Annotated in this window: 100 protein-coding genes and 1 pseudogene (2 of these 101 running past the window's edge); 51 read left to right on the top strand and 50 right to left on the bottom strand. The window is 33.9% G+C overall.

The genetic code is table 11. The annotated features are described in order from the left end of the window. Positions 1-747 carry the 3' end of a protein adenylyltransferase SelO gene (locus ACNQGX_RS05195; RefSeq protein WP_417974648.1) on the top strand. The gene continues 819 nt to the left of window position 1, outside the view, so only the last 747 of its 1,566 coding nucleotides appear in the window; its start codon lies beyond the left edge, outside the window; its stop codon occupies positions 745-747. A gap of 30 nt (positions 748-777) precedes the next feature. Here ACNQGX_RS05195 and ACNQGX_RS05190 read toward each other — a convergent pair whose 3' ends face one another. From ACNQGX_RS05190 to ACNQGX_RS05170, 5 genes are all read right to left on the bottom strand, one after another. Next, positions 778-1,299 carry a hypothetical protein gene (locus tag ACNQGX_RS05190; RefSeq protein ID WP_417974646.1) on the bottom strand — a complete coding sequence of 174 codons (522 nt, stop codon included), beginning with the start codon at positions 1,297-1,299 and terminating at the stop codon, positions 778-780. A 108-nt stretch (positions 1,300-1,407) separates the two neighbouring features. After that, positions 1,408-1,872 carry a DUF1456 family protein gene (locus ACNQGX_RS05185; RefSeq protein ID WP_417974677.1) on the bottom strand — a complete coding sequence of 155 codons (465 nt, stop codon included), beginning with the start codon at positions 1,870-1,872 and terminating at the stop codon, positions 1,408-1,410. A gap of 58 nt (positions 1,873-1,930) precedes the next feature. Then, the gene (locus tag ACNQGX_RS05180; protein WP_417974644.1) at positions 1,931-2,962 is read right to left on the bottom strand and encodes an aminotransferase class I/II-fold pyridoxal phosphate-dependent enzyme; all 1,032 of its coding nucleotides are present in this window, start codon (positions 2,960-2,962) and stop codon (positions 1,931-1,933) included. Between the two features lie 6 nt (positions 2,963-2,968). Next, positions 2,969-3,979, bottom strand: a complete 1,011-nt coding sequence (locus tag ACNQGX_RS05175) for a dipeptide epimerase (protein ID WP_417974642.1) — start codon at positions 3,977-3,979, stop codon at positions 2,969-2,971. 51 nt (positions 3,980-4,030) lie between these two features. Continuing rightward, positions 4,031-4,852, bottom strand: coding sequence for an alpha/beta hydrolase (locus ACNQGX_RS05170; RefSeq protein WP_417974640.1), 822 nt, complete (start codon positions 4,850-4,852; stop codon positions 4,031-4,033). A gap of 56 nt (positions 4,853-4,908) precedes the next feature. Here ACNQGX_RS05170 and ACNQGX_RS05165 point away from each other — a divergent pair, with 56 nt between their 5' ends. Further along, the gene (locus ACNQGX_RS05165; protein WP_417974638.1) at positions 4,909-5,310 is read left to right on the top strand and encodes an excinuclease ABC subunit B; all 402 of its coding nucleotides are present in this window, start codon (positions 4,909-4,911) and stop codon (positions 5,308-5,310) included. On the opposite strand, the pseudogene ACNQGX_RS05160 reads toward ACNQGX_RS05165, so the two are convergent. From ACNQGX_RS05160 to rlmF, 8 genes and pseudogenes are all read right to left on the bottom strand, one after another. Next, positions 5,307-5,522, bottom strand: a pseudogene (locus ACNQGX_RS05160) (UvrB/UvrC motif-containing protein); the annotation flags it as partial. The gene ACNQGX_RS05165 and the pseudogene ACNQGX_RS05160 overlap by 4 nt on opposite strands. A 20-nt stretch (positions 5,523-5,542) precedes the next feature. Continuing rightward, positions 5,543-6,991: an amidase gene (locus ACNQGX_RS05155; RefSeq protein ID WP_417974636.1), complete on the bottom strand. Its 1,449-nt coding sequence runs from the start codon at positions 6,989-6,991 to the stop codon at positions 5,543-5,545. A gap of 72 nt (positions 6,992-7,063) precedes the next feature. Further along, on the bottom strand, positions 7,064-7,552 hold the full coding sequence (locus ACNQGX_RS05150; protein ID WP_417974634.1) for a Crp/Fnr family transcriptional regulator: 489 nt from the start codon (positions 7,550-7,552) through the stop codon (positions 7,064-7,066). Between the two features lie 110 nt (positions 7,553-7,662). After that, the gene (gene uvrB, locus ACNQGX_RS05145) at positions 7,663-9,654 is read right to left on the bottom strand and encodes an excinuclease ABC subunit UvrB (RefSeq protein WP_417974632.1); all 1,992 of its coding nucleotides are present in this window, start codon (positions 9,652-9,654) and stop codon (positions 7,663-7,665) included. 127 nt (positions 9,655-9,781) lie between these two features. Further along, positions 9,782-13,243, bottom strand: a complete 3,462-nt coding sequence (locus tag ACNQGX_RS05140; protein ID WP_417974630.1) for a TonB-dependent receptor domain-containing protein — start codon at positions 13,241-13,243, stop codon at positions 9,782-9,784. Between the two features lie 204 nt (positions 13,244-13,447). Further along, positions 13,448-14,563, bottom strand: coding sequence for a FecR family protein (locus ACNQGX_RS05135; protein WP_417974628.1), 1,116 nt, complete (start codon positions 14,561-14,563; stop codon positions 13,448-13,450). A gap of 90 nt (positions 14,564-14,653) precedes the next feature. Next, positions 14,654-15,262: an RNA polymerase sigma factor gene (locus ACNQGX_RS05130; protein ID WP_417974626.1), complete on the bottom strand. Its 609-nt coding sequence runs from the start codon at positions 15,260-15,262 to the stop codon at positions 14,654-14,656. Positions 15,263-15,732: 470 nt separating this feature from the next. Further along, positions 15,733-16,707: a 23S rRNA (adenine(1618)-N(6))-methyltransferase RlmF gene (rlmF, locus tag ACNQGX_RS05125; protein WP_417974624.1), complete on the bottom strand. Its 975-nt coding sequence runs from the start codon at positions 16,705-16,707 to the stop codon at positions 15,733-15,735. A gap of 167 nt (positions 16,708-16,874) precedes the next feature. Here rlmF and ACNQGX_RS05120 point away from each other — a divergent pair, with 167 nt between their 5' ends. After that, a complete protein-coding gene (locus ACNQGX_RS05120; protein WP_417974622.1) occupies positions 16,875-17,732 on the top strand; it encodes an alpha/beta fold hydrolase in 858 nt (285 codons plus the stop codon). 3 nt (positions 17,733-17,735) lie between these two features. On the opposite strand, the gene ACNQGX_RS05115 is transcribed toward ACNQGX_RS05120, so the two are convergent. The 4 genes from ACNQGX_RS05115 to trmD all read right to left on the bottom strand — a co-directional run bounded on the left by ACNQGX_RS05115 (position 17,736) and on the right by trmD (position 21,419). Then, positions 17,736-18,398 carry a thiamine diphosphokinase gene (locus ACNQGX_RS05115; RefSeq protein ID WP_417974620.1) on the bottom strand — a complete coding sequence of 221 codons (663 nt, stop codon included), beginning with the start codon at positions 18,396-18,398 and terminating at the stop codon, positions 17,736-17,738. 304 nt (positions 18,399-18,702) lie between these two features. Then, positions 18,703-19,926 carry an isocitrate dehydrogenase (NADP(+)) gene (locus tag ACNQGX_RS05110; RefSeq protein WP_131916211.1) on the bottom strand — a complete coding sequence of 408 codons (1,224 nt, stop codon included), beginning with the start codon at positions 19,924-19,926 and terminating at the stop codon, positions 18,703-18,705. A gap of 300 nt (positions 19,927-20,226) precedes the next feature. After that, positions 20,227-20,577 (bottom strand): 50S ribosomal protein L19, encoded by a 351-nt coding sequence (gene rplS, locus ACNQGX_RS05105; RefSeq protein WP_131916212.1) that lies wholly within the window; start codon positions 20,575-20,577, stop codon positions 20,227-20,229. Between the two features lie 161 nt (positions 20,578-20,738). Next, entirely contained in the window at positions 20,739-21,419 is a 681-nt protein-coding gene (trmD, locus tag ACNQGX_RS05100) for a tRNA (guanosine(37)-N1)-methyltransferase TrmD (protein WP_417974675.1), read from the bottom strand. A 218-nt stretch (positions 21,420-21,637) separates the two neighbouring features. On the opposite strand from trmD, the gene ACNQGX_RS05095 reads away from it, so the two are divergent. The 4 genes from ACNQGX_RS05095 (at position 21,638) to ACNQGX_RS05080 (ending at position 27,012) form a co-directional block, all read left to right on the top strand. Further along, positions 21,638-23,764 (top strand): M3 family metallopeptidase, encoded by a 2,127-nt coding sequence (locus tag ACNQGX_RS05095; protein ID WP_417974617.1) that lies wholly within the window; start codon positions 21,638-21,640, stop codon positions 23,762-23,764. A gap of 435 nt (positions 23,765-24,199) precedes the next feature. After that, positions 24,200-24,607 carry a DUF4345 domain-containing protein gene (locus ACNQGX_RS05090; RefSeq protein WP_417974615.1) on the top strand — a complete coding sequence of 136 codons (408 nt, stop codon included), beginning with the start codon at positions 24,200-24,202 and terminating at the stop codon, positions 24,605-24,607. Positions 24,608-24,633: 26 nt separating this feature from the next. Next, a complete protein-coding gene (locus ACNQGX_RS05085) occupies positions 24,634-25,791 on the top strand; it encodes an acyltransferase family protein (protein ID WP_417974613.1) in 1,158 nt (385 codons plus the stop codon). A gap of 288 nt (positions 25,792-26,079) precedes the next feature. Next, entirely contained in the window at positions 26,080-27,012 is a 933-nt protein-coding gene (locus ACNQGX_RS05080; protein WP_417974611.1) for a peptidylprolyl isomerase, read from the top strand. Between the two features lie 88 nt (positions 27,013-27,100). Here the strand turns inward: ACNQGX_RS05080 and ACNQGX_RS05075 are convergent, their stop codons facing one another. From ACNQGX_RS05075 to ACNQGX_RS05065, 3 genes are all read right to left on the bottom strand, one after another. Then, on the bottom strand, positions 27,101-27,979 hold the full coding sequence (locus ACNQGX_RS05075) for an alpha/beta fold hydrolase (protein WP_417974609.1): 879 nt from the start codon (positions 27,977-27,979) through the stop codon (positions 27,101-27,103). Positions 27,980-28,167: 188 nt separating this feature from the next. After that, positions 28,168-28,557 carry a GreA/GreB family elongation factor gene (locus ACNQGX_RS05070; protein ID WP_417974607.1) on the bottom strand — a complete coding sequence of 130 codons (390 nt, stop codon included), beginning with the start codon at positions 28,555-28,557 and terminating at the stop codon, positions 28,168-28,170. Between the two features lie 6 nt (positions 28,558-28,563). Next, a complete protein-coding gene (locus ACNQGX_RS05065) occupies positions 28,564-30,117 on the bottom strand; it encodes an FMN-binding glutamate synthase family protein (RefSeq protein ID WP_417974605.1) in 1,554 nt (517 codons plus the stop codon). Positions 30,118-30,514: 397 nt separating this feature from the next. On the opposite strand from ACNQGX_RS05065, the gene ACNQGX_RS05060 reads away from it, so the two are divergent. Next, positions 30,515-30,850, top strand: a complete 336-nt coding sequence (locus ACNQGX_RS05060; RefSeq protein WP_417974603.1) for a tRNA-binding protein — start codon at positions 30,515-30,517, stop codon at positions 30,848-30,850. Between the two features lie 111 nt (positions 30,851-30,961). On the opposite strand, the gene ACNQGX_RS05055 is transcribed toward ACNQGX_RS05060, so the two are convergent. After that, the gene (locus ACNQGX_RS05055) at positions 30,962-31,342 is read right to left on the bottom strand and encodes a PUR family DNA/RNA-binding protein (protein ID WP_099715976.1); all 381 of its coding nucleotides are present in this window, start codon (positions 31,340-31,342) and stop codon (positions 30,962-30,964) included. Between the two features lie 71 nt (positions 31,343-31,413). Continuing rightward, positions 31,414-33,174: an ABC transporter ATP-binding protein gene (locus ACNQGX_RS05050; RefSeq protein WP_417974601.1), complete on the bottom strand. Its 1,761-nt coding sequence runs from the start codon at positions 33,172-33,174 to the stop codon at positions 31,414-31,416. Positions 33,175-33,376: 202 nt separating this feature from the next. Here ACNQGX_RS05050 and ACNQGX_RS05045 point away from each other — a divergent pair, with 202 nt between their 5' ends. The 3 genes from ACNQGX_RS05045 (at position 33,377) to yajC (ending at position 35,881) form a co-directional block, all read left to right on the top strand. After that, on the top strand, positions 33,377-34,483 hold the full coding sequence (locus tag ACNQGX_RS05045; RefSeq protein ID WP_417974599.1) for a Glu/Leu/Phe/Val family dehydrogenase: 1,107 nt from the start codon (positions 33,377-33,379) through the stop codon (positions 34,481-34,483). Positions 34,484-34,667: 184 nt separating this feature from the next. Continuing rightward, a complete protein-coding gene (nusB, locus tag ACNQGX_RS05040) occupies positions 34,668-35,579 on the top strand; it encodes a transcription antitermination factor NusB (protein ID WP_417974673.1) in 912 nt (303 codons plus the stop codon). Between the two features lie 29 nt (positions 35,580-35,608). Then, positions 35,609-35,881, top strand: a complete 273-nt coding sequence (gene yajC / locus ACNQGX_RS05035; protein ID WP_099715973.1) for a preprotein translocase subunit YajC — start codon at positions 35,609-35,611, stop codon at positions 35,879-35,881. 76 nt (positions 35,882-35,957) lie between these two features. Here the strand turns inward: yajC and ACNQGX_RS05030 are convergent, their stop codons facing one another. The 4 genes from ACNQGX_RS05030 to ACNQGX_RS05015 form a co-directional block, all read right to left on the bottom strand. Then, positions 35,958-36,401, bottom strand: a complete 444-nt coding sequence (locus tag ACNQGX_RS05030) for a hypothetical protein (RefSeq protein ID WP_417974597.1) — start codon at positions 36,399-36,401, stop codon at positions 35,958-35,960. A gap of 289 nt (positions 36,402-36,690) precedes the next feature. Further along, positions 36,691-37,275, bottom strand: a complete 585-nt coding sequence (locus ACNQGX_RS05025) for a YdeI/OmpD-associated family protein (protein WP_417974595.1) — start codon at positions 37,273-37,275, stop codon at positions 36,691-36,693. A gap of 4 nt (positions 37,276-37,279) precedes the next feature. After that, positions 37,280-38,533 (bottom strand): peptidase T, encoded by a 1,254-nt coding sequence (gene pepT / locus ACNQGX_RS05020; protein ID WP_417974593.1) that lies wholly within the window; start codon positions 38,531-38,533, stop codon positions 37,280-37,282. Between the two features lie 177 nt (positions 38,534-38,710). Then, positions 38,711-39,286 carry a hypothetical protein gene (locus ACNQGX_RS05015; protein ID WP_417974591.1) on the bottom strand — a complete coding sequence of 192 codons (576 nt, stop codon included), beginning with the start codon at positions 39,284-39,286 and terminating at the stop codon, positions 38,711-38,713. Positions 39,287-39,567: 281 nt separating this feature from the next. On the opposite strand from ACNQGX_RS05015, the gene ACNQGX_RS05010 reads away from it, so the two are divergent. Next, positions 39,568-40,605 (top strand): quinone-dependent dihydroorotate dehydrogenase, encoded by a 1,038-nt coding sequence (locus tag ACNQGX_RS05010; protein ID WP_417974589.1) that lies wholly within the window; start codon positions 39,568-39,570, stop codon positions 40,603-40,605. Here ACNQGX_RS05010 and ACNQGX_RS05005 read toward each other — a convergent pair. Then, positions 40,573-41,283, bottom strand: a complete 711-nt coding sequence (locus ACNQGX_RS05005) for a DUF3307 domain-containing protein (RefSeq protein WP_417974587.1) — start codon at positions 41,281-41,283, stop codon at positions 40,573-40,575. The genes ACNQGX_RS05010 and ACNQGX_RS05005 overlap by 33 nt on opposite strands. After that, positions 41,280-41,891 (bottom strand): hypothetical protein, encoded by a 612-nt coding sequence (locus ACNQGX_RS05000; protein WP_417974585.1) that lies wholly within the window; start codon positions 41,889-41,891, stop codon positions 41,280-41,282. Before ACNQGX_RS05000 ends, ACNQGX_RS05005 begins: the two co-directional genes overlap by 4 nt. 197 nt (positions 41,892-42,088) lie before the next feature. Between ACNQGX_RS05000 and ACNQGX_RS04995 the strand changes: the two genes are divergently transcribed. The 4 genes from ACNQGX_RS04995 to guaB all read left to right on the top strand — a co-directional run bounded on the left by ACNQGX_RS04995 (position 42,089) and on the right by guaB (position 47,044). After that, positions 42,089-42,952 carry a hydroxymethylglutaryl-CoA lyase gene (locus ACNQGX_RS04995; RefSeq protein WP_417974583.1) on the top strand — a complete coding sequence of 288 codons (864 nt, stop codon included), beginning with the start codon at positions 42,089-42,091 and terminating at the stop codon, positions 42,950-42,952. A gap of 105 nt (positions 42,953-43,057) precedes the next feature. Beyond that, positions 43,058-43,612, top strand: coding sequence for a hypothetical protein (locus ACNQGX_RS04990; protein ID WP_417974581.1), 555 nt, complete (start codon positions 43,058-43,060; stop codon positions 43,610-43,612). After that, positions 43,609-45,003, top strand: coding sequence for a DUF5723 family protein (locus ACNQGX_RS04985; RefSeq protein WP_417974579.1), 1,395 nt, complete (start codon positions 43,609-43,611; stop codon positions 45,001-45,003). The genes ACNQGX_RS04990 and ACNQGX_RS04985 overlap by 4 nt, the downstream gene beginning before the upstream one ends. A 568-nt stretch (positions 45,004-45,571) precedes the next feature. Beyond that, the gene (guaB, locus tag ACNQGX_RS04980; RefSeq protein ID WP_131996144.1) at positions 45,572-47,044 is read left to right on the top strand and encodes an IMP dehydrogenase; all 1,473 of its coding nucleotides are present in this window, start codon (positions 45,572-45,574) and stop codon (positions 47,042-47,044) included. An 85-nt stretch (positions 47,045-47,129) separates the two neighbouring features. On the opposite strand, the gene ACNQGX_RS04975 is transcribed toward guaB, so the two are convergent. The 5 genes from ACNQGX_RS04975 to ACNQGX_RS04955 form a co-directional block, all read right to left on the bottom strand. Next, positions 47,130-49,031, bottom strand: a complete 1,902-nt coding sequence (locus tag ACNQGX_RS04975; protein WP_417974576.1) for a monovalent cation:proton antiporter-2 (CPA2) family protein — start codon at positions 49,029-49,031, stop codon at positions 47,130-47,132. Between the two features lies 1 nt (position 49,032). After that, positions 49,033-49,638 (bottom strand): NAD(P)H-dependent oxidoreductase, encoded by a 606-nt coding sequence (locus ACNQGX_RS04970; RefSeq protein ID WP_417974574.1) that lies wholly within the window; start codon positions 49,636-49,638, stop codon positions 49,033-49,035. A gap of 254 nt (positions 49,639-49,892) precedes the next feature. Continuing rightward, positions 49,893-52,133, bottom strand: a complete 2,241-nt coding sequence (locus ACNQGX_RS04965) for a cation:proton antiporter domain-containing protein (protein ID WP_417974572.1) — start codon at positions 52,131-52,133, stop codon at positions 49,893-49,895. Between the two features lie 187 nt (positions 52,134-52,320). Further along, positions 52,321-53,667, bottom strand: a complete 1,347-nt coding sequence (gene purB, locus ACNQGX_RS04960; RefSeq protein WP_417974570.1) for an adenylosuccinate lyase — start codon at positions 53,665-53,667, stop codon at positions 52,321-52,323. 128 nt (positions 53,668-53,795) lie between these two features. After that, positions 53,796-54,485 carry an SIR2 family NAD-dependent protein deacylase gene (locus ACNQGX_RS04955; protein WP_417974568.1) on the bottom strand — a complete coding sequence of 230 codons (690 nt, stop codon included), beginning with the start codon at positions 54,483-54,485 and terminating at the stop codon, positions 53,796-53,798. 273 nt (positions 54,486-54,758) lie between these two features. Here ACNQGX_RS04955 and ACNQGX_RS04950 point away from each other — a divergent pair, with 273 nt between their 5' ends. Then, a complete protein-coding gene (locus tag ACNQGX_RS04950) occupies positions 54,759-55,421 on the top strand; it encodes a TrmH family RNA methyltransferase (protein WP_417974566.1) in 663 nt (220 codons plus the stop codon). Positions 55,422-55,637: 216 nt separating this feature from the next. On the opposite strand, the gene ACNQGX_RS04945 is transcribed toward ACNQGX_RS04950, so the two are convergent. From ACNQGX_RS04945 to ACNQGX_RS04910, 8 genes are all read right to left on the bottom strand, one after another. Then, entirely contained in the window at positions 55,638-56,366 is a 729-nt protein-coding gene (locus ACNQGX_RS04945; RefSeq protein WP_417974564.1) for an LVIVD repeat-containing protein, read from the bottom strand. A 3-nt stretch (positions 56,367-56,369) separates the two neighbouring features. Next, complete coding sequence (locus ACNQGX_RS04940) at positions 56,370-56,864, bottom strand: hypothetical protein (RefSeq protein ID WP_417974562.1); 495 nt, start codon at positions 56,862-56,864, stop codon at positions 56,370-56,372. Between the two features lie 462 nt (positions 56,865-57,326). Continuing rightward, on the bottom strand, positions 57,327-57,725 hold the full coding sequence (locus tag ACNQGX_RS04935) for a hypothetical protein (protein ID WP_417974560.1): 399 nt from the start codon (positions 57,723-57,725) through the stop codon (positions 57,327-57,329). Further along, positions 57,726-58,907: a hypothetical protein gene (locus tag ACNQGX_RS04930; RefSeq protein WP_417974558.1), complete on the bottom strand. Its 1,182-nt coding sequence runs from the start codon at positions 58,905-58,907 to the stop codon at positions 57,726-57,728. 388 nt (positions 58,908-59,295) lie between these two features. Next, entirely contained in the window at positions 59,296-62,637 is a 3,342-nt protein-coding gene (gene secA, locus ACNQGX_RS04925) for a preprotein translocase subunit SecA (RefSeq protein ID WP_417974556.1), read from the bottom strand. Positions 62,638-62,721: 84 nt separating this feature from the next. Continuing rightward, entirely contained in the window at positions 62,722-62,943 is a 222-nt protein-coding gene (locus ACNQGX_RS04920) for a DUF2795 domain-containing protein (protein ID WP_007138072.1), read from the bottom strand. 162 nt (positions 62,944-63,105) lie between these two features. Next, entirely contained in the window at positions 63,106-63,675 is a 570-nt protein-coding gene (locus ACNQGX_RS04915) for a cob(I)yrinic acid a,c-diamide adenosyltransferase (RefSeq protein ID WP_039110943.1), read from the bottom strand. A 122-nt stretch (positions 63,676-63,797) separates the two neighbouring features. Then, positions 63,798-64,484, bottom strand: a complete 687-nt coding sequence (locus ACNQGX_RS04910; RefSeq protein ID WP_417974554.1) for an ABC transporter ATP-binding protein — start codon at positions 64,482-64,484, stop codon at positions 63,798-63,800. A gap of 380 nt (positions 64,485-64,864) precedes the next feature. Between ACNQGX_RS04910 and ACNQGX_RS04905 the strand changes: the two genes are divergently transcribed. Further along, positions 64,865-65,542 carry a hypothetical protein gene (locus ACNQGX_RS04905; protein WP_417974552.1) on the top strand — a complete coding sequence of 226 codons (678 nt, stop codon included), beginning with the start codon at positions 64,865-64,867 and terminating at the stop codon, positions 65,540-65,542. A 58-nt stretch (positions 65,543-65,600) separates the two neighbouring features. Here ACNQGX_RS04905 and ACNQGX_RS04900 read toward each other — a convergent pair whose 3' ends face one another. Further along, a complete protein-coding gene (locus tag ACNQGX_RS04900) occupies positions 65,601-66,413 on the bottom strand; it encodes an O-methyltransferase (protein ID WP_417974550.1) in 813 nt (270 codons plus the stop codon). A gap of 177 nt (positions 66,414-66,590) precedes the next feature. On the opposite strand from ACNQGX_RS04900, the gene ACNQGX_RS04895 reads away from it, so the two are divergent. Further along, positions 66,591-68,141 carry an SDR family NAD(P)-dependent oxidoreductase gene (locus ACNQGX_RS04895; RefSeq protein ID WP_417974671.1) on the top strand — a complete coding sequence of 517 codons (1,551 nt, stop codon included), beginning with the start codon at positions 66,591-66,593 and terminating at the stop codon, positions 68,139-68,141. A 210-nt stretch (positions 68,142-68,351) separates the two neighbouring features. On the opposite strand, the gene ACNQGX_RS04890 is transcribed toward ACNQGX_RS04895, so the two are convergent. Next, positions 68,352-68,636 carry a hypothetical protein gene (locus ACNQGX_RS04890; protein WP_417974548.1) on the bottom strand — a complete coding sequence of 95 codons (285 nt, stop codon included), beginning with the start codon at positions 68,634-68,636 and terminating at the stop codon, positions 68,352-68,354. Positions 68,637-69,267: 631 nt separating this feature from the next. Here ACNQGX_RS04890 and ACNQGX_RS04885 point away from each other — a divergent pair. Next, entirely contained in the window at positions 69,268-71,202 is a 1,935-nt protein-coding gene (locus ACNQGX_RS04885) for an AAA family ATPase (RefSeq protein WP_417974546.1), read from the top strand. A 178-nt stretch (positions 71,203-71,380) separates the two neighbouring features. Here ACNQGX_RS04885 and ACNQGX_RS04880 read toward each other — a convergent pair whose 3' ends face one another. Continuing rightward, entirely contained in the window at positions 71,381-73,243 is a 1,863-nt protein-coding gene (locus ACNQGX_RS04880; protein WP_417974544.1) for an ABC-F family ATP-binding cassette domain-containing protein, read from the bottom strand. A 395-nt stretch (positions 73,244-73,638) separates the two neighbouring features. Here ACNQGX_RS04880 and ACNQGX_RS04875 point away from each other — a divergent pair, with 395 nt between their 5' ends. From ACNQGX_RS04875 to ACNQGX_RS04790, 18 genes are all read left to right on the top strand, one after another. Then, a complete protein-coding gene (locus tag ACNQGX_RS04875) occupies positions 73,639-74,973 on the top strand; it encodes a nucleotide sugar dehydrogenase (RefSeq protein ID WP_417974542.1) in 1,335 nt (444 codons plus the stop codon). Between the two features lie 127 nt (positions 74,974-75,100). Further along, complete coding sequence (locus tag ACNQGX_RS04870; protein WP_417974540.1) at positions 75,101-76,726, top strand: FAD/NAD(P)-binding protein; 1,626 nt, start codon at positions 75,101-75,103, stop codon at positions 76,724-76,726. Positions 76,727-76,770: 44 nt separating this feature from the next. Then, complete coding sequence (locus ACNQGX_RS04865) at positions 76,771-77,403, top strand: acetyltransferase (protein ID WP_417974538.1); 633 nt, start codon at positions 76,771-76,773, stop codon at positions 77,401-77,403. A 487-nt stretch (positions 77,404-77,890) separates the two neighbouring features. Then, complete coding sequence (locus tag ACNQGX_RS04860; protein ID WP_417974536.1) at positions 77,891-78,604, top strand: hypothetical protein; 714 nt, start codon at positions 77,891-77,893, stop codon at positions 78,602-78,604. Between the two features lie 18 nt (positions 78,605-78,622). Further along, positions 78,623-79,897, top strand: a complete 1,275-nt coding sequence (locus ACNQGX_RS04855) for an oligosaccharide flippase family protein (protein WP_417974534.1) — start codon at positions 78,623-78,625, stop codon at positions 79,895-79,897. A 245-nt stretch (positions 79,898-80,142) separates the two neighbouring features. After that, positions 80,143-81,213, top strand: coding sequence for a glycosyltransferase (locus tag ACNQGX_RS04850; protein ID WP_417974532.1), 1,071 nt, complete (start codon positions 80,143-80,145; stop codon positions 81,211-81,213). 6 nt (positions 81,214-81,219) lie between these two features. Beyond that, a complete protein-coding gene (locus ACNQGX_RS04845) occupies positions 81,220-81,987 on the top strand; it encodes a DUF2334 domain-containing protein (RefSeq protein ID WP_417974530.1) in 768 nt (255 codons plus the stop codon). 174 nt (positions 81,988-82,161) lie between these two features. Continuing rightward, positions 82,162-83,262 carry a hypothetical protein gene (locus tag ACNQGX_RS04840; RefSeq protein ID WP_417974528.1) on the top strand — a complete coding sequence of 367 codons (1,101 nt, stop codon included), beginning with the start codon at positions 82,162-82,164 and terminating at the stop codon, positions 83,260-83,262. A 22-nt stretch (positions 83,263-83,284) separates the two neighbouring features. Beyond that, positions 83,285-83,992 carry a DUF2334 domain-containing protein gene (locus ACNQGX_RS04835; RefSeq protein ID WP_417974526.1) on the top strand — a complete coding sequence of 236 codons (708 nt, stop codon included), beginning with the start codon at positions 83,285-83,287 and terminating at the stop codon, positions 83,990-83,992. A 30-nt stretch (positions 83,993-84,022) separates the two neighbouring features. Then, the gene (locus ACNQGX_RS04830) at positions 84,023-85,165 is read left to right on the top strand and encodes a glycosyltransferase (protein ID WP_417974524.1); all 1,143 of its coding nucleotides are present in this window, start codon (positions 84,023-84,025) and stop codon (positions 85,163-85,165) included. Between the two features lie 81 nt (positions 85,166-85,246). Next, positions 85,247-87,133, top strand: a complete 1,887-nt coding sequence (gene asnB / locus ACNQGX_RS04825) for an asparagine synthase (glutamine-hydrolyzing) (protein ID WP_417974522.1) — start codon at positions 85,247-85,249, stop codon at positions 87,131-87,133. After that, entirely contained in the window at positions 87,123-88,286 is a 1,164-nt protein-coding gene (locus ACNQGX_RS04820) for a glycosyltransferase family 4 protein (protein WP_417974520.1), read from the top strand. The genes asnB and ACNQGX_RS04820 overlap by 11 nt, the downstream gene beginning before the upstream one ends. Then, on the top strand, positions 88,279-88,884 hold the full coding sequence (locus ACNQGX_RS04815) for a sugar transferase (protein ID WP_417974518.1): 606 nt from the start codon (positions 88,279-88,281) through the stop codon (positions 88,882-88,884). Before ACNQGX_RS04820 ends, ACNQGX_RS04815 begins: the two co-directional genes overlap by 8 nt. Before the next feature lie 6 nt (positions 88,885-88,890). After that, the gene (locus tag ACNQGX_RS04810; RefSeq protein WP_417974516.1) at positions 88,891-89,976 is read left to right on the top strand and encodes a GNAT family N-acetyltransferase; all 1,086 of its coding nucleotides are present in this window, start codon (positions 88,891-88,893) and stop codon (positions 89,974-89,976) included. A 1,203-nt stretch (positions 89,977-91,179) separates the two neighbouring features. After that, the gene (locus ACNQGX_RS04805; RefSeq protein ID WP_417974514.1) at positions 91,180-92,319 is read left to right on the top strand and encodes a DegT/DnrJ/EryC1/StrS family aminotransferase; all 1,140 of its coding nucleotides are present in this window, start codon (positions 91,180-91,182) and stop codon (positions 92,317-92,319) included. 118 nt (positions 92,320-92,437) lie between these two features. Then, positions 92,438-94,396, top strand: coding sequence for a polysaccharide biosynthesis protein (locus tag ACNQGX_RS04800; RefSeq protein ID WP_417974512.1), 1,959 nt, complete (start codon positions 92,438-92,440; stop codon positions 94,394-94,396). A gap of 179 nt (positions 94,397-94,575) precedes the next feature. After that, positions 94,576-95,373 carry a polysaccharide biosynthesis/export family protein gene (locus ACNQGX_RS04795; RefSeq protein ID WP_417974510.1) on the top strand — a complete coding sequence of 266 codons (798 nt, stop codon included), beginning with the start codon at positions 94,576-94,578 and terminating at the stop codon, positions 95,371-95,373. A gap of 8 nt (positions 95,374-95,381) precedes the next feature. Next, complete coding sequence (locus ACNQGX_RS04790) at positions 95,382-97,766, top strand: GumC family protein (protein WP_417974508.1); 2,385 nt, start codon at positions 95,382-95,384, stop codon at positions 97,764-97,766. A 252-nt stretch (positions 97,767-98,018) separates the two neighbouring features. Here ACNQGX_RS04790 and ACNQGX_RS04785 read toward each other — a convergent pair whose 3' ends face one another. Continuing rightward, the gene (locus tag ACNQGX_RS04785; protein ID WP_417974506.1) at positions 98,019-98,987 is read right to left on the bottom strand and encodes a T9SS C-terminal target domain-containing protein; all 969 of its coding nucleotides are present in this window, start codon (positions 98,985-98,987) and stop codon (positions 98,019-98,021) included. 279 nt (positions 98,988-99,266) lie between these two features. Here ACNQGX_RS04785 and ACNQGX_RS04780 point away from each other — a divergent pair, with 279 nt between their 5' ends. The 11 genes from ACNQGX_RS04780 (at position 99,267) to ftsY (ending at position 107,493) form a co-directional block, all read left to right on the top strand. Continuing rightward, positions 99,267-99,509: a hypothetical protein gene (locus ACNQGX_RS04780; protein WP_417974504.1), complete on the top strand. Its 243-nt coding sequence runs from the start codon at positions 99,267-99,269 to the stop codon at positions 99,507-99,509. 45 nt (positions 99,510-99,554) lie between these two features. Beyond that, positions 99,555-100,760 carry a glycosyltransferase family 2 protein gene (locus ACNQGX_RS04775; RefSeq protein ID WP_417974502.1) on the top strand — a complete coding sequence of 402 codons (1,206 nt, stop codon included), beginning with the start codon at positions 99,555-99,557 and terminating at the stop codon, positions 100,758-100,760. A gap of 84 nt (positions 100,761-100,844) precedes the next feature. Further along, the gene (locus ACNQGX_RS04770) at positions 100,845-102,161 is read left to right on the top strand and encodes a dihydrolipoamide acetyltransferase family protein (protein WP_417974500.1); all 1,317 of its coding nucleotides are present in this window, start codon (positions 100,845-100,847) and stop codon (positions 102,159-102,161) included. Between the two features lie 172 nt (positions 102,162-102,333). Then, entirely contained in the window at positions 102,334-103,104 is a 771-nt protein-coding gene (locus ACNQGX_RS04765; protein WP_417974498.1) for an exonuclease domain-containing protein, read from the top strand. Between the two features lie 67 nt (positions 103,105-103,171). Then, positions 103,172-103,783, top strand: a complete 612-nt coding sequence (locus ACNQGX_RS04760; protein ID WP_417974496.1) for a fumarylacetoacetate hydrolase family protein — start codon at positions 103,172-103,174, stop codon at positions 103,781-103,783. Then, positions 103,783-104,127, top strand: a complete 345-nt coding sequence (locus ACNQGX_RS04755) for an Hpt domain-containing protein (protein WP_282727962.1) — start codon at positions 103,783-103,785, stop codon at positions 104,125-104,127. Before ACNQGX_RS04760 ends, ACNQGX_RS04755 begins: the two co-directional genes overlap by 1 nt. Positions 104,128-104,354: 227 nt before the next feature. Next, a complete protein-coding gene (locus tag ACNQGX_RS04750) occupies positions 104,355-105,605 on the top strand; it encodes a competence/damage-inducible protein A (protein ID WP_417974493.1) in 1,251 nt (416 codons plus the stop codon). 75 nt (positions 105,606-105,680) lie between these two features. Next, positions 105,681-105,917 (top strand): 50S ribosomal protein L28, encoded by a 237-nt coding sequence (rpmB, locus tag ACNQGX_RS04745; RefSeq protein WP_024980263.1) that lies wholly within the window; start codon positions 105,681-105,683, stop codon positions 105,915-105,917. Positions 105,918-105,944: 27 nt separating this feature from the next. Beyond that, complete coding sequence (gene rpmG / locus ACNQGX_RS04740; protein ID WP_017495179.1) at positions 105,945-106,127, top strand: 50S ribosomal protein L33; 183 nt, start codon at positions 105,945-105,947, stop codon at positions 106,125-106,127. A 75-nt stretch (positions 106,128-106,202) separates the two neighbouring features. Then, positions 106,203-106,355, top strand: coding sequence for a DUF4295 domain-containing protein (locus ACNQGX_RS04735; protein ID WP_073370281.1), 153 nt, complete (start codon positions 106,203-106,205; stop codon positions 106,353-106,355). 169 nt (positions 106,356-106,524) lie between these two features. Continuing rightward, positions 106,525-107,493: a signal recognition particle-docking protein FtsY gene (gene ftsY / locus ACNQGX_RS04730; RefSeq protein WP_417974491.1), complete on the top strand. Its 969-nt coding sequence runs from the start codon at positions 106,525-106,527 to the stop codon at positions 107,491-107,493. Between the two features lie 187 nt (positions 107,494-107,680). Here the strand turns inward: ftsY and ACNQGX_RS04725 are convergent, their stop codons facing one another. Next, positions 107,681-108,757 (bottom strand): serine hydrolase domain-containing protein, encoded by a 1,077-nt coding sequence (locus ACNQGX_RS04725; protein ID WP_417974489.1) that lies wholly within the window; start codon positions 108,755-108,757, stop codon positions 107,681-107,683. A gap of 247 nt (positions 108,758-109,004) precedes the next feature. Here ACNQGX_RS04725 and ACNQGX_RS04720 point away from each other — a divergent pair, with 247 nt between their 5' ends. Both ACNQGX_RS04720 and ACNQGX_RS04715 read left to right on the top strand, forming a co-directional pair. Beyond that, the gene (locus ACNQGX_RS04720; RefSeq protein ID WP_417974487.1) at positions 109,005-109,445 is read left to right on the top strand and encodes a lipocalin family protein; all 441 of its coding nucleotides are present in this window, start codon (positions 109,005-109,007) and stop codon (positions 109,443-109,445) included. Next, a complete protein-coding gene (locus tag ACNQGX_RS04715; protein WP_417974485.1) occupies positions 109,426-109,722 on the top strand; it encodes a DciA family protein in 297 nt (98 codons plus the stop codon). Before ACNQGX_RS04720 ends, ACNQGX_RS04715 begins: the two co-directional genes overlap by 20 nt. 136 nt (positions 109,723-109,858) lie before the next feature. Here ACNQGX_RS04715 and ACNQGX_RS04710 read toward each other — a convergent pair whose 3' ends face one another. From ACNQGX_RS04710 to ACNQGX_RS04695, 4 genes are all read right to left on the bottom strand, one after another. Then, entirely contained in the window at positions 109,859-110,278 is a 420-nt protein-coding gene (locus ACNQGX_RS04710; RefSeq protein ID WP_039109514.1) for a nucleoside-diphosphate kinase, read from the bottom strand. Between the two features lie 113 nt (positions 110,279-110,391). Beyond that, complete coding sequence (locus tag ACNQGX_RS04705; protein ID WP_417974483.1) at positions 110,392-111,663, bottom strand: acyltransferase family protein; 1,272 nt, start codon at positions 111,661-111,663, stop codon at positions 110,392-110,394. Between the two features lie 44 nt (positions 111,664-111,707). Beyond that, positions 111,708-113,315 carry a bacillithiol biosynthesis cysteine-adding enzyme BshC gene (bshC, locus tag ACNQGX_RS04700; protein ID WP_417974481.1) on the bottom strand — a complete coding sequence of 536 codons (1,608 nt, stop codon included), beginning with the start codon at positions 113,313-113,315 and terminating at the stop codon, positions 111,708-111,710. Positions 113,316-113,401: 86 nt separating this feature from the next. Next, a protein-coding gene (locus ACNQGX_RS04695) for a T9SS type B sorting domain-containing protein (protein ID WP_417974479.1) crosses the window boundary here: on the bottom strand, positions 113,402-115,343 show its 3' portion. It continues 1,706 nt past the right edge of the window; only the last 1,942 of its 3,648 coding nucleotides appear in the window; its start codon lies off the right edge, out of view; it ends in the stop codon at positions 113,402-113,404.

Genomic DNA, 115,343 nt, shown 5'->3' with positions numbered 1-115,343 from the left:
CACGGCATCACTATTGATTACGGACCTTACGGTTGGTTGGAAGATTATAATTCCAGTTGGACTCCAAATACAACGGATAGCCAGCATAAAAGATACCGTTTTGGCAATCAACCAGAAATTGCGCTTTGGAATCTGTATCAATTGGCAAACGCTTTGTTTCCTTTGATAAAGGAAGCGAAACCGCTGGAAACTATTTTAGATGCTTTTAGTGCGGATTACGAAAAGGAGTATTTGAATATGATGCAAAATAAGCTTGGTTTCCAAATCAAAAAAGAACAAGATGTAGTTTTGATTCAGAGTTTGACTCAATTGTTGGAACGAGTAGAAACTGATATGACTATTTTCTTTAGAAACCTAAGTATTGTTACCAAAGGTGATACCGCAATAACAGCTTTCAATACCATAAAAGACGCCTTTTATAATGAAAAGGATTTAGATGAAACGATCTTGAAAGATTGGCACGATTGGTTTGAGAAGTACACTATTCGAATCAATGAAGAAACACTGTCGGATTATGAAAGAAAAGATCAGATGAATAAAGTGAATCCAAAATATGTATTGCGAAATTATATGGCACAATTGTGTATTGATGACGCGGACAAGGAAGATTATACTTTGCTAAACGAATTATTTGAAATGCTTAAAAATCCGTATGACGAACAACCGAATTTGCAAAAATGGTTTGCCAAAAGACCCGATTGGGCCAGAGATAAAGTAGGATGTTCTATGTTAAGCTGTAGTTCTTAAATTGGATTTAAACATTATTAAAAATAGAATCTATTTAACACCAATTGCTTCATGACCTCTTATTAAAATCTTATTTTTATTTTCTAAATTCTCTTTGGTTTTTCCCAAGATGTTAATGATGTCAAATTTAATATCGCTTTTTCTTAAATTATAAAATGTTTCTGAATTGGTGACTTCAACTTCTAAAATATAGTTTCGGTCCACTTTGAAAGTCTCAATATTGTTTTTTATTAATGCACCATTTACCATATAAATGACATCGTTGCTTTTTATTTTGGTAAATTCAGATTTAATTTGTTCCAAACTTATAAAATCATATTTCTTAGGATTTTTGGAAGTAATGTAAATTTGACCATGATATACAGCACCATTTATTGTGGTGTCCTTTTTGATAACATTCACAGATTCTATTTCATTTGGGTCGATGTATTCCATTGAATTTGTCGAAACTAATTTTGAATCAATAAACATGGCTGGTTCTTCAGCTTTATTGTTTTGTCCAAAAAATAGGGTAGTAACAAATAATATAGCGAAGGTTAGAATACATTTCATTTTTGAAAGGATAAATTAGTAATGATGAATAAATGTACAGAAAATCCTGAGTGAAAGCTCAGGATTTTTTGTTTAATTTTGTAGAGACGTACAGATTTGCACATCTTGCTATTTTTTATTCTTACCGAAATTAAATTTCACTTTTTCCACTATTTGAACTTTTGGAGTTCCTTTTGTAAATTGCTTTTTGAACGGTTTCTTAGCAGCAGGCTTAGATTTTGATGGACTTTCATCACCTCTTGATTTTTCTTCGTCTCTTGGTTTTGCTTTAAATTCTGCTCTTTCAGAAGTTCCTTCTTTTACAGGAATTTGAGCTTTGTGTTTGGCTAAAACATCATTTGGATTTTTTGGATTTTCTTTAGTTCCACGCAAGTGAATTACCAATGCATTTAGGAAATTACGCAACACTTGGTCGCCACATTCCATATAATTTTCATGTTTTTCATCACGGAAAAAAGCACCCAATTCTGATTTAGTGATTCTAAAATCCACCAATTCTAATATTTCAACTATTTGATCGTCACGTAACATTAATGCTACACGAAGTTTTTTAAAGATATCGTTGTTTGTCATCATATTCTAATTTTTTACAAAGGTACGGTTAAAAAGCAATTGCACCACAATTTTCGATTTAGAATTGATTTAGGTTCAGAATGTGAATTATTTTATCCAAATCTTCTTTTTTGTGATTGGCAGTAATTACAATTCGATTTAAACCCTTGGTGTCTGTTGGATATTTAAAATTAGTCACTATGATTTTATTCGCAGTGAAAATTTCATTTAGTCCTTCGATTTCTGGATAAATTAGCGGATAATTGGGGTCAAAATGTACTGCTTTATTTTTAATCAAATGAGTATTAATGTAGTTTAAATTGTCTTTTAATTTTTGATGCTGTTGCAAATAAATGGCTGCTGCATCTGCCATAGTTTGGACAAATGCCGCATTCATCCCGGCACTGGAAACAAATGTATCGTGAGTTGTAATCTGATTAATAAATTCGGAATCACTGGCAATTACGCCTCCTGTCAATCCAAAAGCTTTACCCAAAGACGCTATCATGATTTTTCTTTTAATATTGGGCAGATTGATTGTTGAATAAATCCCGCAACCATTCGTTCCCAAAATTCCGAGTGAATGCGATTCGTCAATAACCAAAGTAATTTCTTTATTGGAAGGAATCGAATTTAGAATAGAAAGATCGATAGGTTTTACATGAAATGACGGAACAGAATCAGTTAGAATCGTGATTTTTTCAGTTACGTTATCCAGCAAACGAGGATTTAATTCATTTCCAATAAAAACAGGCAGACTATTTGGCACTTTGATAGCAGTATGCGTATCAGGAAGATGAAAAAAGCAATCGGTTTCAGGTGTTAACGCTTCGAGAACTAATTTCCCCGCCAACATGCCGGAAGAAAGGGTAAGTGTATCATCAGCTTTGATGTAATTAGCTAAAAATCGTTCACCGTTTTCGTAGGCGGTTAGTTGAATGTTTGCACTTCTCGAACTCCCATATGCTGTTCCCCACTGCAAAATATTTTTGAGGAGCAGTTTTTGGAATTCGGGATGCGTTGGTAAACCCAAATAAGCTGTTCCTCCAAAATAGAGGTATTCTTCATTTTCGATTTCAATTATTCGGTCTGGAAACTGGTTGACTTTCATTTAAAACTACATTAAAGTTACACCGGTTCCATTGATTTCAGAATAGCTTATTTTACCAAAATCTATTGTTATTCCAGTGGCAATATCTTCAGCCAAAAGCAATGCGCCGTCCATATCTACATAATCCAGTTGCGGTAATAAATGAGCAATCGCAGATATTCCAACCGTTGATTCGGTCATACAACCCACCATAGTTTTTAAACCTAATTTCTTGGCTTCCTGAATCATTCGTCTTCCGGGAGTTAGTCCGCCACATTTTACTAATTTGACATTCACTCCATGAAAATGATGGAGACATGTGGCGACATCTGTCTCAATAATACAACTTTCGTCTGCTATTATTGGCAAAACCGAATGTTTGAAAACTTCTTTGTGTCCTTCCCAATTGTCTGCTTTCATGGGTTGTTCCAAGAATTCCACACCCAGTTTTTTCAGTTCAACAGCATTGTTTATGGTTTCTTCAACTCCCCAACTACAATTAGCATCAATTCTAAAAATGGCATTTGTATGTTTTCGAAGTTCTGTAACAATGGCGATGTCTTCTTTAGTCCCTAATTTTATTTTATAAATCGGCCAAGGCAGTTCCTTCATTTTTGCCACCATTTTTTCTATGGATGCAATTCCAATCGTGTAATCAGTTAATGGATTTTTCTCAGTAGTATAATTCCACAATTCGTATAATTTCTTTCCTTTTTTATGAGCATACAAATCTGTATATGCCATATCCAAAGCGCACAATGCAAACATGTCGTCTTTTAAATAAGGGTGAATCTTTGACCAAAAAGCTTCCGGAGTTTCATCTGTAGTGGTTTCGATTATGGTGCGAATTTTTTCCAAATCCTGCATCATCACCGGAACTGTTGTCTTGTAATAAGGATTAGAAGTTGCTTCGCCAAAACCTGAAAAACCATCACTATTTAACTCCACAATCAAAGAAGGCTGAAAGTCGATCGATTCTCTGGAAATCGTGAAGGTATGTTTTAATTTGAGATTGTATTCTCTTAAGATTAGTTCCATTTGAATCTGATTTTTACACTTTAAATTAATGAGTTTCTTTAAATAGGAGGTTTAGTAACCAAGCCATAACACTGCTTTCACAAAACCATCGCGCCAGAGTTTTTCGTTGTGTTGCCCGCCTTTTACAATTTTCTTTTCATTCAAATTAAGGCAGTAACATCTATTTGAATTTAATAAATATTCCATTTTGTTCATATCCGAAACCATATCGTCACTTTCAGTATCGCCACATAGGAAATAGATTTTAGACTTTATCTTTTTGGATTTTTCAGTCAGATTATAAATGTCTTTACTGTACCAAAATGAAGGAGAAAATACACCTGCTTTTCCAAATATTTCAGGGTATTTTAAAATGGCATAATAGGAAGTAAGTCCGCCAAGGGAACTTCCCATAATGATGGTGTTTTTCTTGTCAGTTTTGGTTCTGTAGGTTTCATCTATTTTTGGTTTTAATGTTTTCACGATAAATTCTAAATAACTGTCCGCTTTTCCACCACCATATTTTTCGTTTTTAAAAGGCGTTAATTCATCGATTCGTTTGTCATTTCCATGTTCGATTCCTATAACAATAATTGGTGCTTTTAGGCTGTCCAGTTTTTCATCGACATTCCATTCACCCGAATAGGAAGTTGTAGCATCAAATAAATTTTGAGCATCATGCATGTAAATGACTGAGAATTTCTTTTTTGACGTTACATAATTTTCTGGCAAATACACCCAAATTTTCTTTGCCGTTTGAAGTTGTGGCGCTTCAATAGTAAAAGTAGAAACTTGTTTTGAAGCAGTGCTTTGTTTCGACTGTTCAGAGTCCTGAGCAGCAATTTTTACTATTGTAAAAAAGAAGAGAAGCAGTAGGAACTGTGGTCGAATCATTATTAGTTTTTGTGTTTTGATTTAAAAACAATATTTTAGCTAAAAATAATAATTTGATGAATACATTCGAAGAAAAGAGGAGTTTACTTTTGGAGATGATTGCTTTTTCCACTGTTGATGGATATTTGCATAAGAGAGAATATGATTTTTTAGCAATTATAGCTAATGAGTTGAGTTTCGAAATAGATGTTTTTAAAGATTTATTTCATCAGGAGTTACCACAATTACCGATTAAATCGGAGTTTTTACGCATTCAACAATTTTACAGATTGGCCTTGTTGATGTATTGTGATGGGATTTTGCATGAAAAAGAAACGACTGCTATTCTGCAAATAGCGATTGATATGGGACTTAATCCTATAGCTACAAAACGAATTCTTAAGTTGATGAATGAAGCGCCAAATGCAATTATTGATGGCGAGATTTTATTGAATGTTTTTCAGGAACAACATAATTAAGTCAATTGTCCTTGCAACGCTTTTATTTCATCACGTAATTTTGCCGCCTGCATAAAGTCCAATTCTTTAGCGGCTTTTTCCATGTTTTTTCGTTTTTCACGAATGCGTTTCTCAATATCATGTTTTGATAAATATTCTGTACCAGGTTCGGCTGCATTTGAAAGAGTATAGCCTAATTCATAATCGGCTAGAGGATTTTTGGTAAAGCGACTTCAATTAGCAACAGTATTTTTTATAATATTGGTTCTTCAAATCCATTTGTAAATCTTTCAAAATATTTTGCAATTTCGAGTAGTTTTTTATCATTCCATTTTTTGGAGTGAATTTGAATTCCGACGGGTAATCCGTTTCTCTTTTTTCCAATTGGAATTACAAGAATTGGATGCCCTGAAAATGCGGTTGTAAAATTGAATGAAGCCATCGCTTCTGTATAACCAACTTTTTTATTGTTTACCATAAATGACTTCCGTGTATTTTGGTGTGGGTAAGCTTCAAAAGAACAAACTGGCGTAATCCAAATGTCATATTTTGACAAAAAACCTTGATAAATAGCACTGAATTGATCTTTATAATCGATTGCTTTGGCGTAATTAATATTGCTAAGCCTTTGTCCTAAAGCCATACCTTTTGCCCATAAAAAATCTCTGTATTTTAGATAAATAAAGCCAAACATAAAACTTGCTAATAGCGGAACTTTGGGATTGTTAATTCCTATTTCAAAACCTATAATTTTCTGACATTCTAAATAAGCTCTTTTTTCATCGTAAATAGGGCTTTCTTCTTGAATATGATGTTCGGTGTTTTTAAGTTTATTGATGAAACCATTGAAAATAGTTAAGTATTCATTATCCACTTCGGTACTATTAATGGTTTCAGCATAAGCGATATTTAGTTTGTCTCCATTCCAAAAAGTTGAATTAAAATCTACATTGGGAATTTCAGGAAGTGGATGGTTTTTGAAATTGGTTAAAACTTGCATCATCAATAAAATATCCTCAACATTTTTTGCTAAAGGGCCTGGTGTAATAATATGTCTTCTTCCTTGAGGTTTTTTTGGATGTTTCAGATGCCCTCTATTTGAAAGTAAACCTTCAGTAGGTCTTAAACCGCAAATCCCATTAAAATGAGCTGGTACTCTTATTGAACCGCCGGCATCTGCTCCCAAATCTAGAGCTCCAAACCCAGAAGCAACAGCAACTGCAGTACCACCAGAACTTCCACCTGCAGCCCTATTTAAATCATACGGATTATTAGTTCTTCCGTTCCAGAAATTATTGCTTTGCCAATCGATACAATATAAAGCAACATTTGTTTTCCCAAGAATTATCGCGCCTGCTTCTTTCAGCCTTTTTACAAGTTCAGCATCTTCAGTTGCAACATAATTTCTCAACATTGGGTCTCCATTAGAAGTTTTTAAACCTTTAACTAAAAAACTGTCTTTTATATTTATCGGAATTCCGTGAAGTAAACCTAGTTTTTCTCCATTTGCAATTTGTAAATCCTTTTCTTTGGCTTCCTTGATAATTTCTTCTCGATCCCTTAACTGATAAATTGCATTAACTTTAGGATTATGTTTGTCGATCTGATTTAGAAAAGCTTCAGCTATTTCTACAACACTTATTTCTTTGGATTTAATTTTTTGACCAATATTTATAGCACTTTCAAATATAATGTTTTTCATTTCAAAAATTATTTTGACAAAGTTACGTCCATCTGAAATGATATCTTTTTGACATATATCAAAATCCTATATTTATTTTTCTGCTCTTATTCTACTCAATGTTTCTTGAGTGATCCCAATATAAGATGCTATATGTCCTAAGTTTACTCGTTGTAAAAGATTTGGAAACTTGACTGTAATTTTATCGTATCGTTCTTTTGCAGTGTGGAAAAGTAAATCTTCAATGCGTTCTGCAATATCAATATATATGTTTTCGAGAAAAATTCTAGCGTATTTTTCATAATGTGATTTCTCCGCAAGTAAATTTTGCCATTCGTTATAACTTATAAATGACAGAGAAGTATCTTCTAATAATTCAATGTTATATCTGCTTTTTTTCCTTTGAATAAAACTATCTATGGCTGTAATAGAAGTGTTTTCAACGGCAAAATGGGCAGTAATATCTTTACCGTCTTTATAATAATAGGCTCTGGCTAATCCTTTATGGATGATATAAATTTTGTCGCAAACTTCGCCTTCGGTGTGTAAAATATGTTTATTTGAAAATTCCTGAAAATTCATTAGCTTACTAATGTCTTGAAAAAATTCTGCAGAATGTTTGTCGGATAGGTTAAGTTTTTCAAATATCAATTTCGTTTCTTTTGGGTTAATATACAACTTTTAAAAAATAATTATACCAATTGTCCTTGCAACGCTTTTATTTCATCACGTAATTTTGCCGCCTGCATAAAGTCTAATTCTTTAGCGGCTTTCTCCATTGATTTACGTTTTTCTCGAATGCGTTTTTCAATATCTGGTTTTGATAAATATTCTGTGACAGGTTCGGCAGCAATTGAATTAGTATAGCCTAATTCATAATCTGCTAAAGGATTTTTGGTAAAGGCACTCTCGATTTTTTTATTTAAGGCTTGAGGCACCAAATTATTGGCAGTATTGTAATTAATTTGTTTGGTTCTGCGATAATTGGTTTCATCAATGGTTTTTTGCATGCTTGCCGTAATTTTATCCGCATACATAATTGCTTTTCCGTTCAGGTTTCTTGCAGCACGACCAATTGTTTGCGTAAGCGAACGATGACTTCGTAAAAAGCCTTCTTTATCTGCATCCAGAATGGCTACCAAAGAAACTTCGGGTAAATCCAAGCCCTCACGAAGTAAATTCACACCAATTAACACATCAAAAATTCCTTTTCGTAAATCTTGCATGATTTCGATTCGCTCTAATGTATCTACTTCAGAGTGAATATAGCGACAACGAATATTGACTTTGGTTAAATATTTGGCTAATTCTTCCGCCATTCTTTTGGTTAATGTCGTTACCAAAACACGTTCGTCAATTTCGGCTCGAACCTGAATTTCTTCAATTAAATCATCGATTTGGTTTAAACTTGGTCGGATTTCAATAATGGGATCCAATAATCCTGTCGGACGAATTACCTGTTCCACAACGACACCTTCGGTTTTTTGTAATTCATAATCAGCTGGTGTTGCCGAAACATAAATAACCTGATTTTGCATAGCTTCAAATTCTTCAAACTTCAAAGGACGATTGTCCATAGCTGCCGGAAGTCGGAAACCATATTCCACTAAATTTTCTTTTCGGCTTCTGTCTCCGCCATACATAGCACTAACTTGTGAAAGTGTTACGTGGCTTTCGTCTACCACCATTAAGTAATCTTTCGGGAAATAATCCAGCAAGCAAAAAGGTCTGGTTCCTGGTAAACGACCATCAAGGTAACGGGAATAATTTTCGATTCCGGAGCAATAACCAAGTTCGCGAATCATTTCCAAATCAAAATTGGTGCGTTCTTCCAATCGTTTTGCTTCTAAATGTTTTCCGATCTCCTTGAAATAATCGACCTGTTTTACCAAATCCTGTTGAATTTCCCAAATCGCACCTTGCAACACATCTGGCGAAGTCACAAACATATTAGCCGGATAAATCGTCAGTCTGTCAAATTTTTCGATTACTTGAGAATTCTTTGTGTCGAAACTTTCAATTTCCTCGATTTCATCACCAAAGAAATGGATTCGATACGCTTCATCCGCATAACTTGGATAAACATCTACTGTATCGCCTTTTATTCTGAAACTTCCGGGATTAAAATCGGCTTCAGTTCTGGAATATAAACTTTGCACCAGTTGATGCAATAATTTGGTTCGGGAAATGATTTGTCCTTTCTCAATTGGAATTAAATTTTTCTGAAATTCTATAGGATTTCCAATACCGTACAAACAAGAAACCGATGCCACAACTAAAATATCTCTTCGTCCTGAAAGCAACGAAGCAGTTGTTGACATTCGCATTTTTTCCAGTTCTTCATTGATGGATAAATCCTTTTCAATGAAAACACCGGTTACGGGCATAAAAGCTTCCGGTTGGTAGTAATCGTAGTAGGAAACGAAATATTCTACGGCATTATTAGGAAAAAATTGCTTGAACTCCGAGTACAATTGTGCCGCTAAAGTTTTGTTGTGTGCCAAAACCAATGTGGGTCTTTGGACTTCCTGAATCACATTGGCCACGGTAAATGTTTTTCCGGATCCGGTAACTCCTAATAAAGTTTGGAATTTATCACCATCAATAATCCCCTGAGTCAATTTTTCAATCGCTTGGGGTTGGTCGCCTTTCGGCTGGTAATCGGATACTACTTGGAAATTCATTTAATTAAGGGGCAAAGTTTTAGAGTCGCAAAGGTACAAAGTTTGGATTCTTTTTTAACCAAATTTTAAGCCAAAAAAAACCATCCCGCTGTGGCAGGATGGTTTTCTATACTATAAAAATTTTTTTCTAGAAACTGAAGCTTAATCTGGCAAAAACAAATCTTCCGTTTTGACCAAATTGAGATGTGTTTCTTGAGTATACAAATTGGTTTGCATTAGATAAATCAACCGTTGATGCAGATGTATTATATGCAATATTTCCGCTTGTATCCAAACCAGAAGCAGGGGTTAATGATCCGTTAACTATGTTTGTAGGTCTTTTTGCTGAAATTGGACCTAGATTTAAATCTGGATAGATATCAAAAATATTATTGGCACCAATAACAATTTTTGCAGCCTTAGTAATTTTGAAACCTACGGATAAATCAGTAATGATTTTAGCTCCCCAAATTGGATGCTCATTTTCGATTGCTTGCCCATTTATAATCGTTGCTCCAATAAATCCGTCGCCATTTACGTCTGCAGTATTTGGATCAGTAACTTTACCAAAATAAACATTTCGCAAGAAGAAATCGAATTTTTTGTAGGAAAGAGAATTGGTTAAATTTGCTTTAACTCTAGGAATTGCTTCTTGTAAGTATACTCTACTTGCTTCAGAATAGTATCTGTTTACCTGACCAGCAGCTTCTAATACTGGTGAAGCGTGAATTTCTCCCACTCTGTAGGTTTTAGAAAAAGTTCCTGATAAATCTGTTTTTAGAGAAACGTTATTTCCAAAACTTGTTTTATGACTTATTACAACATCAATTCCTTTTGATTCCGTGTCAATTGCATTAGCAAAAAAAGTTGCTGCTGTGGCACCGGCAGTATCAAATAATGCATTCAAAATTGCATTTGGCGATCCAGCTGCAGGAGTTCCGCCCGGTCTTGAAAATTGATCCGTAAGAACAACTCTGTCGTCTATTTTTACAATATAAGCATCCGCTGTAAAGGTTAAATTGGCTTCAGGTATTTTTGCTGTAAATCCAATACTGGCACTTTTAGATTGTTCTTCTTTCAATTTAGGAATTCCTAATAATTGCGCCGCTTGCGAATCATTACTGAAAGTTCCAACTTCAAATGGTACGCCACCTACAAATTGTGTAGCGGTTGAATTGAAATAAATTTGGTGTAATGATGGTGCTCTAAACCCTGTTGAAACGGCACCGCGTAAGTTGATGTTGTCAGTTATTTTGTAACGGGAAGCTAATTTAAAATTAGTGGTGTTACCAAAATCAGAATAATTTTCAAAACGAACCGCTCCGTTAACTAACCATTTATCTGTAACGTCTAGTTCTAAATCAGTATAAACTGCTACACTGTTGCGATCTTTGTCAATTGCATTTGCAGGTCTGAAACCTGGAAATACTTGTGCGCCATTTGGTCTTGCACCGTTATAGGCAGAACTAGCAGTTCCATATATTGCGCCAGTATATCCACCAAAAACACCATTGTAAAAATCAGTAACTCTAATGTTTGCGGCAGTTGTTCCTGTAACTACACCTCCGTTGATATCATATAAATTATATGATTCTGGCTGACCTGCAGTGATAGCGAAGTTTTCATGACGATATTCCGCACCAAAGGCAACGTTTAATCCTTCCAAAACATCAAACTTTCTGTTCATGTCAAAATTTGTTGTGTTTTGGGAGAAAGCCAAACCACCAGCATCAAATTCAGTTGGAGAATTTTCTCTTAAAGAAGCATTTACCGTATTCTCGATATTGTAATCAAAAGCATTTTTTCCAAAAGTATTGCTGAAGTCAAAATTCCAATTTTCGAATAGCATACCTCTAAGACCAGCAGCAACTGAGACATCGTTGATTGTAGAATGTATCTCTGGTAAAAATCCATTTGGATACAATCCCGTGTATGATCTGGCTTGATTAGGTCTTCTGTAAAAACCGGCTGCTTCTCCCGTTCTATAACTGGTTCCACCAAAAGCATAGGCTTCCAATTTATCGTTTATTGGATAAGCAGCATTCAAAAAGAACTGAGCACTTTGCAATGAAGATTGACCCACTCTCATATTGAAATTGTTTCTTTCAAGACCTCTGTATGCTAATTCACCTGCTGTAGCATCAAAGTTCAATGCGGTTTGCATTTGTGAAATATTTGTTGCGCCAAGTATTGCTGTTTGTTGTGCGCCTGTAAAATAACCCACTTCTGGAGCATACTGTTTTATTGTGGTAAGTATTTGTGTTGTATTTGGAGTATTCGTTATGTTTCCAAATAAAGCGTTGATATTTGTTCCGTCTTCAGCAGCTCTTTGTTCTACAGCGTTGTATGCATTGAATAAGTTACCAGTAACCTCTTTTGCTCTGCTTGTAGCATCACGCAATTGAAAACTACCAGTCACATTTATGAAACTTTTCTCTTTGCCAAGACCTGTACCGTAGTTTAAATCTAGTTGGTAGTTGTTACCGTCATTTCCTCCTGTGTGGTCGTTTGCATTTTTAGAAAAGTTACTTCCGGCAAAAAGAGCAACATCTAATTTATTGGTGTTTTTCTTTACGTTAATATTGATTACACCCGCAATAGCGTCAGATCCATATTGTGCAGAAGCTCCATCTCTCAATACTTCAATTTTTTCGATAGCAAAAGCAGGAATTGCATTTAAATCCGTTCCTACCGATCCTCTACCCGGTGAACCATTAATATTTACTAAAGAAGAAGTATGTCTTCTTTTCCCGTTAACCAATACCAATACTTGGTCTGGTCCTAAACCTCTTAATTGAGCAGGGTCAATATGATCCGTTCCATCAGCTACAGTTGTAGTATTTGATGTAAACGATGGCGCAACCATGTTCAAAATTTGATTTAAGTTAACTTGAGGACCTTGTGAAGCAATGTCTTTCATAGAAATCACATCAATAGGTACTGCAGATTCTGTTACAGTTCTTGCAGGATTACGGGAACCTATCACGACAACATCTTGTAGTGTTTCGCCACTTCCTGTTAAAGTAACGTTTAATGTAGTTCCTGTTACAGTTACCAATTTAGTTTCTAAACCCACATAAGAAAATTGCAAAACATCTCCAATTTCAGCACTAATAGTATAGTTTCCATCGATATCAGTTGTTGTGCCTTTTGTAGTTCCTTTTACAAGAATCGTTACGCCAGGTAAAGATTCTCCTTTTTCATCAACTACACGACCTTTAATGATTTCGGCAATTGTATTTTGATTTAAAGTCGAGAAAACTTCTCCATTAATCCCAGCTTTGGCGATTCCTTCCTTTTGTAAAATAATTTGATTGCTTACTTCGGTGTAATTGATTTTTAGTGGTTTTAAAATGCGCGTCAGTACACTTGACAATGCTTCATTATTAGCATAAACACTCACTTTTTGATTCAATTGTGACATTCTCGAATTGTACGAAAATTTCACATGTGCCAATTTCTCAAGTTTAGTCAGCGCAGTATCTAAGTTCAAATCGGTCACGGTAATAGTTACCTTTGTGTCCAGTTTTTTTTGACCTCTGATATTATTCGCTATTGTTACACTTGAAAAGACAAGGGCTAAAACAAATTGAAATAAGGTTATTTTCATAATTCGAATTAGTAGTCGTTGTTTAAGGACGGTTTTTTTCATAGTTTTGGTTTGTTTTTATTAATATTCGTTAGTTAGGGTATTGGTAGAGCACAGCAATTACTCTTTACAGAGAGCGAATTGATTTAATTCAAGGCGTCGGGAATGTTACAGCATTTTCGGCGCTTTTTTTATTGTATACTTTAATTCATAGGCAAGATAATGTTAGTTACATCCATCTGATATAATTATAATTTGGTTTCCATTCATTTCATAACTCGTATTGTTTCCAAGGCTTTTACAAATAATTTTAAGCTTTTCAGGCAAAGGCTGATCCGTTAAAGATGTTGTGAGGTAGCAGTCTTTTAATTTTGTTTGAGGAAAATCAATTTTTACTAAATACCCCTGCTCAATGGTTTTGAAAATTTGTGCCACAGGAATATCTGTGAATTCAAATCCCAATTGCTCGATATTGCTTGTAGAATTAATTAATGATTCATCTTGTGTGATATCGGTAATTTTATTAAAACTTAAGTTTTTTCGAACGAATCGTAAGGCTTGATTCGGTAATAAAACAATCAGTTCGTCTTTTGGATTTGAGATTAATTCATTAGATCTTACTTTTACTTTTCCAGTTCGAACCACAACTTCCACATTTGGCTGATTAGCGTATGCTTTTATTTTAAAACTGGTTCCTACTACTTTTGTAACAATTTCATTCGCAAATACAAAAAATGGTTTTTTAGGGTCTTTACTGATTTCAAAAAAGCCTTCACCGGAGAGGTACACTTTTCTTTCATTGCCCACAAATATTTTAGGATAACTTAATTTACTGTTGGGTTGTAATAAAACAGAACTGCCATCGGATAGCGTTATAATTTGTGGTTTGTCTGAATTATTAGTTTGTTCAACCAGACCTTCTTCATTTTCATTGATCAATTCACTATAACTAAGTGCTGAGTTTTCAGCGGTGTTGCTTTGATTGTACAACCAACCGGATAAAAGACTTAAAATCAAAACAGCAGCAACTCCGTTAAACCATCTTTTTCTCAAAAGTTTAAGAACTGGTTTTTCGGTATCATTTTTATTTTCTTCTGTTCTTTCAATTTTTTCCCAAGTGGCTTCCAGAGCATGTTGAACGTCATCCGAAGATAAATTATCATTAGGAACTTTCATTGCTAACAACCATAATCTGGCTTCTTCTACCAATTTAGCACGACTGGAATTTTCTAAAGTCCATTCTTCCCAGTCTTGTTGGTCGTCTTTGAAACACACCCATAATCGGAATGATTCATCAGCTAAAAAGTGTTCTATCTCGGTATAATTGTTACGTTGTTGCATCAAAAAATGGGGTTACAATTATATAGAGGACCATTTTTTTAATTGATACTCACTAAATGGTATATTTTTTTGACTTTATTTTTTAGAAAACTAAAAAGCGAATGAAAACAGCACTAAAATAAGGGCGATATTTCCTTTCCACTCTTTGCGTAAGCTCAACAAAGCGCGGTGTAAAAGATTGTTTGCCGATTGATAATTAATATCAAGTGTATCTGCAATTTGGTCTACGGTAAGTTCTTGGTTGTAACGAAGATATAAAGCCTCTTTTTGTCGAGAAGGCAAATCATTAATCAGGTGATTGAGGTGTGACACTTTAGAAGCTGTCGTTTCATCTGCGATAAGGTCATGTTCAATGGAAAAATCAAATAAAAATTCAACGGTATCTATGGAACTGCTAAGGCGAAAAATGTGATCCCGTTCTTGTGATCTTGTAATTCGCTTACGAACACATGCCAATAAATAAGCTTTTACAACCACTTTATCATTCAGTTTGTCTCTGTAAATCCAGATATCTGTAAAAACATCTTGAACACAGTCTTGCACTTTTTCAGGAAAAGGAATAAAGGAATTTCCATAACGCACTAAATGAGGATAATGCCTTTTAAAAAGTATTGAAAAAGCATTTTCATTCCCTTCTTTCAGACTGTTCCAAAGTGTGGAATCATCAAGTATTTCGGTATGTGGTATTTGCCTTTTCACAATTTAGTTCGAATTAGTTCATTGGTTTTATGCGAAATTTTGATAAACGTATTTCGGTGTTAAATGCCAAAAAAAATAAAATAAAAAAGAATAATAAATAGGGGTGTTATTATCTTGTTTTAATAGCTTTTTTGGTTTAAGAATTACGATTTTCAGTTAATGGTTTAATGAATCGTAAAGGAATATCTTTATGATTATTTAAAGATTTATTTATCAAACTTACGTAAATTTAAGTTAAATTTTATTTTTTGTTCTTAAAAATATAGAGAAATACAACTATTTATGAATAGCTGTATGTTTTTTTCGGTAAAATAAATTTTTAGAAGTTTAATTATTGATTTAATAATAGAAGTTTTTTTAATGGCTTCATTCTAAATAAATAATATGAAAAAGTATTTGAATATACTGATTCTCCCGACTGTCAAGAATAACTTGTGGGATTGAATACTAAAACGAAATAGGGATTATTTTTAAAACTTCCAGGCTTTTTGTTGTGCTTCACTTAGAAAAGTCCAAGCTACTATTCGGCTTGTTTTTTGGCCTTGAGCCATATCAATCGTTTTAATTTCGACAGCGCTTACCTTGTTTAATGTTTTGTAAAGACTGGAAAGATTCTCTTTTTTAGACACTAAAGACGTAAACCATAAACATTGCATCGGATATTTTGCACTTTCATAAATCATCTGGGTAACGAAACCTAATTCACCGCCTTCACACCATAATTCAGCATTATGACCACCAAAATTTAAAACAGGTTTAGCTTCGCTCCGTTCGGCTCCGCCTCGGGTTGTGGTTTTGGTATTTTCTAAATTGTTGATTTTTCTAACCGTGCTTTTCGTGGCTTCATCTTGTGAGGCATGAAAAGGAGGATTACAAATGGTGAACGTAAATTTGTCTTCGGGAGTGATGATGTTTTTAAAAATAAAACGTGATTCCGTTTGTTGTTGTAAACTGATGGCGTCAATCAGTTTTGGATTATCTTCAATAATGGCGCTGCAATTTTCAATTGCTTTTAAATCGATATCAGTTCCTACAAAACTCCATCCGTAAGCTGAATTACCAATTATAGGATAAATGCAATTGGCTCCCACACCAATGTCTAGACCTTGAACAGTTTCTCCTTCAGGAATAATTCCGTTGTTGCTTGAAGCTAATAAATCAGCGATATAATGAATGTAATCCGCTCTTCCGGGAATGGGCGGGCAAAGATAATTTTTAGGAATATCCCAGTTTTGAATGTCATAATGTGATAATAACAATGCTTTGTTAAGTGACTTTACGGCATCAGGATTACTAAAATCAATCGTTTCGATTTTATGCTCATTGATAGAAACAAAATGCTGCAATTCAGGAGATTTTTCTATTAATTGCTCAAAATTATATCCAAATCTATCAAGATTTCTGGGATGTAAATTAGTCTTTTCGGTAATCGTTTTCGGTTTCATTTTCTATATTTCGATGCAAAGATAGGCATAACTATTTTGTAAAAGCATAAAGACGACTTTGACCCATTAAACAGATGGAAAATAAATCATAAAATCAGAACGTTGCGTATTTTTTGAAACATAAAAACGGTTACTTTTATATAAAAAATACAAATAGAATGATTTTTATGCCTGCTACATTTAAATTCAAAAAGAGATACATAGCCTACAGTTTTATGGTTTTTTATATTGTAATGTGTCAGTCTTGCATGATGATGCGATTTTCGAATAAGGAAACAATCACTTTTTTTACTCCATCAAAAATAGAATTTCAGGATAAAACAATTGCTTTTGAAGGGTATAAAATACATTACGTAGAAACGGGTAATACTCAAAACCCGACTTTGTTTTTTGTACACGGTTCGCCTGGAAGTTGGAATGCCTTCAAAGAATATCTTAAAGATACTTTATTGCTGAAAAAATACCGAATGATTGCTATTGACAGACCGGGTTTTGGATACAGCGATTTTGGCGATGCTCAAGATTTAAAAGAGCAGTCCCGAAGAATATCTGAGTTTATAAAAAAAATAGAGAATAAAAAGCCGCTAATTTTGGTGGGACATTCAATCGGAGGACCAGTTGTGGCTAAGTTAGCCGTGGATAATCCATCTTGGTACAAACGATTGGTGATACTGGCAGGATCATTGGATCCTAAAGCTGAAAACCCGGAGAAATGGAGAACGGTTATCAAAGTTTCGCCTTTGCGGTATCTGATTCCGGGAGCATTACGCCCTTCTAATGATGAGTTGTGGTGGCTGAAACAGGATTTGGTAGACTTAGAGCCAGAACTGAAAAAAATTACTTGCGATGTTACTATTATTCATGGAACAAAAGATGCTTTGGTACCGTATAGTAATGTAGCATTCATGAAGAAAAAGTTTGTCAATGCTACATCAATGGATACGATAACGATCGGAAAAGCGAATCATTTTATCCCTTGGAGTCACTATGAAATTGTGAGAAATGCTTTGTTGGATATACAATAAATGTTAATCCATGCATTCCATCATCAATAAATCGCCTTCGTCATGTTCTATTGTTACGATGCCGTCTTTGATTACGTGATTGCTGCTTCCGGTTCTGTAACCAATGGTCAGACTGTCATCTTTTAACGGGTAAAATAAATTATCAGAGTGAATTCCAGTAACGTGACCGATGGGAATTAATGAAATAGGAGTGTTAGCAGTGTACCATTTTTCGAATTTTTTAGGCAATAAAAACACTTTCGAATGATCGTCCAGAATAACAATTTTCAATAGATTTCTGTATCGTGAGATGTTGGTAAGATTGGTAATCGTATGATCGGCTCTTCGTCCGGTTGCCCAAACAACGTTTACAGCAGGAATCTTTCTTTCGATTAAATAATCAAAAGCTTTTTCTAAATCGGTTTTATTTTGGTCGGGCGTATGAATGATTTCGATTGGGTATTGAGACGTTTTATAAATTTCGGGATCAAATCCTCGGTCAAAATCCCCTAAAAGCACATCGACTTTGATGTCTAATTCCATGACGCGAACCATAGCCGAATCCAATACAAGGACAAGCGGTGACCATTCCAATAATTGGCCTAATAGTTCCGGATTACAGGAAGCGCCGTTGGCAATGATTAAAGCAGGTTCTTGGTCGTCGCGAACGATATGGTGTGAAGACATTTGGATTTAAGATTTAAGAATGTTGATTTAGGATTTATGATGTAAAGGTAAAAAAAGAAAGGTTATGGTTTACAGTCGCGATTGTAATGAAAAACAAAATAGTTTGCGTGAAAATTAAACTTTATTGGGTTTGAATAGAGGTATTTGTAGCGGCAATAATTTATTTTAGAATCATTTCTTAGATTTTGATTTCCAAATTTCACTACATCGAAGTTGATTCTTGTTTAACAAATGTTGATGTATTACTAGGATAAAAAAAAGACAACCGTTTCCAGTTGTCTTTTTAATATAGTTTAGAAAAAAATTAAGCTAGTTTAGCTTCTAAATTTTCTTTTATGGCTGCCAAGAAATTTTCGGTAGTTAAGTAATCAGCTTCAGTCAAACCTTCTGGTTTTACTAACATTGCTAAATCTTTAGTCATTTTTCCGCTTTCAACAGTATCAATACAAACCTGTTCTAAGGCATGACAAAAATCAATTAAAGCTTGGTTTTCGTCAAGTTTACCTCTGTGTTCCAATCCTCTTGTCCATGCAAAAATAGATGCAATTGGGTTAGTAGAAGTTGCTTTTCCTTGTTGGTGTTGTCTAAAGTGACGTGTTACAGTTCCGTGAGCCGCTTCAGCCTCAACAGTTTTTCCATCAGGAGTTACTAATACAGAAGTCATTAGTCCAAGTGAACCAAATCCTTGTGCCACAGTATCTGATTGTACATCACCATCATAGTTTTTACAAGCCCAAACAAAACCACCGCTCCATTTCATTGCAGAAGCAACCATGTCGTCAATCAATCTGTGTTCGTAAATAATACCTGCTTCAACAAATTTTGCTTTGTAATGTTCTTGATACACTTCTTCAAAAATATCTTTGAAACGTCCGTCATACGCTTTCAAAATCGTATTTTTTGTAGAAAGGTATAAAGGCCATTTTTTTGTCAAAGCCATTTGGAAAGAAGAATGAGCAAAACCAAAAATACTTTCGTCAGTATTGTACATTGCCATTGCAACACCATCACCTTGAAAATCGTAAACTTCCCAAGACTGAGTTTCTCCAGCTTCGTTAGTGAAACTCATTGTCAAAGTTCCTTTTCCTTTGATTACCGTATCAGTCGCTTTGTATTGGTCTCCAAAAGCGTGACGACCAATAACAATAGGTTTAGTCCAACCCGGAACCAAACGTGGTACGTTACTCATAATAATTGGCTCACGGAAAACAGTTCCGCCTACAATATTACGAATCGTTCCGTTTGGTGATTTCCACATTTTTTTTAAACCAAATTCTTTTACTCTGTCTTCATCAGGAGTAATGGTAGCACATTTGATACCTACATTGTATTTTTTTATCGCTTCTGCAGAGTCAATAGTGATTTGATCATTGGTAGCATCTCTGCTTTCCATTCCTAAATCGTAATATTTAATATCTAAATCTAAATAAGGAAGAATTAATTTTTCTTTAATAAAGGACCAAATAATTCGTGTCATTTCATCGCCATCCAATTCAACCACAGGATTGGCTACTTTAATTTTTGTCATAGTGTATTGATATATGTAATTCTTATTTTTAAACGTAGCTACAAATGTAATAAAACGTTATCGTAAAAGAAAATGCGTTTTCATTAAGTTTTTAGTAGTTTAAAATGAATTGCTAAATTGTTATTTTAGGGTATTCAAATTAAGAATATGGAAAAGATATTCCTTATTTATTGTCAAATACGAAGCGCTTGAAATCAGTTAAATTCCTGTCGGATTTAAAGAATAGCATTGAGTACCTTGGTTTTAAACCAAAAAAAAGTCCCAACAGTGTTGGGACTTTTATAGTAAAGAGACAGTAAACTATCTTCTTTTATCTTTAATTTTTGCTTTTTTACCAGTAAGTTCTCTGAAGTAGAAAATTCTAGCTCTACGTACAGCACCTTTCTTATTGATTTCAATTTTTTGTAATGCAGGAAGATTTACCGGGAAGATACGCTCAACTCCAACAGCTCCTGACATTTTACGGATTGTAAAAGTTTCTGTGTTAGCAGAACCTCTTCTTTGGATTACAACTCCTTTGAAAAACTGAGTTCTAGTTTTTTCACCCTCTCTAATTTCGTAGTAAACGGTGATAGTGTCTCCAGCTGCAAAAACTGGGAAATCTTTTCTTGTTACGAATTCGTCTTGAACGAATTTCATTAAATCTGCCATGATAATTTTTTTAATTATGGTTTGTATTAAATCAACATTCACGGATCTCGCCAGAGGTTGAACTAATGTGGGCGCAAATGTAAAAAAAAGTTATGAGTTATGTGTTATGTGTTGTGAAATATTTTTACGCAAAAAACGCATAACCTATTAATTTATAACTTCTAACTTTCTTCGAGCAAATCGGGTCTTCTGTTTTTAGTATGTTCGTACGCCATATCTTCGCGCCATTTGTCGATTTTGGCAAAATTTCCGCTGGTCAAAACTTCCGGAACTTTCCAGCCGTTATAATCAGCCGGGCGTGTGTAAATAGGTCCTGACAATAATCCATCCTGAAAACTATCCGTCAATGCTGAGGTTTCATCGCTCAAAACACCTGGAATCAATCGGATCAATGCATCGGATAATACCAAAGCTCCTAATTCACCACCGCTCAATACATAATCACCAATTGATATTTCTTTGGTAATAAAATGATCGCGCACGCGTTGATCCACACCTTTATAATGTCCGCAAAGGATAATAATATTTTCGTACATTGACATGGTATTCGCCATTTTCTGGTTCAAGGTTTCCCCGTCCGGCGACATATAAATGATTTCATCGTAGGTTCTTTCGCTTTTCAAATGTGTAATACAGGCGTCAATAGGCTGTACTGTCATTACCATTCCAGCGCCACCGCCATAGGGATAATCATCTACACTTTTCTGTCTGTTGGTGGTATAATCCCGTAAATTATGAAAATGAACTTCTACCAAACCTTTGTCAATAGCACGTTTCATAATTGAGGCCTCAAACGGACTTCGCAATAATTCTGGGAGAACGGTAACAATATCGATGCGCATAATTTCTTTTATAAGTTTCAATCCCGAGGATTCGGGAGCAAAGGTACAAAGTTGCAGAGGTTTTCAAATAACCAAATCAACGATTAAACTTTTTTAGGAACTATTTTAGCTTTTAGCGTAACTAATGATGCTTTTAGCAGGAATTAATTCTTAACGGCACTATTTCATACTATACTTTTTTCAACTACTTTTATGTCTTAAAAATAAACCACTTAATTATGCAAATTTTTTCGAAAATAATCGTTGCTAGTTCCTTGTTTTTAGTTGCTTCTTTCCAAACTGAAACACTCTATGCACAAAACAAATCCGTTAAGATGACGAATCCTCTTTTGCAGAAAAGTACGTTGCAGTATCAAGCACCGACTTTTAATTTAATTAAAGACGAACATTTTAAACCTGCTTTTGAATACGGTTTAAAAATTCATGATCAGGAAATCGAAAAGATTGCAAACAATCCAGCGAAACCAACTTTTCAAAACACGGTACTGGCATTAGAAACCAGTGGTGTAGATTTAGGCAGAGCAACGGGTGTTTTTTATAATTTAACGGGGTCTAATACCAACCCGACATTGCAAGCGATTGATGAGGAACACGCTCCAATTTTTTCAGCTCACAATGATAAAATCTATCTGAATAGTAAGTTGTACAATCGTTTCAAGGCATTGAATATTGCTGCTTTAAAAGGAGAAGACAAAAAATTGACCCAATATTATTTGCAACAATTTGAATTAGCCGGGGCAAATTTGTCAGCGGCTGATAAAGATAAAATAAAAAAAATTAATGAAGAGTTGGCAAGTTTGAGCACTTCATTTAATAATAAACTGCTAATAGCCCGAAAAAATGGAGCCGTTTTATTTGACAATGTAAATGATTTAGCAGGTTTAAGTGCCGATGAAATTGCTGCTGCAAAGGCAAAAGCTACTGAAGCAGGTCAAGACGGAAAGTATTTAATAGGATTGTTAAACACGACTCAGCAACCATTATTGCAAAGCCTTACCAACAGAGCCACGAGAGAAAAGATATTCAAAGCATCTTGGAATCGTGCCGAAAAAAATGATGATGGTGATACTCGTGAAGTAATAGAACGCATGGCAAGATTACGTTTGCAAAAAGCAAATTTAATGGGCAAAAAAAGTTTTGCTGAATGGAAATTACAAGATCAAATGGCGCAATCACCGGCACCAGCTATGGATTTACTGGCAAAAATTGCAGGTCCGGCAGTTGTAAAAGCAAAAGTAGAAGCCAAAGAAATTCAAGACCTGATTGACTCACAAAACGGAGGATTTAAATTAGAGCCTTGGGATTGGAACTTTTATTCAGAGCAAGTGCGTAAAGCAAAATATGATTTGGATGAAAGTCAAATAAAACCGTATTTCGAAATTGCTACTGTTTTAGAAAAAGGCGTGTTTTTCGCAGCGCAACAAATGTATGGCATCACATTTAAAGAGCGACATGATTTACCGGTCTATCATCCGGATGTAAAAGTGTATGAAGTATATGATAATGACGGAAAATCAATTGCGATATATTATTTAGATTTTTACACTCGAGACAATAAAAATGGTGGTGCTTGGATGAGTAATTTTGTGAATCAGTCGCATTATTTAAAACAAAAACCAGTTATTGTCAATGTCTATAATTTCTCAAAACCAGCTGGTGGAAATCCATCCTTGATTAGTTTTGATGATGTAACCACGATGTTTCATGAGTTTGGGCATACTTTGCACGGATTGTTTGCAAACCAGCAGTATGTAACGCTTTCCGGGACATCCGTTCCGCGTGATTATGTGGAGTTTCCTTCTCAAATCAATGAGCATGCGGCATTGGATCCTTTGGTTTTAAAAAATTATGCGATACATTATCAGACCAAACAAGCCATTCCTCAGGAGTTAATTGATAAAATTAAAAAAGCCGATACCTTTAATAAAGGATACGTAGTTACGGAGCTTTTGGCAGCGGCAACGCTAGATATGGCTTGGCATAGTGTCGAAAAGGAATCCGATTTCAAACCCACTTTAGTTTTCGAAAAAGAGGCGCTACAAAAATACGGATTGTTGGTAAATGAGGTTCCAACAAGATACCACACGCCTTATTTTGCTCACATTTGGGGCGGAGGGTATTCAGCAGGATATTATGCCTACACTTGGTCAAAAACATTAGATTATAATGCTTTCGACTGGATGCAGGCCAATGGTGGTATGACAAGAGCCAATTGTGAACGTTTTAGGAAATATATTTTATCAGTGGGTAATAGTGTTGATTTAAACAAAGCCTTCAAAGATTTTATTGGACATGATATGCAAATAGAACCGTATTTGAGAAACGCTGGTTTATTAGTAAAATAATAAAATTTTGATGCAAACAATTAAAATGACATTCGTAAGGATGTCATTTTTTTTAGAATTTATTCTGTCCCGAAACGTTGGGATTGTTCAGGAGCTATTTCCAGCTTCCCGATGGCTATCGGGACGTTGCAATCTTTCTAGTCCTGAAACAAGTTCAGGACTAGAAAGGATTTTCACTGCTATCTGGGCTAGGGTTTAGTGGGATTAAAAAACACAATGAATCAAAGGGTATTAATGCGAAAAGTATTTGTAAAATAAATGGTTTTTTGTAAGGCTTTTGAACTATTTTTGGATAAATTAGCGCAACGACAAAAGTTGTTTATGGCTTATATCTCTCAAAATCGGATTGCTTTGCGCAACTGAGTGGCGTGTATAAACGAGTTGGCAGTAATGCGAGCTCGCGACACAACAGAAACTAAAACGAATAAAGAATTAATGAAAAATAATGTTTTTAAACTCAAAAATTTGCATTTGGGATTATCTTCTTTAACAGTAATAGAAGTTGGATTAACATACGGAATTAATCCAAACAAGGTTTTACCATTTTTCTTTGACTTCAAAGTAGAAAGTATCGATTTAAGTAATGTTTTCAGAGCATTAATGGGATTATATTTAGGTTTAGCAGCATATTGGATAATTGGAGTTTTTAAAGCTGAACATTGGAGGAATGCAACATTAGTAAGTACAATCTTTATGGGCGGATTAGCGTTTGGTAGAATTATTAGCATAATATTCGACGGAATTCCATCTTTTGCTTTTTCAATTGGAACAGTTTTAGAAATATTATTTATGATTTGGGGAATTAGAAACTTAAAAACCGTGAAATTAATAAATACAATTTGAAACAAAAACCGACCAAAACTGAACGAATGCACTCATTGGACTCTTTACGAGCAATAATGATGTTATTGGGATTGGTGCTACATTCAGCCTTAACCTATAACGTAACAGTTCACGGAGATGCTTGGTCACTAAAAGACCCTCAATCCACAACCCTTTTTAGCGATTCCATTGTGTTTTTAATTCACTCGTTCCGCATGCCCATTTTTTTTCTTGTGGCAGGTTTTTTTGGTGCTATGTTATTTTATGAAAGGCAACCAATCGAAATGATTAAGAACAGAATCTCAAGAATCGTTTATCCATTCATTGTTTTTTTGTTCGTTCTTTGGCCAATAATAATATTTGCTTTTGGTTATACTGGAGCTGTTTTTTCACTAAAAGAAAATCCGCTAACAATCGCTTTAGAACCATTCTCAAATATTACTGCTTTTTTACCTCAAACTACATCTCATTTATGGTTTCTGTACTATCTGACATATATAACAGCAACTTCAATATTATTAGGATTATTGCTTAAAAAAGCAGAGAAATTGACAAGATGGATAACAAGATACTTCAACTTGCTAATTCAAAGACCCATTATGCGAATCTTGTTTTTTTCTGTTTTGACTTTCCTAATACTTACAATTTTAGGAACTTCTATGATAGATGCTTCGGTTTCTTTAATTCCACAATTGAAACCTTTTGTTTTCTTTCTCTTTTTCTACCTTGTGGGCTGGATTTTATTCAAATCAAAACATCTTTTAGAATCAATAGTTCGTTATGATTGGACTTGTACCATTTTGGCAATTATAACAGCTACAATTCAAGGTTTACTGATTAAAAATTTGAATTTAGAACCAAATTCAAACTCTTGGATTTTAATTTTTTTAAGTTCTATTACAGTTTGGCTATTTACTTTTGGAATAACTGGACTTTTTATCCGGTACGGCAGTAACTATTCGGCAAGAATGCGTTACATGTCTGATTCATCTTATTGGGTATATTTAATTCATTTACCGCTAACGGCAATCATTCCTGCGTTTATTTGGAAATTACCTTTCCCCGCCATAGTCAAGTTTTTAATTGTACTCTCGTTAACGACATTTATTTGTTTTGTTAGCTATCATTATTTAGTAAGAAATACATTTATTGGTAAATTTTTAAATGGTAAAAAAAACATCCAAAAAAAACTTATGAATCCCTAAATTTGGTAAAAGTAAAAACGGAAAAGTAAAAACAAAAACGGAAAAAGCCAGTTGAACAGCTGCTACAATTGATTTGGGTAATTGGCTTAACCGAAAAATGGTTTTGTATTTGGACCGTTTAGGCAAATCCGAAGATATGGCTTAATTTAGTCCCAAACCACTTGTAGCAAGGGAACGTTGTAAAGTTCTAAAGCTATAAAGGTTTTCAAATAACCAAATCAACGAATCTCCCAATTCCTTTTTAAAATTAATTTCGTAAATTTGCTCTTCAATAAAAATTAAACAAAAATGGAAAACGGAATATATGCTAAATTCAACACCACTAAAGGTGCTATTTTAGTAAAACTAGCACACGATTTGACTCCAGGTACAGTGGGGAATTTCGTAGGATTGGCGGAAGGAAATTTAGAAAATAAAGTAAAACCGCAAGGGGTTAAATTTTATGACGGATTAAAATTCCACAGAGTAATTCCTGATTTCATGATTCAAGGTGGTTGTCCACAAGGAACAGGAACTGGAGATCCAGGGTATAAATTTGATGATGAATTTCATCCAAGTTTGAAACACGATCGTCCGGGAGTTTTGGCAATGGCCAATTCAGGACCTGGAACAAACGGTTCTCAATTTTACATTACACACATCCCAACAGAATGGTTGGATAACAAACATACTGTTTTTGGTCATGTGGTAGAAGGTCAAGATGTTGTTGATGCTGTCGCTCAAGGTGATGTTTTGGAGTCTTTAGAAATTGTTAGAGTAGGAGAAGAAGCTAAAAATTGGAATGCAATTGAAGCTTTTATCACTTTCAAAGGTTCTCGTAACAAACGTGATGCAGCTTTAAAAGCAGATGCTGAAGCCGCTATGGAAAAATTGGCTGCCGGTTTTGAAAAAACAGAAAGCGGTTTGCGTTACCAATTCATCCAAAGAGGGGAAGGTAAAAAAGCGGAGAACGGAAAAACAGTTTCGGTACATTACACAGGACAACTTCCTGACGGAAAAGTTTTTGACAGCTCCTATCCTCGTAAAAAACCAATTGAATTTCCATTAGGAAAAGGAAACGTTATTGAAGGTTGGGACGAAGGTATTGCGTTGTTGCGCGTAGGTGACAAAGCACGTTTCGTGATTCCATCACATTTAGGTTACGGATCTCGTGGTGCTGGAGGAGCAATTCCACCAAATGCTACTTTGATTTTTGACGTAGAATTAATGGATGTTAAATAGTTTAAACTATTCAGATAGCATATAAAATTAAAAAATCCCAAAACGAAAGTTTTGGGATTTTTTTTGCAATAAATGAATTTGTTACTACTTATGAATTCAAAAACTCAATCAAATCCTTGTTTAATTTATCTTTTTCAATGTAAAATAACCCGTGTGGCGCTCCTTCATAAACAATAAATTTATTGTCGGGTATTAATTTTGCCGCTATTTCAGAAGTGATTTCAATGGGTACTGTTTTGTCTTCGTCCCCATGAATAATTAATGTAGAAACATTGACAGATGCCATTTCACGACGGAAATCGGTTGTCGAAAATGATTTAGCACATTCTAAAGTGGCACGTGGTGAAGCAAAAGAACACAACATTCTATAATAATCCAATAAAGGTGTACTGATAGGTTTGCTGATAAAGCTTACTCCAAAAAATGTTTTTCCAAAACTATCCAGAAAACCAATTCGGTCTTCCTTGATTTGTGCTGCCATAGCATCATATTTTTCTTGTGGAACACCATTTGGATTAGAATCCGTTTGCAATTGAAACGGTGTTACTGAAGCGATAAGCACTGCTTTAGAAACCCCTTTTCCGCCGTGACGACTGAAATAGCGAACAACTTCTCCGCCACCCATTGAAAATCCAACAAGTGTGGCTTCTTTCAAATCCAATTGGTCAATAATAGCCTTTAAGTCGTCGGCTAAAGTATCATAATCATAACCATCCCAAGGTTGTGAAGATTTACCAAAACCACGACGGTCATAAGCAATAACTCTAAAATTATTTTGAACTAAAGTATCAATTTGGTATTCCCACATTTCATTAGATAGTGGCCATCCGTGAATAAGAATTACAGGTTTTCCTTCACCATAATCTTTAACATATAATTTTACATTAGGCGCTGTTTCAATATACATGTCTAATCCAGTGTTGTTTCCCTTTCTCGATTCGCTACTGTTTTTCTGACTCATTTCCATAATAGTTACTATTTACAAGATGAATTTAATATTCGTCTTTTGTAAAATTAGATGGATTTGACAAAAAGAGTATTACAGAATTTGTGTAAATAGTTGTAATTTTTTTGTTTTTGAAGATAAAAAGAAAGAATTTCTGCTTATAGATAAAAAAACACCTTCATAAATGAGGTGTTTAAAAGATTTGGTAATTAGTTGTTTGGAGTATTCGTTACGGCAATTATTTTTAAATTTTTAATTCCGGCAGGCAATTGCCATTCCACTTCGTCATTTTCTTTAAAGCCAATTATTGCGACGGATAAAGGAGCCAAAATAGAAACTTTTCCTTCTTTAATATTGGATTGTGAAGGCATAACAATTTGAATTTTCATTTGCTGTTTGGTCTTGGTATCTTCGACTGTTGCATGAGAATTCATTCGGATAATAGATTCGTCAAGAACACCTTCTTTGTTGACAATTGCCCGATCTAATTCTTGTGTAAGCAAAGCGATTTCTCTAATATTCGTACTGTCTTTTGCATTTTTCACCAATTCCCGAAGAATGTGATAATCGGTAATTGTTAAAACTGGAGTTGGCTTCATTTGGATTTAGTTTAAGTTTATTTTTTCGGTTTTAGCTTTATTTTCAAAATCGTTAAAAAATAGTGCTGCAAAACTTTCATTCGTTTTATGGTCAATTCTGCGGTAAAAAACATCTGGAGTAATGGCTTTTGGGGAATCAAATCCACAAGCTCCAATGAATTCTGCAAAAGCTTTTAACGTGTTGTTGTGAAAATGAGCAACGCGCACACTTTTTTCAGTAATATCCAATCCTTTGTATAAAGCTTTATCCTGTGTTGCAATACCAACAGGACATTTGCCACTATCACATTGCAGCGCTTGAATACAGCCTAGCGCAAACATCATTCCTCGTGCGCTGTAACAGGCATCGACGCCAAGTGATATTGCTTTAGCGATATCAAAACCAGTGATGATTTTTCCAGAAGCCATAATTTTAACTTGATCCCTGAGTTCAAATTGTTTTAAGGTTTTGGTAACAAATATCAAAGCATCCGAAAGTGCCATTCCCATATAATCAATAAATTCTAAAGGTGCTGCTCCAGTTCCTCCTTCTGCTCCGTCAATGGTAATGAAATCAGGAACAATTCCTGTTTCTTTCATGGCTTGAACAATTGCTATGAATTCATCTTGACGCCCAATGCAAATTTTGAATCCAACCGGCTTTCCGTTAGATAAGTGTCTTAATTTTTTTAGAAAAAACAATAATTCAGTACTGTTTGAAAAAGCAGTATGGGCTGCTGGCGAATGTACAGCCACATGAGGTTGGATGTTTCTGATTTTAGCAATTTCAGGCGTGTTTTTTTCGCCTGGTAATAATCCTCCGTGTCCAGGTTTTGCTCCTTGCGAGAGTTTTAACTCAATCATTTTAACTTGTGGAAAGTTGGCTTTTTCTGTAAATAATCCTTCTGAAAAGGTACCATCGTCTTTTCTGCATCCAAAATATCCAGTTCCGATTTGCCAAATTAAATCACCGCCTTCTAAGTGAAAATCACTGATTCCTCCTTCGCCTGTATTATGTGCAAATCCGCCTTTCTGGGCTCCTTTATTCAAAGAAGAAATGGCAGTTTTGCTCAATGCGCCATAACTCATGGCACTGATATTATAAATACTGGCGCTATAAGGCTGCAAACATTGGCTGTTCCCAACGGTGGTTCTGAAAAATTGTTTGTCGGCTCTTTTTGGATAAATAGAATGCGCTGCCCATTCGTACCCAATTCTGTTGGGGTCATCCTGCATTCCGAAAGAGATAGTTTGCTTTACATTTTTGGCTCTTTGATAAACGATAGTTCGTTGTCTGCGATTAAAAGGTTTTCCGTCTAATTCGCCTTCAAAGAAATATTGACGCATTTCCGGACGAAAAGATTCTAAGAAATACCTGAATCGACCCACAATTGGGTAGTTTTTTTTAACGGTATGTTTGGATTGGAAAGTATCCGAAAGGAGCATATAAACTAATAAAAGAGGAATAATCAAAAATAAATAATCAAGATAATCGAAATAAATCAATACACTACTGATTGCTAAAAACGAAAGGGTTGACGCCCAAATAATTTGGTGCGCAGCTAATTTTTTTAAAAACATGTTTTTAAATTTGATTGAATTTTAAAAAGATAACTTTTAAAATTTCTGGTTAAATAAATGATGTAAAGAAAAACCTTCGTCTCGAAGTAGTTTGTTTTTATATAGACGAAGGTCTAATCAACAAAGGCTTTTGAATGCGAAAATTTTGCGCCAAACACAAAAAACTCTTTAAAAAGAGTGGTGGAGGTTGGTGTTGTATTTGGAAATATTTTCATAAAATTTTAAATTCCGCAATACAAAAGTACATTCATTTCTTTTAGTTTTAATATGTTTAACGTGTATTTAACATGCCAGATTGGCTTTTTCTTGCTTTTAATTATGAAATATCTTTTTCTAATATGTAGGTTTTTATTTTGTAAAATGTAACTTTATGCTTCAAAAGTAAAACTAAAATTACATGGAACTGACCTGGCCTGAATTTGAAAGAGTAGAAATGCGTGTGGGAACTATTCTTGAAGTTAATGATTTTCCTGAAGCTAGAAAACCAGCGTACCAACTTACCATAGATTTTGGTTCTAAGATCGGAATTAGAAAAACATCGGCACAAATAACCAAACGTTACGAAAAAGAAGATTTACTTAACCGCCAGATTGTAGCGGTGGTTAATTTTCCTAAAAAGCAAATCGGGAAATTCATGAGCGAATGTCTGGTATTGGGTGCGGTAGGAGATGAAGGAGACGTAATTTTGCTGGCTCCCGATTTCAAAATAGAAAACGGATTGCGAATTGGGTAATATTGGATTCATAAACAAAAAACGAACTGCTATTTAGAGTATCACCATAAAAAAAGTCCAAAAATCTTCTGATTTTTGGACTTTTTTTATGTGTAAGTAAGGAATTAAAAATTAAATATCATCAAATTCAATATCGGTAAAAGTTGATGTTTGTGGTATAATTTCATCATCTGATTTTTCAGAAGCATATTCTTTTTTGAAATCTTTTTGGTGTCTTTCAGAGATTACTTCTTCGCCTTTGTGGTTCAAAACATAAGAAGTCATTTCGCCAAGAATTTCTGCAAAAGCTGCAAAATCTTCTTTGTATAAATAGATTTTATGTTTTTTGAAATGGAATGATCCATCTTCTTCAGTAAATTTTTTGCTTTCGGTAATGGTAATGTAATAATCATCTGCTTTTGTCGCTCTCACATCAAAGAAGTATGTTCTTCTTCCAGCTCTTAAAACTTTAGAAAATATCTCTTCTTTTTCTAACATGTCATGTTCTCTCATATTCCTTTCTATCAATTTATGGTTGTTAAGTAGTATCCAAAAATCTAAAAAATATATGTATTATCCAACAATTATAGCATTTCTTTTTCTGAAAGTTGTTTCAAATATAAAGCGGCGTAATAGCCTTCTTGATTTATCAATTGATTATGAGAACCTTGTTGTATAATTTCCCCCTTTTCAATGATGATAATTCGGTCTGCATTTTTAGCGGAAGAGACGCGATGGCTTACAATAATGGTGGTTTTATCCTTACAAATTTCATGTAAGTTGTTTAAAATTGCTTCTTCGGTCTCCGTGTCAACTGCAGATAAGCAATCGTCAAAAAGTAAAATAGGAGGATTCTTGATAATTGCCCTTGCAATGGAAACTCTTTGTTTTTGACCTCCTGAAAGTGTAATGCCTCTTTCCCCTAGGATTGTTTCGTATTGTTTGTTGAAACCCATAATATTATCATGTACAACGGCACTTTTTGCGGCAGCTTTTACCTCTTCTTCCGTTGCATTCTCTTTGCCAAACATAATGTTATTCTTGATACTGTCCGAAAATAAGAAAGCATCTTGTGGTACAATTCCAATACTGTTACGTAAATCAAACAAGTTGATGGTGCTTATTTCATTTCCGTCAATATTTATTTTCCCTTCTGTAACATCATACATACGTGAAATCAATGATAAAATAGTCGATTTACCAGATCCGGTTTTTCCTAGGATAGCTAAAGTTTCTCCTTTTTTTACTGTAAATGAAATGTTTTGTATCGCTTTTATATTAGTGTCTTCATAAGTATAGCTTACATTTTCAAAAGAAATAGAACCTTCAATCACTGATTTGTCTCGATTTTTATTTTTTATCTCCGGTTCGATTTTTAGGAATTCATTAAGGCGTTTTTGGGAAGCCTCAGCTTCTTGAACCATTGAAGAAACCCATCCTAATGAAGCTACCGGCCAAGTAAGCATGTTGACATATAAAATAAATTCAGCAATGGTTCCAATACTTTTTATAGTGCCGTCAATGTACATTAGACCACCAAAATAGATTACCACTAAGTTACTGATTCCTATTAGCGCTAACATTAACGGACCAAATAAGGATTGCACTTTGGCTAAGTTTAAGCTTTTGCTTTTGCTTTCATTGGCTAAATTAACCATATTTTGTTGATGCTGGTCTTCCAGTGAATAGGCTTTTATCACTCGGATTCCTGAAAATATTTCTTGTGAAAAACTGGATACTTTGGATAAATATTGCTGGAAAATAGTACTTCTTTTATTGATTTCGGAGCTGAGTTTAAAAATAACGTACGACAAAATTGGTAAAGGCAATAGCGTGTATAAAGTAAGTCTCGGAGATACATTGTACATATAGACGATTACAATTGCAAAACGGATAAAAGTATTAATCGAATACATCACAGCAGGCCCTACGTACATTCTTACTTTTGAAACATCCTCACTGATGCGGTTCATTAAATCTCCGGTGCGATTTTGCTTATAAAAGTTTTGCGAAAGGTTCTCATATTGGCGGAACACTTCGTTTTTTAAATCGAATTCTATGTGACGTGACATTACAATTAAGGTTTGTCTCATCAAAAAAGTAAGAAAACCAGCAATGATTGTTGTGGCAATAATCAGTAAAATATTTGAAATTAATTCTTGATGAATAACTGATTTGGCAATGGTTTTATCTTTGGCGAAAGCTTCAATTACCTTAAATGATTTGCTAATCAACTTGGGTGTGAAAAGCATGAATATTTGTGCGATAATGGTGAAAATAATTCCCAGTAAGAAACTGTATTTGTATTTGACGAAATATTTATTTAAATAACGTAATTCTTTCATTTTTTTAAGATATTCTGTGTTGAAATGGTTTCATTTTTTGAATAAAACCTTAATGTTAATACTTGTTAGTGATGAAATAATAATCAATTAAATTATTGAATTGGTGATTTTTAGATAAAAATCTACTGCATGTTCATTTTTTATGTAAATTTGAATTGTCTTTTTGACAAATTCATAATTCATCACTATAAAAAATCACACTATGAATGCAGCTTTCACAACTGGAAAGGAACTTAAAAAAATGGATCCCGTTTTTGGTCAATTATCATTTGATGATCACGAACAAATTGTATTTTGCAATGACAAAGATACAGGTTTAAAAGCAATTATTGGTATTCATAATTCGGTTATGGGTCCTGCTTTAGGAGGTACGAGAATGTTTAATTACGCAAATGAATGGGAAGCGCTGAACGATGTATTGCGTCTTTCACGTGGAATGACTTTTAAAGCGGCTATTACAGGATTGAATATTGGTGGAGGAAAAGCAGTTATTATAGGCGATGCCAAAACACAAAAAACTCCTGAGTTGATGCGTAAGTTTGGCGAATTTGTGCATGGTTTAAGCGGGAGATATATTACTGCTGAGGACGTGGGAATGGAGACCGCAGATATGGATATCGTTAGAGACGTGACACCTTATGTTACCGGAATTTCTGAATCAAGAGGAGGTTCTGGAAATCCATCGCCAGTTACAGCTTACGGAGTATATTTAGGAATGAAAGCTGCTGCAAAGCAACAATTTGGTTCTGATGTTTTGAGTGGTAAAAAAGTTTTGGTTCAAGGAATCGGGCATGTTGGAGAAACTTTAGTTGATTATTTGACAAAAGAAGGTGCAATTGTAACTATTGCTGATATCAATGAAGAAAAATTAAATGAAGTGGGGGCGAAGTACAACGCACAAATTTTCAGAGGTGAGGATTTGTACAGTGCTGATGTTGATATTTATGCGCCTTGTGCCATGGGAGCAACGTTAAATGACAATACAGTTTATAAAATTAAAGCAAAAGTAATTGCCGGAGCTGCCAATAATCAATTGGCTGATGAGAATGTTCACGGTGTAATTCTACAAGAAAGAGGCATTCTATATGCTCCTGATTTCTTGATTAATGCGGGTGGAATTATCAATGTTTATGCGGAATTAGCGCATTATGACAAAGCGGAGATCATGCGTAAAACAGAAAATATTTATAACACAACATTAGAGATATTTGATTTTGCCATTGCTAACAAGATGACAACGCATCATGCTGCTTTGACTATTGCTCAAAATCGCATCAATCAAAGAAAAATAGAAAACAGTAAAAAGTAAAAAAACGTTCAGTTATCAGTATTCAGTGACCAATTTATTAGCGTTCACTGAATACTGTTGATTGAATACTTTTAAAATAAGCGATTATATATTTTATTTTAAAAAATGAAATACTTATTTTTGCAGACTAATTAATAAAAGTTCTTACAAGGTGGTAAATAGAAGACACATTCGCGTTAAAGTAATGCAATCCATTTATGCGATGCATCAAAGCGGTTCAGATAATCTGGAAAAAGAAGAAAAATTCCTTTTTTACAGCATCGACAATATTCAAGATTTATACCTTATAATGCTTTCTTCCCTGATTGAAATTTGTAAAACAGAGACTGTCTTTTTGCATAAATCCAGTTTGAAACATCTTGCAACTCCTGAGGAACGTAAACCCAACGAAAAGTTCATCAAAAACAAAATTTTTCAAATTCTTGCCGAAAATAATTCACTAAGCATTGCATTGGAAAACCGTAAAATAAATAATTGGTCTTTAAACGACGATTATATTTTATTGCTTCTAAATGACGTAAAAGCAAGTAAATTGTATGCAGATTACATGAGTAATTCAGTAAATACTTTTGAAGAAGACCGACAATTTATCGTGGATTTATTCATGGATGTAATCGTTCCTAACGAAAAATTGTACGAATATTTAGAAGATGATAAGTTGACTTGGGTTGATGATATTCCGTTAGTGAATACGCATATTATCAAGCAGTTGAAAGTAATTAAATCTGGTGAAGACGATAATTTCAGAGTGCCAAAATTGTATAAAGACAATGAAGATAAGGATTTTGTTAAAGATTTGTTCCGAAAAACGGTCTTAAACGAAACGGAATTAGCCAAAGAATATCTTGATAAAACACCAAACTGGGACACTGAAAGAATTGCCGAGATTGACACGATTATCCTGAAAATGGCAATCTGTGAATTTTTGAAATTCCCATCTATTCCTGTAAAAGTAACTCTTAACGAATATTTAGAAGTTGCCAAAGAATATTCTACGCCAAAAAGTAGTATTTTTATCAACGGAATTTTAGACAATTTAGTAAAAGAACTGGAAGCCAGCAAAAGAATCATTAAAGCTGGTCGTGGTTTAATGTAATATTAATCAATAAAAAAAGAATTTAAATTATGGAACAATTAACTCAATTTGCACCGTTTTTATTAATGTTTGTGGTAATCTATTTCTTCATGATCAGACCGCAACAAAAAAGAGCGAAAAATGAAAAAGAATTTGAAAGCAGCTTAAAAGTAGGGGATAAAATCATTACAAAAAGTGGTCTTCACGGAAAAGTTTCTGAGTTAGCGGATACAACGGTTGTTGTTGAAACGATGTCAGGAAAATTGAAAATGGAGCGTTCTGCTATTTCTATGGAAATGAGTGCAGTATTGAACAAAAAATAATTCTCATTTTAATGAATTAAAAAAGTCCCAACCGATTATTCGGATTGGGACTTTTTTTTGATAAAAAAGAATATCATTATTTTTTATTCTTTTTATTCTTCTTCGCTTTTTTTGATTTTGCTTTGGCCTTTTTAGCTTTTATCTTGGCTTTGACTTTAGCTTTTTTAGCTTTATCCTTTTTGGCTTTTTTTGCCTTTTTAGCTTTTGCTTTCGCTTTTTGTTTTGCTTTCTCTTTTGCGTCGGCTTTTTTAGCCTTTTTCTTGTCTTTATCTTTCATTTTTACTTTGTTTTTGATTTCGTTTTTACTTTTTTTCTTATTTGAAACGTCACTATTATCCTCTAGACTAATAGTCGAAATCTCTATCGTTTCCATTATGATTTCTTCAATTACCGGTTCTATGATTTCAACGGGTTCCGCTACAGGTTTAACGACTTTTGTTCTTCGAGCTCTAATTGGCTTATCAATTTCAGGTTTTGTTGGAGATACTGGATCAGTTTCCGTTTCTTTCTTTTGTATCATAATTTATAGTATTAGCTTTTATTCAATTAAACGAATATTGTTCTGGTGTTATTAAATTGTTAAGTAATTGTAAGTAAATATAGTGATTTATTGCACTGGTCAATGTTAAGTTTTTCAGAACGATTCAGATAATTTATTCTGATTTTCAGCAAATTGTAACCAAGAAAGGAAGTGTTTTCTTTTTTAAAAGAAAGAGATTGTATAAATGATTATGAAAGTAGAATGTATTATTCTAATGTGGCTTTAAATAAAAAGTCCCAACTCTGAGCTTCAGAATTGGGACTTAATTTTATCGGTATTTATCATTTAAACCAATGTTTTCAAGTATCATTGGTTTGATTTTTTCGATCCGGGAACGTTTGGTTTCTTCTCGTTTTGCAGTTTCAATATATTCTAAGAATTCATATTGTTTGTAAGGAGTGAATTTTAAAAAAGCATCTGCTAAATTGGCATCAGCATCTAATTCCTTTTGAAGAAGTTCAGAAACGATAGGTTCTTTTTTCTCGGGTTTACTATTCTTTCCTTGTTTTTCATTGGCAATCGCTTCATGAATATAATCTAATACTGCCGCTTCATTGACCTCTTCTTTTGATGAAAAGCGCCATTGTCGCAACGATTTGGTAACGCCTTCTTGCGCGTTAACTAAAACTTTTTTTTCATCTTTCAGAAAAACGCCATTAAAAAACCAAATTGTAAAATAATTTTTGAATCCTCCTATTCCAAGTACGTTTTTACCATTCAGGACATAAACAATACCGCCCCATTTGGTAGTTTCCACGAGTTCAGTTTTGACAATAATTGATTTTAGAAGTTCTAATTCTTCTGACCAACTGTTGTTTTTATCCCAAGAATGAGGCTTTTTTGAGGATTCCAATAGATTATTTTTTAGATGAATCTTCTGTTGCTGTCAATTCAGCAATTTTTACAATTACTTCAACCGCTTTTTGCATACTTTCTACAGGAACGTATTCGTATTTTCCATGAAAATTATGTCCGCCAGCAAAAATATTAGGACAAGGCAATCCTTTATACGATAATTGAGAACCATCAGTTCCGCCACGAATGGGTTTAATAAGTGGTTTAATGCCTATTTCTCTCATCGCTTTTTCCGCAATATCCACAATATGTTTCACAGGTAAAACCTTTTCTTTCATATTGTAATATTGGTCTTTAATCTCAGTGATAACAATAGCTGAACCAAATTGTTTTGCGAATTTTTTATTGATTTTTCGAGTAATTTTCTCGATTAATTCTTTACGTTTCTCAAATTTTTTCTTGTTATGATCGCGAATGATTAATTCCAAAACGGTTTCTTCGATACTTCCGGTTAAATGATGTACATGAAAAAAACCTTTGTATCCTTTTGTTGTCTCGGGTGTCTCATCAATTGGTAGTTCATTGATAAAATCATTGGCAATCAACATAGAATTGATCATTTTTCCTTTGGCATAGCCAGGATGCACGCTTTTTCCTTTGAAAGTAATTTTGGCGCCAGCCGCATTAAAATTTTCATATTCCAATTCGCCTATTTGACTGCCATCCATTGTATATGCCCAATCCGCTCCAAATTTAGCTACATCAAAGTGATGCGCGCCACGACCAATTTCTTCATCAGGTGTAAAACCAACTCTGATTTTTCCGTGTTTGATTTCGGGATTGTTGACAAGGAATTCCATTGCAGTCACAATTTCAGTAATTCCGGCTTTATCATCGGCTCCTAATAATGTTGTTCCGTCAGTAGTAATCAAAGTTTGCCCTTTGTAAAGCAATAAATCTTTAAAATAGCTCGGTGATAATACAATGTTTTGTTCTGCATTTAATACAATGTCTTTACCATCATAATTAGGAATGATTTGAGGTTTTACATTGGCGCCAGTAAAATCGGGTGTCGTATCAAAATGTGAAATAAATCCAATAGTTGGTACTTCATGGGTCACATTACTTGGCAAAGTTGCCATGATATACGCTTTGTCGTCTATTGTTACGTCTTGCATTCCAATAGCTTTTAGTTCTTCAACCAGTTTATTGGCTAAATCCCATTGTTTTTTTGTGCTGGGTGTAGTTTCAGAGTTGGAGTCAGATTCCGTATCTATAGTTACGTAGCTGATGAAACGGTCAATTATATGTTGCATTTTAATTTGTTTTATGCAAATATAAACATTTTTTCAGGAGCTTTTTTGAAGTAAATCAACAAGTAATCCCTCATTTTTTTTAACAGCTTAGATTCTTGAAAATGAGAAATACATTCCTGTTTTTCAATGTACATAATCTTGCAGATATAAAAAAAACCACCCGAAGGTGGTTCCAAATTAATCTCTCATTTTAGTTAACTTGTCTTTTGTTCTATCGAGATCTCCTTCCAGCTTATTTATTTTTATTTGTTGTTTGCTGATTCGGATATTTTCTTTCTCAATTTCAGTAGAACTGAGCTTTCCTTTAGATTTTTTCTGTTCAAATTTTTCTTTGAGTTTGATTAAATCTCTTTCTTCATTTGAAATCTTTGTTTTTATTGTATTTATTGATTTTTCACTGGAAAGAATTTTGTCTTGTCGTTTGTCAAAAGCTTTTTGTTCTTTTTCAAAATCCTTTTGCTCTTTTTCGATTTTATTAGCTTCTCTTAGCGCTTTTTTCTCAGCTTTGAGTTTGTCTTTTAGTAGTTTAGCTTCCTCTTTTAAAGCTTTTTCATTTGCATTATTTTGTATTGCTGTTGCGATAGCCCCAGTTTCAGCAGCCTTAGACACAACAACAGAGTCTTTAATTGTTGTTACCGTAGTTTTTGTCGCTAATTTGGTGGTGTCTTTTTTTGCTTCATTCTTAATTGCTTGCGCAAAAAATAGTTGAAAACTGGAAAGCAAAACAGCTGTAAAGAGTAATTTTATTTTCATATCTGTATATTTTTAAGTTGATAAAAAATTAAATAAATACTAATTTATTTAGTACAATATAAGAAAAAACATTGAAAAAAAATATTTTATTTTGAATGAAGCAGATTGAAAGTATTTTTTTTTATTTGTAAATAGCGGGGAACAAGTGTTTTGTTTAACTACTGTTTTTTTGCTATTTCTTCTTTGGCTACAGCCAAATCAAATGTTGATGTATAATTTTTTTTCGAAATATTTAATTATCGATGAGATAGTTCTATTTTTGCACCAACAACACTTCAACTATGTATAAAGTATTCATTCGCCCATTTCTATTTTTATTTGATCCGGAAAAAGTCCACTATTTTACTTTTTCATTGATTCGATTTTTGTCTAAAATTCCTGGATTTACCGCTCTTTTTAAGTTGCTTTATGAAGTCAACGACCCAAGGTTGGAAACAGAGGTTTTTGGTTTGAAATTCAAAAATCCGGTTGGACTAGCGGCTGGTTTTGATAAAGATGCCAAGTTGTATAAAGAATTGTCCAGTTTTGGTTTTGGTTTTATCGAAATAGGAACGCTTACGCCAAAAGGACAGGAAGGAAATCCTAAAAAACGATTGTTTCGTCTGAAAGCAGATAGCGCCATTATCAATAGAATGGGATTCAATAACGGTGGAGTTCAGGAGGCTGTAGAACGTTTGAAACAAAATAAAGGCGTTTTAATAGGTGGTAATATTGGTAAAAATAAGTTGACGCCAAACGAAGAAGCCACTTCGGATTATGAAATCTGTTTTGATGCTTTGTATGATTATGTGGATTATTTTGTGGTGAATGTAAGTTCCCCAAACACACCAAATCTCCGAGCATTACAAGATAAAGAGCCGTTGACACAATTACTGCAAACGCTTCAAAATAAGAATTTGGCTAAGCCAAAGCAAAAACCAATCCTCTTAAAAATCGCTCCAGATTTGACGGATGAGCAATTATTGGATATTATTGATATTATCAAGGAAACTAAAATCGCGGGCGTTATTGCCACAAATACCACCATTTCCCGTGAAGGATTGCAGTCGGAGAATAAAACTGAAATGGGCGGTTTGTCAGGAAAACCATTAACGCAACGTTCTACTGAAGTCATCCGATTTTTATCTCAAAAAAGTAAAAAAGCGTTTCCTATTATTGGAGTAGGAGGAATTCATTCTGCCGATGATGCGATTGAAAAATTGGAGGCAGGAGCGTGTTTGGTGCAATTGTACACGGGTTTTATTTATGAGGGCCCGGGATTAGTAAAAGCAATCAACAAAAAGATTTTAGAAAGATTGCAACAACCCAAATTTTACTAAAAGCCCTATCAATAATGCAATGCCAAAACTCAATAAGGTTCCGATAAGAACATATTCGGTCAGTTTTCGGTCTTTGGCTTCTTTTAAATCTCCAAATCGGAAAATAGATTTTGCAGCCAATAAAAAACCAATGGCTTCAAAATGGGCAGTAATGACAAAATAAAAAACGAACAGGCGTTCCAATATTCCAATGTAATTTCCGGCATTGGATAAGGAATCGTCGCTTGTTTTGTTTTCAGGAGTCCAAATAGAAATAATATTCTTTATAAGTATCGATGTAGGCTTTGTCAGTAAAAGTATTCCAGTCGCAAAGATCCAAAATCGGTTGTCGAATGCTGTAAAATCAATACGTTCGTTATTGTAAAATAGTGTAATTGCTATGAGCACAATAAGATGCAACAGTTGGTCAATTACAAACCAGTTGCGTTTTGTTTTATTTTTTTGAAAATGTAATTTCAAAAAATCTATTCCTCCATGCGTTACCGCCAGTAAAATGGCAAACCAAACAAAATCAGTCCCGCCAACTAAAGCCCAAGCCAAGATAAAATGTAGCAGTGTATGGATATAAAGATAAATACTTTTGTGTTTTCTGCTTTCTTTATCTAAAACCCAAGATGTAGGCTGGAATAAAAAATCACCAAGTAAATGTGCCAATAGTAGTTTTACAAAAATAATCATACACCGAGGTTTTTAATTTTTTTTCTGAAATGATTATCTAATTCTAGCACCAAATCAAACTGAGCTCGTTTTCGTCTGCGACTTACTGCAGCTTGATTTATTCCTAGTCTCACGCCTATTTCTTCTTGAGAAAGTGATTTGTTTTCTATGGATGCCAAAACAAATTCAGCCGATTGCACCAGCCAATTATCCATAAAGGTCAATCCTAAACGGAGCATTAAATTCATTTCTGTATCTAAATCACTATTGCCGGAATTAATGGCTAAGGTTGTTTTTTGTTTTTTTAAAGTTTCAAAAAGTTCACCCGAACGAACGAACGCAGTTCCGTTGCTTTCGGAGATTGTTGCTGCTGAATAGGTTTTATCTCCGAAACCAATACTCATTCTCGCGTCGAGCTTTAATGTTTTTAGATAGGCCTTAATTTGCAAAGCTGTCAGTAGCGCTTCTTCAGGATTTATAATTTCCATCTGAAATTCGTCACCACGATAAATTTCCCATTCACTCGGGTTTTTACCTTTGGTATTCAATAGTTCTTTCAAACCGTCAATCCATATTTTAGAGGGTAGTTTTCTTGAATTAACGATGTCTCCAGTGATTATGCTTGTCATATCCAAATATAATTAAAAAAGTAAAGGTCTACTTTAAAAGTTTAAAATAAATTATTACCAAATAACGTAATAATATTTAATATTACCAAATTGTGTAATAATTAAAATTATTACCAAAATACGTAATAATGTCAATTTTTAAAAATTTAAAACTGATAATTTAAAATTCATAATTGTTTTTCTATCTTTGGCTCTCTATGGAACCAATAAAAATTATAGAATGTCCACGTGATGCCATGCAAGGCATAAAGCCATTTATTCCTACGGCAAGAAAAGTGACTTATATCCAGTCTTTATTGCGTGTAGGTTTTGACACCATCGATTTTGGAAGCTTTGTTTCGCCTAAAGCCATTCCGCAAATGCAGGATACCGCTGAGGTTCTGGCACAACTTGATTTATCTCAAACCAAAAGTAAATTATTGGCGATTATTGCGAATACGCAAGGAGCATCATTAGCTTCAAAGCATTCTGAAATACAGTATTTAGGATTTCCATTTTCGATTTCTGAAAATTTCCAAATGCGGAATACCCACAAGACGATTGCCGAGTCATTAATTACGTTACAGGAAATTCTTGAAATTGCCGATAATACGAATAAAGAAGTAGTAGCGTATCTTTCTATGGGATTTGGTAATCCTTACGGCGATCCTTGGAGCGTTGAAATAGTAGGGGAGTGGACTGAAAAATTAGCTTTAATGGGAGTCAAAATCTTATCACTTTCGGATACGGTAGGAAGTTCAACACCAGATGTGATTTCGTATTTGTTTTCGAATTTAATTCCAAAATATCCAAAAATTGAATTTGGTGCTCATCTTCATACTACACCTGATAAATGGTTTGAGAAAATTGATGCGGCTTACAAAGCGGGCTGCCGCCGTTTTGATGGGGCTATTCAAGGTTTTGGCGGATGTCCAATGGCAACGGACGATTTAACGGGTAATATGCCTACAGAGAAACTATTATCCTATTTTACTTCACAAAAAGAAAAAACTGACATGAGTCCTATAAGTTTTGAAAGTGCTTACAATGAGGCTTCGAAGCTATTTGGTGAATTTCATTAAAAAATAAAAATGGCAGTTGTGGTTGAACTCAATATTTTGAAAATAATAAGTCTATGATTGATACGTTTGTTATACAATTCCCCAATTTACTTTTAACATACTAATATGATGAAACTACGGGCCATCCATAGAATTTTAGGCGTACTAGTTCTGATACTATTTTCGTCTTCATGTGCTAGTGATTTAGACTATAATCAAGTCTATGATATAAAATTAGAACCGGTTTTTATTGCAAATTTAGCCTATTTTGATATTCCTGCAGATGAATTTGTTACCGGAGGAGTAGAACACACCGTTATTATGGATGTGTCAGATTTCGATGTATTTCGTGATACTTTTTTTAAAGACAACTTAAAAAGAGTCGATTTATTTTTTGAAGTTAACAATACCATAAATAGGGGGTACAGAATAGATTTAGTATTTCTGGATAGAAATAATCAGCCTGTTCATTCCACAAATTTTACCGTGCCAGCGTATACCGGTGTAGAAAATATAGTTACTAAAACTGAAGTATTTGAAAATGCAACGCTGGACTTATTAAAAAGAACGACAAAAATTACTTTCACGCTCACCATGTTTGCTGGCCCACCATTAAACGAAAATAGCACAGGAAGTTTAAAATTACGTTCAGGAGTAACCGCTTATTTTGTAGTAGAATGAAAAAAATAATTGTAGTCTTTGTTCTATTTTTGTCGGTTAAAAGTATTTCTCAAAACAAGCAAATTTTATATAATTTCACTTCAGTGCCTCAGTCTTTGCTGACTAATCCGGGTTCTGATGTGAAGTACAATTGGTATTTTGGGATTCCTTTATTGTCTGGTATTTCTACAAATGTTGGTTCGAGTGGATTCTCCGCGTATGATTTATTTGCTGATAATGGAGTAGATTTTAATGTAAAACTGCGAAATGTAGTATTCTCCACAACAAGAAAAGATAGAGTAGTCCTAAACGAACAAATAGAATTATTTAACGGAGGCTTTAAAATAGCGGGAGATCAAGGGGATTCCTATGTTTCTTTTGGTATGTACCAAGAATTTGATTTTATGAGCTATGTGCCTAAAGATATTGCAATTTTGGCTTTAGACGGAAATAGAGATTATTTGGGTAAAGTATTCAATTTAGGGGATTTGAGTGTAAAAGCAGAAATGCTTTCGGTCTTTCATCTTGGATTTCATAAAAAAATAAATAAAAAATTAATTCTAGGAGCGCGAGGAAAGATTTATTCCAGTATTTATAATGCTAATTCAACTAGTAATTCAGGATACATTTATACTATTCCTTCCACACAAGGGGTTTATGAACAAATGATTTATTCGGATTTGCAACTCAATACATCGGGAATTGCTAAATACGATGATGAAGATTATGAGCCAAATGCAGTAAAAGACATTACTAAAAGAGCCTTTCTAGGAGGTAATTTAGGTTTGGGATTTGACGCTGGTTTGACTTATTATCCAAAGAAAAATATTCAATTAACTGCAAGTGTCATTGACTTTGGTTTTATAAAACATACCAAAGAAGTAGAAAGTTTGACTTTTAAAGGGGCTTACAAATACGAAGGTGTTATTCCCAAATTCAGTTCTGGAAATTCAGCAGAAAATGGATACCAAGAATTTAAGGATGCCATTCCTTTGGATACTTTGTATGCTGATTACACTACATGGCGGCCTACAAAATTAAATACTTCCATTCAATTTTCATTTGAAGAGGAAGTATCCGAAGATTGCAACTGCCTTAATTATGATCCTGAAACTATTTATAAAAGCGCAGTAGGTGCCCAATTATTCGTAATGTCTACTCCGAGAACGCCTTTAGTTGCTTTTACGACCTATTACAGAAGAAAAATTTTCAATTCGTTGCAAATGAAAGCAACCTATACGATAGATTCCTATTCTTATAAAAATATAGGATTGGGATTATCCAGTATGTTTGGACCGGTTAATTTCTATGTTCTAGCCGATAATCTTTTGGAATATAAGGATGTTACTAAAGCCAATAGTCTGTCTTTTCAGCTAGGGCTTAATGTTATTGTTGATGACAGTAAAAAATAATATGACTGTCCGCTAAACAGACCATGATTATTTTTTTACTGTCATCAACAATGAGATTAAGAGTCAATGGTATAAAAAAATTCTTAAAAAAAATTACTGATGTCCTGAATACCGCTTGATATCTTTATTTCTTTGTTTTAAAAAAACGCTAAACCTCATTGTTAAAACTGAACAAAGCCAGCATCTCTTAACCTCTAAACCTCACTGTTTAAAAATTATAATGTTTTCTTTATTAAATTCAATGTTTACAGGGATTTACAAAGTGTTTTTGTAAGTTTGAATTTTAATAAAGAGATTGAAATATTTTTTTGGTAATGGTAACGGACAGTCATAAAAAATAATATTGGTTTTTATTTGAATTTTTGTCGTTTAAATCTTTTGTAAATTTCTATCCATTGTGTTATTGAAAAACGAATGAATCAAATTTCATAGATTGTAAACAATTGATGTTAGACAATATCCGAGAAAAACTCTAGAATGCAATTTAATCATTTATTATAAAATTTACTCGTTTTTTTGCTTAAGATTGTTTATATTTGCACGCAATTAAACTCCAACTACAATTGCAATGATCGCACACAACTCTAAGATTATCGGTGAAGGATTAACTTACGATGATGTTCTATTAGTTCCTAACTACTCAAATGTGCTTCCTCGCGAAGTGAGTATTCAATCAAAATTTTCAAGAAATATAACGCTTAATGTTCCAATTGTATCTGCTGCTATGGATACTGTTACCGAAAGTGCAATGGCAATTGCTATGGCGCAAGAAGGAGGAATTGGTGTTTTGCATAAAAATATGACTATCGAGCAACAAGCTGCGAAAGTTAGAAAAGTAAAACGTGCGGAGTCTGGAATGATTATCGATCCAGTTACTTTGCCATTGACTTCTACTGTTGCTGATGCTAAAAATGCGATGAAAGAATTCGGTATTGGAGGTATTCCAATTGTCGATGAAAATAAAAAACTGAAAGGTATTGTTACGAATAGAGATTTACGTTTCGAAAAAAATAATGCCAGACCTATCGTTGAGGTAATGACCAGTGAAAACTTGGTAACAGTTGCCGAAGGTACTTCTTTGGAACAAGCCGAAGTTGTTTTGCAAGGGTATAAAATCGAGAAACTTCCAGTAGTAAATGCTGATTATAAATTAGTTGGTTTAATTACGTTTAGAGACATTACTAAATTGACTCAAAAACCAAATGCAAACAAAGACAAATACGGACGTTTACGTGTTGCGGCTGCATTAGGTGTTACTGCAGATGCTGTTGAAAGAGCTACAGCTTTGGTTAATGCCGGAGTAGACGCAGTTATAATCGATACCGCTCACGGACATACAAAAGGAGTTGTAGATGTACTAAAATTAGTTAAGGCTAAATTCCCTGACTTAGACGTTATTGTTGGTAATATTGCCACTGCTGAAGCAGCCAAATATCTTGTTGAAAATGGCGCTGATGGGGTAAAAGTAGGTATTGGGCCAGGTTCTATTTGCACGACTCGTATTGTTGCGGGTGTTGGTTTTCCACAATTTTCTGCAGTACTTGAAGTAGCAGCAGCGATTAAAGGTACTGGAGTTCCCGTAATTGCTGATGGTGGAATTCGTTACACAGGAGATATCCCTAAAGCGATTGCTGCGGGTGCTGATTGTGTGATGTTAGGTTCATTACTGGCAGGTACCATGGAATCTCCTGGTGAAACTATCATTTTTGAAGGAAGAAAATTCAAGTCATACCGCGGAATGGGTTCTGTTGAAGCGATGCAAGAAGGTTCAAAAGACCGTTATTTCCAAGATGTGGAAGATGATGTAAAAAAACTGGTTCCGGAAGGAATTGTAGGTCGTGTTCCTTACAAAGGTGAATTAAACGAAAGCATGCAACAATTCATTGGTGGTCTTCGTGCCGGAATGGGATATTGTGGTTCAAAAGATATTCCAACGTTACAGGAAACAGGGCGTTTTGTTCGTATTACTGCAAGCGGAATCAACGAAAGTCATCCTCATAATGTAACGATTACGAAAGAAGCTCCGAATTATTCTAGATAATTTATCGCTTAAAATCATAAAAAAAAGGCATAATTAATTCCGTTTTAGGGTATTAATTATGCTTTTTTTATTGCTGTAAACTGTATTACTCCGGCAATTCAGATGAGTCAGACAAGTCAGCCAGATTGTTTTTCAAATGTTGACTGTCCCAACTGTGATTGGTTGCAGCAACTTGGGAATAAATATCACTCTTTAATAACTGTTCCTGTAATTCAATTTCTTCCTTAATGGTAATCAGATATGCCATTTTATCGTGGCGTTTTTCAGCCAGTTTACGCGTGGTAATTTCATCGTATTTTATAAATTGCTGTCCTTGTCTGGTTGCCGTATATTTTCGAAGTCCTAATGCTACCAATGCATCAACACCCATATTTACAGCGCTGTATAAAGTTTCCCTGTAAATATGTTCCACTTTATGATCGATTAATTCATAGGCATCATTTCGGTTACGAGCACGTGTTAAGATTTTTAAATTTGGGAAATGTTTTTTTAAGGTTTCAATTACTTGAAGATTTACTGTTGGATTATCTATGGCAGCAATAAAAATTTTCGCATTCTCACAACCCGCAGCTTTTAATAACTCTAATCGGGTTGCATCCCCATAATAGACCTTGAAACCCATTTTTCGTAATAAATCGATCCGGTCTGAATCATAATCCAGAATAGTTGATTTTATTTGGTTAGCTCTCAATAAACGACCAACCGTACTTCCAAAATGCCCAAAACCAGCAATAATAACGGGATTATCCTCGTCAATATAATCATTATCTTTTTTTATTTCTTTTTCTTGAATTCGGGTATTAGGATAAATTATTCGTTCATTTATTAGGAGCAGAAAAGGTGTTGCAACCATACTCATGGCAATAACAGCCATAATTTGATTGGCTAAAATATTGGGAACAATATTCAATTGCATGCAGAAACTCATGATTACAAAACCAAATTCTCCCGCTTGGCTCAAACCGAAAGCGAATAATAGATTTTGATCTATTTTATTTTTATGAAATCTGCTGATTACAAATAAAACTACGAATTTCACCAGAGTTAGGATGGCTCCAAAAACAAAAATGAAAAAAGGATTCTCAATAATTAATTGGAAGTTTATTGATGCACCAACACCCAGAAAAAACAGCCCCAAAAGCAATCCTTTAAATGGTGCAATATCGCCTTCTAATTCATGACGAAATTCGGAGTTTGCCAATACGACTCCAGCCATAAAAGCACCAAGTGCAGGACTTAATCCAATTAATTGCATTAAATAGGAAACACCGACAACCAATAATAATGCTGAGGCAGTGAACAATTCCTGTAACCGAGTTTTTGCAATAATATGCAATAATGGAACAAATACAAAACGACCGGCAAAATAGATTGTCGAAATAATTCCAATGACGATTACCGTTTGTAACCAGCTCGCATAGCCTGTAATTAATGATTGCGGTGCGTCATTTGTTGCTTCAAGATTTACCGTTGACAAAAGAGGTAAAAAAGCTAAAATTGGGATTACTGCAATATCCTGAAAAAGTAAAACTGCAAATGAGGAACGTCCAACAGAAGTGTTTGATAATCCTTTTTCTTTTAAAGTTTGTAAGACAATAGCAGTGGAAGATAATGCCAGTGCCAGCGAAATCGCCAACGTAGTTTCCCATTTCCAGTCCATAAAAAATAGACATCCGATGAATAGAATAAGAGTGGTTCCGATCAATTGTGCAGCACCCATTCCCAGAATGAATTTTCGCATTTTCCAAAACTTGTTTGGCTCTAATTCTAAACCAATCAAAAACAACATCATTACGACGCCAAATTCAGCAAAATGCATAATATCCTGACCTTCCTGACCAATAAAACCAAGAATATAAGGTCCAATAATGATTCCGGCTAATAAATAGCCTAAAATGGAACTCAGCCCAAATTTTTTAGCAATAGGCACACAAATTACGGCTGCTGTTAAATAAATAATTGCCTGAAGTAAAAAATTTGTATCCATGTTATGTTTGTATTGTAGCAAACCATTCATTCAAATAATGGTGTTGCAAAATTTGATCCGTATCTAAAGTATTACTTTCTAAATAGTCAAGAAAATAGCCATAAATCAAACCATTTTTTTCATAATCTTCTTTGGTCATATTATGAGTTCCATGCACTACAAAAGGAGGTAAATAAATCATATTACACACTTTTGCAGTTTGGTTAAACGGTTCCAATAATTCAAGAATACTATAGCGATCACTACCTGTTTCACAATAATTTTCCTTGTCACCGCCAGTTGTAATTACCTGAAAAATAATTTTATCCTGTAAGGCTTTACCCTTTTTTCCATAAGCCCAGTTATGTTCCAGAACCATGTCAATCCATTGTTTCATCAATGGCGGGCAACTGTACCAATACATGGGATGGTGCCAAATGATAATATCATGCTGACTTAACAAATCTTGTTCGCGTTTTACATCAATATCAAAATCCGGATACTCTTCATACAAATCATGAAAAGTAATGTTTTCTGAATCGGGAATATTTTGCACCAAAGCTTTATTCGCATGTGATTTCTCGAATAAGGGATGGGAAAATAGGATTAAGATTTTATTTTTTGGCATAAATTTATTGTAACAATTTAAAAGGATTATCGTGTTGATTTACAATGTTCTTTACATAAAGAAAACAGCTCTAAGGTATAAAATATTGCTTAATTTTAATGATTTACTATCGTTCAAATACTATTTTAACAATAAACAGAAAATCGCGTCTGAACAAAATCTAAAGTTTTGCTCAGACGCGATGTATTTAAAATGTCTATTTTGGATTGCACTAATTCAACCAAAATAGAATTGTAAAAAATAAATTTTCTTGTTTAATTTTTAGAAAGATTCGCCAACAGTTTTTTGCTGCCCACAATCCAAAGAATATCATTTTTTTCTAAAATCAATTTTGATTCTGGATTGAGAATTCTTTTTCCTCTTCTTTCCAAACCAACAATCAAGCCACGTGTTTTTTCACGTAATTCAGAATCACGTATGCTTTTTCCAATAAATACTTCGTTTATCAGTTCTAACTGTTGCAAAACAATATCAGATTCAGTTACCAATGGTGAGACATCAATCTCATGCTGGTCCAAATATTTTTTAAATGCTGCCACTTGGGTATCAGTACCAATCACGCAAATTTCATCTCCGGGAAACAATCTTTCGTTTCTGCTAGGAATATTAATCGTGATTTCTCCACGCTTGATGAAAGCGATATTAATTCCTAATTGCTCGCGAATGCTTAATTTTTCTAATGTTTTTCCGGCAATATTCGAGGTTGGAGCAATTTCAAAAGTGGTCATGTGGCCATCCCAGGGTGTTAAATCACTACGACTTCTTACCGCTTTTTTAAGTTCTCGGGCATTTAAATTTTTCAAAAAATGGTCTTCAATTTTGTGATATTGCGCATTTAATTTTTTTGGAAAAACAAAATACACGACAACGGCAACAATCAGCATTATAAAAGCGATTCCGGGAGAGAAAAAGATATTTAATAAAAAACCGATGTAAAAAAGGGTCAATACCATTCGCATTAAAATCATCATCAGTATTGGTCCGCGATATTTACGTTCCTCTCTCAAAATGGCTACTTCTTTTACCGCGACGCGACGCAAGGATAGCGCCCATAAAAAAGGAGATAGAATTACGATTGTAATTAATGCCGCAAATATGTTTCCAAACTGAGATCCTTGAACTAAAGGCAGAATGAATTTAGAGGAAAGTAAAATAACAGCCACTATAATTACGGAATGGATAATTACCTGCGTCAGAAACGCCCGCACGACTATTTGCCAGTTGCTTACTAATTTTATGGATTGGGCATTGGCACTATAGCGTTCAATTTTTTTAATCCATTTTCGAGGCAATTTTTTTTCCAGATATTCCGAAAATGGAGTGGCGAATTTCACCATAAAAGGAGTCGTAAAAGTGGTCACTGCTGATACAGCCACTACAATTGGATAGAGAAAATCACTGGTTACATTCAATGTCATTCCCAGTGTTGCAATAATAAAGGAAAATTCCCCAATTTGCGATAAGCTCATTCCGGTCTGCACCGATTGTTTCAGAGGTTGTCCTGAAAGTAAAGCACCAATTGTTGAACTTATGGATTGTCCTATAATCACTGCGAATGTCAAAATAGCGACAGGCAAGGCATATTCGGTCAATGTATCGGGATTAATTAACATCCCAACGGATACAAAGAAAACCGCACCAAAAAGGTCTTTAACAGGTTTTACCAAATGCTCGATGTGTTCCGCCTGAGTAGTTTCGGCAATGATGGAACCCATGATAAAAGCGCCTAATGCAGGAGAAAAACCAACATTGGCAGCAAGAATAACCATCATTAAGCACAAAGCAAGTGAGATGATTAGCAGCATTTCATCAGTTAATATGTTTTTGGCTTTTTTAAGTAAAGTCGGGATAAAAAAGATACCTCCAACAAACCATATGGTCAAGAAAAAGATCAGTTTAAAAACGGATAATAACAGTTCACCACCTGAAAACTGTTGACTCACTGCAATTGTAGAAAGCAATACCATCATCAAAATGGCAACTATATCTTGAACAATGAGCGAACCGATAACTATTCCCGCAAATTTTTGGGTTTTTACCCCGAGTTCATCAAACGTTTTCAGAATAATAGTGGTGGATGAAATCGAAAGTATAACGCCTAAAAAGATACTGTCCATCGGTTTCCAACCAATCCATTGGCCCACTAAATACCCGATGGCAACCATTGAAATAATTTGTGTTACAGCAGTAATTGATGCAGTTCCACCCACTTTCATCAGTTTCTTAAAACTGAATTCGAGTCCCAAACTAAATAATAAAAAGATTACTCCGATCTCTGCCCAAACTTCTACGCTTTTAATATCTTTTACCGAAGGAAAAAAATCAAAATGATTTCCTGCCAAAAACCCGGCAATTAAATACCCCAGAACCAGCGGTTGTTTTATTTTTTTAAATAACAAAACTGCTACTGCAGCTGTCATAAGAATTAATCCTAAATCACTAATTAAAGGTTGTAAATGGTGCGATGCATTTGCTACTGTTTCTGCTGTATTCATAGGCGTTTACTTGTATGATAAGGTTTTTGTGTATATTGGTAAGATATGAAAAAACTTTAATTTTTAAAGTGTAATTCTAGCTAAATACTGCTTTTTATGATTTTTTTTAGCAATAAAAATCCCGTTGAAAAGAATTTAATGTTCTTTTTTCAACGGGATTTTATAAAATCGAATAATTTCTTAAAATTTATATTCCTAAGAAATTGCTAGGAGTGATTTGCATTAATTCTGCTTTAATTTCATCCGAAACTTCTAAGGTAGCTATGAAACCGTGAATCGCTTTTTTATCAATCGCTTCATTGGTTCTGGTCAATCCTTTCAACGCTTCATACGGATTAGGATATCCTTCACGACGTAAGATTGTTTGAATCGCTTCCGCAACAACGGCCCAGTTTTTCTCTAAATCTTCGTGGAATTTTGGTTCGTTCAATAACAATTTGTTTAATCCTTTCAAAGTAGCTTCAAAAGCGATTAATGTGTGTCCCATTGGTACACCAATATTTCTCAAAACCGTACTGTCGGTCAAATCACGTTGTAATCTTGACAATGGTAATTTAGCAGATAAATGTTCGAAAATCGCATTGGCTATTCCTAAATTTCCTTCTGAATTTTCAAAATCAATTGGGTTCACTTTGTGTGGCATAGCCGAAGAACCTATTTCTCCTGCTTTGATTTTTTGTTTGAAATATTCCATCGAAACGTATGTCCAGATATCTCGGTCTAAATCAATGATGATGGTATTTATTCTTTTCAAAGCATCAAAAAATGCTGCGAAATGATCGTAATGTTCAATTTGTGTAGTAGGGAAGGAGTGGTGTAAACCAAGATTTTCCTCCACAAATTTTCCTCCGAATTTTCTCCAATCAATTTGAGGATATGCCACATGATGCGCATTGTAATTTCCGGTTGCACCACCAAATTTAGCCGCAAAAGGAACATTAAACAACAAACGCATTTGCTCTTCTAAACGTTCTACAAAAACACTAATTTCTTTACCCAAACGGGTTGGAGAAGCCGGTTGCCCGTGCGTACGGGCAAGCATTGGAATATCGCGCCATTCAACGCTTAAATCTTTCAGTTTTGAAGTTAAAGTAATCAAAGAAGGCATATATACTTTCTCAAAAGCTTCTTTTGTAGAAAGCGGAATCGCCGTGTTATTAATATCTTGAGAAGTCAGTCCAAAGTGGATAAACTCTTTATATTCAGATAATCCTAATTTTTCAAAAGCATCTTTGATGAAGTATTCCACCGCTTTTACATCGTGGTTGGTGACTTTCTCCGTTTCTTTAATCCAAAGGGCATCTTCAGTAGAGAAATTTTTATAGATGTTGCGTAAGCTTTCGAATAAATTTGGGTTTACGGTTGCAAGTTGTGGCAAAGGCACTTCGCACAAAGCAATGAAATATTCAATTTCAACCAATACGCGGTATTTGATTAAAGCTTCTTCAGAGAAAAATGGAGCCAGCGAAATAGTCTTGTTTCTATATCTTCCGTCGATTGGCGATATAGCATTCAATTCGTTTAAAGTAGTCATTGTTTTGTTGTTTGTTCGAAAGGCACAAAAATAGTTATAAGTTACAAGTTATGGGGTATAAGTTTAGATTTTTTGCGGGAATTCTTTATTGAAACTAAAATTTTTCATTGCCATTGCGATTGATTTTGTTATTGATTGAGTAGCCTTTCTTTCAAAAAAGCAACTCCTTCCGTGGCACGCATAGGAATTACTTCCAATGGATTTCGAAGATTTGGAATTTTTATGGGTTTTGGATCAATATAAAAAATAGGCGTTTCCCGGGTTGTGAAATCAATTAATCCAGCCGCGGGATACACTTGTAATGATGTCCCGATAACAGCAAAATAATCGGCACTTTGAGTTAGTGTTATCGCTTCATCAAGCGCTGGAACTTCCTCGGCAAACCAAACAATATGTGGGCGCAATTGGTTTTTGTTTTCATCGAAATCGCCAAAATTCAAATCATCCTGCCAATCCAGAATGTAATTTGGGTTTTTGGTACTTCTCACTTTCAATAATTCGCCGTGCAAATGCAACACATTCGTGCTTCCGGCGCGTTCGTGTAAATCATCCACATTTTGTGTGATAATGTACACCTCAAATTTATTCTCTAATTCAGCCAGAATTTGATGACCCAAATTAGGTTGTACTTCTTTGAGTTGTTTTCGTCTTTGATTATAAAAATCCAGCACCAAAGCCGGGTTTTTATGCCAACCTTCGGGAGTTGCAACATCCATAACGTTATAACCTTCCCAAAGTCCGTCACTATCCCGAAAAGTTTTTATACCACTTTCGGCACTTATTCCTGCTCCTGTCAAAACCACCAATTTCTTTTTCATTTGTAAAATGCATTTGTAATGTGAATCAGCTTGAATAGCTGTTTGGCTGTGCCGTTAGGCACTAAATATTGGTAGTAATTAGGGTCAAAATTTATTAGCGTGCCGTAGGTATGCGACAAAACTATAAATGTTGCGTACCTACGGCACGCTAAATCCGTTTCACTTCTTGTTTTCTACCAATATTTAGTGCCTAACGGCACATTTCAATCCTTGATTCGAATTAGTATATAAAGCTAGTCTTTTTTAGTATTTTTGCCAAAAAAATAACCCGCAATGATTGATATCGATTACCTTAATTTTCTTGAAAATATCTTAACGGATAACCGCAAAGAAAAATTTCTGAAAGTATTGGAAAACAGAACCAAGCATTTTACGATTGCTGTTGAGGATATTTTTCAAATGCACAATACGAGCGCGGTAATGCGCAGTTGTGAGATTTTTGGAATTCAGGAGTTGAATGTTATCGAGCAGCGTTACGGAAAAAGTATCGACAAAGAAATTGCAATGGGCGCCCAAAAATGGGTTGACATTAATACATTCGACAGTATTACTAATTGTGTGGACACGTTAAAAAATAAAGGTTACCAAATCATTGCTACCACGCCACATTCAACTGATTGTTTGATGGAAGATTTTGACATTTCGAAACCAAGTGCCTTATTTTTTGGAACAGAAAGAGATGGGTTGTCGGAAGAAATTTTGCAACGCGCCGACGGTTTTCTAAAAATTCCGATGGTTGGTTTTACCGAAAGTTTGAATATTTCGGTTTCGGCGGCGATAATCATTCAAAACTTGACGAATCGATTGCGCAATTCAAACATTGATTGGCATTTATCCGAAAATGAAATTTTAGAAAAGCGTTTGGCTTGGGCCAAAAATTCCATAAAAGACATCAAACGAATTGAAGAACGGTATTTTGAGGAAAACCCAAGGTAGTGTAAACGAACGCTAAAACTAGATTTTAACGGTTTGCTGAGTCATTGCGAGGAACGAAGCAATCACATCCAGTATTTCGACAAAGTAAGGGACAAGTTTGCGGAAGTATATAGTTTTTAGTTTAAGAAACCGCGTTACAAACGCTACGATGGTGTTCCAAATTAAAATGGGTACTCGTTGCAAACGAGCACCAGAGTGGGGGTATTTTGAGGAGAATTAAAACTTTATTTCACTCACTAATTTTATATCTTTTAAGTCACTCGGATTCAATTCATATCTGTAAACACCACTATTTCCTATTGCAAACAAAGTATTGTTTCTAATAATTAAATCAAAACAGTTTTTGTCAATAGAATTTATTAATATGGGTTCAACTGGATTTTGAATGTTGAATATTTTTATTACATCATCGCAAACTAATAGATAATCCGAAGTGAAAAAACTGATACCCTTTGGTTGAGTAAGTGTTCTGCTATGAATTAATTTTGGATTAGTAAGGTCTTTTGTGTCATAAACTTGTAAAACATTTATGTTGTTTCCGCAAGTTGTGTTGGAGTTTAGTGTTACATAGGAATGTGTACTATTGGCAATTACAGGGTCGCAAGCGGTAAAATGTTGTACACTTGATAATTTTGTTGGGTTTTCTGGATTTGTAATAGAATAGATAAACATTCCGTTTCTAGATCCAATAAAAAGATTGTCTCCATAAGAAAATAATGTTTCAATGTTAAAGCCAATTGGAACTTCATTCACTTTTACTGGTTTTTCATTGTTTATCAACGAGAAAACATTCAATTTCATTTGGTCTACACAATACAAATAATTTCCTTTTATGGCAAAAACGGCTAGTGAACCGCCTTGTCCGACTGCTCCACTTTCTGAGGAATCATTATTCGTACAGCCAAGTAAAAACACGAGTGTAAATAAGTATATAATTTTTTTCATTTATTATTTAATTAAATTCCAATCGATTATTATTTGATTATCAGTTACATATCCATTCAAGCCGCTTGGAGCTTGCTTTTGAGGAAAAACACTTTTGTTTCTATTTGTCACTACAAATTGGTTAGTAGCCGAATTGTAGGTAGCCGTGACCAAATCTACTGCTTGATTGATGTAAATAGTATTGTTTCTGATTGCCAAATCAGTTGCGCCAGGTGCTTTTATAAAATGCAACCGAATTGGGTTTTTTGGATTTGAATAATCGTAAACATGGAATCCTTTATTTACATCGTTTACAAACATCAAATCATCTTTTATGTATATTTTACCAGATTTAGTTACGGGTTGCGAGTTTTGCAACGCTATAGAGTTCTCAAAAACACTTCGCTCTAAAATCACTGGTTTGTATTGCTGTTGATTTACAAGTTCTCCGCCATCAGTTGTTGGCCAACAAGAACTGAATAGGAATGAAATTAGCAGTAGAAGTATTATTTTTTTCATTTTCAATTGTTTTCATAAAGATAAAGAAAAAAGCTAAAGGTTGCGTTTGATGTGATTTTATTTTTACTTCTATTTCTTACGTTATTAGTTTCAAATAAAAATTCCCCAACTGTTTTTTTTACAATTGGGGAATTTTATTATTTAGGCAAAGCCTCAGTAATAGTATTCATTCACGATAACCCATTCTCCAGAAGAGTATATAGTTTTTAGTTTAAGAAACCGCGTTACAAACGCTACGATGGTGTTCCAAATTAAAATGGGTACTCGTTGCAAACGAGCACCAGAGTGGGGTTCATGCAAACATATCTTGTATTTTCTTTTGATTAAGTGCTTATCGGTGTAAACACGAATTCTTAAAATTGCGCAAAGTCAGAGACATTTGCGCAGCATTTACGAAAAATTTATGTATTTTCAGGGATACTTTGCGGAGCTGGGCTGTTGTGTGCTGTTTTTATTATATCACTAGTCGTTGCAATCATAAAAACCTTGTTTATACTTCCGCACTGCTTTTCGTCTTTTTTTCTTTATTATTCTCGCACCCTTTTTCGTATAGTAATATAATCCTGTGTCTCTGAATAAATAAGCAGTATAACATTTTTTTTCAGTCACTGTAATTTCAATCGGTCTTTCTCCAAAAGATGAAATGATTAAAACGTCACCAAGCTTTGCCTGTATAGTAAATTTCCCATCTAAATCTGTCTCTGTTTTCACGCTTGTACCTTTTACACAAACTTCTACATTTGCTGGGATTAAATTATCTTCAAAAACAAATCCTCTGATAAGTTTAGTATTATTATCTGCTTCCTGCCCAAAAGACAAAAGACAAAAAAGTAAAAACGATATGTAAAGAATTTGTTTCATTTATAAATTCTGTTTTTTAACTTCATCTAATATTTTATTTATATTTTGTTTCTCTCTATAAATAGATGTATCTATTTGTCCCGCTTCTTGAGTAATGCTTTTATTAACGACTTTGCTTTTTTCCCAATCCAAAACATAAAACCCCATTTTAGAAATTTTATTATTAATGTCTACTCTTTGATATTCTATATAAAATGGTTTCAAATTTTGAAAGTAAATAGTTGTAGAATAAGTAGATTCGCTATTTTGAAAATACTTGACTTGTGATATCTTATAAATTTCTTTCTTCTTTTTATAGACAGTTATTGTATTCTTATTAGATGAAGATGTTTTGGGGTCATATGTTTCTTTAAAACTTATACTTTTTAATGATTTAATCATATCAATTTCATTTACCAATTTGGCAATTTTATTAATTTGAGAATCATCATATAAAGAAACTTGCTTGTTATTTCCGTCATATAAAATATTATGAAATTCTCCATTAATTTTTACCAAAGCAACAAAGGATGAACTGTATTCGTCTGTAATTTTGGAATATAAAAACTCATAATCTTTGATTTGGTTTTCAGCCATACAAAACGCAACAATATCATTTTCATCATTTAGATTCGTTTGTTTCCAACTAAGCAAATAGCTATTACTGGTATAATCCGAATTATTTAAATCTTTATATTTTGCAACAATTAAATCCCCATATTCTATATTCTCTTTATCTCGTTCAAAAGTTCCATAACTTTTTATAAGATTAAAATCATTATTGTTTTTATAATAGTAAAACAAACCCAAGTCTTTATTTGGTTGAGAATTTCCCGAACAGTCTCCTCTATGAGTAATTTCTTCTAAGTAAAAACAAATATAATTTTCATCTATTATTTTATATTTTCCTTTACTAGTAGTAAAGCAGTCGTTTCCACACTCAGCACTATATCCGCTTAAGAAGGTTTGGTCTGTATTTAGTGAAATGTTATTACCGTAGTTCTCAAATCTGTCAGGATTTTGAGGAGATAAACCATATTCTTTTATTTTAGAATTAATTATTAAATGGTTAATTCTCCATTTACCTTGTAAAGTTGTTATAGCTGAATTATGAACTACGTTTTCAAAGCCAACATAATTTGATTGACTTTGCGAGTAACAATTACTTAATACAAATAGTAGTAATAAAAAAATATTTCTCATAACTGTTTTTAATTCATCCTATTTTAAGACGATGGTTTTTGTAAAATAGCATACAACTAGTATATAGGTCTGATAAACATCAGACTTTATCGATTTTCAAATATATAAATAAATCGCTGAAAATACTTATAAAAAGGAATCAGTGATTAATTCATGACAAAATCCCTAGCCCCGACAGCAGCGGAAAGCCTATGCCGGTTGAAAACCACTTTTTTCTGGTGGTGGCAGAGCGACCAAAGAAGCTCCTGTCAGCCAGCTAGAAAAAGAGTTTGAAACCAAATAGCTTGCAGCGTAGGGCGGGAATGGCTTCTGAAATGAATTCAGGATAAAAAAATCCCCAACTACTTTCGTAATTGGGGAATTTAATTTTAAGGAATCGAAACGGTTATTAGTTAACGATAACCCATAGACCTGAGGCGATTAAGCTTTCGGCTTTTTTGTATTTCATTTCTTGTGTTTGTCCGTTTGCCACGTTTTGAATTGTAACATTATCATTACGATTGATTTTTGGCATATCTCTCACGATAGTTTCGGTTACTTGTCGTTGTTGCGTTTCTCCCGCTTCACGATTGGCACTTTCACTATTTGGAATTTCGTCTTTACTTAATTTATAATCTTCTTGTTGACGAACTTCTTTCGCTTCTTGAATTTTTTGATTCTCTTGAGCCGGTAAATCACCTTTGAACAAGAATGAAATCACTTCTTTATTGACATTGTCAATCATTGCTCTAAACAAATTGAACGCTTCCAGTTTGTAAATAAGTAATGGATCTTTTTGTTCGTGAACCGCAAGTTGAACCGATTGTTTCAACTCATCCATTTTGCGTAAGTGTTTCTTCCAAGCTTCATCTACAATAGACAAAGTGATATTTTTTTCGAAATCAGCAACAAGTTGAGCACCCTCAGTTTCGTAGGCACGTTTCAAATCAGTAACCACATTCAAAGATTTGATTCCGTCTGTAAAAGGAACTACAATGCGTTCAAATTGGTTGTGCTTGTCTTCGTAAACACTTTTTATGATTGGGAATGCTTCTCTGGCACTTCTTTCCGTTTTCTCCGTATAATATTCCAGCGTAGCTTTGTATATTTTACCGGTTAATTCCATTTCAGTTAATTTCACAAACTCACTTTCTGTAACTGGTGAAGTAATAGAGAAATAACGAATTAATTCAAATTCAAAGTTCTTGAAATTATTTGTTGCTTTATTTTCGTCAACAATCAATTCACAAGTATCATAAAGCATGTTCGCAATATCTAATTTCAAACGCTCTCCAAACAAAGCATGACGACGACGTTTGTACACTACTTCACGTTGTGCATTCATTACATCATCATATTCCAATAAACGTTTACGAACACCAAAATTGTTTTCTTCTACTTTTTTCTGAGCACGTTCGATAGATTTAGTCATCATAGAATGCTGAATCACTTCACCTTCCTGCAATCCCATTCTGTCCATAACTTTAGCCACTCTTTCGGAACCAAACAAACGCATTAGGTTGTCTTCAAGAGAAACATAAAACTGAGAACTTCCAGGATCACCTTGACGTCCTGCACGACCACGTAACTGACGGTCAACACGACGGGAATCATGACGTTCCGTTCCTACAATTGCTAATCCACCAGCGGCTTTTACTTCGGCAGATAATTTAATATCGGTACCACGACCAGCCATGTTCGTTGCAATAGTTACCACACCAGGTTTTCCGGCTTCTTCAACAATTTGTGCTTCTTGTTTGTGCATTTTTGCATTCAAGACATTGTGTGCAACGCCTCTCATTTTCAACATTCGGCTTAATAATTCCGAAATCTCTACAGAAGTTGTACCAATAAGAACCGGTCTTCCTGCTTTAGATAATTCAGTTACGTCTTCGATAACGGCATTGAACTTTTCACGAGTGGTTTTATAAATAAAATCCTCTTTGTCTTTTCTTGCCATTCCTCTGTTCGTTGGAATTTCTACAACGTCTAACTTATATATTTGCCATAACTCACCCGCTTCAGTTACTGCGGTTCCAGTCATTCCTCCCAGTTTGTTGTACATTCTGAAGTAATTCTGTAACGTAACTGTTGCAAATGTTTGAGTTGCAGCTTCGATTTTTACATTTTCTTTGGCTTCAATCGCTTGGTGTAATCCGTCAGAATAACGACGACCATCCATGATACGACCTGTTTGTTCATCAACAATCATGATTTTGTTATCCATGATTACATATTCTACATCTTTTTCAAATAAAGCGTAGGCTTTTAAAAGTTGCGTCAAAGTGTGAATACGCTCACTTTTCACTCCAAAATCTTGAAACAATTGTTCTTTTTCTTCGGCTTCAGTGTCTTTATCTAATTTTTTCTTTTCGATAGCGGCAATTTCAGTTCCAATGTCCGGAAGTACAAAAAAGTCAGCATCAGTATCTCCGGAAAGGTATTTAATTCCGTTGTCTGTCAATTCAACTTGATTGTTTTTTTCTTCAATAACAAAATACAATGCCTCATCAATCTTGTGCATTTCTCTTTTGTTATCCTGCATGTATTGATTTTCTGTTTTCTGAAGCAATTGTTTAATTCCTTCTTCACTCAAAAACTTGATCAATGCTTTGTTTTTTGGTAACGCTCTGTAAGCTCTTAATAATTGGAATCCACCTTCTTTAGTATTTCCTTCTTTAATTAATTTTTTTGCTTCAGATAAGAAACCGTTAGCCAATTGTCTTTGTAAACTAACTAAGTTTTCAATTTTTGGTTTCATTTCCATGAATTCATGACGATCTCCTTGCGGAACCGGACCTGAAATAATCAATGGTGTTCTGGCATCATCAATTAAAACTGAATCTACCTCATCGACAATGGCGTAATTGTGTTTTCGTTGCACTAAATCTTCTGGCGAATGTGCCATGTTATCTCTTAAGTAGTCAAAACCAAATTCATTATTGGTTCCGTAAGTGATATCAGCATCGTAGGCTTTTTTTCTTCCTTCTGAACTTGGTTGGTAATTGTCAATACATTCAACAGTCATACCATGAAATTCGAATAATGGCGCTTTCCAAGTACTATCTCTTTTTGCCAAATAATCATTCACAGTTACTAAATGCACACCGTTTCCAGTTAAGGCATTTAAGTAAAGTGGTAAGGTTGCCACCAATGTTTTTCCTTCACCTGTTTGCATTTCGGCAATTTTACCTTCGTGCAAAACCATTCCGCCAATTAATTGTACGTCATAGTGAATCATGTCCCAAGTAATTTCTTTCCCTGCAGCATTCCAAGAATTTGCCCAAATTGAATTGTCACCATCTAAGGTAATGTAGCTTTTAGTAGCTGAAAGTTCACGGTCTTTTGCAGTTGCGGTTACAACTACTGCTGTGTTGTCTTTAAAACGTCTAGCTGTTTCTTTAACAACGGCAAAGGCTTCCGGAAGAATTTCCAACAACGTTTTTTCCGAAATATCGTAAGCTTCTTTTTCTAATGCGTCAATAGCGATATAAATATCTTCTCTTTTGTCAATGTCTTCAATGCTTTCCACTTCCAGTTTCAGCGCAGCAATTTTAGCATCTTTTTCAGCGCGTGCCTGTTTGATTTTATCCTTAAAAAAAGCAGTGCGTCCTCTAAGATCATCATTAGATAATGCCATCAGAGGAGTTTCAAAAGTTTTGATTTTGTTAAGATACGGCTGTAAAGCTTTCACATCTTTTTGGGATTTATCCCCAACAAAGACTTTAATAATACTATTTATAAAACTCATAATATGTTTTTATTTCTGGTTGTGTAATTCTGTAAATTTAAACAAAAAAAAAGCCTCTTTTGAGACTTTTTCTGGGTTTACTTTTTAATATTCATCCTCATTCCAAAGATAATCTTCGTCCGTAGGATAATCTGGCCAAATTTCTTCCATTGATTCATATATCTCGCCTTCATCCTCTATAGATTGAAGGTTTTCTACTACTTCTAATGGAGCTCCTGCTCTAATAGCGTAGTCAATAAGTTCGTCTTTGTTAGCAGGCCACGGTGCATCGCTTAAATAAGATGCTAATTCTAATGTCCAATACATGTGTTGTCGATTTAGTTTTGTGCAAAAATAAATTTTTTACTGAAAAAGACAAGTAAAAAACTATTTATTTTTAAAAAAAGTTAAGAACGTTTGATTTAGTGTCCAGTGTTCGGTATTTAGTGTTCCGCTTTTTACCGCAAACTTACAACTGTAAACTACCTACTATTTCCTCGGAATCCATTGAACTTCGGCAGCGTTCAAATCATGAGACAACTTCCGTGCCAACACAAAAAGGTAGTCAGAAAGTCGGTTTAAGTACTTGATTGCGATTTCAGCAACGGGCTCATTGTGGCTTAAATGGACGGCTAAGCGCTCTGCTCTGCGACAAACACAACGTGCAATATGACAATATGACACAGTAGTATGTCCGCCTGGAAGTACAAAATGAGTCATTGGCGGCAATGCTTCTTCCATGGCATCAATTTCATTTTCCAATAATTCAATATCAGATTCGATAATTCCCAGCTTTTTCAAACGAAGTTCTCCGTTTTTCATCACCTCTTTTTCAGGTGGCGTTGCTAATATGGCGCCAACAGTAAATAGGCGATCTTGAATTTCGATAAGGATTTCTTTGTAATGACTGTTCATTTCCTGATCGCGAATCAGACCAATATAAGAGTTCAATTCGTCAACGGTTCCGTAACTTTCAATTCGGGCATGGTCTTTTGGGACTCTGGTTCCGCCAAAAAGCGCGGTTGTTCCTTTATCTCCAGTCTTTGTATATACTTTCATTTTTTGTGATTTTAGATTTTAGAGTTCTGATTTTAGATTTATAATTGGAATCTGAAAATTAAATTCATAAACCTATAATTATTTTAGAAAAAAATCTAAAATCTAAACTCAGAAATCTACAATTATTTCGAAGTGTCGCTTTCGATAAGTCCGTCACGTAAACGAATGATTCTGTGTGCATAAGAGGCGATTTCTTCCTCGTGCGTTACCAGAATTACCGTGTTTCCATTATTATGGATGTCTCCAAAAAGTTTCATGATTTCCAATGACGTTTTACTGTCCAGATTCCCGGTAGGCTCATCGGCAAGAATGATGGACGGTTTGTTGACCAAAGCACGGGCAATTGCCACACGCTGGCGTTGTCCACCCGAAAGTTGGTTGGGTTGGTGATCCATTCTGTCGGCAAGATTTACTTGTTCCAATACTTCGGTAGCTCGTGCTTTTCTTTCCGATTTTGAAAACCCGGCATAAATCATGGGTAAAGCCACGTTGTCTAATGCCGTTGTTCTGGGTAAAAGGTTGAAAGTCTGGAAAACGAAACCTATTTCTTTATTTCGAATTTCGGCTAATTCATCATCTTTCATCTGGCTGACATCTTTTCCGTTCAGAATGTAACTTCCGGAAGTTGGTGTGTCTAAACAGCCTAATAAATTCATTAAAGTTGATTTTCCAGATCCTGAAGGGCCCATTAATGCTACATATTCTCCTTTATTTATTTCTAAATCAATGCCTTTAAGAACATAAACGATTTCATTTCCAAGTACAAAATCTCGTTTGATATTGGTTATTTTGATTAGCGGGTTTGCCATTAGAATATATGATTTTTGACCTTCGACTGTGCGTAGGGTGCTATTAAATTAGATTTTAAAAGTACAAAAGACTTTTGAATTATTAATAAGTAGTTGTTTTTTAAAATTTGTTACATTTTGAGCTTCAATTTTAAATAGGAACTAACTTTTTTAAAATCAAATACTTGTGATTTTGGCTTATTTCTTTTAAAACGCAATTTTTAATACATAGAATCAGCCGTAATTATTTATACTATTTCAAGGTTAGTTTATATAATTCACGCTTTATTTCTCTTTATTTCATAATTATATGTAATATTTATAAGATTTTTGGATTATAACTGAGAATCGAATAATATTACTTAGATTTACATAATAATATTAATCAAATTCAAGAAATTATGGAAAGTAAAAAGTTATTGTTAGGTGTAGCGGTAATCGCTTTGGGATTTACCTCTTGTAAAGATGAAAAAGCGGAACAAGCAGAGAAAACAGTCGATAGCTATGTTATGTACGTAGATTCAGTCGGTAATGTTGCTGCAGAAGATGCTCAAGGGAATTGGCAAGGAATTGAAGCTACTTATGAATTGAAAAGCGGAGAAGCTGAAGCTGCAATAGCAAACATGAAAGATAATGCAGCAGCGCAAGAGCGTCTTGATGCAAGTAGAGCCAAATATGAAGCGTTGAAAGCTAAATATGAAGCTTTAAAAGAACCAGAGCAACCAACTCCCGATGTAACAGTAAGCTCAAAACAGCAACTAAGAAATGCTTTGTTTGGTGAAGGGAAAATAGGGGATGACATGAGTTTTAGCTGGGTTAACAAAGACAATATACACAGTGTTTACCAACAATTCATCCATACTGCTGAAAATAATAAAGACAGTTATTCACGTGAAGATTGGGATGAAATCAAATTAATGTACGAAGCGCTTGACAGTAGAAAAAATACAGTTGAAAAAGAAGGGCTTTCGTCTGAAGATAACAGAAAAATTGCAGGATTAAAATTCAAATTTGCACCTATGTTAAAAGTGAACAGAATGGGAGCAAAATCAGGAGAAATGAAAAGAGCTAAAGAATAAGGAATAATTAATTCAATGTTAGAGATGACAGTCAGCAATGGCTGTCATTTTTTTTGCGTTAAATTCGAATCACAAAATGCTCTTTTGGTTGCTCTCTTCTAAAAAACACCAATCCACATTGAAAGGTATCAATGGTTACAGTCACTTTAGGATGTTTTTTTATGATTTCCCACGCTTCTTCCATTTCTGGCGACCAATGAATGTCATCAAATATCCAAACGGTTTCGTTAGTAATCGTAGGAAGTAATAATTCGAAATAGTCTAGCGTTGCTTGTTTTTGGTGATTTCCGTCAAAATAAATTAGGTTTTGGGTTTTAGGTTTTGGGTTACTCAAATAAGCGTTGAATTCTGTTACTACTGAAGTTATATTGGTTAATCCAAATTGTTTAAATTGGTTTTGAGCTTGTTTTGCCGTTTCAGGGCAGCCTTCAAGTGTTGTGATTTTTGTTTTTGTCCCGACATTTCGGGATCCTAAAGAAAGCGCAGCAGTCGCCAATCCTAACGAAGTTCCGATTTCTAAAATAGATTGCTTCGCCTGTTCGCTATCGCTCGGGTCCGGCTGAAAATATTTGGTGATTCTAAATAATAATTCGGCTCGCTTTGAAGTAATTCCAGCTGTTTTTGCAATCCTGGAAATGACTCTTGTATTGGATTTGAAAACTTTCGAACCCGCTCCAAAATCGGTGACTTCAATGGTATTGTTATTTGCTAAAAGTGAATTTCGATACTTTTTTAAAATAGCGTATTCTGGTTTTGACTTTTTGTCATAGAAACATTTCGTCAGTAAACTAAATACAAACGGAGAATGTACAGCATGCTCATTTTTGGAGTGCCAAAGGAATTTTAGATAGGATTTTATTTGGAATAACATAGCCACATTTACAAAGTAGGCGCGAAGATACTAAGATATTAGTTGAAAGTCAAAAGATGCAATGACATCATCTTCACGCTTGGACTTTCGACTTTATGACTTTGAAACTTTACGACTTTAAAAAGTCTATATTTGCGCCCTTGGAATTTATACCAAGAATATACCCATTTTTTTACGATGATGATTGAACAAATAGAACATAAAAGCGCCATAAGCTCGGAAGAAATTGACCGATGCATCGCTATTTTGGCACAATTAAATACCGATACCGACCAAATATTTGATATTCCAAAAGAGCAACGAACGGCCTTAATCAAAGCGGCTGGAATGTTTTCCAGACCAGATCGTGACGAGCTTTCCCGTAGAAAAAAAGACGGAAAAGTGGCTGCCAAACGCAAAATGGAAAAGCGGGACCGAACCGCCCGAAAGGAAACCGGAATTCGGCATGCGCGTGAAGCGAGTGTTTTTGTGGCACCCAAATTATTGGCTTCACATGATCTCGCTCACAAAGAGCAATTGGAACTGGAAACTCCACGAAATTGTTACGTTTGTAAAACCGAGTTTACTAAAATGCATCACTTTTATGATACGATGTGTACGGATTGTGGTGATTTTAATTATGCCAAACGTTTTCAAACTGCTGACGTAAACGGACAAGTGGCCGTTATTACAGGTTCTCGTCTTAAAATTGGGTACCACATTACGTTGATGTTGTTGCGTGGTGGAGCAACCGTTATTGCAACGACTCGTTTTCCGGTGGATTCGGCATTGCGTTTTTCTAAGGAAGCTGATTTTATGGATTGGGGACATCGCTTGAAAATTCACGGATTGGATTTACGACATATTCCCAGTGTGGAGATTTTTTGCAATTTCATTGAGCAAAAATACGAACGTTTGGATATTTTAATCAATAATGCGGCGCAAACCGTGAGACGTCCCGCCGGATTCTATACCCATTTAATGGAAAACGAAGAACGCCTGATAGCATCTTTGCCGCAACAAGCACAGGAATTATTACTGGATCATACCAATTGTTTGGATGAATTAAAAGTATTGACAGCAGGCACTTCCTCAAATCAAAATATGCCGGTGACTTGGCACGGACCAGAACCCGGAATTGGGTTGCGGGCTTCCGCCAAATTATCCCAGATTCCGTATTCTTTTGATAATGCGCTGGTGGCGAATGAAGTTTTTCCGGAAGGAGAACTCGATGCCGATTTACAGCAAGTAGATTTGAGAAAAACCAACAGCTGGCGTTTGCGATTGGGGCAAATAGAAACCACTGAAATGATAGAAGTGCAGTTGGTGAATTCCGTAGCGCCTTTTGTGTTGTGTAACCGCCTTTCGGAAGTCATGAAGAAAGACAACACCGGAAAAAAGCATATCATCAATGTGTCGGCAATGGAAGGAAAGTTTCATCGCTTTTTCAAGGAAGACCGTCATCCGCATACCAATATGGCCAAAGCCGCTTTGAATATGCTGACGCACACGTCTTCGGGAACTTTGGCAAAAGACGGAATTTTTATGAATGCGGTTGACACTGGTTGGGTAACCGACGAAGATCCTGCGGAATTAGCCAAAAGAAAACAAGAAGAAGAAGATTTTCAACCGCCATTAGACATTGTTGATGGAGCAGCACGGGTTATGGATCCGTTGTTTGATGGTATTAATACAGGAAAACACTGGTGTGGGAAATTCTTGAAAGATTACAATCCGATTCCTTGGTAAAATCTTCGGATTTATAAAATCATTCAACTGTCAGTTCGAGCGCAGTCGAGAACCAATGTTGTATCTCGACTGCGCTCGATGTGGCAAAAAAGAGTTGTCTATTATAGTATTATCTATATCATAAAAACCACAACAGCATTTAATTTTGTTGTGGTTTTTTGTTGTTCCACTTTATGTACGGTTTACAAATCCGCAATCAAGGTTTACTGTTTACGATCCGGCTAACGGTGTCCCGAAGAGACCGACTGCAAGTTCTATCCAAATGAGGAGAAGCGCTGTCAGAATAACTGTACAGAGAATGATTCGATGATTGGTTTTTTTTACCTTTCTCATTACAAGCTCACAGATAAGACCAGTACCGAGCAATAGGACACCAGCGACCACAAAATCGGCTAGGTTCCAGTTTACTTCATTTGTGAATTGCATTGCTATTAATGGGATGAGCAGTAAAAAAACTACTGTGAGCACAATGCCAATACCTCTTTTGTTTTCCATAATCATAATTTTCAGTTTTATATATTAATTTGGTCGTACTAATCCGAAAGTGCAGCCTTCAATATTCAATATGGTTCATTTTCAGGGTTTTGTTTTACAAATGTACGCAACTTTGAAATACAAAGTGCTTTCTATTTGAAAAATATTTTGATCGCATATAATTATTTATTGAAAAAAATAGATTGTTAGAAAAATCTGGGGTTGTAATGCTATTTACTTGGTAAATCCTACTTAGCTGATAAATAAAAAACCACAACAGAATTAGATTCTGTTGTGGTTTTTTGTTTTATTATTTTGTTGCTCATTGTTATGGGCGCAAAGTCAGAGACATTTGCGCAGCTTAACCTAGAACTATTGTATACTTCGAAGAGGGGGGCACGGAAAAAATTACAGAGCTATCAAAACGTTGGTATATCCGAGCAATCGGGGTTAGATTTTGTTGTGGCTTTTTTATTATTTGTGGCTCATTGTTGTGGGCACGGAAAAGATTTCCGGGTAATCGGGTTATGGTTCCGTTATTTTTTGCTAGATATTTTGTGACGTTTTACTTTTATAATTTTGTAAGCATTCAAATTTCTCACTTATTGCATGTCATAATATTCTTATTATAGTATTTTTACAAAAAAAAATAATGAGAATTACAAAAGTTGACATTCCTGAAATTAATAACGGAGTAAACTCTAAAGACTATGGACTTTGTCCAATTAGGATGGATAAACTATCAAATGTTGTTTTAATAGCAGGTAAAAATGGAGCTGGAAAGACCAGAATAATAACTAAAATATTCGAAGTACTAAAAAACAAACCTATAAGTACAGTTGTGAAAAATGCCCCTTTGCAAATTAAGCAATATGAAAAGAATTTAGATGTTCATCGAAAGCGTATCCAAACAATTGAACAATCATTGATCGACAATACAGATATGCATCAAGTTGGCAACTTAACGTCTGAACTTGAAGATCAAAAGAAATATTCAGAGAATAATCTAAAATTAATAGCTGAGCAACAAGCTCTCCTGGATTGGAAACAGATTGAAACATCTGAAATGGCGAATCAATATTCTTCTGTATATTTTGTACCAAAAACATTAATATTACAAGATAACAATAATATACCTAAGAATCAGCTTCTACAATTTGCAGCCAATATTAGCGCCGTTGGAATAAACCATTTACATAATGGAGTTTTTGCAAAGATTCAAGTTGTTCAAGACCGTTGGTTTAATGCTACTCATCCCAATACCAGTATTTCACAAGATGAAAAATTGGTCGCAATTAGCGAGTATGAAAAATTGAAAGGTTTAATTAAAACTTTTTTAAGCACTAATTTAAATCGAGATTTAAATGGAGAGCCTACATTATTTAATTTTCCTATTGGCAAATCTATGTTGTCAGATGGACAAATAATACTTCTTCAATTTTGTTTAGCTATTTTCAGTCAGGAAACCAGCATGAAGGATTTGATTTTAGTTTTGGATGAACCTGAGAATCATTTACACCCTTCTGTTATAATTGAGACAATTGAAAGGATTCAAGAGTGCGTTGCAAACGGGCAAATATGGATTGCTACTCATTCAATTCCTTTACTTGCACATTTTGATCCTGCACAAATTTGGTATGTAGAAAATAGTCAAATTGAACATGCGGGTAAAATTCCTGAAAAAGTTCTTCATAGTCTTCTAGGTGATGAGAGCGAGGTGTCTAAATTGCAAGACTTTATAAGTTTGCCTTCGCAATTTGCGACTAGCAGGTATGCATTCGAATGTTTATTTCAACCCTCAGTTGTGTCTACTAATTCAAATGACCCTCAATCTTTTCAAATAAGAGCTGATTTGTTAAAATTATCATCTAATAGAACATTAAGAATTTTAGATTATGGAGCTGGTAAAGGTAGATTAATATCTAATATAGTTGATCTCGACGAAAATACTCAGGAAAAATTAATTTCAAATATTGATTACATAGCGTATGATAAATTCTCAAATGATAAGGAGTTATGTGAAGCAAATTTGATTAAAGCCTTTGGTGCCTCTGATAAACGCTATTACAATGATATGGGTAAGTTACTAACGGATTTTGATAAGTGTAGTTTTGATATTGTCATTATGTGTAATGTACTTCACGAGATTGATCCTAAGGAGTGGTTAAAGCTTTTTCATGCTAATGGCACAATTTCTAATATACTAAATGAAAATGGAATTCTTCTCTTGGTTGAGGACCATCAAATTCCTGTTGGGGAAAAAGCTTATCAAAAAGGTTTTTTAGTTTTAGATACACCGCAAATTAAAGAGTTATTTAAAATAAAAGAAACGGATAAAGATTTTAGTTATACAGATCAGAAAGATGACGGAAGACTAAAAGCGCATAAAATACCAAAACGGTTACTTACACAAATCGATGCCGAGTCTAGATTGGAAGCAATAAAATCTATGAGTAGGGCTGCAAGAGAAAAAATATTAGAAATTCGAGATGCAGAAGTAAGTTATAAAAATGGAAAATTACACGGGTTTTGGACCCAACAGTTTGCTAATTCACAACTCAACATAGACGAGTTTGCGACAATATAACATGTTCTTTGTAACTCAAAGGTTTTGTTTTTCTCAAAAATATATAAATAAAAACGATACACATTATATGGAATTTTTCTTATAAATATAGAATCGTTTTTTTTCTAAACAACAACCCCAACATTTCCAGCGTTACCGGTAAAAAATGTTGGGGTTGTAAATAATATAAAAAGAGATTCTATCCTTCTATCTTCGCAGAAAGCTCAAACCAGCGTTCCTCTTTCTCTTCAATTTTATTGATGATGTTTTTCAATTCGTTAGCTTTCTTTTCAATGTCGCTTTCCCCAATTTTCCCGTCAGAGAATAATTGCTCGATAGTTGCTTTCTGAATTTCTAAATCCTTGATTTCTTTCTCGGTTTTCTGGAATTCTTTTTGCTCGTTGAACGTCAGGTTTCCAGTTGGATTGTTTTGTTTCCAATCTTTCTTTTCCGCTTTCTTTTCCTCTTTTTGAGCCACATCAGTACTGTCTTCGTAGGCTCTAAAATCAGAATAGTTCCCAGGAAAATCTTCGACCACACCATCACCTCTAAAAATGAATAAGTGATCTACAATTTTATCCATGAAATATCGGTCGTGCGAAACTACTAAAAGGCAACCCGGATAATCCAAAAGGAAGCTTTCCAAAACATTCAGCGTTACAATATCTAAATCGTTCGTAGGCTCATCCAGAATCAAGAAGTTCGGATTCTGAATCAAAACCGTACACAAGTACAAACGTTTCAATTCTCCACCACTCAATCGATCGACAAAATCATATTGTTTTTTAGCATCAAACAAGAAACGCTCTAGTAATTGCGAAGCCGAAATCAATTTTCCTTTCATCAACGGAATGAATTCTCCGTATTCCTTAATCACATCAATCACACGCTGACCCGGTTTTGGGTTGATTCCGCTTTGTGTATAATACCCTATTTTTATAGTATCGCCAACAATCACTTTTCCACCATCAAGCGGAATAGATCCTGTCAATAAATTCAAGAAAGTCGATTTTCCGGTTCCATTTTTTCCAATGATTCCAATGCGTTCACCACGTTGGAAATCAAAACTGAAATTATCCATGATGACATGATCCTTGAACTTTTTGGAGATTTTGTGAAGCTCGATAATCTTGCTTCCCATGCGTTCCATGTTAATTTCAAGTTCTACCTTATTTTCACGACGGCGACTTTGTGCTTTTTCCTTAATTTCATAAAAATCATCCTGACGCGATTTCGATTTTGTCGTTCTCGCTTTGGGCTGACGGCGCATCCATTCCAGTTCTTTCACAAAAAGATTCTGCGCTTTATCCACACTCGAATTCTCGGATGCGATGCGTTCCTCTTTTTTCTCTAAATAATACGAGTAATTTCCTTTGTATTGGTATAATTTTCCGTTGTCCAATTCGATGATTTCATTACAAACGCGCTCCAAAAAGAAACGGTCGTGCGTTACCATAAACAACGTAATATTTTCTTTGGCAAAATAACTTTCCAGCCATTCAATCATCTCTAAATCCAAGTGATTCGTAGGCTCATCCAGAATTAATAAGTCGGGACGATTAATCAAAATTATAGCCAGTGACAAACGCTTTTTCTGTCCACCAGAAAGATTTTTCACTTTAAGTTTGAAATTTTCCAACTTCAGTTTAAACAAAATTTGCTTGTACTGCGTTTCAAAATCCCACGCATTGTGCTGATCCATTCCGTCAAAAGCTTTTTGGTAGGCTTCTTCATCTTCGGGATTTTCTAATGCTTTTTCATACGCTTCAATCACTTTCAAAGTCTCGTTATCCGAAGCGAAAATGCTTTCTTCAATCGTCAGTTCTTCCTGCAAATTATTGTTTTGCGAAAGAAATGCCATTTTGATGCCTTTTCTCAAAACCACTTGTCCGGTATCAGATTCTTCAAGACCATTAATGATACTCATAATAGTCGTTTTTCCAGAACCGTTTTTGGCTATGAAGGCAATTTTTTGATCTTTATTAATTCCAAACGAGATGTCTTTAAACAACGTACGTTCACCAAAAGATTTCGAGATATTTTCAACAGAAAGGTAATTCATGTGTATAGGTTGCTGAAAAAAACAGCGGTATAAAGTATTTGTAATGATAATAATCTCTAATATAGTCTCTACTGAAAAATGGAAATCAATTATTAATTTTTTGCAAAGGTAGTTTAATTAAAACAAAAAAAAAGAAGACATTTCACATTAGATTATAAAATTATTAGCCAATTTAAAAAATCAAAATAATTAGAAAAATGTAGTTCAACTGTGTAAAAATGTAGTTTAACTGATTGTGTCAGTTTTGTTTGCGTGTTCAATCTCTAATGCGTAATTTTAAGTATATACTTATTGTTTAGGCTTTAAATTTTCCCGATTTCAGCTCATTCCTGTGAGTTTGAATCGCGAAGCGGTGGATTAAGATATACGATAGTCATTAAAATTCTTTAAAAGGAATGATTTCAAACATAAAAATTGCAGTAGTTGGTTTAGGATATGTGGGTCTGCCGTTGGCAAGATTATTTGCAACAAAATATCCGGTTGTTGGATTCGACATCAATCAAAGCCGGATTAATGGATTGAAATCCGGTACGGATAGTACTTTGGAAATTTCTGATGATGTATTACGAGCGGTGCTTTTAGATAAAAATCCCTGTTGCAATAATCCCGATTCCCAAATTCAAACCAACGAATCAGCGAATCAACAAATCAACGGTCTATACTGTTCTGTTACACTAAGCGATATTACTGACTGTAATTATTATATCATTACCGTTCCCACTCCAGTTGATAAAAATAACCGTCCGGATTTAACCCCCTTATATAAATCAAGCCAAACGGTTGCCAAAGTACTGAAAAAAGGAGATATAGTAATTTATGAATCTACGGTGTATCCTGGGGTAACGGAAGAGGAATGTGTGCCTGTTTTGGAAAAAGTATCAGGATTGAAATTCAATGAAGATTTTTTCGCAGGCTATTCTCCCGAGAGAATTAATCCGGGAGACAAAGAACATACAGTAGAGAAAATACTGAAAGTTACTTCGGGCTCTACTCCAGAAATTGGACAAAAGGTAAATGAATTATATAAAAGCGTCATTACAGCCGGAACGCATTTAGCGCCCTCAATAAAAGTAGCCGAAGCTGCCAAAGTGATTGAAAATTCGCAGCGCGATATTAACATTGCCTTTGTAAATGAATTGGCAAAAATATTCAATTTAATGAACATTGATACGCATGCAGTTTTGGAAGCGGCTGGAACCAAATGGAATTTCCTGCCGTTCAAGCCAGGACTAGTTGGAGGGCATTGCATAGGTGTGGATCCTTATTATTTAGCACAACGCGCTCAAGAATTTGGCTACCATCCCGAAATTATTTTAGCAGGTCGTCGTTTGAACGACAGCATGGGTGAGTATGTTGCTTCCCAAGCTGTGAAGCTGATGATTAAGAAAGGAATCAGCGTGAATGGTGCAAATCTATTGATGTTGGGGATTACCTTCAAGGAAAACTGCCCTGATGTTAGAAATACGAAGATAGTTGATGTGATTGCGGCTCTAACGGATTATGGAATTTCGGTTACGATTTATGATCCATGGGCGAATCCAGCGGCAGTAAAACATGAATATGATTTAGTGACAACAACTGCTTTACCAAATCAAAAATTTGATGCAATAGTTGTGGGGGTGGCACATGTGGAATTTTTGGATTTTGATTTAGCTTCTTTGCAAAAAGAAAATTGTTTAGTGTATGATGTGAAAGGTTTTTTAGGTAAAAATGTGGATGGGAAGTTATAGCTTAAAACGGATATACTAATAACGTTTTGCATGATTATAAACAAAATTATTCGAGTAAAACTTTTACTGTCATATAATTGACATTTAGAAAGTGTTGAGATAATCCATAAACAAATAAATTTAGGAAATGAGCTTTGCGAAAGAAAATATTTATGATTTGGCATTTGTGGGATCAGGTATAGCCTGCACTTACACAATAATTCATTTTATTCATTTACTTGAGCAAGCACCTCTAAATCAAAAGGTCCAAATACTGGTTATTGATAAAGCTGATGAGTTCTGGGTCGGGATACCATATGGGAACCGTTCCGGTTTTAATTCATTGATTATTACCTCGCTGAAAGATTTTGTATCAATCGATGAACTCGAGCTTTTTAAAATCTGGTTGAAACAGAATATCAATTGGGTGTTTAAAGATTTTCAGGAGAGAAATGGAACACTTTCATCAGACTGGCTTGAAAACAATGAAAAACGAATGGCAGAAAATGCTTGGGATGATCTTTATCTGCCCAGGTATATTTTTGGATATTTTTTACGAGAGCGGGTAATTGTTTTATTAGAATCTGCGGTAAAGAAAAACTTACTGGATTATCAATTATTAAAAGCTGATGTAACTGATATACAGAAGAACAATGCATTATATAAACTTACAGTAAAGGATAATTTTTCGAATGAGCTGGAAATTGAAAGCTGGAAAATTATCTTGTCAATTGGTAGTCCTCCCAAAAAATATCTTTGCACTTTAGGAAAAGATGAATCACTTTCTGGTGTTAGTTTAATAGAAGATCTCTATCAGCCTAAACTGGAAGTGAATATTAAACAGATCTATGAAACCTTGAAAAAATCAGAAAATAGGGAGCAGAATAATATCCTGATAGTTGGATCTAATGCCAGTGCATTAGAGGCAACCTATAATATAATGGATATTTCTGGAATGGACAATCTGATTAACAAGTTCTATTTCCTTTCCAGTGATGGCGCTTTTCCATATCGGATTGATAATGGTCAAATTAATTTAGATGATTATAAGCTTGTTGCTCTAAATTCTCTTAAAAATATTTCCAAAATTACTTCGAAACAGATTTTGGAGGCTGTAAAAAAGGATGTAGAACTAATGAAAACCCTAAAGATTAATATTGCTGATATTGTATGTCATATGTCAAACATAATAAATGATTTAATCAGCAAATTAAGCGCTTATGAGCAAAAAATATTTGCAAATAAACATGGTGTTGAAATTGGTAAATTTCAAAGAAAGGCAGGCAAAGAATACTGTGATGTAGTTGGTAATCTATCCCTTGTCAATAAATTGGAGAACTTAAAAGGAAAATTTGTCAGATTAGTTTTTCAGGAGGAGAAATTCGCTCATGTTGAATATGTGGAGTCCAGGACTTTAGTAAAAAAAACTTTTGCTACACCTGTTAAATGCATTATTAACTGTAGCGGATTTGAAGATTTAACTGTGCATTCTTCATCTGAGCTGATCCATAGTCTGATAATCAATAATATCTGTAGAGCTAATACTTCAAAAAGAGGTTTTAAAGTTAACGAAAACTTTGAGGCCAATAATAATTTCTTCATAATGGGTCCCTTACTTGCTGGGAATAGTAACAAAAAAATGATGATCTGGCATGTGGAGAGTTGCACAAGGATTTGTTTTCTATCTAAACAGTTAGCAAGAGTTCTGGCAAATACTTATGAAGCCAAGGATGGAGGGCTTCCTCAAAAAAACAAGAAAGTATTTACGATTTAACAGTAAGTACCGATTGAAATATATCTCGTAATAATTTAATCAATATGTATTTATACGGAGTAGGTGGACATGCCAAGGTTATTGCTGAGATACTAGAAAGTATGGGTAAAACCATAAATGGACTCTTTGATGATAATCAACACGTTAAAGAGCTAAAGGGAATGAAGGTTGAAAAAGGAATACGGGTTTCGGACAAAAATACCTTTCCAGTCTTAGAGTCTCCTGTAATAATTAGCATTGGTAATAATAATGAGAGGGCAGAAATTGCAGATTTACTAGCCAATAGCTTTGATGTGAAATTTGGAAAAGCTATTCATTCCACCTCCATTATTTCGCCCAGTGCATCAATTGCGGAGGGTGTTATGATTTTACATGGTTCAATCATTCAGGCTGAAACCATCATAGGGAAACATGTATTGGTAAATACGGCAGCCAGCATTGACCATGAGAATGTGATTGGTGATTATGCGCATGTATCTCCTCATGCTACTTTATGCGGAAGAGTTCATGTTGGCGAAGGAACACATATTGGAGCAGGTGCTGTGGTTTTACCTAATATAAAAATTGGTAAATGGTGTAAGATTGGTGCCGGTGCAGTGGTGATAAGCGATATTCCTGATTTTTCGACAGCAGTGGGCAATCCAGCCAGAATACTTGTTAAAAGTTTTAAAATATAGACGATTGATTGCCATTTTGTTAGATAAAGGCATTATTGATAAATGTAGCCAACTTTGCTCTTAAAAAAAGAATGTCTTGCAGTATCCTATGATCCGTGATCCAATATAAAATATCTCTATCATTTCAAACTCTAAGAAGCAGGATTTAATATTAAAGCAATTAGCACAGATGTAATGGTAAAGGAAAGAAAGTGTTAAAAGGCTCTACTCACACTTGCAAATAATCTATAGCATGGCTTCATATATTTTTGGATTTAGCTTCTTTGCAAAATGATAATTGTTTGTTGTATGATGTTAAAGGGGTTTTGGGTGAAAATTTGGATGGGAAGTTGTCGTTTAAAATGTATACACTGATAACTGTTTTGTATGATTATAAACAAAATTATTTAAGTAAAGCTTAAGTGTTTTATTGTTAGTAGTTTGTGTAATATAGAAGTAAAGAATTTCTTTCTAAAAAATATTTTTAAAATAAAATATAATATAAAAGATGATATCAATAACATTAAATAATTTTCTTTTTATTAAAAGGGAGGTAAAATATTTTGCGGATAAACCAGTTTTTCTTTTTAATTTTTTAACTACTTATATCCAATCTAATTCTTTAGAAAAACATTTTGGCTTTAAGAGAATTCCAAAGTTTACGAAAGTTGTTAATTTAACGCTTTCAAATGATGAAATATTTAATGGCTTAAATAAAACCACAAAAAATGAAGTTAATAGGAGTGAAAGAGATGATATAAAAATTGATTTTACGCTTTCGTACGATAAATTTAAAAAGTGGTATGATCAATTTGCTGAATCAAAGAAGTTAGCTCCATTGCATGACAATGATTATTTTAAAAATAACATATTTATATCTACTGCTTATTTTGAAGGAAAGCCAGTGGTTTGTCATGCGTATATATTAGATGAGGAATCAAAAATAGCTCGTGTGTTACATTCTGCATCGGTATTACCTGATGTTGAAGATAAAACTTTTAGAGGACTTATTGGAAGAGTCCATAAGTATTTGCATTATAAGGATATGCTGTATTTTAAAAAAAATAACTATCTGGGGTATGATTTTGGCGGTTATGCTTTTGGAACGTCTAATGCGAAATTACAAGGGATTAATAAGTTTAAAGACGGTTTTGGCGGAGATTTAGTTGAGCAAAGTAATTATATTCCTTTTTTAATCAATTTATTATTAAAGATTATTTGATGAAAAACAAAAACAAAATTGAAAGAAAACATAAATAAACTTAAAAGTTCTTTAAAAGGCAAAAAGGTCAAACAAATTATTTTGTTGTATTCAGTTAATATTGTAGGAATTCCTTTTGCAATTGCAACAAATATGATACTTACAAATTATTTAGGGCCGAAATTATTTGGTGATTATTCCTATCTGAATGGTATTTTTGTTTTTGCAATAGTAGTTTTTAATTTCGGTTTTCTAGATGCCGCAAATCGGGCATTACTATTAAATGGTAATGATGAAAAAGCTAGAGAAATTTATGGGAGCTCATTTGTTTTGCTTTTGCTTCTATTTCTTATAATGTCATTTTGCTTACTTATTTTTGGCTATTTTGACAGTAATATTAATAATAAAGGTCTTTATAAGGTGTTTTTATATTTAATACCCTTCGGTTGGATATATTTACTAACTAATTACTTTGAAAAACTCTTTCAAGCTGACAATAGAATTAAGGCTTTGGCATTCATTAGATTTTATCCGAAAATTGGTTTTTTCTTGTCAAGTTTATTGATTTATTTTGTTTTAAACAACCTAAATATCAGTAAATTAGTGATTGTTTATGTTTTTTTTATGTTAACTTATGTCGTTATTTATCTTTTAGCTTTATGGAGGATTAAACCTTCTTTTAAAAATTTAAAATATAATTTTAAATCTCTTTGGGGACATACTAGGAATTATGGTTTTGATGTCTATATTGGTAGCCTTTTTGCGAGTGGAATCTCTAATTTAGCTAGTCTTATAATTAGTAATTATGATCCTTCAAATTCAAATGAAGGTGTAGGTTTTTTTAATCTTGCTATTACATTTGCATCACCTCTTGCCTTGATACCAAATATAATAGCAACAACTCACTTTAAAGAATTTGCAAGCCTAGAAAAGATTCCTTTAAAATTATTCAAAATAACACTTTTTTTAACATTACTATCTCTGTTAATTCTTTGGACATTTATAGGTTCTTTCATCGATATATTTTATGGAAAAGAATACCATTCCGCCATAGAATTAACACTTATTATTAGTATTGGTGTAGCCGCCTATAGTATGGCAGATTTTTTTAATCGGTATTTGGGTGCCCATGGAAAAGGCAAGATGTTGCGAAATAGTTCTATTGCTATAGGAATCAGTTTATTCATTACCAATTTTTTGTTTATACCAATTTGGCATGAAAGGGGAGCAGCATTTGCAAGTTTGGTCAGTGGCTTGGTTTATCTTGTGATTATGATTTATTATTATAGAAGTTACACTAAAATGAAAGAATAAATGTTGCGAGTTGCATACTTAAATAATCAGTTAATTTATAGTAAAATTATTCAGCAAATAAAATCAGGAATACGAACGATTCAAACAGATGTAAATAGAGGGGGTCTAGAAAAGTATTTAGAGGAATGCTTTTTTTGTTTAAATCGTTCTATTTGTAAGGAAACCATTTTTAACAAGCTATTTGAAAGAATGGTAAATCACAGGTTTGTGCTTGAAAAGAGTTAGTATTAACTAAGTAACTCGATATGGAAACTAAAAAAAAAATACTTTTTGTATTACCTGATTTAACTGCTGGTGGTGCACAACGCATAATGTCTTTTGTTTCTCAGCATTTGAATAACAAGACTTTTGATGTGAAATTAATTGTCATAGGTTTTAAGAAAGATGCGGTTTATAAGGTTGATGCTGTAGAAGTTCAATATCTTAATAAAACCAGATTGTTAGCTTCTGTAACGATGCTGTTTCATTTAATCGTAAAGGAAAAACCAACTATTGTGATAAGTTCTATTGGGCACGTTAATATTTTAATGGGTTTTTTTAGTATATTATTTCGAAAAATAAAATTTATCGGAAGAGAGGCTAGTGTAGTTTCTGAAAGGATCAAATTTATTGAAAGAGGTTCAAAAGTATATTTTATTTTACTAAAATTATTTTATCCAAGATTGTCAGCAATTATCTGTCAATCGAATGACATGAAAGAAGATTTTATCAATGTATTTGGATTTAAATCTTCAAAATTGATTTTGATTTATAATCCAATTACGAATTTTGAGACAATAATAAAAAATAGTAATTCTAAAGATAAAATACATTTTGTAACCGTAGGGAGATTAAGTGTAGAAAAAGGATATCTAAGAATTATAGAAGGATTATCAAAGATTAGTAATTATAATTTTCATTATACCATTATTGGTTCAGGACCACAAGCGACAATTATAAAAGAGAATATTGACAAATATAAGTTAACAGATAAAGTAAGTTTTATTCCCCATACTTCGAAAGTTTTGGAAGAAATAGGTAGTAGAGATTTCTTTATTCAGGGTTCCTATGTTGAGGGATTTGGAAATGCCTTGTTAGAAAGTTGTACCGTAGGAACGCCAGTAATTGCTTTTAAGGCACCAGGAGGTACAAAAGATATTGTTGTCAATGGTATAAATGGTTTTTTAGTAGAGGATGAAACTGAATTTGTTTCTGTTTTGAATGATATTGATACTTTAAAAACATTAGATAGGGATGAGGTTATATGTTCCGTAGTCAATAAATTTAATGCGAGTAAAATAATAAAGCAGTACGAAGAATTATTTAATACTATATAAATAAGCATGAATAAAAAAATAAACTATTTAGTACGCCTAGATGATGCCTGCCCAACAATGAACAAAGACAAATGGACTCGAATAGAAGTTATTTTAGATAAGTTTGAAATAAAACCTATGGTTGGTATTATTCCAAAGAATGAAGATCCAAAAATGATGATTGAAAGTCCAGATGAAAATTTTTGGAAAAAAACGCTAGCTTGGCAATCAAAAGGATGGGAAATTGGATTGCATGGTTACAATCATGTGTATATAACAAAAGAAGCTGGTCTGCACTCTATTAATAAAAAGTCAGAATTCGCAGGTGTGGATATAAAATTACAAGAGGAAAAGTTGAAAAAGGGATACCGCTTACTGAAAGAATATGGTTTAGATGCTGAATATTTTTTTGCTCCAAGTCATACCTTTGACCTTAATACTTTGAGAGCTCTAAAAAAAGTAACACCTATAAATAAAATTAGTGACACCATAGCTTTGAAACCTTATTCTAAATTTGGTTTTCAATTTTACCCTCAACAGTTATGGCATTTTAAAAATATTAGTTTACCAGGTGTTTGGACATTTTGTTTTCATCCTAATACAATGACTGAAAGCGATATTGAATCGTTTGAAAAATTCATAGAAATTAATATTAATAAATTTATATCATTTAAAGATGTAGAAATGAAACGAGAGAGAGCACTGGATCTGTCAGATAAGATTTTTGCTAAATCTTATTATGCTTTGCTCAATCTGATAGGATTTATTCAAAATTTGAAAAAAAATGTAGCTTAACTTTTTGTGCAGTTTTTATTTGCATATCCATTTTTGGGTTGAAAATTTAATCCTCAATATTATATACTAGAAAATTTTATTAAAGAATAATTGCTTAATTTGATGATGTACCCTTTTCTATATGAATATTCGTTATTAGATTTTGCATTAGCATTCTTATATTTAATTATAGTAATGGAAATGTCTAATCGTTTAGCCTCTGAAAACAAAAGGTATTTTTTATTATTTTTAGGAATAGGATCTTTACATTTTATAATGACAATTATCTATTATTACCTTTCAGAACAGCTGACTGCTGATTCGATAGCTTATTATTATAAAACTAGTTATGTTTTTAAAAACTGGAAAGATACTTTTGGACAGGGCACCTATTTTATTTATTTTTTGGTATATCCATTGGTAAAATATTTGGGACTTACTTATTTAGGTTGTTTTTTTATATTTTCCTTTGTAGGTTTAATAGCCTTCTATAAGTTATTCAAAGTTTATTCTCACTTATTAAATAATGAATGGAATAAATGGCTGTACTTATTGTTACTCCCAAATATGCATTTTTGGTCTGTAGCAATTGGTAAGGACGTGTTGATGTTTTACGGTTTCTCAGTATTGTTATATAATTATTATTTTAAGAAGCCAGTATTTAACTATGTCTTTCCATTATTATTGATGGGATTTATAAGAATACATGTAGTTTTCTTTTTCTTTGCAGCTTTAGTCATCGTTCAATTGTTCTTTAATAAAGAAATGAAATTTTATCTTAAAGTTTTATTAATCACGGTTGTTTCTGGTATTGTGTTAATGACTATGCCTTTTTTTCTTGAAATGGTTGGTGCAGGAGAAAACGCTTCTATACCTAGTAGACTTGATATGTTTGAAGCACAGCAGTTTGAAGGGAGATCATCTGTAAATATGCAGGGGGAAAATATTATATATAAATGGGTTAGCTATTTGTTTAGACCTTTATTTTATGACATACATAATTTTTTATCTCTTACAGCTTCATTTGAAAATTTATTGTGGGTTATAATGTTTTATACTATTGTCAAATATTATAAATTAAAAAGTGTACCTAGACTGAAACAACATTTTTGGTTCGGAGTATTGATGATTATATGTGTTACACTTCCAGCTGCTTATATACTTACTAACATTGGTATCGCCGTTCGGCAGAAATATATGATATCCCCATTTCTTTTATTTATTTTTTACATTGTAATAATAGATAAAACAACCCATAAATATAAAAAACATTCTAATGGCCAGATATTTAGTTAGATTAGATGATGCCTGTCCAACAATGGACAAAGACAAATGGACTCGAATAGAAGTTATTTTAGATAAGTTTGAAATAAAACCTATGGTTGGTATTATTCCAAAGAATGAAGATCCAAAAATGATTATTGAAAGACCAGATGAAAATTTTTGGAAAAAAACGCTAGGTTGGCAATCAAAAGGATGGGAAATTGGATTGCATGGTTACAATCATGTGTATATAACAAAAGAGGCTGGTTTGCACCCTGTTAATAGAAAGTCAGAATTCGCAGGTGTAGATATAAAATTGCAAGAGGAAAAGTTGAAAAAGGGATACAGTTTATTGAAAGAATATGGTTTAGATGCTGAATATTTTTTTGCGCCAAGTCATACTTTTGATCTTAATACTTTGAAAGCTCTAAAAAAAGTAACGCCAATAAATAAGATTTGTGACACCATAGCTTTAAAACCTTATTCTAAATTTGGTATTCAATTTTACCCTCTACAGTTTGGGCATTTTAGAAATATTTATTTGCCCGGTGTTTGGACATTTTGTTTTCATCCTAATACAATGAGTGAAAGTGATATTAAATCGTTTGAAAAATTTATAGAAACTAATATTAGCAAATTTATATCATTTAAAGATATAGAAATGAAACAAGAAAGAGCATTGGATCTCTCAGATAGGATGTTGGCTAAATCGTATTATACTTTGCGTAATCTGAGAGGGTTTATTCAAAATTTCAAAAAATAATAATTTGGAAAATTATTCAATAAGTTATAAATGAAAATAGCTGTTTTTATTTACTCATTAGCTGGTGGGGGGGCAGAGCGAGTAGTTTCGCAATTAGTTCCATATCTGCAGAATAAGGGATTTGATGTTTATTTAGTTTTGATGAATAATACTTGTGCTTATTCTTTTTATACCAAAAATGAACCATTTTTTTTAGAGAATTCAAAAAGTACAGAAAATAGCCTATTAAAATTATTAAAAATTCCTTTACTAGCTTATAAATACCATATTTTTCTAAAAAAAAATAAGATACAAAAAAGTATATCATTCTTAACAAGACCAGGTTTTATTTCTGTCTTAACTAAACTTTTTAATAGACAAAGAATGATAATAATTTCTGAAAGATCAAACCCGAGTAATCAGTATGGTTATGGTGATTTACAATCTTGGATTAACACTTTTTTAATAAAAAAATTGTATCCGAAAGCTGATTTAATAATTACTAATTCTAAGGGTAATGCTGAAGATTTAATTTCGAACTTTGATGTGCCAAGCAATAAGATAATGACTGTCTATAATCCCATTTCTATAGAAACAATTCATACAATTGAACCGAAAAAAGATTTTTTTGAGACAGATTTTTTTAATTTAATTAGTGTTGGACGTTTAGATAAGGGTAAAAATCATCAATTATTGATTAGATCAATCGAAAAAATTAAGTCCAAAAAAATAAGGTTGTATATTTTTGGAGATGGTGAGCTTATGCATGAGCTTCAAAAATTAATAGAAGATTTAAGATTGGAAAATATGGTTTTTTTAATGGGTTTTGATTCTAATCCATATCAGTATTTGAAAGCAGCCGATTTATTTGTTTTTGCATCGAATCATGAGGGGTTTCCAAATGTCCTTTTAGAAGCTATGACTTGTAACTTACCTATTATTTCAACCAATTGTCCTTCGGGTCCTAATGAAATTTTGGAATCCGGGATAGGATATGATTATAAAGAATTATTACTTACAAAATATGGCATTCTAGTACCAAGAAATAAAGAAGATGAAATGGTTGCTGCAATAGTTTATATGATGGAAAACACTTCCTATTATGAAAATTGTAAAGCGTCACTAAAATTCCGTATTCTGGATTTTGAAAATGAAAAAATATTTAAAAATTTTTATAAAGCATTATCTTCTTAAGTAACAATGAGATTTTTTCTAAGGCTGTTTTTATACTAAAAAGGATTTAAAATAATAAACAAATAAGCTAGATAAATAAATATGTGTGGAATTAATGGTCTCATAAGTCGTCAACCAAATATCGAAATACAAAAGTTGCTTCGAGAGATGAATAACGCGATTATCCATAGAGGTCCTGATCAGGATGGTTTTTTTGTAGCTAATTCTTCTGATTGTAAAATAGGAATGGCAATGAGAAGGTTATCTATTATAGATTTAAGTTCAGGTAAGCAACCTATTTTTACAGAAGACAAACAAAAAGTTATCCTTTTTAATGGAGAAATTTACAATTTCAAAATTCTTAAAAGTCAATTAGAATTGAAAGGTGTTAAGTTTGTAACACATTCAGATACTGAAGTAATAGTAAAATTATATGAACATTATGGTGTTCAGGCATTTTCAATGCTAGACGGAATGTTTGCTTTTAGTATTTATGATACAATTTTAAATAAAGTCTTCATTGCAAGAGATTTTTTTGGAGAGAAACCACTTTATTATACTAAAACAAGCGATCGTTTTATATGGGCTTCAGAGTTAAAATCGATGATAAAAACGCTGCCAGTAAAACCAAGTATTAATACCAAAAGCTTGAACCTTTTTTTACAACTTACCTATATTCCTGCGCCTTATACTATATATGAAGACATTCATAAATTAGAAGCCAATCATTACCTTGAATTTGATTGTTCCAGCTTTAGTTTTCAAATTCATGAAATTAAGCAAAATTTCAAAAAATATGATAAACTTTCTAAGCCAAAAGCTACAAAAGTAACTCACGATTTAGTTCAAGAAAGTGTGATATCCAGGTCAATAGCTGATGTTTCTTTAGGTGCATTTTTGTCTGGAGGAGTTGACTCCTCAATTGTTTCTTTGTGTTTATCACAACAGTCGAGTACAAAAATCGAAACTTTTTCGATAGGCTTTGATAAAAAAACTTTTGATGAAACTGATAAATCTAGAGCAGTAGCTAAGCTCATCAACAGCAACCATCATGAATTTATTATTTCCGAGAAAGATTTAACAACAAATATTGATGAAATCATCTTGAATTTTGACGAACCTTTTGCTGATTCTTCGGCTTTAGCTAGTTATATGGTGTCCCAAAAAACCAAAGAGTATGTAACAGTTGCGTTAACAGGTGATGGTGGTGATGAGGTTTTTGGGGGGTACAATAAATACTACATGGGCAAACTGAATGAGAAATACACGAATTTTATACCTCTTTCTCTGCACAGAAGTTTTACTTATGTTTTAGGTAATTTGCTCAATACGAAAGATGACAAAAGAGGCAATCGATTCAAAATGAATCGATTGTTGAAATCAATAAATTATGAAGGCGATTTTTACTACAATATTATTGCATTGGGATTTCAGGAAAATGAAGTAAATGAAGTTTTGAAGACAAATATGTATAATGAAAATCCATTATCTTATTATAAAAATAAAATTGGATCCATGAATAAAATGGTAACTGATTTTAGAAATATTGACAAAATGATAAGTCTTGAAGGAGATATGATAGTCAAAGTTGATAGAACAAGTATGTTATCTTCTTTAGAATGTCGTGCCCCTTTTTTGAATAAAGAAATCTGGAATTTTACAAGTCAACTACCTGAAAATTATTTGATAAATGGTTGGGATAAAAAGCACATTTTGAAAGAATCTTTTAAAAATTACTTTCCTAAAGATTTTTTGAATAAATCAAAAAAAGGTTTCGGAGTACCAGTTGGTGATTGGTTGAGAGCAGATTTAAAAAATGAATTATTATCCTATATTGATAAATCATTTATTGAGAAACAAAATATTTTTTATTTTGAAACGATTTCAAATTTAGTAAATAATCATTTGCAAGGTAAAATTGATAATACATTCAGAGTTTGGACATTTTATTGTTTTCAAAAATGGTATAAACAAATTTATGAAAAATAGAAATAAACTCGTCCGTATCACTACTGTGCCGATTTCTTTAGAAAAGCTTTTAGAAAATCAGCTTCATTTTATGAAATCATATTATAAAGTTACAGCTATATCAGCAGATAAATATAATTTAGAGCGAGTAGGACAGCTACAGGGAGTTACTGTTTTTTACGTAGAAATGACCCGTCAAATCACCCCTTTACGAGATTTAAAAGCAGTATGGCAGTTGTTCCGTTTTTTTAAAAAAGAAAAGCCGTTTATTGTTCATAGTCATACTCCAAAAGCGGGTACGGTAGGGATGCTAGCCGCTAAATTGGCTGGTGTGCCCCATCGTTTGCATACTGTAGCAGGTTTACCATTACTGGAAGCTACGGGTAAGAAAAGAAAGTTATTAAACTTTGTTGAAAAAATCACTTACGCCTGTGCTACTAAAGTGTATCCAAATTCCAATGTTTTAAGGGGAATTATAATTCAGGAACAATTTTGTGAGCAAGAGAAGTTAAAGGTTATAGGTAACGGCAGCTCTAATGGAATCAATACGAGTTATTTTGACCCAGAGTTGTTTTCGGTTAATGATAAACAAACGTTAAAAACCAATTTAGGAATCACTCCTGAAGATTTTGTTTTCATTTTCGTAGGACGTTTGGTAGGGGATAAAGGAATTAATGAGTTGATACGAGCTTTTCAAAAGATTGCTGTGGAAATAAATCCTGTTAAGTTGCTATTAGTAGGGTCTTTTGAGTCTGATTTAGATCCCTTGGCAGCTGAGACTTTACAAGAAATAAGCACCAATAACAAAATCATCTCTGTAGGTTTTCAAAAAGATGTTAGACCCTATTTTGCTATTTCGGACGCTTTGATTTTTCCAAGTTACCGAGAAGGATTTCCCAATGTAGTCATGCAGGCTGGGGCGATGGGTTTGCCAAGTATAGTAACCAATATCAACGGTTGCAACGAAATTGTCATCGAAGGAGAAAACGGAACAATAATTCCGGTAAAGAATAGCAATGCTATATATGAGGCCATGAATAAAATGATAGTAGACAATCATTTCAGCGAAAAACTGCAACAAAATGCCCGCCCGATGATTGTTTGCCGATACGAACAACAAGTAGTTTGGGAGGCCATTTTAGCGGAATATAAAAGATTGGAGCAAAATGTATAAATCCTTTTTTAAAAGAATAATTGACTTTAGCTGCGCCATAATAGGACTGCTGATTTTGAGTCCTTTATTTATAATTGTCACGATTGGACTTTGTTTTGACAATCAAGGCAAACCCTTTTTCTTTCAATTACGCCCGGGTAAAGATGGGAAAATTTTCAAGATTATCAAGTTCAAAACCATGAACGAAAAGAAAGATGGTTCTGGGAATTTGCTTTCCGATGCGCATCGATTAACAAAAACAGGAATCTTTGTGCGCAAAGCATCCTTAGATGAAACACCTCAATTAATAAATGTGATTAAGGGAGATATGAGTCTTATAGGGCCAAGACCATTGTTGCCGGAATATTTGCCTTTGTATAGCGAAGCGCAAAAAAGGCGTCACGAAATACGCCCTGGTATTACGGGTTGGGCACAGGTAAATGGGAGGAATGCAATATCATGGAAAAAGAAATTTGAATACGATATAGAGTATATCGACAATTTAGATTTTAAATTTGATTGTAGAATTATTTTTTTGACAATAAAAAAAGTATTGAAAAGAGAAGGAGTTAATTTGAATGAACAAGTTTCGGCCGAATATTTTAATGGAAATAATTAATAACTTATGAATAAATTCTCTGTTATAGAAGTTTATGATTTAAGATGGTCAGCTATCGTAAATAAAAGCAAGCAATTTGATTTTTATCATAGTCAATCGTATCATTTACTTGAAAAAGAAAATCGTCCAGTTTTACTTGTTGCTTTTTTTAATAATGATTTCATGGCACTGCCTTTAGTCATTAGAGCAATTCCGAATACAAGCTTCTTTGATTGTACTTCGGTATACGGTTATTGCGGACTTATCAGTAGCATTGATGTCAAAGATATACCATCAGAAAAAATTATTTATTTTAAAAAACAACTTTTGAGTTTTTTTGAAAGTAATGCAATTGTTAGTGTTTTTTCAAGATTACATCCTTTAATTTCTACGGATGTTTTTTTTAATAATTTCGGATTGATTAAAAATATAAATAAAACTGTTGCTATTGATTTACGTCTTTCATCTGAGAAACAACGTGCACAATATCGAAAATCATACAAATTACAATTAAATCAATTGCGTAGAAAAGGTTTTGAGGTAGTGAATGCGCAAACGAAAGAAGATATTGATGCTTTTATTGACATTTACCGGGAAACCATGAAACGAGTTGGAGCCAGTGAAAAATATTTTTTCAGCCATAATTATTTTTATATTTTTTTAGAAAATAAAGGATTTGAATCCAAATTATTGTTAGCTAAAAAAGAAGGAGAGATTGTTGCAGGCGCTATATTTACGATTGCAAATAATATAATGCAATACCATTTGGCAGGTACTGCCAAGACCCATCTCAAAGAAAGACCGATGAAGTTAATTGTAGATGAGGCTAGACTATTGGGAAATGAATTAGGACTTGATTTTTTGCATTTAGGTGGTGGTGTTGGCGGAAATGATGAAGATTCTTTATTCTATTTTAAATCAGGTTTCTCAGATTATAGATGCCAATATAAAATTTGGCAAACGATAGTTGATTATAAAAAATATAATGAGTTAATCGAAAAAGCAAAAGTTGATGTAAATAGTACATTTTTCCCATTGTATAGAGCATTCCTTTGCTTGCATGCAGGACTTTACTCCTTTGTTCGATCAGAAATATATATTCATTGTTTTTAATGAAAATATAAATAATAGACTACTCTTGGAAAAAATGCCTACTGTTTTTTTAATATATCGCGTTCCAATTCAGTGTCTTTAAGGTGCTTTTGATTTATATAATAAGTTTAGTGTACCTAAAAATCAAACATAAAAACAGAGTTTATGAAAGATTTTTCACAATTAAAGAAGAATTTAGAAAAAACTTTTCAAATTTGAAAATGATCAAAGTCGCTGTTTTAGGAGATACAGCTACACAATTCTTAATTCAAGCTTTACGAGGTTTGGGTTTTTGCATCAAAAAGCACTAATTTGTATTTATGTGTAAATAAACGAATTAGATTTTTTGCAACAGAAACAATAAAAAAAAACACAATATTTAGAATAACCCTTTGTGATACGTCTTTTTAATAACGTTCGATTTTGGTAAAAGCAATATGAGAGGTGAAAAATTAAAGTTTTACATTTATAATAAACCAAAGAGGGGGAGCTAGTACAGCAACCCTTTTTTTGTTTACAAGGTAATTTACTCTCTTGTATAAGAGTTCCGGAATGAAACGAACCTCTATATTTACACTTTTTGCTCCCACAACTCACTTATCTTTTTCTTTAATCTTCCTCCTAATTAGGGTCTGCTGAAAAAGTATTTTCTTTTCCTATTTTGAAGATTAAAATCTATCATGTAGTCACTATTGTGGGTAATCATAAAATTTTAAAATCAAAAAATAATTTTATTAAGAAGAAATTGTATTTCAACGAGTATTTTGGTTACTTGTGGGAAAAATTAATCAATATTACTAATTCTTTGTAACTTTATTATAGATACTAAAATACTGTTTTTGAATATCTTAAAAAAGAAAAACAGAAAATTATCGTACGAGGAAAAGATTCTTTAACCCCAAAAAAGAAAGCTTTCATCCCTGAAAAATTTAGACATACCTCTAAATTTTGAAATAATAAATTCACTATTGATTTAAAAAAAGTGCCAATTAAAAATTTATAAGCTAAAGCCTATTTAAATATTTCTTTTTAAAACTTTTTCAAAATTTATATTGTAAGAAAAAAAACGTCATAATGATGCAAATGGTCTATTATTACCAACAAGGCTTTTGGTGAGATATGGGAATGGGGTCAATAGGAATAAAAAATTAAAATATTCCTAAATCCAGGTATAAGAAAAAAAATCTTTAAGAATACCCTTGCTTTAAAACAAAAAAAACGATTATGTTAAACACAAAAATATGTCTCTCCACTCCTCACATGGGTGGAAATGAACAAAAATATATTCAGGAAGCGTTTGATACAAACTGGGTAGCTCCATTAGGACCTAACGTTACAGGATTTGAGCAGGATATTGAAAAATATATAGGGGAAAATTCTTTTGCTGGAGCATTAAGTTCGGGGACGGCAGCCATTCATTTAGGATTGGTCTTACTCGGGGTGAAAGCAGGCGACGAAGTACTTTGTCAAAGCATGACCTTTTCGGCTTCAGCTAATCCCATTCTATATCAAGGAGCTTTCCCTGTATTTGTTGATAGTGAAATTGATACCTGGAATATGTGTCCCATAGCATTAGAAGAAGCCATTGTTGACAGAATGGCAAAAAACAAAAAACCCAAAGCCATCATTACCGTACACTTATACGGAATGCCCTATAAAGTTGATGAAGTTCATGCTGTAGCCGAAAAATATCAGATTCCTGTTTTAGAAGACAGTTCAGAGGCATTAGGAAGTTCTTATAAAGGGAAAAAATGTGGCACTTTTGGAACCATAGCTTCATTATCCTTTAATGGAAATAAAGTTATTACTACTTCCTGTGGCGGTGCTATTGTTACGAAAACAAAAGAACTAAGAGACAAAGCGGTTTTTTTTGCCACACAATCCAGAGATAATGCACCCTATTATCAACACAGTGAAATAGGCTATAATTACCGTATGAGTAATATTTGTGCGGGTATTGGTCGTGGTCAAATGGAAGTATTGGATGATCATGTGGAATTGCGGAGAAATAGAAACGCATGGTATCGGGACTTTTTCAAATCAATTCCCGGTGTGACAGTTTTTAAAGAACCTAGTGCGGATTATTTTTCCAATCATTGGTTGACCGCCATTGTGATAGATCCTAAAATAGTTGGAAAAACAAGCGAAGACCTTCGATTGGCTATGGAGGCGGTAAATATTGAAAGCCGTCCGTTATGGAAACCCATGCATTTGCAACCTCTTTTTGCAAGCTATCCGTATTATGGTGCCAATGTAGCCGAAAATCTATATAGCGGTGGACTGTGCTTACCGTCAGGTTCTAATTTAAATGATGAAGATAATGAACGAATAGCTGAATCGCTGCATCTTTTTTTTGATGTTTAAATGGATTTAAAAAAACTTCGCAGTTGAATATCAAGACTGTTTGATGTTTTTGTAATCCAAATAAATAGAACTAAATAGAGAGGATAATTCTTTCAATAGTAAACAACTTATTTTGAAAATGAATTCAAAATTAAATATTAAATCGGCATTAAATCAGGTTTTTAGTGGAGCCAGTACTGATTTTAATATCAAAAATCTAAATTATTTACCGCGGTGGATTATTCTTTCCATTGATATGGTAATGGTTTTTTTTTCTGGGATTTTAGGTTGTATATTATTGAAAGGGATTGGGATGGATTTCGTACTCAATATGCATTTTAATAGTATTGTATTACTTTATTTAACTGTCACTATTTTCTTTTTTTGGCTATTCCGTACTTATTCGAGTATCATTCGGCATTCTACTTTTATTGATGTGATAAAACTATTTGTGGCACAATCGGCGACTTTTGTATTTATGTTTTTACTTAATACTGGTTTTGAGATTTTGCAAGGGCAGAAACTATTTTTAAATACTCTATTGTTTATAAGTGTTTTATTGACCTTTTGTAGCTTGATGTTGTACCGTATTATGATTAAAATGGTATTTAAACATTATTTGCTTGAAAAACAAAAAAATGCATTGATTCCTGCTTTTATATATGGAGCAGATTCGAATGCCATATCTGTGGCCAATGCTTTAAATTCAGAAAGTCCACTTCGTTTTCGATTGCTGGGATTTGTTGATAAGAACAATCAAAATACGCCTAAACGGATCTTGGGTTTACCCATATTTGACCATCTTCGGGGTGTACCTCTATTGTTGCGTTCACGAGGCGGTGAAGTATTGATTATTGTCGATAAAGAATTGACCGAAAAGAAGATGTTAACAATATTGGATGATTGTTTAGAATACAATTTTAAAGCGTATTCGGTTTCTTCGATAATAAATTGGGAAGATCGAAATGAGATTTCCAAAAAAGTAAAGAATTTTCAGATTACTGATTTATTAGGAGGAAATCCGATTGTGATTGATAATAATGCAATATCTGGCCAGTTAAAAGGAAAAACGGTACTTATAACGGGAGCTGCAGGATCCATAGGCTGTGAAATTGTGTGGCAAGTGCTTGCTTTTGCCCCCGAAAAAATTATTATGGTCGATCAGGCAGAAACACCGTTATATCATTTGATTTTAGAGGTTGAAAAAGCAGTCACAAGTTCACAAATTCATGCCGTTATCGCTGACATCCGAAATTATGAAAGGATGGATGCTTTGTTTCAATTGTATCAACCATATGTGGTTTACCATACAGCGGCTTATAAGCATGTTCCTTTGATGGAAGAAAACCCAGCTCAAGCGGTATTTACAAATGTAATGGGAACAAAAAATGTAGCCGATTTGGCATTGCGTCATCAAGTGGATAAGTTTGTGATGGTTTCTACAGATAAAGCGTTGAATCCGAGTAATGTAATGGGGGCCAGTAAACGCATTGCGGAAAAATACGTACACTCAATGTACTATAACTCGCAAAGTGGAGGAAATAAAGCAACTAAATTTATAACGATTCGTTTCGGAAATATGTTGGGTTCTAATGGTTCTGTTGTTTCATTGTTTACCCAGCAAATTGCCAGTGGCGGTCCGATCACGATTACTCACCCCGAAATTGTCCGTTATTTTATGAATATACCCGAAGCATGTCAGTTGATTCTTGAAGCGGGGGCCATGGGCGATGGAGGGGAGATATTCATATTCGATATGGGTAAGCCTGTTAAAATTATTGATTTGGCCAGAAAGATGATCAAGTTGGCTGGATTTATTCCGGATGAGGAAATTAAAATTCAGGTTGTGGGCTTAAGGCCAGGGGAGAAATTACATGAAGAATTACTCAATGATACTTCAAAAACGGTACCGACACACCATAATAAAATAATGATGGCCCAGGAAATTCAAGATGAATTCGAAACGCTACATACTGATATTGATGAATTGATAAGTATCGCTAATTTATTTGACAACGATACTATTGTTTCAAAAATGAAAAAAATCGTGCCGGAATACAAAAGCATGAATTCCACTTTTGAGATATTAGATAAATAGTTCGCTTAATTAATTTAAGTAAAAATGAAATTCGATTTTATAAGTACTGTTTTCTGATGGTAACAAAAATCGATTAATAACAAAAATATATAATTTATAGAGTTACAAGTTGGAATCATTTTTAAATCTTAATGAAAAGTTAAATACTTATATTTGTGTATCTTAAAAATAAAAATTATATGAAAAATTTTATTTTAATAAAGAAAGTAACTCCATTGTTGTTCGTAATTCTATTGTTCTCTTGTGCTTCCAGAAAGGATTTGGTTTATTATCAGAATATTGATAGAACAAGGCCTCAAGAAAATTCTAATTCGTATGAAGTTAAAATTCAACCGGATGATTTGTTGCTGATTATTGTTTCTGCTGAAGATCCTGAAATTGCTGCCCCTTTTAATTTAAAATCAATTTCTATCGAAGACGCCGTAACCAGACTAAATACGATGGCTGGACAGCAATCTACTCAATTGTATTTAGTGGACGCCATCGGTACTATTGATTTTCCTGTTTTAGGAAAATTGAAAGTCAGCGGATTAACCCGAACTGAAGTGCTTAAAACCCTACAGGACAAAATTGCAGTTTATATAAAAAAACCAATCATTAACCTTCGTATCATGAATTTTAAAGTTTCGGTACAAGGAGAAGTTACCCTGCCAGGAACTTACAATGTGGCTTCCGAAAGAATTACTCTGATTGAAGCGTTGACGATGGCAAAGGATTTGACTATTTATGGTTTAAGGAATAATATTTTGATCATAAGGGAAGTAGACGGTGTGAAATCGTACAACAGAGTTGATATTACCCAATCGGATTTTATCAATTCGCCCTTTTATTATTTGGCACAAAATGACGTAATCTATGTAGAGCCCAATAAAAATAAAATAAATGGGGCGGCAGTTGGACCAAACACAGGAGTAATTATCTCTTTAACTTCTTTATTGATTACTTTGATTACACTAATTGTTACTTCATCAAAATAAATTATTGTATGGAAAATAATAGGCTAGACAGAAATTACGAGAATGATTATCCATTAAAATCATTTTTAGAAAAGTACTTAACTCATTGGAAATGGTTTGCAATTAGTGCGAGTATTAGTTTGTTTTTAGTTTTTTTATATTTACGGTATACTACGCCACAATATCAAGCCACAACTACAATATTGGTAAATGAAGAGAAGAAGAGCAAGATAGAAACTGAAATGTCTGCTTTTGCTGATTTGGGATTGAGCAGTGGTTTAAAAAGTAATGTGGATAATGAAATTGAAATTTTAAAGTCGAGAACCTTAGTCAAAAGGGTCGTAAAAAAACTAAATTTAAACACCTCATTTCTGGTTGAAGGCAGAGTAGTTGATAGAGAAATTTATGGAAAAACTCCAATTGAAGTTTATTTTGTAGATAAAACAAATCAATTTTATGAAAATAAAGTTGATTTGAAATTTAAAGAGTTAACGCCTCATACATTTTTATTGGAAGATGAGGTCTCGGAAGATGCTCCAAAGACCATCTTAAGTAATAAAAAGAAGTTTAAATACATGGAATTGATTCCAACTCCATATGGACGCTTGATTATCAAAAAAATTCAGTCTAAGGACAATAATAGTACCGATAATCCCCAATCGATTCACATTGTCATCAATCCTCTTGAGGAAGTTGTTGAGAGTTTTATGAAACGACTTAAAGTGGAACCTATCAATGAAAAGAGCAGCGTTGTTGCCATTTCCGTAACGGATCCGGTAGTAAAAAAAGCGGAGGTTTTCTTGGACAATTTGATTCAAATTTACAATGAAGATGTCGCAGCAGATAAGGATTTTATTTCAGATAACACTTCCAAATTTATTGCCAACCGATTGCGATTGATTACCCAAGAGCTTGAAGGAGTGGAGCATAATGTGGAAAGTTTTAAAAAGTCAAATGAGCTCACCGATATCAACTCAGAGGCGAAACTTTATATAGAAGGATCTAATGAATATGATAAAAAAGGGGTGGAGACTGAAATCCAGTTGAATGTGGTGTCCTCCATGTTAGATTTTATGAAGAAAAGTAGTAATTCTGATTTGTTGCCCAGCAATATTATCTCGGGTCTGGGAGATGCTTCTGGATTAATTGGTTCTTATAACCAATTGGTTTTGGATCGAAACAGGATTCTAAAATCAGCTACCGCTGAGAACCCATCCGTAGTTAAAATGGATCAGCAAATAGCCTCTTTGAAATCTACCGTAATAGAAAGTCTCTTGCGATTACAATCCAGTTTAAATATTCAAAAAAGAGATTTAAATAGAAATGAAGGGTTTTTGAATACTAAAATTGGGAAAATCCCAGTTCAAGAACGTCAGTTTAGGGTGATTGCCAGGCAACAACAGGTAAAGGAAGCACTGTATTTGTACTTATTACAAAAGAGAGAAGAAACCGCTATTTCTTTATCGGCTGCAGAACCTAATATTAGTGTTATCGATGCGGCAAATACCGATAATATGCCTGTTTTTCCTAAAAAAAATATGATTTATTTTGCCGGTTTATTATTAGGATTATTGGTTCCTTTTGGAATTATATATACGGATGATTTATTAGACACTAAAATAAAAAGTCGCTTAGACATAGAGGGGAAAACAAATATCCCTTTTATAGGGGATGTGCCTACCTCTGATTCCCCTTCAGAAATTATAGCATCGGATAGCAAGACAAGTTCTGCAGAAGCTTTGCGAATTATTAGAACAAATCTGGAGTTTATACTGACTAAGGTCCCTGATGGTATTGCCAAAACAATATTTGTGACCTCAACTTTTCCTAACGAAGGAAAGACTTTTGTTTCAGTAAATCTTGCTGCGACTTTTGCATTGTCAGGTAAAAAAGTGTTGTTGATGGGTATGGATTTAAGAAATCCAAGATTAGATGAATATTTGTCCCTGCCAGAGCGAGGAGTTACCAATTATTTGGTGTCAAAAGATTTGGTTCTGAAGGATTTGATAGTGAAGCATGATGGATATATGAATTTTCACATACTGCCATCGGGTGTTATCCCCCCTAATCCTGCGGAGCTGTTAATGAGTAAAAAAGTAGATTTACTTTTTAAAACTTTGAAATCACAGTATGATTATATCATTGTAGATAACTCTCCGGTGAGTATAGTAACTGATACCCTATTGATAGCTAAAAATGCAGATTGTTTTATTTATGTAGCCCGCGCCAATTTTTTAGATAAACGTATGCTTGATATTCCAAATACATTATATAAAGAACAAAAATTGCCCAATATGTGTTTACTTCTTAATGATACGAATTCTGCAAAGGGGTATGGTTATGGCTACGGATATGGTCAAGGAATAGAAAGAAAAGTTTGGTACAAAGAATTTTATAAAAAAATTAAAAGATAATTTAATTTATAATTTTGGGTAATTAAAACAATTCATTTATATAACAAATCTAGTCAAAGATATGCCATATAGGATGAGTCATTTAAATTGAATAGGCCGTTAATTAGATCTCTATTATTTTGGCGTTAAATGGAATTTTTGGATATATTTTTCAATAGATAAGTAATTCACAGGTGTGATTTTTTGGAAAAGTAAGCAGTTATATTGTGATTTACGAATTGTTTATTTGATTTCTATCTGATAGATTGGGAATTATCGATTGAGATATGAACTTAGAAATAAACTTAAATCAAAGGCATGTATTTTTTGGGGACAGTCTAGTAGTGGCTTTTTGACCAAGGCTTCATTGGTTAAATAATAATGAAGGCCATCTTGGGTCGAAATACTTTCAATCTGATGAAAGGCTAATGGAATTCTAATTTTTCGTTTATTTCCTGATGAAAAATCAGATCCGACATAATCGTATAAAAGGTATAAAAAAGGCATTGCTATTCTGGAATACCCGCAAAGGACAATCAATTTTTTTGAAGGTAAAAAAGTGGCACCCGTTATTAATCCTTTCACGTCAATGGTTTGTTTTAATTGTGCAACATGGTTTCCGGGTTTCTTTGGCAAAACATACACACTTGTTTGAGACTTTTTCCACTGTTTCGTAAACAAATAGATGCTGTCTTGGGAAACAACAAAGGCTTCGCAGTCAAAATCAGAAGTATTCTCTGTTTTCTTTGTTAAATCGGTTTGGTTGGAATAAGAAAATGAAATGGTATCTATCATGGGATTCTGTAATAGGAAAGATTTTTTTTCGATTCTTAAAATTTGCAAATCGGTTCTGTTTCCGGTATAATTATTTCCAAAATCGCCAATATATAAATAGGTGCTGTCTTGCGAAATTTCTTCCCAGTCTTTATTGACGGCTTTTTCTAGCGAAATTTTCTTTTGAATCAAACCCAAATGGTTTATTCCATAAATGGTTTTGTCGTGATCGTCATTGTGTGTCCATAATAAATTGTCGAAAGCTACCAGACCAGAAGATTCTCTAAGAGAATCACTTAATTTTTTAGAATATTCTGGTTTTATTTTAGAAGTTGCATACAAACAACTTCCATCGTTTTCAGTGGCTTTTGGATTGTAGTTTTTGGAAAGAGGATCTGTACAGCCCGATATTTGGGCAAACGTCTGACCAATGGAAATCAAGAGCAATAATAAGAATATCTTTTTCAATGAATTAAAATATATAGTTGATGGCTTTTATTCATCAAAAGTAATTGTTTCTAAGGATTAAAATCAGAATCAGGAGTGAATGATTTGGTTTTATTTGTGGCTATCGTTCCCGCTTTCGCCTTTATCTTTGTTCGTTCCTCTCAAAGGATATCGGCTCAAATGAAATTCACTGAACTCCTATGAAAATAAAAGTATAGTGAAGTAATCGGGGCTAAGAAGAAACATGTTTTTTGATTTTCAATAAAATAGCGTAAATTTGAGTAGTTAAAAATTTGTATCATGAAAACGGAGACTTTAAAAATCAACATTACGCAAAGAATCTTAAATAGTAACGATAATAAGATTCTTAGTAAAATAGCAAAACTTCTTGATGAAGAAAACAGTGTTGGTTATGACGCAGATGGAAACCCAATTTCTGAAAAAGAATACGTAAAGGATATTCATGAGGCTTTGCATCAATTGAATGAAGGGAAGTTAGAAACCTATTCGAGTGAAGAAGTAAAAATAAAAATAGTAGGATAATTTTCTAATTTTTTAATTGGCAAGTTTTCTAATTATATTTGCTCAATGCAACTATCCGTCATCATTCTCAATTACAACGTCCGTTATTTTCTCGAACAATGTGTTTTAAGCGTTCAAAGTGCTTTAGAAACCATTGACGGCGAGATCATTGTAATTGATAATAATTCCCCAGATGACAGTTGTGCAATGATGAAAAAGCGTTTTCCAAACGTAAAACTTATTCAAAATAATGAAAATGTAGGTTTTCCAAAAGGCAATAATATTGGTGTAGCCCAAGCCAAAGGAGAATACATTTGCATTCTCAATCCGGATACCGTTGTCGCCGAAGATACGTTTACCAAAGTATTGGCTTTCGCAAGATTGCTTCATTCTTCGCAATTAAACGATTCAATGGGAGTTATAGGTTGCAAACTCATCGATGGAGCCGGGAATTTTCTGCCCGAAAGCAAACGTGGCGTTCCAACACCTTGGGTCGCTTTTACTAAAATCACGGGTTTGTACAAATTATTTCCTAAGTCAGGAACATTTGGAAAATACTACGCACAACATTTAAACGAAAACCAAACTGGAAAAGTAGACATTCTTGTGGGTGCTTTTATGTTGATGAAAAGAGATTTGTACCTTGAAGAAGGCGGATTTGATGAAGATTGTTTTATGTATTCGGATGATATTGATTTGTCCTATAGGATTTTGCAAAAAGGAAAGTCGAACTATTATTTCCATGAAACCACCGTAATCCATTATAAAGGAGAAAGTACTGTTAAGGACGAAACGTATATGAAGCGTTTTCAGGAAGCCATGTATTTCTTTTACAAAAAGCATTTTAGTCCTCGATTCCGAAGTCTCGGGACGGGATCCGTATTCTTCTCGATTTTTATGAAACTCGGTATTGTCTTTTTTTCTTTGGTAAAAATGTTTCAAGGGAAGCCAGGAATAAAAATCGCTCCAAAATCATATCTGTTGTATTCGGCTAACGAAAAATTAATAGAAAAACTGGCTTTGGTTTTGCAAAAAAAAGTCTCTTTTCACGATTTAAAAACAGAAAAAATGGTAATTTCGTCTTCGTTAAGAAGTGGAAAGGGAACAGAAATTATTCTGGATAACGAATTCATTTCTTTTAAAGAATGCATGTCGATTCTCGAATCTTCAAAAAATAGAGGATTTACCTTTAAAATAATACCAAAAAACGCTAATTTTTTAATTGGAAGTAATAATAGTAACGAAAGAGGTGAGATTATGAAAATAGAGTAAAAAATTACATTTAATGTAATTTATATTTGAAATATTTAGTAATTTCGCAAACTGAAAATCAAAATCACCTTTTAGGTTAACAATATGGCAAGATTTGAATTAAAGCTTCCAAAAATGGGAGAAAGCGTTGCAGAAGCAACCATTACAAACTGGTTAAAAGAAGTTGGAGATAAAATTGAAGCTGACGAAGCGGTACTTGAAATTGCTACTGATAAAGTAGACAGCGAAGTGCCAAGTGAAGTTTCGGGTATCTTGATTGAGCAATTGTTTGGTAAAGATGATCTGGTTCAAGTAGGTCAGACTATCGCAATAATTGAAACCGAAGGTGGAGAGCTTGTGCCAATTGTTAAAGAAGCTGTAGCTGCTGAGGTTGTTGCTGAAGTAACAAAAACGGTGGATGCCGCCAAAGAAAGTGTTGCGGCTCCAGTAGATTTCTCTGATTCTGAAAAATTCTTATCGCCTTTGGTGAAAAATATTGCCAAAGAAGAAGGGGTTTCTGTTGCAGAATTAGCAGCGATTTCCGGAACAGGAAAAGAAGGAAGAGTAACTAAAAATGATATTTTAGAGTACGTAAAAAATAGAGCAAGTCAACCTGTAGCCCCGATAGCTATCGGGACAGCTTCGGTTGCAGCAGTTCAAAAACCAGTTGCAGCTCCAGTTGCTCAAAAAGCGGCTCCGGTATCTGTAAGCGGTGGTGATGAAATTATAGAAATGGACAGAATGCGCAAACTAATTGCGGGTTACATGGTCGCTTCGGTACAAACTTCGGCTCACGTACAATCGTTTATCGAAGTGGATGTGACGAATATTGTAAAATGGAGAGAGAAAAATAAAAATGCTTTCGAAAAGAGAGAAGGAGAAAAATTGACGTATACGCCAATTTTCATGGAAGCAGTTGCAAAAGCATTGAAAGATTTCCCTGGAATGAATATTTCTGTTGATGGAGATTATATCATCAAAAAGAAAAATATCAACCTTGGAATGGCTGCTTCGTTACCAAACGGAAATTTAATTGTTCCTGTTATTAAAAATGCAGATCAGCTGAATTTGGTGGGAATGGCAAAAGCGGTCAACGATTTAGGAGGTCGTGCAAAAGCTGGAAAGCTAAAACCGGACGACACACAAGGCGGAACTTATACGGTTACGAATGTGGGGACTTTTGGAAGTGTGTTTGGTACGCCAATTATCAATCAGCCGCAAGTGGGAATTTTAGCCCTTGGAGCAATCCGTAAAATGCCGGCAGTGATTGAAACTCCTGAAGGAGATTTTATTGGAATTCGTCAAAAAATGTTCTTGTCGCACAGCTATGACCATAGAGTGGTAGATGGAGCATTAGGAGGAAGTTTTGTAAAAAGAGTCGCTGAATATTTAGAAGCTTTTGATGTAAACAGAGATGTTTAAACTTATATAATTACAATTTAAACCCGACCGATTTTTAAAAATCAGTCGGGTTTTTATTTTATTACACGGTTTTAATTACACAAAAAGAGAAGGATTCTTGAAGAAATTATTTGGGGATAATTCGTCAAATTCGTGTTTAACCTATATATTTGTATCCACACAAAATTTAAAAATGGAACTCAAACTCAATAAACCAATTTGCTTTTTCGATCTTGAAACCACAGGAATTGACATCGGAAAAGATAGAATTGTAGAAATCTCGATATTTAAAGTTTTCCCAAACGGAAACAAAGAAAGCAAAACATGGCTGGTTAATCCAACGATTCCAATCCCGCCACAGACAACAGCGGTTCATGGAATTACCGATGAAAAAGTGGCGAATGAGCCTACTTTCAATGAACTGGCGACGCAAGTTTACAATATGATTAAAGACAGTGACTTGGCTGGATTTAATTCGGATCGATTTGATATTCCGTTATTAGCAGAAGAAATGCTACGTGCCGGAGTAGATTTTGACATGAAAAACAGAGTTTCGGTTGATGTACAAACGGTTTTTCATAAAATGGAAGAACGTACCTTGAGCGCGGCACATAAGTTTTATTGCGGGAAAACGCTTGAAAATGCACATTCTGCAGAAGCGGACACCATGGCGACTTATGAAATATTAAAAGCGCAACTGGATCGTTATCCGGAACTGGAAAACGATATGAAATCATTATCGGAGTTTACGACAAGAAAGAAAATCGCTGATTTTGCAGGAATGATTGCCTTTGATAAGGATGATGAGGAAATTTTTGCTTTTGGAAAACACAAAGGAGTGAAAGTGGGTAAAATTCTGGAAACAGAGCCCGGTTATTTCAGTTGGATTCAAAATGCGGATTTTCCATTGTATACCAAGAAAGTTTTAACGGCAATCAAACTTAGAAAACTAAATACAAAATAGTAATCAGTAATCAGTGTTCAGTTTACAGTCTGAACACTAAAAACTGAACACTGAACACTTAAAAAGTATGAAGATCATCTGCATCGGTAGAAATTACATCAATCATATAGCGGAATTGCGTAACGAAAGACCTACGGAACCTGTGGTTTTTATGAAGCCGGATTCGGCCGTTTTGTTGAAGCAGCATCCATTTGTAATCCCGGAATTTTCGGAAGATATTCACCACGAAATTGAAATTATTGTCAAAATAAATAAAGTGGGGAAATACATCGAACCTAAGTTTGCCCATAAATATTATGACGAAATCAGTGTCGGAATTGACTTCACGGCGCGCGATTTACAGGATAAATTAAAAGCAAAAGGGTTGCCTTGGGAAAAAGCAAAAGCATTTGACGGTTCGGCAGTTATAGGAGAATTTTTACCAAAAAATCAATTTAGTTCATTAGAAAATATTACTTTTGAATTAACCAACAACAATAAAACGGTACAAATCGGCAATTCCAGTCATATGTTGTGGAAAATTGATGAGCTTATTTCGTACGTTTCTCAGTTTTTCACGTTAAAAATTGGCGATATTATTTTTACAGGAACTCCGGAAGGAGTCGCTGCAGTAAAGCCGGATGATGTTTTGGAAGGATTTTTAGAGGGACAACAACTATTTAGAATACAGGTAAAATAATGGCTATAAATTACAACCTTTCAAAAGTGTACGCACTTTCAGACAACGATCCAGAATTTGTGAATGAAATTTTGACTTTGTTTGTTACTGAAGTTCCAGACGATTTACTTCAAATTAAAGAAGGAATAAAAAAGAAAGACCACAAGCATGCTTATGCTTATGCGCACAAGATAAAACCTACGCTTGATTTAATGGGCTTAAACATGGCTTTTGAAGAGATTCTTCAAATCGAAGCCTGGACCAAAGCCGAAGGTAAAAAGAAAGACATCAAAGAAACTTTTAAGAGCGTAAAAAACCAAGTTAACGACGCTATCAAAGAAATCAAAAAAGATTTCGATTTGTAATATTGGGGTGTGACCCGCTGAAAAAGCGGGTCGGGCTTCCCGATAGCTATCGGGACGTTGTAAACGAAGTTCACTGAACTCCATAAAAGTAACTATTAGGTGAAGTAATCTCCCGAAAAAAGGGAGGATTTTTACTTTTATTCCTCACGCAAAAAAAAACGGAATGTACTATTTTACACATTCCTCTTTTTAGATTGCAATCTCATAAAAAAAACATCACAAAAAAAATGAAAGCAACCATAGTTACCATTGGTGACGAAATTTTAATAGGCCAAATTGTCGATACGAATTCTGGTTTTATAGCCAAATCATTAGATAAAATTGGTGTTGAAATCAACGAAATGATTTCGATTAGTGACGATAAAAAACACATTCTAGAGACGTTTGCGGCACTTCAAAACAAAGTCGATTTGGTTATTATCACTGGAGGTTTAGGACCTACAAAAGATGATATTACCAAGAAAACATTTTGTGATTATTTTGAAGATGAATTGGTTGCTGATCAAAAAGTGCTGACTCATGTTACGCAACTTATAGAAGGTTTTTATAAACGAACCATTACGCAAATCAATAAAGATCAGGCGCTGGTTCCGTCAAAATGTACGGTGCTTCACAATCAGGTGGGTACTGCGCCAGGAATGTGGATGAAAAAGGAAAACACCGTTTTTATTTCGCTTCCCGGAGTTCCTTATGAAATGAAGTATTTAGTGGAGCATGAAATTATACCAAAAGTTGTTAGAGAATATAAACGTCCTTATATTATCCATAAAACAATTCTCACGTACGGACAAGGCGAAAGTATGGTGGCGGAACGAATAGAGGATTGGGAAAATAATCTTCCGGAATTTATTAAGTTGGCTTACTTGCCTGCGCCGGGAAGAGTTCGTTTGCGTCTTTCGGCTCGTGGGACAGATAAAGAAAAATTAGAAGCTGCTCTTGCCGAAAATGTAAACTCGCTGGATGCCATAATTCATGATATTATCGTTGGTTTTGATGATGATGAAACCTTAGAGGTCGTAGTAGGAAAAATGCTGACAAAGCAAAATAAAACGATTTCCACTGCCGAGAGTTGTACCGGAGGGAATATTGCAGCAGTATTGACATCGGTTTCGGGTTCTTCGAAATATTTCAAAGGAAGTGTTGTTTCATACGCAACAGCCGTTAAAATCGATATTTTGAATATTTCGGAAAGCCTCATAAAAGAAAATTCTGTGGTGAGTAGAGAAGTAGTTTCGGCCATGGCTTTGAACATAAAAAAGATGATGAAAACGGATTATGCAATCGCGACAACCGGGAACGCAGGACCATCAAAAGGAGACTCAAATGCGGAAGTTGGAACTGTTTTTATCGCATTGGCAACACCAAGCGAAGTAATTGTTGAAGAATTTAATTTTGGCCAACCCCGTGAAAAAGTGATAGATAGAGCTGTAATTAAAAGTTTAGAACTATTACAGAAAGAAATTTTAAAAAATGTGTAGTAAATTTGTTGCTTAATAGGTTTATTTTTCTTTTCTTTGCACCCTGATTTTGAATAACGATAAAAGATAAGTATAATGTCAAGAGTTTGTGACCTTACAGGTAAAAGAGCGATGGTAGGAAATAACGTTTCTCACGCTATGAACAAAACTAAGAGAAAATTTTCTGTAAACTTAGTTAAAAAGCGTTTTTATCTTCCAGAAGAAGATAGATGGATTACTCTAAGAGTAGCTGCATCTACGATAAAAACAATTAATAAAAATGGAATCGCTGCAGTTTTGAAAAAAGCGCAGTCAGAAGGATTTATTAAATAATCCATTCCAAAATAAAAAAATAGCAAGATGGCAAAGAAAGGTAATAGAATCCAGGTAATTTTAGAATGTACTGAGCACAAGACTTCAGGTGTTGCAGGAACTTCAAGATACATAACAACAAAGAACAAAAAAAATACACCAGACAGATTAGAGATTAAAAAATTTAATCCAATCTTGAAACGTGTAACTGTTCACAAAGAAATTAAATAATAATTAGAGATTTTAATAAAAATCTCAAATGGTCACATTTGGAGATTTTATTTAAATTTAAATAACATTTGAATCATGGCAAAGAAAACCGTAGCATCGTTACAAACATCTTCTAAGAGATTATCAAAAGCCATCAAAATGGTGAAATCTCCCAAAACAGGTGCATATACATTCGTAGAATCTATTATGGCTCCTGAAGCTGTTGATGAATTCTTGAAAAAGAAATAATTAACAATCACATTATATAGAAAAGCTACTTTCATTCGGAAGTAGCTTTTTTATTTTTTATATTTGTCTAAAATTTTATAGAAGCACAGTAAATTGTCCTCTTTAATTTTTCAGACTTCAGATTGTTTGAAAATCTAAGAAGTCTAACAATCTAATAATCTAAAAAGAAATGAGTTTTTTTAAAAGAATATTTTCATCAGAGAAAAAAGAAACATTAGACAAGAGTCTTGAAAAATCAAAAACAAATTTCTTTTCGAAGCTAACCAAAGCTGTTGCCGGAAAGTCAAAAGTTGATGAGGAAGTTTTAGATAATTTAGAGGAAATCCTTGTTGCCTCAGATGTTGGTGTGAATACTACATTAAAAATAATTACCAGAATCGAAAATCGTGTTGCTTCAGATAAATATCTTGGTATAGAAGAACTTAATCAAATTCTTAGAGAAGAAATTGCTGCTTTATTATCAGAGACAAATACTGGAGAAGCCACAGAATTTGTAATCCCGATAGCTATCGGGGCAGTTCAGACCAAGCCTTATGTTTTAATGGTAGTTGGTGTTAATGGTGTCGGGAAAACGACTACCATTGGTAAATTAGCCTATCAGTTTAAAAAAGCAGGTTATAATGTGGTTCTTGGTGCAGCCGATACTTTTCGTGCCGCTGCCATTGACCAATTACAAATATGGGCGGATAGAGTAGGCGTTCCTATTGTTCGTCAAGATATGGGAAGTGATCCGGCTTCGGTAGCTTTTGATACGTTGCAATCAGCTGTGGCACAAAATGCCGATATTGTCATTATTGATACTGCAGGTCGTTTGCATAATAAAATTAATTTAATGAACGAATTGACCAAAGTAAAACGAGTGATGCAAAAAGTGGTTGGTGATGCACCACACGATGTGTTATTAGTTTTGGATGGATCAACCGGTCAGAATGCTTTTGAACAAGCGAAACAATTTACAGCAGCTACAGAGGTTACTTGTTTAGCCGTTACGAAACTGGACGGAACTGCAAAAGGCGGTGTAGTAATTGGTATCTCAGATCAATTTCAAATTCCAGTAAAATATATTGGTGTAGGAGAAGGAATTGAGGATCTTCAGGTTTTTAATAAGTATGAGTTTGTAGATAGTTTTTTTAAATAATAATTAGAATGGATTTTTCTTCTTTAAAAAACACACCTCCGATGTATCTCTATTTAGTGAGCATCATTTCTTTTATATTGGCAAATCTTATTCGAGATAAAAGTCTTGGTTTTTATTATTTTTTGTTGATAATAGGATTGGTTTTCTTTGTTTTAGGTTTTATGAGACGTTTGAAAACCAAGTAGGCTTATTGGTACAAAGCACTAATTTTTTGCCACAAAGTTTCATCAAAATCGGATAAAGCAAAAGTTGGATTATCAGGATTTGCAACATCTCCCATTCTGATAACGACCATTTTCTTACTTGGAATAACATAGATTTTTTGATCGTTTTTCCCCAGTGCCATATACATATCTGTTGGAGCTGTTGGTATCAAACTGCCATTGAACTGAAGTTGGCTTTGTGGCAAATGATAACTTGATTTTCCATTCAGCCACCATAAATAGCCATATCCCAGATTTATAGTTTGTGAAGTGTTTGTGGCTTCATTAAGATAATTCTCATTCAAAATGGTATTGCTTTCCCATTTTCCTTTGTTGTAAATTAACAAGCCAAAGCGTGCCATGGAGCGGGTTGTACTTCCATAAACGGAATTATTACCAAGTTGAAACCATGCGCCATCCATCCCTATTTTATCTTTCAATTTGGTATTGAAATAGATATTCCAAGTTTGACCGCTGGCTTGAGCAATAACATCCTGTAATTTTACATATACATTATGATACGCCCAACGTGTTCCTGCATCGGCTTTATATTTTAGGTTTGCTGGATCAACATCATCCGTACTATCATCTAATCCGGAAGTCATATTGAGTAAATGCTTGTTTGTAATCAAGTTTTCTTTTGCTAAAGGCAAGCTGGTCCAACCGGCCCCTATGTATTGTGAAACTTTATTGTTGATGTCAATTCGGTTTTCTTGTTGAGCAATTCCTGTTACAGTTGCTGTCAGTGTTTTTCCGGCGCTAGCCCAATACCAATTACTTGTTGCGGAATGACCGTTGAAATAATTTTCCATTACGATTCTTCCGTTAACAAGAATGATAAAAGATTTTGAATTTTTGAGTTCCAAATAATCTAATAGCGGTTGAACGGCAGTTTGTTTCCAACCTAAACTCGCAATAGATTTTGTTTCCCAAGTTGTACCGGTTAGAGGTGGGAAATAGAGTGTTTCTGCAGGTGTTGGAGTAGGAGTTGGTTCAACAGTATCGGAACTGCAGCTACTACAAAAGAATACGATGAGGAGACTGTAGATTATTTTTGACATCTTGCTACTGATTTATTTCTAATTCCTTTAAGACCAAAAATATAGAAAATAGTTTAATGTGTTTCTACTATTTTTGTTTTCTTTGAATTTAATAAGAGTAACTTTGTATTTAGAATAAACATGATTTAACCCGAATTTCCTAGCCCTGATGGAAGCGGCATCCTTTTTCTTGAATTCTGACGAAGGATGAATTTCAAGAAAAAGATATAGCGGACAGCAGGAAACAGCTCCTGAAAATAATAATTATATGAAAAACACATTTAGCATTCTTTTTATAGCATTCCTTTTTGTGGGATGTCAGCAAAAGATTAAGCCTGCAGATATTTCTAAAATAAACGGATATTGGGAAATTGAAAAAGTTGTTTTTGATGCCGGGAAAGACAAGGATTATGGCATGAATGAAAGTTATGATTTTTTTAAAATAGATAATAATAAAGGGATTCGGAAGAAAGTGATGCCACAATTGGACGGGACTTTTTTGGTGAATGATGTTTATGAAAACGTAACGGTGCGATTTGCCGATGACAAAGTATTTTTGGATTATTCGACACCTTACATGAAATGGAGTGAGGAGTTAATTGCTTTATCGGAGGAAGAATTAGTGCTGTTGAACAAGGAAAAAATAGAATATCATTACAAGAAAGCAACACCAATAAATTTACTGGGCGATGGCAAAACGACTAAATAATCAAAGTACGATAGGAGATGTTTTGAAACAAATTATCCAAGTGAATAAACTCCAACCCGGAATGGATCAAATTGACGTTAAAGATGCGTGGAAAAATCTTATGGGAAATGGAGTGAATAGTTACACTAAAAATGTGGTTTTGAAAGGGAGCACTTTATATGTAGAGTTAACTTCGGCAGTTTTGCGCGAGGAATTAAGCCACGGTAAATCTAAAATTGTGGCTATGATTAACGAGGAATTGAGACGTGATGTAGTGAAGGACGTAGTTTTACGATAGACTTCTTAGATTCTTAGATAATTAGACATTTTAGATTTAGAATGTTGTCATGCAAAAAATAGCTTAAAAAAACAAAACCCGCTTCGTTGAAGCGGGTTTTGTTTTTTTAAGAATTTAAGAATCTAAGTAGTCTAGATTAAAACTGCTCTCTTCCAGCAAAATGGAAAGCACCTTCGATAGCTGCATTTTCATCGCTATCAGAACCGTGAACTGCATTTTCTCCGATAGAAGTTGCGTATGCTTTACGGATAGTTCCTTCAGCAGCTTCAGCAGGGTTTGTAGCACCAATTAAAGTTCTGAAATCTTCAACAGCATTATCTTTTTCTAAAATAGCGGCAACAATTGGTCCTCTTGACATGAATTCAACTAATTCACCGTAGAAAGGTCTTGCAGCGTGAACTTCATAAAATGCTTGAGCATCAGCAACAGTTAATTGCGTTAATTTCAAAGAAACAATTTTGAAACCTGCAGTAGTAATCATTGCAAGTATGTTTCCGATGTGTCCGTTAGCAACAGCATCAGGCTTAATCATTGTAAAAGTTCTATTTGTAGCCATTTTGTTTGTGTTTTTTAAATTTTGTGCAAAAATAGACTTTTTTTATGAATGTATTTTAATAAATAAATAATTAAAAGATGATTATTTGATATTAGTGATGTTGTTTTTAAATCTTATACTTTGAAAATCAATTTGTTCTTGTAGAAATACCATAATAGGATTGTCCAAAAGCCAACATAAATCAATGCGAAAGCTAAAGAAGCTGTCATTGGATTATTAAAAAATGGGAGTACTCCAAAAGAATAGAGATAATCTAAAAGATTAATTTGTTCTGTTGGTGTTTTTGGATTCTGAAATTGGATCATCGAAAAGATTCTTGGAATTATTCCCGAAAAGAAAAATACAATCATAGGATTTACTCCCCAAATTAAAAACAGCTTAGTCCATTTTGTATGGTTTTTAATATCAATTAAATAATATAACAATGCCAAACATAATGTTGCTAAACCAGCGGTATATAGTACATAAGAGCTAGTCCAAATAGATTTATTTATTGGAAATACGATGCTCCAGATTAATCCAATAACTACAAGAATGAGCCCAATTCCTCCCATTTTTTTAGCAATTTCAAGCTTGCCGGTTTGAAGGTTTAGCAAATTTCCGATACCCATTCCAATGATTCCTGATGCAATTGCGGGTATTGTGCTTAAAACGCCTTCAGGATCCCAGGTTTTTGTTTGTGCCCACATATGGTTTTCTAATAGTACGCTATCAATCCACGCCGCAAAATTAGTTCCCTTTTCAAAGTTTGGCGCACCAACTCCGGGAACTGGAATCAGAGACATTAATCCCCAATAAAGCAATAATATGGATAAAGCGACCAGAAGTTGTGTTTTTTGATTTGTTTTTAAATATAAGAGTGAAACAAAGAAATAAACAATTCCAATACGTTGTAAAACTCCCGGAATTCTAACGCCTTGATAGGCTTCGATTCCGCTAAAAGCTAAAATCAGTAAAATGCCAAAAACAGAAAATGCCAAATAGGTCTTTGTTTTTGAATTGAAGTTGCCCATAAGCGCATAAGCTACTGCAAAAGTTATTGCCAATCTACTGAGTAATAGTGGAATTCCTTGGAGTCCGAAGAGTTCTATTTTTCCAAAATAATTCAGGAATAATCCTAAACAGAATATTCGTAAGGAACGAACAATTATTTTATTAAAAACTCCAGCATCAAAAATTTTGTTAGGCATTGCAAATGGAATTGCAGTTCCTAAAATGAAAATAAAGAAAGGAAAAACTAAATCTGTAGGCGTACAGCCATGCCATTCTGCGTGTTCTAAAGGTGGGTAAATTGATGCCCAACTGCCTGGATTATTTACAATGGTCATCAATATGATGGTAAATCCTCTAAATACATCCAGTGAAATTAAGCGTTCTTTGGTCATTGTTTCTTGGTTTATTTGGTTTTGACAGTTAATTTTTGTCTGGTTTAAGGAAGTGTTATTATGTTGAAATTATTCTCCAGTGGTTTAAGATGGTTCATTAAGATAGGAATCAAATTTTCTCCGTATTCCAAATAAAATTCCGAAAAATTAGCCTGGCGCTCCTGTAAACTTTGGTTGGGGAATAATTCATTTTGCAAGTCGGTAATGCGTTGCAATTGTTCCGTATGTTTGCGTTTTTGGGCTTTTAATAACCTTCTTTCCAGATTTTCCAATCCTTTTATTTGTTTCGCTTCCTGCGCTTTTACAGCTCCGGTAAAGGATTTGTCGGTTTGATGAACTAATGAGTGTAAATAATGAAATTGATTTTTTAAATGTTCTTTTTGGATGGTTAAATCAATAGGGAATTCTGAGAATACTTTTACTTTCTCATCGATTAAATCGACTTGTTTGCTAAACAAAGCTGCCCAAGACAAATCTAATTTGTCTGCTTTTTTTGCTTGTTTTTCGGTTGCTAAAAGGACTGAGTTTCTAAGTAAAAGCATTGGAAAAGGTACGTTTACGAATTCAAAAAAAGATTTTAGTTCTAACCAATACGCGATTTCTCCACCTCCGCCGATGTAGCATAAATTAGGCAGAATCACTTCTTGATACAACGGACGCATAATCACGTTTGGACTGAATTTTTCAGGATGGTTTTCTAAAAGTGATAAAATTTCCATTTCTGAAAACTTGATTTTAGTGTGATTTACTTTGTAGGTATCGTTTTCAAAGAGGATGCGTTCTCGTAAATCATCTTCGATGTAAAACAAATTGATTTCACGGGGATTCACTTGAACCGTATAATCTTTTAATTTATCAGCGGTTTCAAGCACCAATTTATGGGATGACTGTTGCAGTAATTCTTCTTTTATAAAAGGAATGAAGTTGCGTTTTAAATCGGGATTATCCGCGTCCAAAATGACTAAACCATACGCTCCAAAAAGGGCATTGGCCAAAAATCTCGTGGCATCGGCTAAATTATCGTGATTGAGATAGGAATCCTCAAACAGTTTTTTTAGTGTATTTGCATTCGTACTGGAACCTAATTCCAGCGCATATACTTCAAGGAAATCAGCTAAACCTTCAGTAGACAATCGTCCAACGGGACCAGTGCTTTCTTTGTTCCAACGGAATTTTTTGCCTTTAAAATTAAAATAATTGATTTCTTCAAAATCATGGTCTTCGGTCGCCATCCAGTAAATGGGAACAAAACTATAAGCAGGATATTTCGCTTTTAATTCATTGGTTAAATTAATAGTCGAAATAATTTTGTACAAAAAATACAATGGTCCGCTGAATAAATTCAGTTGATGACCAGTGGTAACGGTAAATGTATTGGTGTTGGCTAAAGCGGCAATATTTTGTTTGGTCAAAGTTGAAGCTTCCAAATTTGAATATTGTTTTTCTAATGTGGAAACTAATATCTGTCTTTTGAAATTGCCATTGCTATTGTCATTGAATTTTTTTTGCTTTTCAATGATTTGTGCTTCAAAGTTTTCTAGAATTGGAAACTGATGGTATAAAGACTGTAGATTTGGCTTTTGATCTAAATAATCATTCATTAATGAAGAGAAATATCCTGAATTCTGATAGCTGATACAGTCGGTTGGCATAGTTTTGAGTTTCTAAATTTGTCGCTAAAGTAAGAAAAAGTAAAGTTATGTTTTTTTGGTTTAAGATATGTTTAGGAAAAGAGTAATTATCGCTTCAAAGTAAAATGACCTCTATGTTCTTTTCCATCGGCTCTGGTCACTACAAACCAATAATCATCGGATGGAAGTTCTTGCCCATTAAAAGTGCCGTTCCAACCCGAATCGTTATATTGTAACTCTTTGATGAATTTTTCATAACGATCAATGATTTTAATTTTCAGGCCAGGTTCAAAATAGGAGAGTTTAATCTTCCAAGTATCGTTGAACCCATCCCCGTTTGGCGTGAAGAATTTTGGATACATTAATAAATACACTTCTTCATTTACAGTTCCACATTCATTTTTATCGTGAACATATACAGTATAACTTCCATTATTTAAATCATTGAAAACATTGCTGTCCTGATAGTGAATTCCATCTATAGAGTATTCATAATTGCCCAAACCAGTAGCATAAACCGTAATCACGTTTTCGTCATTGGTCCAATCTTGGGTTGTTATTTTGTTAATGGTGGCCGGATTTGATAAAAAGACATTGAAGTTTTTTCTTGATGTACAAATTAATGGATTATTATTTTCTGTAACATCAACCCAATAATTTCCTGGCTGATTGATTGAAATGGTTTGGTGTGTTTCAGTAGTTGACCATGAATAAGTATAGAAGCCCGTACCTGCATCGATAATAACGTTTTTGTTTACGCAAAGAGGATAAGCGTCCAGCATATTTATTATAGGAGAGGCAATAAAGTTGAATTTCAATTCCGCTACTTTGTAGCAAGAGGTGACGGGGTTCGTAATTCTAACGTAAACCGTGTTGTTGCTATTGCTTAAATTACAAGAGGAGATGTTGGTGATTTGACTTGAAACGGTATTGTTTTCCGCACCCAAAAGACTATTGTAATAAGTAAAACGATAATTTGTAGAATTGGGAATAAGATTAGCATTGTAAATAGTTAAATCAATATTTTCCGAGCCATCATTTAAGTTATCACACTCTGTTGTTTGATAATCATTGGCAGGAGGAATAGTTAAATAGGCACTATAGACATAAGCAGTATTTGTTAGAGACTTGCAACTTATACCTTTTTTTACAACAAGTGAATAAGAAGTGTTGCTTATTAAATTAGTAATGAAAGGATTAGTAGTCCAATTGATTCCCCCATCAAAACTATATAAATCACCAAGTGTTGTAATAGCGATGCTGGCATAAGTGCCACAACCTGCTGGAGTTAGTGTATATTGCGGATAGCTATTTTCTAAATTATTCAAATAGACATATACATTTGGCGACGTACATCCTTGTGCGTTTTTAATTTTTATGATATAACTTCCAGCAGTTAGATTACTTAAAGTATTGGATGTTTGCCAAGTGGTACCACCGTCGAAACTGTATTCAGCGGCAGAGCTGGTAATGGCGATACTTCCTAAATTAGAGCAATAAGGTTGATTGGCAATGTATATTGGGGCTGGCAAAAACTCGCTATAGAAAGTCACGCTATTAAAATTTGAGATACAGCCAAATTGATCTTTTGTACGAATCAGATAGGTTCCTAAAGGCAGGTTGGTTGCTGTATTGTTTGATGTCCAGGTAACACCATCGTCAAAACTGTAGGCTGCGGCAGAAGTAGTTATTGTAATGCTTCCAAAACCGCCACAACTGGTTGGGTTAACTGAGCTATAAGAAGGAAATGAGGATAAATAAGGAATTATATTAATGCTTGTATTGTAAGAAATACAACCTGATGCTGTTTTTATTTTTATGCTATAACTGCTAATAGCCAAATTGCTCATTGTAGCATTTGTTGTCCAAGTGGCGCCACCATCATAACTATATTCAGAGGCTGGAGATGTAATGGCTATTGTTCCTGTGCTCACAAAACAAGTAGGTTGTGTAACCTGAATTGTTGGCTGTACAGCAACTTGATTGGCTATAATTGTAACAGATCCATTCGCAACACAACCCGTCGCATCCGTAACGGTAACGGTATAA

Source organism: Flavobacterium glycogeni, assembly GCF_048286775.1.
Lineage (GTDB): Bacteria > Bacteroidota > Bacteroidia > Flavobacteriales > Flavobacteriaceae > Flavobacterium.
The sequence above is the reverse complement of the archived record's forward strand: the minus strand, read 5'-3'. Positions and strand labels throughout refer to the sequence as shown.

Coding starts and splice junctions, on each gene's coding strand:
- ACNQGX_RS04760 (WP_417974496.1), top strand. CDS start 103,172: ATGAAGATCATCTGCATCGGTAGAAATTACATCAATCATATAGCGGAA.
- ACNQGX_RS05070 (WP_417974607.1), bottom strand. CDS start 28,557: ATGAAGCCAACTCCAGTTTTAACAATTACCGATTATCACATTCTTCGG.
- ACNQGX_RS05060 (WP_417974603.1), top strand. CDS start 30,515: ATGGAACTGACCTGGCCTGAATTTGAAAGAGTAGAAATGCGTGTGGGA.
- bshC (WP_417974481.1), bottom strand. CDS start 113,315: ATGCCAACCGACTGTATCAGCTATCAGAATTCAGGATATTTCTCTTCA.
- ACNQGX_RS05110 (WP_131916211.1), bottom strand. CDS start 19,926: ATGACAAAAATTAAAGTAGCCAATCCTGTGGTTGAATTGGATGGCGAT.
- ACNQGX_RS04905 (WP_417974552.1), top strand. CDS start 64,865: ATGGAAAGTAAAAAGTTATTGTTAGGTGTAGCGGTAATCGCTTTGGGA.
- ACNQGX_RS04775 (WP_417974502.1), top strand. CDS start 99,555: ATGCAACTATCCGTCATCATTCTCAATTACAACGTCCGTTATTTTCTC.
- ACNQGX_RS04735 (WP_073370281.1), top strand. CDS start 106,203: ATGGCAAAGAAAACCGTAGCATCGTTACAAACATCTTCTAAGAGATTA.
- ACNQGX_RS05015 (WP_417974591.1), bottom strand. CDS start 39,286: ATGAAAATAAAATTACTCTTTACAGCTGTTTTGCTTTCCAGTTTTCAA.
- nusB (WP_417974673.1), top strand. CDS start 34,668: ATGCAATCCATTTATGCGATGCATCAAAGCGGTTCAGATAATCTGGAA.
- ACNQGX_RS04840 (WP_417974528.1), top strand. CDS start 82,162: ATGGAAATGTCTAATCGTTTAGCCTCTGAAAACAAAAGGTATTTTTTA.
- ACNQGX_RS05155 (WP_417974636.1), bottom strand. CDS start 6,991: ATGAAAAACATTATATTTGAAAGTGCTATAAATATTGGTCAAAAAATT.
- ACNQGX_RS04985 (WP_417974579.1), top strand. CDS start 43,609: ATGAAAAAAATAATTGTAGTCTTTGTTCTATTTTTGTCGGTTAAAAGT.
- ACNQGX_RS04845 (WP_417974530.1), top strand. CDS start 81,220: ATGAATAAAAAAATAAACTATTTAGTACGCCTAGATGATGCCTGCCCA.
- ACNQGX_RS05150 (WP_417974634.1), bottom strand. CDS start 7,552: ATGAATTTTCAGGAATTTTCAAATAAACATATTTTACACACCGAAGGC.
- ACNQGX_RS04880 (WP_417974544.1), bottom strand. CDS start 73,243: ATGAATTACCTTTCTGTTGAAAATATCTCGAAATCTTTTGGTGAACGT.
- ACNQGX_RS04770 (WP_417974500.1), top strand. CDS start 100,845: ATGGCAAGATTTGAATTAAAGCTTCCAAAAATGGGAGAAAGCGTTGCA.
- rplS (WP_131916212.1), bottom strand. CDS start 20,577: ATGGCAGATTTAATGAAATTCGTTCAAGACGAATTCGTAACAAGAAAA.
- ACNQGX_RS04900 (WP_417974550.1), bottom strand. CDS start 66,413: ATGTTATTCCAAATAAAATCCTATCTAAAATTCCTTTGGCACTCCAAA.
- ACNQGX_RS04945 (WP_417974564.1), bottom strand. CDS start 56,366: ATGAAAAAAATTATATACTTATTTACACTCGTGTTTTTACTTGGCTGT.
- ACNQGX_RS04895 (WP_417974671.1), top strand. CDS start 66,591: ATGATGATTGAACAAATAGAACATAAAAGCGCCATAAGCTCGGAAGAA.
- ACNQGX_RS04940 (WP_417974562.1), bottom strand. CDS start 56,864: ATGAAAAAAATAATACTTCTACTGCTAATTTCATTCCTATTCAGTTCT.
- ACNQGX_RS04705 (WP_417974483.1), bottom strand. CDS start 111,663: ATGACCAAAGAACGCTTAATTTCACTGGATGTATTTAGAGGATTTACC.
- ACNQGX_RS04810 (WP_417974516.1), top strand. CDS start 88,891: ATGAATAAATTCTCTGTTATAGAAGTTTATGATTTAAGATGGTCAGCT.
- ACNQGX_RS04755 (WP_282727962.1), top strand. CDS start 103,783: ATGGCTATAAATTACAACCTTTCAAAAGTGTACGCACTTTCAGACAAC.
- ftsY (WP_417974491.1), top strand. CDS start 106,525: ATGAGTTTTTTTAAAAGAATATTTTCATCAGAGAAAAAAGAAACATTA.
- ACNQGX_RS04955 (WP_417974568.1), bottom strand. CDS start 54,485: ATGAAAAAGAAATTGGTGGTTTTGACAGGAGCAGGAATAAGTGCCGAA.
- ACNQGX_RS04830 (WP_417974524.1), top strand. CDS start 84,023: ATGAAAATAGCTGTTTTTATTTACTCATTAGCTGGTGGGGGGGCAGAG.
- ACNQGX_RS04910 (WP_417974554.1), bottom strand. CDS start 64,484: ATGGCAAACCCGCTAATCAAAATAACCAATATCAAACGAGATTTTGTA.
- ACNQGX_RS04805 (WP_417974514.1), top strand. CDS start 91,180: ATGTTAAACACAAAAATATGTCTCTCCACTCCTCACATGGGTGGAAAT.
- ACNQGX_RS04935 (WP_417974560.1), bottom strand. CDS start 57,725: ATGAAACAAATTCTTTACATATCGTTTTTACTTTTTTGTCTTTTGTCT.
- ACNQGX_RS04795 (WP_417974510.1), top strand. CDS start 94,576: ATGAAAAATTTTATTTTAATAAAGAAAGTAACTCCATTGTTGTTCGTA.
- ACNQGX_RS05005 (WP_417974587.1), bottom strand. CDS start 41,283: ATGATTATTTTTGTAAAACTACTATTGGCACATTTACTTGGTGATTTT.
- ACNQGX_RS04720 (WP_417974487.1), top strand. CDS start 109,005: ATGAAAAACACATTTAGCATTCTTTTTATAGCATTCCTTTTTGTGGGA.
- ACNQGX_RS04800 (WP_417974512.1), top strand. CDS start 92,438: ATGAATTCAAAATTAAATATTAAATCGGCATTAAATCAGGTTTTTAGT.
- ACNQGX_RS05180 (WP_417974644.1), bottom strand. CDS start 2,962: ATGAAAGTCAACCAGTTTCCAGACCGAATAATTGAAATCGAAAATGAA.
- ACNQGX_RS04915 (WP_039110943.1), bottom strand. CDS start 63,675: ATGAAAGTATATACAAAGACTGGAGATAAAGGAACAACCGCGCTTTTT.
- ACNQGX_RS05080 (WP_417974611.1), top strand. CDS start 26,080: ATGGAAAACGGAATATATGCTAAATTCAACACCACTAAAGGTGCTATT.
- ACNQGX_RS04970 (WP_417974574.1), bottom strand. CDS start 49,638: ATGCCAAAAAATAAAATCTTAATCCTATTTTCCCATCCCTTATTCGAG.
- ACNQGX_RS05045 (WP_417974599.1), top strand. CDS start 33,377: ATGAATGCAGCTTTCACAACTGGAAAGGAACTTAAAAAAATGGATCCC.
- ACNQGX_RS05120 (WP_417974622.1), top strand. CDS start 16,875: ATGCCTGCTACATTTAAATTCAAAAAGAGATACATAGCCTACAGTTTT.
- ACNQGX_RS04710 (WP_039109514.1), bottom strand. CDS start 110,278: ATGGCTACAAATAGAACTTTTACAATGATTAAGCCTGATGCTGTTGCT.
- ACNQGX_RS05030 (WP_417974597.1), bottom strand. CDS start 36,401: ATGATACAAAAGAAAGAAACGGAAACTGATCCAGTATCTCCAACAAAA.
- ACNQGX_RS05000 (WP_417974585.1), bottom strand. CDS start 41,891: ATGACAAGCATAATCACTGGAGACATCGTTAATTCAAGAAAACTACCC.
- ACNQGX_RS05135 (WP_417974628.1), bottom strand. CDS start 14,563: ATGCAACAACGTAACAATTATACCGAGATAGAACACTTTTTAGCTGAT.
- ACNQGX_RS04920 (WP_007138072.1), bottom strand. CDS start 62,943: ATGTATTGGACATTAGAATTAGCATCTTATTTAAGCGATGCACCGTGG.
- ACNQGX_RS04850 (WP_417974532.1), top strand. CDS start 80,143: ATGGAAACTAAAAAAAAAATACTTTTTGTATTACCTGATTTAACTGCT.
- rlmF (WP_417974624.1), bottom strand. CDS start 16,707: ATGAAACCGAAAACGATTACCGAAAAGACTAATTTACATCCCAGAAAT.
- ACNQGX_RS05095 (WP_417974617.1), top strand. CDS start 21,638: ATGCAAATTTTTTCGAAAATAATCGTTGCTAGTTCCTTGTTTTTAGTT.
- ACNQGX_RS05185 (WP_417974677.1), bottom strand. CDS start 1,872: ATGACAAACAACGATATCTTTAAAAAACTTCGTGTAGCATTAATGTTA.
- ACNQGX_RS04975 (WP_417974576.1), bottom strand. CDS start 49,031: ATGGATACAAATTTTTTACTTCAGGCAATTATTTATTTAACAGCAGCC.
- uvrB (WP_417974632.1), bottom strand. CDS start 9,654: ATGAATTTCCAAGTAGTATCCGATTACCAGCCGAAAGGCGACCAACCC.
- ACNQGX_RS04950 (WP_417974566.1), top strand. CDS start 54,759: ATGATTGATATCGATTACCTTAATTTTCTTGAAAATATCTTAACGGAT.
- ACNQGX_RS04780 (WP_417974504.1), top strand. CDS start 99,267: ATGAAAACGGAGACTTTAAAAATCAACATTACGCAAAGAATCTTAAAT.
- ACNQGX_RS04820 (WP_417974520.1), top strand. CDS start 87,123: ATGAAAAATAGAAATAAACTCGTCCGTATCACTACTGTGCCGATTTCT.
- ACNQGX_RS05085 (WP_417974613.1), top strand. CDS start 24,634: ATGCACTCATTGGACTCTTTACGAGCAATAATGATGTTATTGGGATTG.
- ACNQGX_RS05010 (WP_417974589.1), top strand. CDS start 39,568: ATGTATAAAGTATTCATTCGCCCATTTCTATTTTTATTTGATCCGGAA.
- ACNQGX_RS05165 (WP_417974638.1), top strand. CDS start 4,909: ATGAATACATTCGAAGAAAAGAGGAGTTTACTTTTGGAGATGATTGCT.
- yajC (WP_099715973.1), top strand. CDS start 35,609: ATGGAACAATTAACTCAATTTGCACCGTTTTTATTAATGTTTGTGGTA.
- ACNQGX_RS05190 (WP_417974646.1), bottom strand. CDS start 1,299: ATGAAATGTATTCTAACCTTCGCTATATTATTTGTTACTACCCTATTT.
- ACNQGX_RS04860 (WP_417974536.1), top strand. CDS start 77,891: ATGATATCAATAACATTAAATAATTTTCTTTTTATTAAAAGGGAGGTA.
- ACNQGX_RS04875 (WP_417974542.1), top strand. CDS start 73,639: ATGATTTCAAACATAAAAATTGCAGTAGTTGGTTTAGGATATGTGGGT.
- trmD (WP_417974675.1), bottom strand. CDS start 21,419: ATGCGCATCGATATTGTTACCGTTCTCCCAGAATTATTGCGAAGTCCG.
- ACNQGX_RS04750 (WP_417974493.1), top strand. CDS start 104,355: ATGAAAGCAACCATAGTTACCATTGGTGACGAAATTTTAATAGGCCAA.
- ACNQGX_RS05065 (WP_417974605.1), bottom strand. CDS start 30,117: ATGTTTTTAAAAAAATTAGCTGCGCACCAAATTATTTGGGCGTCAACC.
- ACNQGX_RS04715 (WP_417974485.1), top strand. CDS start 109,426: ATGGCAAAACGACTAAATAATCAAAGTACGATAGGAGATGTTTTGAAA.
- ACNQGX_RS05090 (WP_417974615.1), top strand. CDS start 24,200: ATGAAAAATAATGTTTTTAAACTCAAAAATTTGCATTTGGGATTATCT.
- ACNQGX_RS05115 (WP_417974620.1), bottom strand. CDS start 18,398: ATGTCTTCACACCATATCGTTCGCGACGACCAAGAACCTGCTTTAATC.
- ACNQGX_RS04815 (WP_417974518.1), top strand. CDS start 88,279: ATGTATAAATCCTTTTTTAAAAGAATAATTGACTTTAGCTGCGCCATA.
- pepT (WP_417974593.1), bottom strand. CDS start 38,533: ATGCAACATATAATTGACCGTTTCATCAGCTACGTAACTATAGATACG.
- ACNQGX_RS04870 (WP_417974540.1), top strand. CDS start 75,101: ATGAGCTTTGCGAAAGAAAATATTTATGATTTGGCATTTGTGGGATCA.
- ACNQGX_RS04930 (WP_417974558.1), bottom strand. CDS start 58,907: ATGAGAAATATTTTTTTATTACTACTATTTGTATTAAGTAATTGTTAC.
- ACNQGX_RS05170 (WP_417974640.1), bottom strand. CDS start 4,852: ATGATTCGACCACAGTTCCTACTGCTTCTCTTCTTTTTTACAATAGTA.
- ACNQGX_RS05140 (WP_417974630.1), bottom strand. CDS start 13,243: ATGAAAATAACCTTATTTCAATTTGTTTTAGCCCTTGTCTTTTCAAGT.
- ACNQGX_RS05050 (WP_417974601.1), bottom strand. CDS start 33,174: ATGAAAGAATTACGTTATTTAAATAAATATTTCGTCAAATACAAATAC.
- ACNQGX_RS04885 (WP_417974546.1), top strand. CDS start 69,268: ATGAGAATTACAAAAGTTGACATTCCTGAAATTAATAACGGAGTAAAC.
- ACNQGX_RS04965 (WP_417974572.1), bottom strand. CDS start 52,133: ATGAATACAGCAGAAACAGTAGCAAATGCATCGCACCATTTACAACCT.
- ACNQGX_RS04790 (WP_417974508.1), top strand. CDS start 95,382: ATGGAAAATAATAGGCTAGACAGAAATTACGAGAATGATTATCCATTA.
- rpmG (WP_017495179.1), top strand. CDS start 105,945: ATGGCAAAGAAAGGTAATAGAATCCAGGTAATTTTAGAATGTACTGAG.
- ACNQGX_RS04865 (WP_417974538.1), top strand. CDS start 76,771: ATGTATTTATACGGAGTAGGTGGACATGCCAAGGTTATTGCTGAGATA.
- ACNQGX_RS05175 (WP_417974642.1), bottom strand. CDS start 3,979: ATGGAACTAATCTTAAGAGAATACAATCTCAAATTAAAACATACCTTC.
- ACNQGX_RS05075 (WP_417974609.1), bottom strand. CDS start 27,979: ATGGAAATGAGTCAGAAAAACAGTAGCGAATCGAGAAAGGGAAACAAC.
- asnB (WP_417974522.1), top strand. CDS start 85,247: ATGTGTGGAATTAATGGTCTCATAAGTCGTCAACCAAATATCGAAATA.
- secA (WP_417974556.1), bottom strand. CDS start 62,637: ATGAGTTTTATAAATAGTATTATTAAAGTCTTTGTTGGGGATAAATCC.
- ACNQGX_RS04835 (WP_417974526.1), top strand. CDS start 83,285: ATGGACAAAGACAAATGGACTCGAATAGAAGTTATTTTAGATAAGTTT.
- ACNQGX_RS04765 (WP_417974498.1), top strand. CDS start 102,334: ATGGAACTCAAACTCAATAAACCAATTTGCTTTTTCGATCTTGAAACC.
- ACNQGX_RS04995 (WP_417974583.1), top strand. CDS start 42,089: ATGGAACCAATAAAAATTATAGAATGTCCACGTGATGCCATGCAAGGC.
- ACNQGX_RS04990 (WP_417974581.1), top strand. CDS start 43,058: ATGATGAAACTACGGGCCATCCATAGAATTTTAGGCGTACTAGTTCTG.
- guaB (WP_131996144.1), top strand. CDS start 45,572: ATGATCGCACACAACTCTAAGATTATCGGTGAAGGATTAACTTACGAT.
- ACNQGX_RS05055 (WP_099715976.1), bottom strand. CDS start 31,342: ATGAGAGAACATGACATGTTAGAAAAAGAAGAGATATTTTCTAAAGTT.
- rpmB (WP_024980263.1), top strand. CDS start 105,681: ATGTCAAGAGTTTGTGACCTTACAGGTAAAAGAGCGATGGTAGGAAAT.
- ACNQGX_RS04890 (WP_417974548.1), bottom strand. CDS start 68,636: ATGGAAAACAAAAGAGGTATTGGCATTGTGCTCACAGTAGTTTTTTTA.
- purB (WP_417974570.1), bottom strand. CDS start 53,667: ATGACTACTTTAAACGAATTGAATGCTATATCGCCAATCGACGGAAGA.
- ACNQGX_RS04725 (WP_417974489.1), bottom strand. CDS start 108,757: ATGTCAAAAATAATCTACAGTCTCCTCATCGTATTCTTTTGTAGTAGC.